Origin of the sequence: Paraburkholderia sp. PREW-6R (assembly GCF_039621805.1) — a bacterium.
Classification (GTDB): Bacteria; Pseudomonadota; Gammaproteobacteria; order Burkholderiales; family Burkholderiaceae; genus Paraburkholderia.
In genome coordinates, this window is the sequence record NZ_CP155074.1 from 975,828 (window position 1) to 1,091,170 (window position 115,343).

Sequence of the window (115,343 nt, forward strand, 5' to 3'; positions counted from 1 at the left end):
GCGCAGGCAGGCGGCACCGACCCACGGGCGACACTCGCCACGCTGTATAACGGCAGTCGTTCCACCTACCAGGCGGCAGTGACGGCCGCGGCGAATGCGCTGGTCAGTCAGGGTTACCTGTTGCAGCTGGACGCGGATAACGTCTTCACCGCCAATGCGAAGAGCGTATCCGCCACCTTGTTGCCGCAGCCGTGAAGCCGCGCGACAGACTCGTGCAAGGAAGCGCGGCGACGCAGCGCCGCCCGTCGTCACTGCGCGGGCGCAACGGCGCATTCGCGGCTTGCGCTAGCGCGGCATCATTGTCACTGGCCGTGATGCTGGCGGCGTGCGGCGGTGGGGGCGGCGGCAGCAGCGCAGAGGCCGGCGGCGCCCCAGCCGGCAATCCGCCGCCTGCTGCCATGGCGACGGCTTATCCCGCGAGCGTGCTGCTTGGCAGCGTTGCACCGGTTTCGCTTTCGCTGACGACCGGCGCCAACGCCGCCAGCGTCGTGATGATCAGTCCCGTGGCCGCGCCGCTCGTTACGCCCGGCGACAATGCGCTTGCATCGACCTATCGTCCGGCCGCTTTCCCGGGGGCGGGCATTGCCTGCGTGTCCGCGCCGGGCAATACGATCGGCACGCTGACCGGCGTGAACGCGGGGGTGAATATCAAGAGTGCCGCCGTTCTGCTCGACGGTAGCTGGACCGTGTCTGCCGCGCCGTTACAGACGTGGGAAGCGCTCGGTGCTTCGACGGCAGTATTCGACGGCTGGGAGAACTGCGGCGCGAAGGCCGAAGGCGCGCCGTCGCCTTCCTCCACGTTGACCGTCGCTGCGAACGGAAGCTTCACCGACAACGTGTTCGACGGCAATCCGTCCACCACGGTCAACATCGTCGATCGCCAGCTCACCACTGCGCAGGCCAGCGCAATGCTGTCGGCGCAGGGCTATCTGGATAGCACCCAGCCGGCCAATCCAACCCAGGTCTACCTGCGCATCTTGCAGAACGCATCCGGCCAGACGGTCCTGGAAGAGCAGGGCATCCCGCAGAGCGGTGCAACCGCGGGCAACCCCGGCTTCGTCGCCATATACTTCCGGCGCTGATTCAAACGGCTGCTTCGTGATGTTCCAGCGTGGGCACTTCGTCTTCAACATCGTCGTCGAGACGCCGAAATGGCATGTTTATGCAATAGTCCATTTGCACTGGAAAAGTACAGGTGCAAGGCCGGTCTGGCGGTTTAACTTTCGTGGCCGGCACGATATATTGCTGAGATGGAGAATTCACAGCTTTCGGAGAACGTCGCCAATTGCGACCAGGAGCCCATCCACGCGTTAGGCCTCATTCAGCCCCACGGCGCGTTGCTGTGCTTCGATCAGGCCGGTCATCTTCTGGCGCACAGCGAAAACGCATCGCAATGGCTTGGGCCACTCCCCGGCATTGGTGAACCTGTTACCGAACAGCACCTCACGCCCCTTTCCCGCCAGACGTTGCGCGTGGCGCTCGCCGACCGGGATCTGGACAACGAAAGCGTCGAGTGCAACGGCGTGGGCGGCCACCGCTTCGATCTGATCGCGCATTGGTCGGGCGATATGCTGATTGCGGAATTCGAACAGCTTTCACCGAAATCGCCGGCCGCCTCGCAGTACGCGCTATTTTCACAGCGCGCGATCCAGCGCCTGCAGGCGAGTGGCCATACCGACGTGCAAGGTTTGCTGCAGGCGGCCGCCGAAGCCATCCGTTCCATGACCGGTTTCGACCGCGTAATGGGCTATCGCTTCCTGAGCGACGGCAGCGGCGAGGTGATCGGCGAAGCACGCCGCGACGATCTGACTCCGTATCTGCGTCAACGCTATCCTGCAAGCGACATCCCGGCGCAGGCCCGGCGTCTTTACGTGCTCAATCCGATCCGCACCATTGCTTCCGTGGATGCGGCGCCGGTCCCGCTCGTTCCGCCGCAGCATCCGGTGTCCGGCGGTCCTTACGACTTCAGCTTCGCGGTGTTGAGAAGCGTTTCGCCCATCCACATCGAGTATCTGAAGAACATGGGCGTGGGCGCGTCGATGAGCGTGTCCATCATTCTCGACGGCAAGCTGTGGGGTCTCTTTGCCTGCCATCACATGACGGACTACCGTGCGTCGCATGCGGTACGGCTGTCCTGCACGGTGCTCACGCAGGTGGTGTCGATCCTGATTTCGCAGATCGAGGCGAAGCAGCGCGCTCAACACGACCGGCGCGTGCACGACCTGCGCACGCGCATCGCTACCGAAATGGTCCAGGCCGACGATCCGCTTGCCGGGCTCGTCGTCGCCGCGCATGATGTCGCCGCGCTGGTCGATAGCGAGTCGGTGGTGGCGATCGTCGACCGTGAGGTGATCGCGCTCGGCAACGCCGTAGTGGGCGACCGTGAGGCGCTGTGGGCGCTCGCGGATCACATGGCCGCCACGCGTCAGGATCTGTTCGTCACGCCATCCCTCATGACGGGCCTGCCGGGCGCCGGGCCGATCCATACGCCGGCTGGCATCGCAGCCGGATGTCTCGCGATCCAGATGGTCGGCGACGCGCGCATCACGATCGTCTGGCTGCGCGACGAACTTGTAGAAACGATCAATTGGGCCGGACCGCCGGACAAGGTCGTCGCGCATGGCCCGAACGGTCCGCGCCTGACGCCGCGCGGCTCGTTCGAAGTCTGGAAGCAGACGGTGCGCGGGCACTCACGCGAGTGGACCGAAATGGACCAGACCGCCGCGCGGGAATTGCGCGCGATCCTGCAGGACGTCGCGCTGCACCGGATGCGCGAAGCGGAGCGCGCGCGGACCACGCTGCTCGCCACGCTCGGCCACGATCTGCGCAATCCGCTGCAGGCGATCAACATGGCCGTGCAACTGATGGGCCGCGGTCTCGCTTCGTCCAATGACACCGCGCGGCGGGTGGAAGGCTCCACGCGCCGCATGCAGTCGCTGATCAACTACATTCTGGATGTGAGCCGTATCCGTTCCGGCGTCGGGCTGGGTCTCAAACGCGAGCATGTGCCGTTGAAGGATCTGCTGGAATCGATCGTCGATCAGAACCGGCTTGCGCATCCGGGCATCAATATCTCCGCGCAGTTCGCCGACGATCTCGGCGACGCGTTCATCGACCCCGACCGCTTCAATCAGGCGCTCACGAATCTGATCGGCAACGCGCGCCAGCACGGCGACACCAAGCATCCCATCGAACTGATCGCGCTCGCCGACGGCGCAAACCGCACCATCGAAGTAAGAAACCGGCTGACCGGCAAGCCAACGGTGCCGTTCGAGCGGCTCACCGACCCATTCAAGAGCGGCTCGCTCGACAATCCGCTCAATCGCGGCGGCCTGGGCCTCGGGCTGTTTATCGCCAGCGCGATCGTCAAAGGCCATGACGGGTTGCTGGAAGGCCGATTTACCGATACCGAAGCGCGGATCTCGGTCACGTTGACCCCAGCGGCTGCCTAGCCGGAAGACGCCTCGCCGCTCGCGGCGAGCGCGTCACGGCACGCCGGCGAGGGTCGGCGGTTCTCTGCAAGTCCAGCCGCGTCTGTCAAGCCCACCATTTCGCGGCAAGCGCCGGCCAATGCGGCCGGCTGATGGCGACGTCCACCGGACGGCTCGCGCTGATTGCGCTCAACCGACGCGTCAGGAATGAGCTCGTCACACGCAGAAGTTCGGTCGTGTTCACAGGCTTTTGAAAAAACGCATGACAGCCTGGCGGCAGCACGGCCGGCTTCATCTGCGCGGAAAGCATGGCAATGCCGATGTGCGCAAACGACGGGTAGCAGGTAAGCCGGGAGCATAGTTCCAGGCCATCCATGACAGGCATTTCCCAGTCCGTCACGATCAGATCGGGCAGGTGCCGGGTGGCGGCGAGCAGCGCGCGCTCACCGTTTTCTGCTGTCAGAACGCGGTGGCCGGCGGCCTCCATAGCGATCTGCAGCGCCCAGAGGTGCTCGAATTCGTCGTCGACAAGAAGAACTGTAGCCATAGCGGCGGGCGCGTGGGGTCGGATAGGTCACTGTGTCGCGCAATCGCCATGCCATAGACACAAAAAAGTCAGACACAGCGGCAGCAAGGAAGCGGCGCCCGCCGCCGACTGCCAGCCCGACGCGGTCAATGATGTTGCAATCTTCGCACTGTGAATGGTGCGTCAATAACATGCGCCTGTCACACGGCGGCCTGATGCATGCCGATGTAACGATTACGTCGTAAAGCTTGTTATGATTCTATCAATCGTTGTAGCATAAGCGCGAACAGGTAGTCGGCGACGTTGTGCGCCGCGTCATATTTCCGGAAGCTTTATGCCCGATCTCTCAGTGTCTTCGTCGGTCGTCGCGTTGCGCGGCGCGCCGCTCGTTCATCCGGCCCGAAACCCCGGCATGCCGTTCGACGCATCGTGGCTCGACGGTCTGCGGGTCAACCAGTCCGCAGTGGAGCGCCGCACAGCCACCCTCGGCACGCGCCGCAGCGTCAAGAAGGATGCGCAGGCCGCGTGGCTGTTGAAGGCGGTGACCTGCATCGACCTGACCACGCTGAGCGGCGACGACACTGAAGGCCGCGTGAGACGTCTGTGCGCGAAGGCGCGGCAACCGGTGCGGGCCGACCTGCTCGAAGCGCTCGGCATCGCCCCGCAAGGCATCACGACCGGCGCGGTGTGTGTTTATCACCGCTTCGTCGCGGCGGCAGTCGACGCGCTGCACGGCAGCAATATTCCCGTCGCGGCCGTATCCACCGGTTTTCCTGCCGGACTGATCCCGCACCCGTTGAAGCTGAAAGAGATCGAAGCGTCGGTCGCGGATGGCGCGCAGGAAATCGACATCGTGGTCACGCGCGAACACGTGCTGACGGGCAACTGGCAGGCCCTGTACGACGAAGTGCGCGAGTTTCGCGCCGCGTGCGGTCCCGCGCACCTCAAAGCGATCCTCGCCACGGGCGACATCCGCACGCTCTCCAACGTGGCGCGCGCGTCGATGGTCTGCATGATGGCGGGCGCCGACTTCATCAAGACGTCCACCGGCAAGGAAGGCGTGAACGCGACGCTCGACGTGTCGCTCGTGATGGTGCGCATGATCCGCGAATTTCATGAGCGCACTGGCGTGCTGATCGGCTTCAAGCCGGCAGGCGGCGTGTCGAGCGCGAAGTCGGTGCTGTCGTACCAGATCCTGATGAAAGAAGAACTCGGCCGCCCGTGGCTCGAACCCGAGCTGTTCCGCATTGGGGCGTCGAGTCTGCTCGCCGACATCGAACGTCAGCTCGAACATTACGTCAGCGGCCGTTACTCCGCTTTCAACCGTCACCCCGTAGCCTGAACAGAAGACCGATCTCATGAGCGTAGCTGAGTATTTTTCATCGATGGAGTACGGTCCCGCACCCGAGGACGATCAACCCGCGCGCGCGTGGCTCGCGGACCATGACGCGAAGCTCGGGCATTTTATCGGCGGTGCGTGGCAGGCACCCGCAAGCGGTGAGTTTTTCGCCTCGCGGGCACCGGCGACGGGCGATCAGCTCGCCGAGATTGCGCAAGGTGATGCAGCCGATGTTGACGCCGCGGTCGCCGCCGCACGAGCCGCGCAGCCGGCATGGCTGGCGCTGGGCGGAAAAGGCCGCGCGCGTCACCTGTACGCACTCGCGCGGATGGTGCAACGGCACAGCCGCCTGTTCGCGGTGCTCGAAGCGCTCGACAACGGCAAGCCGATTCGCGAGACGCGCGACATCGACGTGCCGCTCGTCGCCCGGCATTTTCTGCATCACGCCGGCTGGGCACAGTTGCAGGAAAGCGAGTTTGCGGACTATGCGCCGCTTGGCGTGGTCGGCCAGATCGTGCCATGGAATTTCCCGCTGCTGATGCTCGCATGGAAGATCGCGCCGGCCATTGCGACCGGCAATTGCGTGGTGCTGAAGCCTGCTGAGTACACGCCGCTCACCGCGCTGCTCTTTGCCGAACTGGCGCATCGCGCCGGTCTGCCCGCGGGCGTGCTGAATGTGGTGACCGGCGACGGCAGCACCGGCGCCGCGCTCGTCGAGCACCCGGACGTGGACAAGATCGCGTTCACCGGTTCGACGGAAGTGGGCCGTCTGATCCGGACGGTGACGGCTGGCTCCGGCAAGTCGCTGACACTCGAACTGGGCGGCAAATCACCGTTCATCGTGTTCGATGACGCCGACCTCGACGGCGCGGTGGAAGGCGTCGTGGACGCGATCTGGTTCAACCAGGGGCAGGTGTGCTGCGCAGGTTCGCGTCTGCTCGTGCAGGAGGGCATCGAAGCACGCTTTATCGCGAAACTGAAGCGCCGCATGGAGACGCTGCGCGTGGGTACGTCGCTCGACAAGAGCATCGACATCGGCGCGATTGTCGACCCGGTGCAACGCGAGCGCATCGAGTCCCTCGTCGAAGCAGGACGCCGCGAGGGTTGCGCGGTCTGGCAATCGCCCGCTGCGTCGCTACCCGCCACAGGCTGCTTTTATCCGCCGACGCTCGTGACCGGCGTCGCGCCCGCTTCCGCGCTCGCGCAGGAGGAGATTTTCGGCCCGGTGCTCGTCGCGATGAGCTTTCGCACCCCCGATGAAGCCATTGCGCTCGCCAACAACTCCCGCTACGGGCTTGCTGCGAGCGTGTGGAGCGAGACCATCGGCCGTGCGCTCGACGTGGCGCCCCGTCTCGCATCCGGCGTGGTGTGGATCAACGCAACCAATCTGTTCGACGCGGCGGTCGGCTTTGGAGGCTACCGTGAATCGGGCTATGGTCGCGAAGGCGGGCGTGAGGGCTTGTACGAATATCTGAAACCGCGTGTCTGGCTCAATCTTGCCGGGCGCGAGCAGGCGCGTGTCGCCGAAGAACGGGACGCAACGCAAACGCTGTCGAATGTCACGGCGATCGACCGCACGGCCAAGCTCTTCATCGGCGGCAAGCAGGCGCGGCCCGACAGCGGCTATTCGCTGCCTGTGTTCGCGCCGGACGGCACGCTCGTCGGCGAAGTGGGCGAGGGCAATCGCAAGGACATTCGCAATGCGGTTGAAGCGGCGCGCAGCGCGCAAAAGTGGTCGCAGGCGAGCACGCATAACCGCGCGCAGGTGCTGTTTTATCTCGCGGAAAACCTGGCAGTCCGCGCAGACGAATTCGCGCGCCAGCTGGTCCTGCGAAACGGCGCGACGCACGCTGCCGCGCACGCTGAAGTCGAGGCCGCGGTCGCGCGTTTCTTCACGTATGCGGCGTGGGCCGACAAATTCGACGGCGCCGTGCATACGCCGCCGTTGCGCGGCGTGGCGCTGGCCATGCACGAACCGCTCGGCGTGATCGGCATTGCATGCCCGGATGAAGCGCCGCTGCTCGGCTTCGTGTCGCTCGTGGCCCCCGCGCTCGCAATGGGCAACCGCGTGGTGGTGTTGCCGAGTGCCGCGTCGCCGCTGACGGTCACCGACTTTTATCAGGTGGCCGAAACATCGGACGTGCCCGGCGGGGTGCTGAATATCGTCACCGGCGAGCGCGACGCGTTGCTGCCCGCGCTCGCCAGACACGACGACGTAGACGCGCTCTGGTGCTTCGGCAGCGCGGCGGATTCGACGCTGGTGGAGCGCGAATCGGTCGGCAATCTGAAGCGGACGTTCGTCGATTATGGCCGCCAGTTCGACTGGTTCGATGCATCGAGCGAAGGCCGGCCGTTCTTGCGGCAGGCCGTGCAGGTCAAGAACGTGTGGATACCGTATGGCGACTGAGCCGACTGAGCCGAAAGTGTCGTAACGATACATCCGGGCGGGACCGGGATACGGCCCGCTCATCTGAACGAAATGCACGCCAGCCAGACCATGGAGGAGACAACGTGCTGAAGTATCAGTTTCTGCTGTTCAGGACAGGTGCAGCGCGCTGCGCCCCGATTCGGGCATGCGCACGCGGGGGCCGTTCATGACCACACCTGTGCAACGGCGTGGACGCGTCGTCATTCTTGGCATCTACGTCACCGATCTGACGTTTCGCGCGGCGCGCATGCCGCTAATCGGCGAAACGATCGCGGGCTCGGCCTTCGCGATGGGCCCAGGCGGCAAAGGCTCCAATCAGGCGGTCGCCGCCGCGCGCGCGGGCGCCGACGTGGTGTTCTGCACGCGTCTTGGCAATGACGCGTTCGGAGCGATTGCGCGCGAGACGTGGGCCGCCGAAGGCATTACCGCGCGCGCCACGGTGATCGACGGCGTGTCGACGGGCGCCGCGCATATATTCGTCGACGACACCACCGGCATGAACGCGATCATCGTCGCGTCCGGTGCGGCCGGCACGATGAATGCGGCGGACGTAGATGCGATCGAAGCCGACATCGCTGCCGCACGCGTGTTCGTCACACAACTCGAACAGCCGCTTGAAGCCGCCCGCCGTGGACTCGAAGTCGCGCGCGAACGCGGCGTGACCACGGTGTTCAATCCCGCACCCGCGCTGGCGTTGCCCGATGACATTTTCCCGTTGTGCGACTACATCACGCCGAACGAAACGGAGGCCACCGCGCTGACCGGCGTGCCGATCGCGAACGCCGCCGACGCGCGGCGTGCGGCCGACGTATTGCTCGCCAAAGGCGTCGGCACTGTGATCGTCACGCTCGGCGAGGCCGGCGCGCTGCTGCATTCAGCGGACCAATCCGTTCTGGTGCCCGCGTATCAGTGCGGGCGCGTGGTGGAAACGGCCGGCGCGGGCGACGGCTTCACAGGCGGCTTTGCAGCCGCACTCGCACGCGGCGACGATCCCCTTGCGGCAATGCGCTTCGGCTGCGCACTGGCGGGTATCTCGGTGACGCGTGCGGGCACCGCGCCGTCCATGCCGACGCTCGCTGAAATCAACGATGTGCTGAACCAGTCCGCGGGCGTGCCGCAGGCGTCCTGAAGGAGATCGTCATCATCATGAAGTCTTCGTTCACCGCTGCAAAACTGTTTGGCGACCGGCAACTGAATTTTCTGCTGATCGTCAACGTGCTTGTCGTGCTGGTCGCCACCGCGCTTTCGCGCGGGCAGTTTGTCGATATGGACAATCTGCAGTCGATGGGCGGCCAGTTGCCCGAACTCGGGCTGCTCGCGCTCGGCATCATGTTGTCGATGATCTCCGGCAACGGCGGCATCGACCTGTCCGGTGTCGGACTCGCGAACCTTTCCGGCATGGTCGCCGCGCTGGTGGTGCCGCGCTTCGTCAGCGGCGACGACTCGCCGGCGTCATATACAGCGCTCTTCTGCGTGATTGTCGTGGCAGTGGGGCTGCTCGGCGGCCTGCTGAACGGTGTCGTGATCGCGCGCCTGCGGCTCACGCCGATTCTCTGCACGCTCGGCACGCAATTGCTGTTTACCGGTTTTGCGGTGGTGCTCAGCAACGGCGCGTCCGTGCATGTCGATTATGTCGATCCGTTATCGAACATCGGCAACGGTACGGTGTTTCAGGTGCCCATCGCGTTCTGCATTTTCATTGGCGCCGTGGTCGTGCTCGGCTGGCTGCTCAGACGCAGTCCATTCGGCCTGCGGCTCTATCTGATGGGCACGAATCCGAAGGCTGCTTTCTACGCGGGCATTCCGCGCGCGCGGATGCTGATCCTCACTTACACGATGTGCGGCGTGCTCGCGTCCCTCGCGGGACTGATCAGCGCAGCGCACACGTCCAGTGCCAAATGGGACTACGGCAATTCCTATCTGCTGATCTCGATCCTGATCGCGGTGATGGGCGGTGTGAATCCCGCTGGTGGGCACGGCCGCATCATCTGTGTTTTTTTTGCGGCAACAGTGCTGCAATTCCTGTCGAGCCTGTTCAATCTGCTCGGCGTCTCGCAATTTTTCGGCGACTGCGCATGGGGTTTCCTGCTTTTGCTGTCGCTGGCATTCGCGGGCGGCGAAAAGGTGCGGGCGATCTTTGGACTGGGCGGCGGAGCGTCCGCAAGTCCAGCTGCAAGTACAGGCGCGCCGCCCAAACGTTAGCGACATCACAGCATTCAGTACACGGCGGACAACGAGCCCTGGCTGTCCGTTACGATCGAGTGGGGCAACACCGAACGAACGATAAAGGAGACATGACATGAAACTGACCCGACTGGGCGCCGCGCTTGCAGCAGGTGCATTGACCGTGGGCGTGATCGCCGCGGCACAGGCCGCGACCAATGAAACGATCGTCACGGTCGTCAAGGTAACCGGCATCAACTGGTTCAACCGGATGGACGACGGCGTGAAGGAGTTCGCGAAAGACAATCCCGGCGTGAACGCGTATCAGACCGGCCCCGGCCGGGCGGACGCGGCGCAGCAATTGAAGATCATCGAAGACCTGATCGCGAAGAAAGTCACCGCGATTGCGGTCGTGCCGTACGATCCGCCGACGCTCGAACCGGCGTTGAAGAAAGCGATGGATCGCGGCATCAAGGTCGTCACGCACGAGGCCGACAACGAAAAGAACACGATGGTCGACATCGAGGCATTCGACAACACGGCCTATGGCGCAGGCCTGAACGAACGGCTCGCGTCCTGTATGCACGACGAAGGCAAATGGGCCGTGCTGGTCGGCTCGCTCGGCAGCCGCTCGCAGGTGCAATGGGCGGACGGCGGCATCGGCAACGCGAAGGCCAAATACCCGAAGATGGACCTGGTGGAGCCGAAGCTCGAAACCAACAACGACGGTGAGCGCGCATACGAAGTCGCCAAGGAAGTGCTGCGCAAGCACCCCGATCTGAAGGGCTTCCAGGGTTCGTCGTCGCTCGACGTGATCGGCATTGGCCGTGCAGTGGAGGAAGCCGGCATGCAGGGCAAGATCTGCGTGTACGGCACGGGCCTGCCGACCGAAGCCGGCAAGTTCCTCGAAAGCGGCGCGATCAACGGCATTGCGTTCTGGGACCCGAAGCTCGCCGGCATCGCGATGAACAAGATCGCGCAGATGCTGGTGGACGGCAAGACCGTGCAGAACGGTCAGGATCTCGGCATTCCCGGCTATACGAAAGTGACCGTGGCCAAAGGACCGGGCAAGGGCATCATCGTGCGTGGTCAGGGCTGGGTGAACGTCGACAAGTCGAACTACAAGCAGTACCCGTTCTGATTGCTGTTTGGTGTGATACGGCGTGTTCGTGTGAGCACGCCTTCAATTGCGACCTGCCACTATGACTCAACACGTACCGGCGCCTCCGCCATCGCCTGCATCCGCCGCAGCGCAGCCCTTCCTGCAGGTAGTGGGCATCCATAAGCGCTTTACCGGCGTGCATGCATTGCGGGGCGTGAGCCTCTCGTTCGAACGCGGGCAGATCTACCATCTGCTCGGCGAGAACGGCTGCGGCAAGAGCACGCTGATCAAGATCATCTCGGGCGCACAACCGCCGGATGAAGGCGAACTCGTGATCGAAGGCGTGCGGCATGCGCGGCTGTCGGCGCTCGAATCGCTCGCGGCCGGTATCGAGACCGTCTACCAGGACCTGTCGCTGCTGCCGAACATGAACGTCGCCGAAAACGTGGCGCTCACTTCGGAGCTCGCCACGCACGACGGCAAACTTGCCCGTACGTTCGACCGCCGCGCGCTCGCACGCACGGCGGCGCGTGCGCTCGAATCGGTCGGCCTGCCCGGCGACCCGGACTTCCAGGCAACGCTGATCGAACAGTTGCCGCTCGCCACGCGCCAGCTGGTCGCGATTGCCCGCGCCATCGCGAGCGAAGCGAAGTTCGTGATCATGGACGAACCCACTACCTCGCTCACGCAAAAGGAAGTGGACAACCTGATCGCCGTGCTGGCGAATCTGCGCGCGCAGGGCGTGACGGTGCTGTTCGTGAGCCACAAGCTCGACGAATGCTATGCAATCGGCGGCGAAGTGATCGTCTTGCGCGACGGCCAGAAAATGGCCGAGGGGCCGATTGCGAATTTCACCAAGGCGCAGATCAGCGAACTGATGACGGGTCGCCATCTGTCGAACGAGCGCTATCGGCAGGAGGCGGTCGCCAAAGAGGTCGTGCTCGACGTGCGCGGGTTCACACGTGCCGGTCAGTTCAGCGATGTGTCGTTTGCGCTGCACGGCGGCGAGATTCTCGGCGTCACGGGCCTGCTCGATTCGGGACGCAACGAACTCGCGCGAGCGCTCGCCGGCGTTGCGCCTGCGCAGTCCGGGCAGGTGACGCTCGACGGCCATGCCGTTTCGCTGCGCACGCCCTCGGACGCAAAAAATCATCGCATTGGCTATGTGCCGGAAGACCGGCTGAACGAAGGGCTCTTTCTCGACAAGCCGATCCGCGACAATGTGATTACCGCAATGATTTCGGATTTGCGTGACCGTTTTGGCCAGATCGACCGCGCACGTGCGCACGAGCTTGCCGAACAGACGGTCAAGGATTTGCAGATTGCGACGCCCGGTGTCGACAAACCCGTGCAATCGCTGTCCGGCGGCAACCAGCAGCGCGTGCTGATCGGCCGCTGGCTGGCCATCGACCCGCGCGTGCTGATCCTGCATGGGCCAACGGTCGGCGTGGACGTGGGCTCGAAGGACATCATTTACCGCATCATGCAGCGGCTGTCGCAGCGCGGTATCGGCATCATCCTGATCAGCGACGACCTGCCCGAACTGCTGCAGAACTGCGATCGCATCCTGATGATGAAGAAAGGACGGGTGGCAAGCGAGTATCAGGCCGATGCGTTGAACGAAGCCGAACTATACCGCGCGTTGCTGTCGGAAGCTGCCTGAAGGAGGCCAGTACTCTCATGAATTCGCGCATCGATTCGCGCCTGAACCCGAAGATGACCACGCCCAGCGAAAATACGGCCACGCCGAACATTGTAGAAGTCGCCCCCGACGTCAAACCGCCGGGATTGCGCTTGAGGCTCGCGCGCAATCCCGAGTGGTTCACTGCCGGGCTGATCGTGGTGACCTGCCTGATTGTCGGCGCGATCAATCCGCGCTTCTTCCAGTTCGCGACGCTGTTCGATCTGCTGCATTCGGCGAGTACCATGTCGCTGTTCGCGCTGGGCACGCTCGTCGTGCTGGCCTCGGGCGGCATCGACGTGTCGTTCACAGCAATTGCCGCGTTGACCATGTATGGCATCACGAAGGCCGTGTTCGCGTGGTGGCCCGACGCGCCGTTCGCGCTGATCCTGATTACCGGCGCGCTCGGCGGCGTGGTGCTGGGGATGATCAACGGGCTGCTGGTGCACCGGTTGAAAGCGCCTTCGCTGATCGTGACGATCGGTACGCAGTACCTGTACCGTGGCTTGCTGCTGACCTTCATCGGCACGACGTTTTTCATGAACATTCCACACAGCATGGACCGCTTCGGCCGTATTCCGCTGTTCTTCTATCATACGAACGACGGCCTGCGCGCGGTGCTGCCGGTCTCGGTGCTGGCGCTGGTGCTGGCGGCAGCGCTCACATGGTGGCTGCTGAATCGCACGATGATGGGCCGCGGCGTTTATGCAATGGGCGGCAGTCTGGCAATTGCAGAGCGGCTCGGCTACAACCTGCGCGCCATTCACCTGTTCGTGTTCGGCTATACGGGCATGCTTGCGGGCATTGCGGGCATTCTGCACGTGTCGAACAACCGCCTCGCCAATCCATTCGACCTGGTCGGCACGGAACTCGACGTGATTGCCGCCGTGATTCTGGGCGGCGCGCGTATTACGGGGGGAACGGGCACGGTGGCGGGCACGCTGCTCGGTGTCGTGCTGGTCACGCTAATCAATAGTGTGCTGATTCTGGTGGGCGTACCGAGCACGTGGCAGAAAGTGATTATCGGCGCTTTTATTCTGATCGCCGGCACCTTGTTCGCACTGCAGCGCAAGAGCTAGACGTTGGTGTCGAAGAGCGTCGGCGTGGGCCGCCCCGCGAGTGGCGGCCCACTTTTCATTGACGCTTGCGGTGGTCCTGGCCCTTCTCGGTGATGATCGAGTCGAAGTCGTCGATCTGGGAAAAGCGCACCGCCTTCACGACGCCAAACTTGCTCTGGTCCACGACGAGATGCCGTTCCACCGCGCTCGCCATTGCGGCCTGCTTGAGCGCAACTTCGTGGAAATTCCAGCATGTCACGCCGCGCGCCGCGTCCACCCCGCCCGCCGAGATGAACGCCTTGTTGATGCCCATGCGCCGAAGCATGTCGAGACTTTCTTCACCCGCAAACGAATCCGAAGAAGGCACGTAGACGCCGCCTAACAGAATCATTCGCACATTCGGCTTGCGCCGCAAAATCTCCGCGACGTTCAGTGAGTAGCACACCACGGTGACGTGCCGTTCGAGCGGGATGAGGCGTGCGAGCGTGGTGAGCGTTGTGCCGCAGTCAATAAAGATCGTTTCGTGATCGACGACGAGGCCGGCTGCAATCGCGGACGCTTCGGCTTTGGCCTGCGCAAAATGGTCTTTTTCTTCTTCGAGCGAATAGCCGGCGTTATTGGGTACGTCCGTCGCGCTGAGAATGTAGCCGCCGAGGTAGGTGAAACTTTCGGGGCTCGCAGCGATATCGCGCCGCACCGTCATTTCCGAGACACCTAGCAGGCTTGCGGCGTCGCGCAGGCGCATCACGTTTTGCTTCGCCAGCGCATCGGCAAGAGCGCGGAGGCGGTCGGGTTTCAGCATGAAGGTCCTGTCGCGCGGAAAGTGGAAGGGCGTTATATTTCGTTCGCTTAGGTGAAAGAATTATAACAACAGCTTGCTGGGTAAGGGTGGGTTTTGCGAAGTCGTCGGAGGCAAACGCGCGGCGCAGCCTGTAGAGGTTCGGTCTGCTGTACGGCGCGGGGTCACTATAATGAAGAAAGGCTCGTGACGAACTGCATTGCTGCGAGGTCCAGGCGCGCAACGCACGCGAACACCTGGGTCCGCACTCACGCCACTTTTCAAGGACATGGATCGGCGTTGCTGCCGATGTCACCGGAACAACCTCTCATGAACACACCTAGACAAGCACTGAAAATCGATTTCGTTTCCGACATTGCATGCCCGTGGTGCGCCATTGGTCTTGCGTCGCTCGCGCGTTCGCTGGAAAACCTCGGCGAATCGGTCGATGTGAAAATGGCGGTGCATCCGTTCGAGCTGAATCCCGCAATGGGGCCGGCCGGCGAAAATATCGTCGAGTACCTTGGCAAAAAATACGGGCGCACGCCGGAACAGATCGCACAAACGCAGGCCACGATCCGCGAGCGCGGCGAAAGCGTCGGTTTCATTTTTGGTCCGCGTGAGCGCACGTACAACACGTTCGACGCGCACCGTCTGTTGTATTGGGCAGGCATCGAAGGCAAACAGGTGGACCTGAAGGCGGCGCTGATGCAGGCCTATCACGGCGAAGGCAAGAATCCGTCGGACCGCGCGGTGCTGGTGGAAGCCGCACGCTCCGTTGGCCTCGACGCAGCGAAGGCGAGCGCCGTGCTGGAAAGCGGTGACTACGCCGACGAGGTTCGCGCTGAAGAAGAGAAGTACCAGGCGCTGGGCATCCAGTCGGTGCCCGCAATCATCTTCAACGATCGCTATCTGGTGAGCGGCGGGCAGCCGGTGGAAGTGTTCGACGAAGTGATCCAGAAGGTGCTGAGCGAAGCCTGACGCCGTATGCATGCAGCGTGCCGATCGGGTGCGCCGGCATGCAACCTTGCCGGCGCACCCGCAGCGGGAGGTGTCTATCAGATGGCCGCGCTACCAGCCGCTCACGTCAGCCAGCCCTTGATCGACTCTGACATCGCCGCGGTGGAAATCCCGTAGCGCTCGTGCAATGTCGGCAGCGCCCCGGCGGCCAGAAAACCGTCGGGCAATCCAATCTGCCGGAAAGTGCACGACACACCGGCGCGCATCAACTCCGCGGCCACCGCTTCGCCCAGGCCGCCAATCACCGTGTGGTTCTCCGCCACCACCACGAGCCGGCCCGGGCGCTTTGCTTCACGCAGGATCGTCCCGGTGTCGAGCGGCTTGATAGTCGGCACATGCAGCACGGCAACGTCGACGCTGTCGTGTGCGAGCGCTTTCGCGGTTTCCAGCGCACGCATGGTCATGAGGCCGGATGAGATAATCAGTACGTCGGTACCGTCGCGCAGCATCTTCGCCTTGCCGAGTTCGAACGTGTAGTCGTATTCATCGAGTACGGCTGGTACGTTGCCGCGTAGAAGACGGGCGTACACGGGACCTTTGTGCGCCGAGATCGCCGGCACCATCTGCTCGATATCGAGCGCGTCGCACGGGTCGATGACAGTCATGTTCGGCATGGCGCGCATCAACGCAAGGTCTTCTGCGGCCTGATGGCTTGGACCGTATCCGGTAGTCAGACCGGGCAGCGCGCAGACGATCTTCACGTCGAGGTTGTCTTCCGCAATCGCCTGATGCATGAAGTCGTATGCGCGCCTCGTGGCGAATACCGCATACGTCGTGACGAACGGTTGTGCGCCTTCGTGCGCGAAGCCGGCGGCAGCGCCCATCAGCAATTGCTCCGCCATGCCCATCTGATAGAAGCGCTCGGGAAATTCCTTCGCGAAAATGTGCAGGTCGGTGTACTTGCCGAGGTCGGCGGTCATGCCCACCACGTCCACTTTCTGCCGCGCCAGTTCGACGAGCGCGTGGCCAAAGGGCGCCGAGCGTGTGATCTGTCCTTCGCCTGCAATCGAGGCGATCATAGCCGAGGTCTTCAGGCGCGGTTTGGCTGCTGTCGTGTCGTTCATGCTTGTCTCCCTGCTTCGAGTGCGTCGAGCGCCAACTGCCACTCGTGGGCGTCGACGCGAATAAAGTGGTTTTTCTCGCGCTGTTCGAGAAACGGCACGCCGCAACCCATGCGCGTGTCGGCAATGATCATGCGCGGCTGCGCGGCGGAACACGTGCGTGCAGCGTCGAAAGCGGCCTTGACGGCGTGAATGTCGTTGCCGTCCACGCGCTGGGTGAACCAGCCGAACGCTTGCAGTTTCTCGACGAGCGGCTCGAACGCCATCACCTGCGTAGACGGGCCATCTGCCTGCTGATTGTTCACGTCGACCACGGCAATCAGGTTGTCCAGCTTCCAGTGGCTCGCGGACATGATGCCTTCCCAGATCGCGCCTTCGTCCAGCTCGCCGTCGGAGAAAAGCGTGTACACGAACGCTTTCGACTTCTTGCGTTTGAGGCCGAGGCAGCGGCCCACGGCGATCGTCAAGCCGTGGCCGAGCGAGCCGCCGGACATCTCCATGCCGGGCGTGTAGCTCGCCATGCCGGACATCGGCAAACGGCTGTCGTCGCTGCCATAGGTTTCGAGTTCTTCCGGCGGCAGAATGCCTGCTTCGAGCAGCGCCGCATAAAGCGCGATCGCGTAGTGTCCGTTCGACAGCAGGAAGCGGTCGCGCTCCTCCCACTCGGGATCTTCCGGGCGATAACGCATGGCACCGAAGTAAGCGACGGACAGGACGTCGGCAATGTCGAGCGCCTGGCCGATGTAGCCTTGGCCCTGAACCTCGCCCATCAGCAGCGCGTTTCTGCGGATACGGTAAGCGTGTTCGGCGAGTTGCGCCGTCGACGCGAGAGAAGGACCGTTCATGTTGTCTCCAGTGATCAGTCGGAATGTTGGGAAGGCGGTTTGCAAGTCAGCGCGTCAGCGGTTCACTGACCTGGCCGGCACGAGGAATACGAGGCACGCGCCGATCGTCACGGCGATCGAGATGAAGATCAGGCCAGCTGTCGACTTGCCGGTGAAATCGTTCAACCAGCCGACGATCGCCGGTGAAAAGAAGCCGGCAAGATTCGCAAAACAGTTCACTGCGGCAATGCCCGCCGCGGCGGACATGCCACCGAGCAACGCCGTCGGCAACGACCAGAATTGCGACGACGACGCGAGGATGCCCGCAGCCGCGATGCTCAGACAGACGATGGACGCGGGCACACTGCCGAGCGCCGGCAGGATCGCAAACGCTCCCGCGGCGATCAGCATCGGAATGGCGAGATGCAGGCGGCGTTCGCGGCGATAGTCGGCGCTCATGCCGATCAGCGGCAGCGCGATGATCGCGCAGAGGTAAGGGATAGCAGTGAATACGCCCACCCACAGCGGGTCGGCGACGCCGGACTTGCGGATGATCGTCGGCAGCCAGAACGTCAGACCGTACTGGCCGAGCACCACGCAGAAATAGATAGCCGCCATTAGCCACAAGCGCCGGTCGCCAATGAAGGAGCGCACCGAAATATGAGCGACGGTCTGCGCGTTATCACTGGCGACATTGCGTGCGAGCAGGGCCTTCTCGGATTCGCTCAGCCATTTCGCTTTGGCAATGCCATCGTCCAGATAAAGCAGGATGGCGATGCCAAGCACGAGTGAAGGCACGGCTTCGAGCAGAAAGAGCCACTTCCAGCCGGCCATGTTCATCGCGCCCTGCAGCGAGTGCATGATCCAGCCCGACAGCGGTCCGCCGATAATGCCGGCGAGCGGAATCGCCATGAAGAAGAGCGATAAAGCCTTGGCCCGGCGCGCGGCGGGGAACCAGTAGGTCAGATAGAGAATGACGCCCGGCGCGAAGCCTGCCTCGGCCACACCGAGCAGAAAGCGCAATACGTAGAACGCCGTGGGCGACTTCACGAACACGAAGCAGGCGGAAATGACCGCCCAGGTGAGCATGATCCGCGCAAGCCATCTGCGCGCGCCGACGCGGTGCAGCACGATATTGCTCGGGACTTCGAACAGAAAGTAGCCAAGGAAGAAGATGCCCGCACCCATGCCGTACACGGTCTCGCTAAAGCGCAGATCGTTCAGCATTTGCAGCTTCGCAAAGCCGACGTTCACGCGGTCGAGATACGCACCGAGATAGCACAACATCAAAAATGGAATGAGCCGGCGACTGACTTTCGTGTATGTCTTCGATTCAAAGCTGGTCGTGTCCGCACGTGGTTCGAGATCGCCGGCGACGGCCGCAGCGGTGTACTTGGGTTTCATGGTGTCTCCTTTCTCGGCCCCGGGTGTGCCCGGTGTCAGTGTGGATGTCCGCCACGTGTGGTGGACTCCGGTCTCAGCGAGGCATGGGTGGCGCGTCATTGAAGCATGGCCGCCACGGGCGAACTATGTCAGTGAATCAGCATGCCGCCGTTCACGTCGAGCGTGACGCCCGTAAGATACGTCGACAGGTCGCTCACGAGGAAAAGGCAGGCGTTCGCGACATCGGCGGCGTCGCCGAGGCGGCCGAGCGGAATGCCTTTGATGATCTCCGTGCGCATCTCGGCGGTGAGCTTGTCGCCGGTGATGTCGGTCTGGATCAGACCTGGCGTGATCGAATTGACGCGAATGCTGTCCGCCCCGAATTCGCGGGCCATCGCGCGTGCGAGGCCAAGCACGCCGGCCTTGGCGGCGCTGTAATGAGGGCCGCCGAAGATACCGCCGCCGCGTTGCGCGGAGACCGACGACATGCAGACGATGCTGCCGTCTTTCTGATCTTTCATCGCCGGCAGCACGGCTTGCGACATGTAGAGTGTGCCGCGAAGGTTGACGTCGACGATTGCGTCGAAGCTGGCTGCGTTGATATCGAGTGTGCGCACCGGCTGCGTGATGCCGGCGTTATTGATCAGGCCGTCGATACGGCCAAAGCGCTCCAGCGTCGCTTTGGCGGCGGCTACGCAGGCATCCTTGTCGGTGACGTCGCAGGCCAGGCCGAGGTGCGCTTCGCCAAGGTCGGCGGCGGCGTTTTTTGCATCTTCCTCGCGCAGATCGAGGATCACAACTCGCGCGCCTTGTGCGGCCAGCGCCTTAGCGGTTGCCTTGCCAATTCCACGCGGCGAAGCCGCACCTGTCACGATCACGACCTTGTTCTCTAGCAGCATGAGTGTCTCCTGAGTGTTGACGTAGTGCTGCCAGTGTCAACTACGTGGTCAGTCGCATCAACGCCGTATCGCTCAACTTTGCTTGAGAAATTTTCAGGTGATCAGCACTGCAGGGTACGGCATGCAAAGCGTGCGTGCCGCGCCGCTGCACAACACAAGAGCGCGCGTCCCGCACCGGTGACGCGGCATGCAGGAAAACCCTCGGATACCGCCGAATAATTCAGGCAGGAGCTTGCGTGATCAGGATGGGCGCACCTTATGTCCCACCTCACGCTCCACCCATGCGATGAATCGCGCGACGCGTGGCAACTCCGCATTCTGTGGCGGATAGACCAGATGGTGCGCGCCGACCTCGACCGCGTAGCTCTCGTCGAAGACCGGCACGAGCGCGCCGTCGCGCATGCGCACCGACGCGAGCATCTGGCTTTCGAGCGCGATGCCAAGGCCGAGTGCCGCTGTTTCGAGCGACATGTACGAGCGATCGAACGAGAAGTCGAATGTCTTGTGCGCGGCCGCTACGCCCGTACGCCCGAACCACTGCTTCCATTGCACGAGCGGCGTCTCCGAAAAGATCAGGCGATGCTCCAGCAGATCTTCCGGCGTCCTGACCGGGTGCTTCGCCAGATAGGCAGGCGAGGCGAGCGGCGTGATGAACTCGTTGCGCAGCGTTCTGACTTCGAGGTCAGGCCAGTTCGCATAGCCGTGGCGCAAGTCGATGTCGTAGTACCCGCTGGTAAACGATACGCTTTCGTACGAGCACGCCACGTTCAACTGGATATCGCCATTGGCTTCCTGAAACGATTCCAGCCGCGGCAGCAGCCACATCAGGCCGAAGCTGGGACTGGAATGCACGCGCAGGATTTCGACGTCCGCGCGGCTCGACGCACGCTCGGTTGCGCGATTCAGATCCGCGAGAGAGCCCGTGACGTCGGACAGGTAGCGCTCGCCGGTGGAGGTCAGCACGAGGCCGCGACCTGACCGGTAGAACAGGGGCTGACCGATGATCGATTCGAGATTGCTGATCTGATGGCTCACGGCCGACGCGGTGAGCCCCAGTTCCTCGGCCGCGCGATTGACGCTCTTCGTTCTGGCCACGCTCTCGAAAGCAATGATGGCTTTCACGGGTGGGATACGCATAGTGAAAATTTTTTCAGCCGCAGTTGAAGGAAACAGCCTTGTTCGTATTCGCCGTGCCTGCATTCTTTGGGCAGACCGGATCAGCGGGCAATGAGGTGCGCCCAAAGCCAGGCCGGCAGCTTGATGGCCGGAAGTGCGGTCGACCATAAGCAGGCATGGCGCAGCGCAACAACTGCCCAGAAGACAGCAATGGATTATCCGACTTTCCTTTGCAATATGCGACCCGTCCTGTCGCATCGTCACTCCTTTTGATTCATTGCATCGTTGATCTGATCGCAGGCGCCTGTCGCGCAGCCGTCAGGGGAACGTCGTGCCTGTCAAACGGATTCGTTTATCGAGCGCATCGAGCGCATCGAGCGCATCAGGTGCGTCAGGTGCGTCAGGTGCATGAACTGCATCAGGCAGCGTCGCACGAAGAAAGTCATATGGCGTGCCGCGCAGAAGTTGCGCAAGCAGACGACTCATGGTTGAAGCGCCTTGCCAGTCGGCCGCACGTTCGATCGTCAAGAGCTTTGGACCGACCGACGTGCTGAAGGGATCCGCTCGAATTCAATGGCCAGCCGATCGATTCGTCATCGAGCGGTCTGGCAGTTGCGGGTACACACTTGCGTAAACGCTAGGCGCTGCTCAAAACGGCACACCCTGTCATTCGATATTCAGCCGTACTACACGTAAATGGCAGAAGCGTTCGCGCTCGCATGCAAGTTTCCCGACACGCCGATGGTGCTGAACCGCACCGGCATGCCAGTGGATCGCGCGCCCGAAGAAAAATCGACGCATGGAAACGCAGCATGACGCTGCACGCATCACTTGACGACCGTACCGCGCTTCTTCATGACCACGCAGAGCGCGTGTACCGCCTGTGGCTCGCGTGCACGCGCGGTTCATGCCGGTTCGTCCAGTATCGACGAATCGAACGGCGCCATTCTGCGCAGCGCGAGCCGGAAATCGCGCGCAATCGACGACAGTGCCGCATCGCGCCGCCGGATCAGGCCGATGGTTCGTGCGACAGTGGGGTTCACGAGCGGCCGTATCGCGATGCGCGCATGCGTGTCGCGCGGCGCCGCACAGCGTGGAATGATGGAGATGCCGAGGCCTGCTTCGACCAGTCCGAGCGAAGTGGTCAGATGTTCAATCTCGATCAGCCGGTCCGGGCGCCAGTCGATGTCCCTGAGCGCGGCGTCGAGCATGCGCCGGTTGCCGCTCGTCGTACCCGACACGATCAGCGGCCACGGACGCAGTTCGGGCCACGTCACGTGCTCGCTCGCGGCGAGCGGATGATCCACAGGGCAGGCCAGCACATAGGGATCGACGAGCAGCGCGTCGATGTCCAGCTCCGGCGACTCGTTCACCAGAAACGCAATGCCGAATTCCGCGTCGCCGGTCGTCACGCGCTGCACCACCGTGGCGAGATCGGCCTCGATCAGCCGCAGGCGCACTTCTGGACGACGCTTGTGATAATGGCCGACGATCTTCGGCAGCATGAACTTGGCGGCGGTCGGAATACAGGCAATCGTCAACTGACCCGTGCGAATCCGCGTCGCTTCACACACGAGTTGCAGCGAAGCATCGAGTTCGCGCAGCACGCCCTGTGCACGCGGCAGCAGCAACACACCTGAAGAAGTCAGCGCGACGTGACGCGTGGTGCGCTCGAACAGCAGCGTATCCAGTGCGTCTTCGAGCCTTTTGATGCGCCGCGTCAAAGCGGAGGGCGACAGATGCAGTTCGAGCGCCGCGTCGTTAAACGACGCGTGCGACGCCACCGAGACGAATGCTCGAAGCGCGTCGAGATCGACGCCTGGAAAACGGTTCATCTGATTCCCGCTTACTCTTGCACGTGACGCAATAATAATCACGTCACGTGCAATTCACAAATGGGCGTCGGCTGCGGATACTGAATGCACGACACGTTCCAAGCAAACCGATCCGCGCAAGGCCCCAACCGATGAACCAGCACAACGACATAGGCGCAAACCCTTACACCGGCGGCATTGCCTCTTTTGTCGCAGGCTTGCGCTACGAGGCGATTCCCGACGACGTGCGGGCGCGGATCAAACTCCTGATCCTCGACTCGCTCGGCTGCGCGATATTTGGCGCAGGTTTGCCGTGGAGCCGCATCCTCGCGCAGACGCTGCAGCGTGTCGACAGCACGCCCGGCTGTCATGTCTGGGGTATGCCGATGCGTTTGTCCGCGCCGCACGCTGCACTCGTCAACGGTACGCTGATCCAGAGTTTCGAACTCGACGACGTGCATCGCGTCGGCGTGTTGCATGTCGGCGCAGTCACGCTGCCCGCGGTGCTCGCTGTCGCCGAATTGCTGCGCGCCGATACGCCGATGACCGGCCGCGAATTCCTGCGGGCCTGCGTGGCCGGGTACGAAGTCGGTCCACGTGTGGGCATGTGTATGGGACCGGAGCATATCGCGCAGGGTTGGCATTCGGGTGCGACCGTCGGCGTCTTCTCCGCGGCGGCTGGCGCGGCCGCGGGGTTGCGGCTGGGCGCACAGCAGACGGTGCACGCACTCGGAATCGGCGGCACGCAATCGGCGGGATTGATGGCCGCCCAGTTCGGCGCGATGGTCAAACGCATGCATGCGGGCCGCGCCGCGCAAAGCGGGCTGTATGGCGCGCTGCTCGCGCAGAACGGCTTCACCGGCATCGTCGACGTATTCGAGAACCCGTATGGCGGCTTTTGCAGCACGTTCTCCCGATCGTCGGACCGGTTCGATCTGACACAACTCGTCGACGGTCTTGGTGAGCGATTCGAGACGATGCGCATTGCGCTGAAGTTCTATTCGTGCGTGGGCAGCAATCACACCACGCTCGACGCGATTCGCGCGATGCAGGCACGTCATCCGTTCGGCGCAGCGGATGTCGAGCGCATCGTCGTGCACGGCTCACGCGTCACCGTCGATCATGTCGGCTGGAAATACGTGCCGCAGGGATTGACGTCCGCGCAGCTGAATCTGCCTTATTGCGTCGCAACACTCCTGCTCGAAGGCGATGTCTTCGTCGATCAGTTCAGCGAAGAAAAGGTCACGGACGCCGAGCGCATGACGCTCGCAGACAAGGTACAGGTCGTCGAAGATCCCGCCATTACCGCGCGCGGATCGAAGCTGCGGCATATGGTGCGCGTGGAAGTCGAGTTGCGCGACGGCACACGGCTCGAAGAGACCGTGGAGGCGCAGCGGGGCAGCGAACATGCGTTCGCGAGCGAAGCGGATATTGTTGCGAAGATGCAAAAGCTTGCCGCGCACCGTATCGACGCGCAGCAGATCGCGCGGATCGTCGACTGGGTCATGCATGCCGAAGACCAGCCTGACGCAAGCGAACTGGCGCGCCTTCTCGCGACCGCCGCCTGAGGACATAACGTGGCCGCCACTGCGCATACCTTGACGCTGCCGACGACGCAGGCCGCGCGGCGCGAACGCTTGCGCTCGATCATCGGCGGCAGCGCGGGCAACGTGATCGAGTGGTACGACTTTCTCGCGTATTCGATTTTCTCGATCTACTTCAGTAAAGCGTTCTTTCCCGGCGGCAGCCAGACTGCGCAGCTATTAAATGCCGCAGCCGTCGCGGCAATCGGCTATGTCGTGCGGCCGCTCGGCAGCTGGGCGATCGGCGCGCTGGCCGACCGGCATGGACGGCGCGTCGCGTTGAGCATGTCGGTCGCGATGATGAGCGTCGGCTCGCTGATCATCGCGTTCACGCCGACCTACGGGTCGATCGGTGTGGCCGCGCCTGCCGTGCTGGTTGGCGCGCGTCTGTTGCAAGGCTTCAGCATGGGCGGTGAAGCCGGCACGAGCGCGACGTATCTGAGCGAAATGGCGCCGACAGGCCGTCGCGGATTTTTCGTCGGCTTCGTCCAGGTGACGGTGGTGATGGGCCAACTCGTCGCGCTCGCGCTGATGCTCGTTCTGCAACGATTGATGCTGACGCCGACGCAGCTCGAACAGTGGGGATGGCGCATTCCGTTTGCAATTGGTGGGGCGCTCGCGGTATTCGCACTGTATCTGCGCCGCGGAATCGCGGAAACCGACGCGTTCGAGCGTGAAGGCGCAACCGGCAGCGGCGCGCACACGGAACGACCGCAGGGCGAGCGGGGCAGCCTCCTCGTGCTGCTGATCCAGCACCGACGTCAGACGCTGTGGACGATCGGCATCAGCGTCGGCGGCACGGTCGCTTTCTATACCTTCACGATTTACCTGCAAAAGTTCATGGTCAACACGAGCGGTTTCAGCCGTAATACCGCGACGCTGATCGCAACCGTCGCGCTCGTCATTTATATGGGTTTTCAACCGCTATTTGGTTTGTTGTCCGATCTGGTTGGACGGCGGCCGGTCATGTTGATCTTTGGCGTGGGTGGAACGTTTCTCACCGTGCCGCTGATGCACGCGCTCGGCGCGACCCATAGCGCGCTTACCGCATTTGCGCTAAATCTCGCGGCGCTCGGCATTCTCAGCGGGTTTTCGTCGATTCATTGGCTCGTGAAGTCCGAACTCTTTCCTGCGAAGGTGCGTGCGCTCGGCGTCGGGCTGCCGTTCGCAATCGTATCGTCGGTGATGGGCGGAACGACGGAATATCTCGCGCTGCGCTTCAAGCATGCGGGCCACGAATCGTGGTTCTTCTATTACGTCAGCGCCTGCGCAGCCGTATCGCTCATCACGTACGTGCTGATGCCGGAGACACGCCATCGCTCGGTGATCGACGAGGAAGCGCGTCGGTAGGTGGTGGCAATCGGTTAGTCGTGCATCAGTTAAACGGAGACGCTTTCATGCAGCCGGCTTCTTCCGCTGGGCCCAGCGCGGCGCAGTTGCTGTCCGACTACGCGCTCGGTGTGCGATACGAGCAGTTTCCCGCCGGCATCGTGCGGCTGGCGAAAGACTGTCTGATCGACGCGATCGGCGCGGCGATTTACGGACACGAGGTCGAAGCAGGCCAGGCCGCACTGCGCTACGTCAGCGATGCGGCACCGGGGCCGTGCGCGATCCCCGGCACGGCGCGGCGCGTGACGGCCGATGCGGCTGCTTTCGCGGGCGGTGTGCTTGTCCACGCCGCCGAACTCGACAGTTTGCGGCAACCCGGCGCGGGCGTTCATCCGGGCGCGTCGCTCGTTCCGGTTGCGCTTGCGGCCGCGCAGATTGGCGGCGCATCGGGGCGGGACGTGCTGGCCGCGCTGGTCGCGGGAATCGAGGTGCTGTTTCGCGTCGGCGCGGCCACGAAGCATTCCGCGGAAGCGCGCGGCTTCCATGCGCCGGGCCTCACCGGACCGTTCGGCGCGGCGGTCGTCGCGGGCAAACTCGCGGGTGTCGATGCGGCCATGCTGCGGCGTGCGCTGGGTCTGGCGGGCTCGCTAAGCGGCGGCCTGCTCGAATTCTCGAAGTCCGGCGACGGGGGGCTCGTCAAACGGCTGCATCTTGGACGCGCGGCGCAGTCCGGGATCGTCGCGGTGCAACTCGCGCAAGCGGGATTCGATGGACCCTCGACGGTACTGGAGGGCCGCTACGGCTTCCTGCACGCGTACTGCGAGGTCTCGGACCCCGCACGTTTGACCGAGGGTCTCGGCACGCACTATGAAACGCCGACGCTATGCCTGAAGCGCTACGCGTGTCACATCGTTGCGCACACGCCGGTTTTCGCTGCGCAGCAGTTGCGCGCCGCGCACGACATCGACGCGCGCCGGATTGCCTCGATCCGCATCGAGGGCGCACCGCGCCTTGCAGCGAATCACGACATCAAAGAGCCGGCCAATCAGGTGCTCGCGCAATACAGTGTGCCGATCTGCGTCGCTGCGGCTTTGCTGCACGATGCCGACGATCCGTCGACGTTCGGTGCACGGCTGCTGAGCGATGCATCGATTCGCGAACTCGCGCAGCGCGTGACGCTCGTGTCGACCGACACAATCGGGTTTAAAGACGGGCTCAAAAACGCGCTCGCAACCGTCACGCGGATCACGCTCGATAACGGTACGACATATGAACTGGCGCAAAACGATTTTCCCGGTTGCCCGTCGACGCCGCTGACGCCGGCGCAGTTGCGCAGCAAGTTCCTGCGCATGACGACGCGCCTGGGCAGCGCGGCCGACGCGCTATTCGAGCGGCTGGATCAGATCGAGAACGAAACGGATCTGCATTGGCTCGATGCGCTGCCGGCTTCGACGTCGCCTTCGTCGTCGGGTTTGCGGCGCAGCGCGTCGCCGGATTTATCGCTCGTACGGGGAGACCAGGGATGAGCATCGCACACTCGCTTGGTGAACGGATCGCCGCCTTCACCGCCGCCGACCTGCCGGACGAGGCGCTGCGCTGGGCGCGCATAGGCGTGATCGATACGATCGGCGTGACGCTGGCAGGCGCGGCGGAGCCTTGTGCGCGGATCGCACGGACCGTCGCGTCGCCTTCTGACGGCGCCGCGCTCGTGCTGGGCTCACGTTTGCGAATGAAGCCGAGCGACGCCGCGCTGGTCAATGGAACGGCCGCGCATGCACTCGATTTCGACGATTGCAGCAACACGCTGGGCGGCCATCCGTCCGCGCCGATTCTGCCCGCGCTGCTGGCGCTGGCAGAGGAGAACCATGCATGCGGGCTGCGATTCGTCACCGCGTATGTGGCCGGTTTCGAAACGCAGGCCCGTATTGCCCGCGCAGTCAACTTTCATCATTACGATAAAGGTTGGCACCCGACGGCTACGCTCGGCGTATTCGGTGCATGTGCCGCATCGGCGCATCTGCTTGAACTCGACGCGGCGCACACGGCGACGGCGCTCTCGATTGCGGCCTCGTTCGCCTCGGGCATCAAGGCCAATTTCGGCACGATGACGAAGCCGTTGCATGTCGGCCATGCGTCGCGTAATGGACTGGTTGCGGCACTGCTGGCGCGAGAGGGTTTTAACGCAGGCGACGAAGCGTTCGAACACCGTCAGGGATTTTTCAACGTGTACAACGGCGCGGGGCATTACGACGCCGATGCCCCGCTCGCACACTGGGCCGAACCGCTCGACATCGTCGAGCCGGGGATTGCGATCAAGCAGTACCCATGCTGCGGCAGCACACACCCTGCCATCGACGCGATGCTGATGCTCGTGAGCGAATACGGACTGACGCCGGACCAGGTCGAAGCGGTCGTCTCGTGGACTCACCCGCGGCGTCTCCAGCACACGAACCGCCCGCAACCGGCGAGTGCGCTCGACGCCAAATTCAGCGTGCAGTACTGCGTGGCGCGCGCGCTCGCGCAAGGGCGCGTCGTGCTGTCCGACTTCGAGGGCGACGCGTATGCCGACCCAGCGATTCGTGCGCTGATGGCCAGGATCGTCGCCGAACCCGACCCGCAGGCGGATCGGCAACCGGACCACTTCGGCGCGGAAGTGGTCGTGCAGCTTCGCGATGGGCGTCGTGTCTCGAAACGCGTTGCGCGCGCAGCGGGCCGCACGTCGGCGAATCCGCTGCCGGACGAGCGGATCGAGGCCAAGTTTCTCGACTGCGCGAATCATGCATTGACGCCCGGAGCGAGCCGCGACGCGCTCGGGATGCTATGGCGCGTCGACAGCCTGCAGGACATGACGGCGTTGACCGCGTTGCTCGAAACGGGTTTGCGGCATTGATGCAGCTGGCGTGATTGCATACCCGCACGGCCAGCAAAACAAACGGATGGAGACAGGCATGAACGACTCACTCGTCGCCGCGCGCGTCGACCGCTTGCCGAACTCGCGGATGCATCGGGAATGGATGTTCCTGTTCGCCATTCCGCTTTTCTTCGACAGTTGCGATATCAACACCTTCGCGTCGGCCGCGCCTGCGCTCATCCGGCACTGGCATATCGCGATCAACGAAATCGCGCTGATTACGTCGGCAAGTTTCATCGGTATGTTCTTTGGCGCGACGCTCGGCGGCCTGCTGTCGGACAGAATGGGACGCAAACACTCGCTGATGCTGTTCGTGCTGATCTCGTCATTCGGATCGCTGGCGACCGCGCTGGTGCCGAGCGTGCCGTATCTGTTTGCGGCACGCGTCGTCACCGGCTTCGGTATTTCAGCGGGCATGGTGACGGTGATGACCTATATCGCCGAACTCTTTCCGGCGCGCTCGCGCGGCACCTGGCAATCGTGGGCGATGGTCATCAACCTGTGCGCGATCCCGATGACGAACCTCGTCGCGCGTCTGCTCGTGCCGTTTGGACCGGATGGCTGGCGCTGGGTGTTCGTGTGGGGCGCGCTCGGCGTCGCGTTTCCGCTGATCGCGAGGCGTCTGCCCGAATCGCCGCGCTGGAGTGCGCGGGCAGGGCGCTTCGACGAGGCCGAGGCCGCGCTGGCGGCAATGGAAGCGCGCAGCATCGCCGAGGGGCATGTGCTCAGTTCACCTGAAGTGATTTCGCGGCCGCCCGAAGCGCGCGAACCGTGGCGGACGATGTTCAACAGCGTTTACCGGCGCCGTACGCTCACACTCTGCGCGATCTGGCTGCTGCAGACCATCGGTTTTTATGGCTTCGAAGCGTGGGTGCCGACGCTGCTGGTCCATCACGGCATCACGATTGCCAGTAGCCTGACGTATTTCACGCTGATCAACGTGGGCGCGCCGCTTGGCGCGCTGCTGGCGGTCTACCCATCCGACCGGTACGAACGCAAACATCTGATCGCGCTGGTTGCGCTGCTGATCGCCGGATTCGGCCTGTTGTACGGCTTGAGCTTTACGCCGGTATTGATCGTGACGTTCGGTTTTGCGGTCGGCATGCTGACGCAGACCTTTGCGACGTTGCTGTACTCGTACACGCCCGAACAGTTTCCGACCGGCGTGCGTAATAGCGCAACCGGGCTCACCTACGGCGCAGGGCGCATTGCGAACGTCGCGAATGCATTCGTGATCGCGGCCATCTACACGAACTACGGTTACGTGACCGTGTTCATGTACATAGCGGGCGCATGGTTCCTCACCGCGTTGATCACGCTCGTGTTCGGTCCGCGTACCACGGGCCGCAGTCTCGAAACCTTGAACCCTGTCGTGGATGCCGGGTCGGACGCCGCGTCGCTGACTCCGCTCGCCGAATATCCGCGCCGCTAGCCCACACTGGAACTGGAGAGCCAACTGATGACCTTCGACGAACTCACCGATATCGACGTGCTCGTGATCGGCGCGGGCAATGCCGCCGCCAATGCGGCGCTTGCCGCGCGGGAAGGCGGGGCGAAACGCATCGTGCTGCTGGAGAGCGCGCCGGAAGACGCGCGCGGCGGCAATTCGGCCTTTACGGGCGGCGCGTTCCGCTTTGTCTACGATTCGGTCGACGACCTGCTCAAGCTTGCGCCGGATATCGCGGAACTGGATTTGCCGAACATCGACTTCGGCACCTATACGCGTGAGCAGTACTTCGACGATATTGGCCGGCTCACGGAATTTCGCGCCGATCCGGATCTCACCGATGTCTTGATCGGCAACAGCTACGATGCCGCATTGTGGCTCAGGAAGCATGGCGTGCGGTTCCAGCCGGCGCTCGGGCGGCAGGCGTTTCGCGTCGAAGGCAAGTTCAGGTTCTGGGGCGGCCTTGCGTGCCACATTCTCGGCGGCGGCACGCATCTCGTCGAAACGCTGCATTACGCGCTGAAGGAGGCCGGCATCGGCGTGCTGTATCGCACGCAGGCGATGGGACTTCTGCATGGCGACGGCGGCATCGAGGGTGTGCGGGCAATGCACGAAGGGCGTCAGGTCGAGATCAGGGCGGGAGCGGTCGTGCTGGCGTGCGGCGGCTTCGAATCGAGTGCGGAGATGCGTGCGCGTTATCTGGGCCCCAACTGGGATCTGGCGAAGGTGCGCGGCACGCGCTACAACACCGGCTGGGGCCACAAGATGGCAATGGAGATCGGTGCGGCGGTGACGGGCCATTGGTCTGGCGCGCACGCGGTGCAGTGGGACATGAATGCGCCGGAATATGGCGACCTGACGATCGGCGACCGCTTCCAGAAACACAACTACCCGTTCGGTATTCTGGTGAACGCAAAAGGCGAGCGTTTTCTCGACGAAGGGCTCGACTTTCATAGCTTCACCTACGCGAAGTATGGCCACGAAGTGCTGCGCCAGCCCGGGCTTTTCGCATGGCAGATTTTCGACCAGAAAGTCGTCAAATTGCTGCGCGACGAGTATCGGATCGCGCGCATCACGAAAGAGACAGCCAATACGCTCGAAGCACTCGCGCCGAAACTCACCGGCGTCGACCCCGAGGGCTTCATGCGGACCGTGCGCGCATACAACGACGCATCCCGTCCGGATGTGCCGTTCAATCCGAACATTCACGACGGTCTGCGCACGCGCGGCCTGGCAATCGACAAGACCAACTGGGCCAACCGGCTCGATACGCCGCCTTTCGAAGCTTATGGCGTGACGACGGGCGTCACGTTCACGTTCGGCGGCCTCAAGGTATCGACAGACGCCGAAGTGCTCGACACGTCGGGCACGCCGATTCGCGGGCTCTATGCGGCCGGCGAGATCGTCGGTGGTCTTTACTATCACAACTATGGCAGCGGCACGGGACTGGTTGCGGGCGTGGTGTTCGGCCGGCGTGCCGGCGCGGGCGCGGCGCGGTGCGTCGCGCGCTAGCTGGCGTGCCGGTTCCTGCCTCGAAACATTTATCCGGGACCCGATACCATGCTGCTGATCGATAACGACTGCGTCGCACGTGTGCTGTCCATGCGCGACTGTATCGACGTACAGGAACGCGCGTTCGCGGGATTGCCGGGTGGTGCGTCGATCGGGCGGCCGCGTATCGACACCTACGTGCCGACCCGGCGCGAAGACAGCTATTACCGCTTCGGTTCCGTCGACGGCGCGACCGGCGGCGTGCTGGCGGTGCGGCTCAAGTCGGACGTGATGGTATGGCCGGGCGGCGCCGACGGCCGCGCGGAAAGCGAGCAGAAGTACTGTGTCGAGCCCGGCACGTATTGCGGTCTGGTCATGCTGTTCAGCACGGAAAACGGCGCACCGCTTGCCATCGTCAACGACGGGCATCTGCAACACATGCGCGTGGGCGGCGCGGCAGGGCTCGGCACGCGGCTGCTCGCACGGGAGGACGCGCACACGGTCGGCATGATCGGCTCGGGCGGAATGGCGCAAACGTTTCTGCAGGCGCTCGTGGCGGTGCGCGACATTCGCCGTGTACGCGTGTTCAGCCGTCAGGAGGCGAACCGCACAAGATTCGCCCGGGAAATGGCAGCGCAACTCGGAATTGAAGTCGAGGCCGTGAACGCCGCTGAACGGGCGGTGCGCGGCGCCGACATCGTCGCTACCTGCACCGACAGCATGACGCCGGTGCTCGACGCCGACTGGCTGGAGCCCGGTATGCACGTGCTCGCGCTGACACCGCGGGAGTTCGACGCGCGCGTGGCCAGCCGTTTCGACGTGACGATTGCGCAGGGTCACGAACGGCTGCCGATGGCGGAAAGCGAGCGCTTCAGCCAGCGGGTATCGGGAAGCCCTAACGCGTTCATCGGCGGAAGCAGCGAAGAGCGGGCGCGGCTGCCTGTGTCGCGCGGCGCAAGGGTGGATACGAGCGGGTGGCCGGTCTATACCGACGTGATCACAGGCCGTGCGCCTGGCCGCACCGGCGCGAACCAGATCACGTTCTACTACACCGTCGGCAACTGGGGCGTACAGTTCGCAGCGGTAGGCGGACATGTGTATCGCGAAGCGTTGCGGCTCGGCGTTGGGCTCGAATTGCCGGATCGCTATTTTCTGCAGTCCATCAGAAACTAGCGGCAGCGCGGCCGGAGCATCCGTGCCTGTCTCCTGCGATGGCCGCGAGGCCGCGTGGCCGCACGGAAGAAACGGATCAATCGCAAAAGCCGGGTGGTAGAATTATTTTCCGTTTGTCCCGCCAACCCGCTCACCTTCTTTCGCCGGGAATTCGATGACTGACATCATGCAGCCGCCGTTTTCCATTCTGTTCGTCGACGACGACGAGATGTCGCGCAACCACTTCGCACGGTCGCTGCGCGCAGACTACTGTGTGCATGTCGCCGCTGGTGCGGACGCTGCCATCGCCGTGCTGAAAGAGTACGGCTCGGAGATCGCAGTGCTGGTGACCGATTTCCGCATGCCGGGCCGCGATGGCGACGACCTGCTGCGACAGGTCGCGCAGGAGTACCCACAGATCGTGCGCATTCTCGTCACCGCTTATGCCGACAAGGACATGCTGCTGCAAACGGTCAATATCGGCGACATTTTCCGCATTCTCGAAAAGCCATTGCGCACGGACGCCGTGCGCGACGTGTTGAAACTCGCCGTAGCGCGCTACAGCGAACGGGAAACACATCAGCAGCGGCTGCTTGCGATGGACGAGACGCTCGCATTTCTCGCCCATGAACTGAATACGCCGCTTGCCGCGATTTCGTTGTTCGCGCGTTCGGTGGAGGGCGATGTCGCGCTGCAATATGAACCCGACCGTCAGAAGGCTATCGGCGAAGCGGCCACCTCAATGCTAAACAATGCGCAGTACTGCCTCACGCTGATTTCGTCGTTCTGGGCCACCGTGCACCGGACCGGCGGCCAGCAGTCGGCGGCGGCCGGCAGCCTGCGCGAGGTCAAGGCAACGCGGCTGATCACTACGCTCGTCGACACGTTTCCGTTCGCCGGCGCGCAGCGTGACTGGGTCAGTGTCGATGTGCAGGGCGACTTCATGGTGAGCGCCATGCCGAACTGCGTCGCGCTGGTGCTGTCCTCGTTGATGTCGAACGCACTGCGCGCGCTCGAGGGCACGGCGGCGCCGTCGTTGCGCGTGGAAGTGGTCAGCGCGCCCGCGCCCGAGATCCGGATCCGCGACAACGGTCCGGGCATTGCGCCTGAAATCAAGGCGCGTCTGCTGGTCGAACCGGTCACTACGCACGCCGGCTCCGGCGGTCACGGCATGGGCATGATTTTCTGCCATCGCATCATGCAGTCTTTCGGCGGCAGCCTGCGGGTCGAATCCGAACCGGGAGAGGGCACGACGGTCACCATGGGCTTCCCCAACCTGAAAAGCCGCCCATCTGACGAAGATGACCAGCAACCGCTTGCCGCGCCACTCACATCGAAGTGAATTCGCAGGCCGCCCGCGCAGTGGCGTTGGGGCGGTACGGGCATGCGTGTGAGGCACTTAAGTAAGCTAAATAAATGAGCTAAATAAATGAGCTCAGTAAGTGAGGCGCCTGAATATGGCACGCCTATGAAGCATGCATAGGTAGCGTGCTGCCGTCCTGAACCGCATTCAGTCGTTCAGCAGGTTGCGGTGGTCGCGCTTCAGGTTGGCCGACGCGTAGTAGGCCTGCAGCGCGTCGGCGGAACGTTCGCCGAGCGTGCAAAGCCGCGTGAGCCAGTCGGGTTCCGGCGGCCATTCGCCTTCCACGATGCGCGGGTAAATCTGCCGCGAATACTGATGCAGCGCCCGCGCGCCGATATTGCCGCTTGCGCCAAGCAACAGGTGCAGCGCACCATGCGTCGATTCGAGATCGAGCGCAGAGACGCTGACTGCAAGCCGCTCCACCAGCCCGCGAATTTGTTCCACACCATTCAGGAACGAACGATCCATCAGGTCGAGCGCCACCAGTTCTTCCAGGTGCTTTTCATCGAGCAGACCGCCTTGCTCCGCGATGACGGCCGTGGGCTCGGCTGGCTGCGGCGCCGGAGGCTCTGCGCTAGCGGCTGGCAACGTGGTTCTCGCCAAAGCGCCCGTCACGCGCTGCTGCGCGAACTGGCGCGCAAGACAGGCGTACAGGGAGCCTACCTGCACGGGCTTCACCATCACTTCGTTCATGCCCGCGCCGAGGCAGGTCTGCACCGAGCCGATATCCGACTGGCTGGTCAATGCGATGATCGGCACGCTCGCATACGCGTCGGTACGCGCGCGGATCATCGCGGTGGTGTCCACGCCGCCCAATCCCGGCATGTTGACGTCGAGCACGATCGCGTCGATCGCGTTCTCCGTCTCGAGGCACGCGAGTACGCCGTGGCCATGCTCGGCTTCGACCACGCTCGCGCCGAAACGCTCCAGATAGGCCTTGGCGACGAGGCGGCTATACGTGTCGTCATCCGCGACGAGGATCGTTTTGCCGGAAAAGCCTTCGAACCGCTCGCCCAGCAGATGACGATTGCCGTTTTCGAACAGTGTCCGCAGCGCGGTGATCAGTTCCACCATGCTGGACGACTTGCTGATCATGTCGTCCATCCCGGCGCGCCGCGCGAGCACGCGCGCCACGTTGCCCGGTTCCGCCGTATAGGCGGCGACCAGCACGTTCCAGTTCGGATTCCCGCGATCGGCGCGCAGCTTTTCGGTGGCCGAATAGCCGTCCATCACCGGCATGTTGATGTCCATCAGCACGAGGTCATAGGCGGTGGACTCCCGCAGCAGCGCAAGCGCGGTAAGGCCGTTTTCCGCCTCGCTGACCTGCGCGCCGACCTTCGTGAGCGCGCGGCGCGAGCGCGCCCGTTGACCGTTGTCGTCGTCGACGATCAGTACGCGCTTGCCGCTGAAAAGCGGCGTGGCGCGCTCGAAGATCTTGCGCTCATGTTCCGCCACTTCGCTTTCGGTCACAACCGGGAACTGCAGCGTGAACTGCGTGAACTTGCCGACTTCGGAGCGACAGCTGATCGTGCCGCCGAACGCGCGCATCGCGCGCTGACAGTACGCGAGCCCGAGGCCCGTGCCTGCTGAATTACCCGCCGTGCGAAACGGCTCGAACAGGTGTGGCAGGATTTCCGGCGCGATGCCGGTTCCCGTATCGCGCACCGTGATTGCCTGCCGGTCCACGGTCAAAGTGAGCGTGGCCTTAGGGTGCGCGGCGATGTGATGCAGCGCGTTCTTGATCAGGTTGAACAACGTGAACAGGTAGACGGTTTCGTCGACCTTGAACGTAAAGTCCTCCAGCACCACGAGCCTAACCCTGCCGCGCTCTTTTTTGTCGGCGAAACCGTATTCGTCCAGAGCCTTGCGGGTCGTGGTGGCGGCGCTCAGGTAAGTGAGAAAATCGGAGCGCAGCGGCTTCGCGCTGACTTCGTCGAGCGTCATTGCGATGATGCGCAGTCCGCGCTCGATGGACAGTTGTCCGTGCGCGACATGACGGTAGAGGCGCGCCGCACGGTCGGGCGACAACACGGGCGCGCGCTCGGGCTCCGTTGTCACGGGCAGCGCTTCTTCCACGCGGTCCAATACGTGCTTCAACTGGCTGAGCGGGTTGCGCATTTCATGAGCGATCGAACCCGCGAGCGCCTGCAAGGCCCGGTTCTTTTCAACGAAAATGCGCCCCTTGCTGATCGCGTGGCTAAACGCCATGCTGCACAGCACGACGACCGGCAGCAGCGCGAGATCCGACCGGTTGGCCGTGCTGAGCACGATATGAACCGGCGAGCTGATGACCGCCGCGGCCGTGCCGGCGAACATGCCGATGCCGATACACGCCATGAGCAGGATCGGATTGTCGATGCACAACGCCATGATGAAGATCATCATGACCTCGGTCATCATCCACATCGTGGAGAAAGCATTCCTGATGGCGAGGAACGTGCAAACGAAAGGCAGCACGTAGATCAGGCAACAATGCCAGTAAACCAGCAGGAAACGGTTCAGCTGCTTCGGCCAGCGCGCCTGAAAGATCAACGGGATGCAGAGAACGGCCGCACTCAACCGCAGCAACAGGTTGTCGTACGGCTGCGGCAAGACATAGGTCCAGATAACGTAATAAACAGGGTGGCACAGGAGGCCGAGTGCGCCGCCCCATCGAATTGCAAACCGGCTTCTTTCCAGCACATCCCGCATGCTTTCGCGCGGTATTACCATCTGGCCTCCAATGGCATTCAGGACCCTATCAGTTCGGGCTTGCCGCGATGCTGGACATCCAGGTTGATCGCCGAACCGTTCTTGCCGTGAAATGGCCCGACTGAAAACCCGTACTTCTTCAAAAGGCCGTGAGTATAGGATACCGACCACACGGGCGGGCTGCCAATTATGAAATCGGAAGCAATGCCTTCCTGCCAGGCCGAATAGCCTTCGGCGAAACAGGTATAGCAGTCGCGCGTAGTGGGCAGTCTGAACGGGAAGCGGGAGTCGAGGCCGGCGGGACCACGCGCGAAGCACTCAATATATAGCGTATGGCCGCGCGACGCGAGTTCCGCCTCGACGCTCGCTGCCCTCGGATGCGAGTCGTCGATCCAGAAGTGCGCACGCTTCAGGTCGGCCGCCGTGAGGTACGGAACGCTGGTGCTGCTCGCGAGGATCGCGCCGTCGAATGGCGGCAGGGGCGTGTCCGCGCTGAAAGTATGAACCGACACGCGGGTGCGTCCCAACAGGTCGGCGGCCATCAGTTCATTGGCCTGATCGATCAGCAGGTTCACCTTGTCCGGCAGGTCGATCAGAACCAGTTCTTTTGGTGCATCTTTATAGAGCAGGTATTTCGCCACCGTCGTGCCGAGTCGTCCCGCGGCACCGAATAGCGCGAGTTTCGTTTTGCCGAGTTCGAGATCGAGTTCGTTACAGCAATGCACCGCCCAGTCCTTGAGCATCGCCGCCGTAGCTGCGTGGCCCGTGGTGATGTGCGGCGGCTTGACGGGACGCGGCAGCGCGCCGTAATTGCACGCGTAAGGCGTGGATGCGCCCATTGCCACCATGTTCAAACCCGCCTGCCTCGCCAGCTCCAGCGCCGGAAAGAACTGCGTCTCGCGAAAGCGCTTGATGCCGCGCGGGCTGCCGAGCCACATTTCGAGCGGGACCGGACAGGCGATATTCGCGCCGATGATCTGCGAACCCTGATAGATCGGTGAGGCTATGAAAGGTTTGGTATTCCATAGCTCCTCTTCAAAAGCCGCATTGCGAGCTTTCACGTTATGAAAAGAAAATGAAAGTGTTTCCCAGTCTGTCGCGTGGAACAGAAATCCAACGCCGCCTTGACCGGTAGGCAGGTTGTCGCGGATCTCTTCGGGGCAAATGGTGCGTTTGAGTGCCAACGGTGCACTGTTGGTGTGCGAATTGAGCGTGCTATGCCTGCAAAAGTCGTTCGTTATTTCTTCTTGGCGTGAAGGTTTCATTTGGATTTTCCCGTGTGATTGAATTCGCGCTGAAAAGTCAGCGCTGCTACGCCGGTCAGAATAGAGCAGCGATTCTTCAACTCTAGAGAAATCCCGGCCTGGCGTGTCTGTCTGATGGCCAGCATCGCGCAGCTTAGAGTGAACGTGCGTTCGCCAACGTTGCGAAGGCAACATATCCGGAACGGCTGCCATGTTCGCCACGCGGTTTGCCGGCAGGGGATGCGACGGTCAAACCTTTCCAAATGCGACTTCGTAATTTGCGTATCGGCCGCGCTGCGCGGGCAGATTCTTGCCCAAAGTCGCCAATTGCAGGAAAAACCCTCCTTTTTGATGGGCCACCCTGTTGCCCTCCGTGACGCGTGCCGACACACAGGCACGGGTAATGAGCAATGCATACGTCAATCAATTAGCAATCGGGGCGCACTGTCTTCAGGCTGCGTGAACAGCGCAATGCTGTTTGCCGGGTAGGCACTACGGAACGTAAGCGGATTCGGGGATCTGGATTGGCGGTGTATTGCCCGCGACACGGCGGGACTTCCATTTTGTGCAACAGGGTAATTAGAGGCGAGACACGCTTTACCCATCAGCGGATTGGCCGCGCCGAAATAGACCTCGTTATAAGGATTGCCAAATAACACTGCATGTTCTCGAAAGAGATCGATGTGCGGCCTGGCAATTTCCATTCGCTTTATTTTGCCGGGCCTTTTCCCGGCGCTGGATTCAATGCCATGATTCGAAGACGTCAATTCCTTGAATGCCTGACCGCGCTCGGCGGAAGCTATGTGCTGAGCGCCTGCGGCGGCGGCGGTGGTGGCGGCAGTTCGAACGGCGCGCAAGCGCAAGCACAGGGGCAGACAGCAGGTACATCGTCCAACGTCGGCGGGACCGGGGCGAGCACGTCCACGGCGACGGGTTCAACGCTGCCGGCGACATCGACAACGACGACTGCATCGGCGAGCACGTCCGTATCGGCATCGACGTCGTCTTCCTCTTCCGTGCCGGCGAATGGTGTGCCCACAACGAGTTCCAGCGGCTCCGGTTCATCGTCGTCGAATAGCTCGTCGGGCTCTTCCAGTTCCTCCGGTTCCCATTCCAGCGCGACGAACAATTCGCCGATGGCTTCTGCCGATGGCACGGCGATGCCGCCCGCGACTTCAATCATCGACAATCAGAACGCCGTCTGGACGCTCTCGAACGGCTACGTGTCTCGCAACGGGTTGCTGGCCGGCAATAACTACAACGTGACACTGGTGCTATGGATTCGCGGGATCATTTATTCGCAGGGCACCGGCGGCCAGTTTTATGGATGGAACGGCACGATCTGGCTGGCCTGCAACGATCCGCGCCTCGGCGGCACGTCAACGGACGGCACGGCGATCCCGCCCGCGCCGTACATCATCGACCGGGTCGGCGCGCTGTGGACCGTGGTCAACGGCGCCGTGTATCGCGACAACACTCCGGTCGGGGTCACGTCGAACGTGGCGCTGCTGCTCTGGTACGGCGGCAAGCTCTGGTACCAGGACACGGGCGGCCAGTTCCATGTCTGCAACGACGTCGACCAGTGGCTGCCGTGCCGCGATCCACGCACGGCGGTGGCGGCCACGCCCGGCATGTTCTATGGCATCAATGGGCACTACGACTATACGTATAGCCCGAGCCAGCTCGTGTCGTTCATGCGAAACCTCGGATGTTCGACTTACCGCGTGGGCTGCACCGACGACCCCGTGCAGCTGAACGCCGTTGTGGCCATTGCGAGAGCGTTCCAGTCGGCGGGGCTGACGCTGTTCGTGCTCATCGATTCCGGACTGCAGGATAGCAACGGCAATTTCTTCGCCAGCGAGTCCGCCGCTTATAACCGCTCGTTGACGTGCGGCGCGACGGTTGCCGCCGCGCTCGCGCCGTACGGCGTGACCATGTACGAATGCGGCAATGAGCTGACGCGCGCCAACGGCATCGTTGTCGATAGCGCGACGGCCGGCACCAAGGCCATCGACTTCAACAACGCCAACTGGCCTGTCATGCGCGGCGCAATGCGCGGAATGATCGACGGCGTCAAAAGTAGACAGCCCACGGCGAAATGCGGGATCAACTTCTGCGTGGCCGACACCGGCGCATCCGACATGCTATGGGACGGTCTGCAACCGGACGGCTCGAGCGGATACCCGACCGTGCGCTGGGACCTGACGACGTGGCACAACTACGAAGTCTACGGCGACATTTTCGACATTGGCGCGGACGGCAACGGCCCCGCATTCGATTTGCCGACGTATTGCAAGGCGCGCTACGGCGTGCCGTTCCTGATCACCGAATGGAACACAGGCCCGGAAAAGAGCGAGTCTTATCGGGCGAACTACGTTGCCACCCAACTGGCGTCGTTCTATTCGGCGCGCAAGACCCACAATCTGCAGGCGGCAATGTACTACGTGCTGGACAGCGGCGATACGACCTACGGGATCATGATCAACGGCGTGCCGATCGCGCTTCCGTACAATGCGTTCACGAGTTTCACCGCTGCTCACGCGGACAATTGACGCGAGTTGAACGGGGGGCGTTCGCTGTCAGCCGACGTGTCGAGGCACGCAAGCGCTGCGCTTTGTCGAGGGGGTTGGGAGCAGGCTCGATCACCCGCGACTAACGGCGCGTGCGGCGCGCCTTGCTGTCCGCAGCGCGCGCGCCACCTGCGTGGCCCTTGCCGGCGGTTAATGGCTGCAGCCGGTCCCATGGCGGCTCGTCGCCGAAAGCGGCCGCCAGATAGTCGATGAAGTGCCGCACCTTGAGCGACAGATGTCGCGCGCTCGGATACACCGCCTGAATGGTCAATTCCGAGGTGTGGTACTGCGGTAGCAGTGCAACCAGCTTGCCGAGCGCGATCTGTTCGCCGAACACGAACGTTGGACCATACGCAATGCCCGCGCCGGCGAGCGCGGCGGCGAGCAGCATCTGCGTATTGTTCGCGGCCATTCTGCAAGGGCCGCCAATGATATGCGCGTGCTGCTTCGCGTCGACGAGCGTCCAGTCGCCGGCGGAGACGGCCTCGCTGAACGTGAGGCGCTGCGCCCCTTGCAGATCGCCCGGCGTGCGCGGCGTGCCGTACCTTTCCAGATAGGCTGGCGACGCGCAGATCACCATGCGGCACGGCGCCAGCCGCCGCGCGACCAGGCCCGAGTCGGGCAGGCGGCCGATACGCACCGCAATATCGACGCCGGTTTCGAGCAGGTCGACATAGCGATCGCTCAACGACACTTCAATGTTCACATGCGGATGCTCGTCCAGATATTTCGCCACGACTTCGCCGAGATGCATGGCGCCGAAAGTGACGGGCGCTGCGACCCGCAACACGCCACGCGCGCTCGCCTGTGCATCGCTCGCTTCGCGATTCGCTTCGTCGTACGCGTCGAGAATCGCCTTGCAGCGGCCGTAATAGGTCTGGCCGATATCGGTCAAACTCAGACGGCGGGTCGTGCGCTGCAACAGTCGCGCACCGAGTTCGGTTTCGATCGCGCTGACGTGCTTGCCCGCCATTGCGGCAGATAAGCCAAACCGTCGCGCGGCGGCCGCCAGACTCCCTTCCTCGACCGCCGCAACAAATAACGCCATGCTGGTTAATCGGTCCATGCGTGCCCTGATTCGAATGCGCCAAAAAAACGGCGCGACGCCGGTTTAACGGACGTCGCACCGTTCAGTCCAGATGCCGGTGCACCGCGGCGCGAGACGGCCGCGCAGGCTGCTTCGCTGTCTTGCGCCGACGCGGCCTGATTCTGCGGCCTGAGTTTGCGGCCTGGTTCCGCAGCCCGATTCTGCGGCCTGACTATGCGGAAAGTCAGGCGAGATCGAAGCGGTCGAGATTCATCACCTTGACCCAGGCCGCGACGAAGTCGCGCGTGAACTTCTCCTGCGCGTCTTCGCTCGCATAGACTTCGCTCAGCGCACGAAGCTGCGCGTGCGAGCCGAATATCAGATCGACGCGCGAGCCCGTCCACTTCACTTCACCGGTCCGGCGGTCACGACCTTCGAACGCTTCGCGCGCTTCAGAGGTCGGCTTCCATTCCGTACCCATGTCCAGCAGGTTGATGAAGAAGTCGTTCGTCAGCGCCTCCGGCCGTTTCGTGAACACGCCCTGCGAATTCTCGCTGGTTACGTTCAGCGCGCGCAAGCCGCCGATCAGCACGGTCATTTCAGGCGCGGTGAGCGTCAGCAATTGCGCCTTGTCGATCAGCAATGCTTCGGCCGGAACGACAGACCGGCTCTTGAGGAAGTTGCGAAAGCCGTCGTAGAGCGGTTCGAGCGCGCCGACCGATTCCACGTCGGTCTGTTCCTGCGAGGCGTCCGCACGGCCCGGCGTGAACGGCACGGTAATCTGCTGCCCCGCGTTCTTTGCTGCCTGCTCGATGCCGGCGCTGCCCGCCAGCACGATCAGGTCGGCAAGCGAGATCTTCTTGCCACCCGACTGCGCGCCGTTGAATTCGCTCTGGATGCCTTCCAGCGCCTTCAGCACCTTGGCGAGCTGCTCGGGCTTGTTGGCCGCCCAGTCTTTTTGCGGCGCAAGACGAATGCGCGCGCCGTTCGCGCCGCCGCGCTTGTCCGACCCGCGGAACGTGGACGCCGACGCCCACGCCGTCGACACCAGTTCGGACACGGACAGGCCGGTAGCCAGGATTTTCTGCTTGAGCGACGCAATGTCGTTGTCGTCGACGAGCGGATGATCGACAGCCGGAATCGGGTCTTGCCAGATCAGTTCTTCGGCAGGCACTTCCGGGCCGAGATAACGCGCGCGCGGACCCATGTCGCGGTGCGTCAGCTTGAACCAGGCGCGGGCGAACGCGTCGGCGAACTGATCGGGATTCTCCAGGAAGCGGCGCGAGATCTTTTCGTAAGCCGGATCAAAGCGCAGCGCCAAGTCGGTGGTGAGCATGGTCGGCAGCAGCTTTTTCGACGGATCGTGCGCGTGCGGGATGTCGGCGTTCGCGCCTTTGGCAACCCATTGATTTGCGCCGGCCGGGCTTTTGGTCAGTTCCCATTCGTGTCCGAACAGGTTCTGGAAGAAACCATTTCCCCATTGGGTCGGTGTGCTCGTCCACGTGACTTCAAGGCCGCTCGTGATCGTGTCGCCGCCTTTGCCGGTGCCAAAGCTGTTTTTCCAGCCCAGCCCCTGGTTTTCGATGTCGGCGGCTTCCGGCTCGGGGCCGACGTTCTCGGCCGGCCCTGCGCCGTGCGTCTTGCCGAACGTGTGACCACCGGCGATCAGCGCCACCGTTTCCTCGTCGTTCATCGCCATGCGGCCGAACGTTTCGCGAATGTCGAAAGCGGCGGCGACCGGGTCGGGGTTGCCGTCCGGGCCTTCCGGGTTCACATAGATCAGACCCATCTGCACAGCGCCAAGCGGGCTTTCGAGCGTGCGTTCGCCGTCGGTGCGGCTGACTTCCTCACCGTGCTTTTCTTCGTCCGCCACGATCACGCCGCCGTCCTGGTCGTCGCCTGCGGCGCCCTTGCCGTAGCGCACGTCGCCGCCCAGCCAGGTCTTTTCGTCGCCCCAGTAGACGTCCTGATCCGGTTCCCAGCTGTCTTCGCGTCCGCCGGCGTAGCCGAAGGTCTTGAATCCCATGCTTTCGAGCGCGACGTTGCCGGTGAGAATCAACAGGTCGGCCCAAGAAATCTTCTGGCCGTATTTCTGCTTGATCGGCCAGAGCAGGCGGCGCGCCTTGTCGAGACTGACGTTATCCGGCCAGCTGTTAAGCGGCGCAAAACGCTGCTGACCGCGGCCCGCGCCGCCCCGGCCGTCGGCGATCCGATAGGTGCCGGCGCTGTGCCAGGCCATGCGGATGAACAGCGGTCCGTAATGGCCGAAGTCCGCCGGCCACCAGTCCTGCGAGTTCGTCATGAGCGCCGCCAGGTCTTTCTTGACGGCGGCGAGGTCGAGGCTGCTGAATGCTTCGGCATAGTCGAAGCCTTTGTCCAACGGATTGCTCTTGGCGGAGTGCTGGCTAAGGAGATCCAGCCGTAGTTGCCTCGGCCACCAGTCGCGGTTCGTCGTACCACCGCCGGCGGTATGTTTGAACGGGCACTTTGCTTCGTTTGACATGCGTTTCTCCTTTGGGGAAGGTCTTACTACCTCTCTTTACTGGAGCATCGGGCTGGTGCCGCACATTAACGATCCAGTTTCCTGCGTCATGGCGACGAGCTTTGCAACAAGCGACGCCAGCGACGAAACGCTGCCGCCAGTATCGGACTTCGTCGCCTTATCCACCGGGCATCGGGATGGACGGAAGACGGCACTGTGCCCGCATCTGCAGGCAATGTGCGTCATCCAATATACGCGACAGGCTACTCCAACTGAATGCGATAGTGGCAATGGCGCTGATAGGTCACGGCTATGCCAGGTGCAATCAAGGACTGTTGAAAGTTTCGGCTCGCTTTCACGCACGGGCAATGCGGCCGCGACCTTCTCTGCATGATCGAGGCGATCTTGCCATACGCGCCAGGAAAACGCTGACAGCTTGAATTATGTCGCGAGACAAGCGCCGGCATGTTCATCGGAAGCCGGGCGCGCTGCGCGCGCTCGACTCGGATGGATGGCGCGATGAGTTCGCCCGCCGCGACTCGCCATGAGCGGTTTAAATTCGTGCTGTCGCGTCATTTTTGCAATGACATTCATGTCATTTTGTTTTGCTGCCTCTTTGCCCAGAATGCGTTGCGTGCAGGTGCAAGCCTGCGTACTCATTCATTCAAGGAGAAGCGAACATGTATGCGATCACGGGTATCACAGGAAACGTCGGCGGTGCGATGGCGCGCACGCTGCTAAATGCCGGTCGGCCGGTGCGAGCCGTTGTGCGCGACATCAGGAAGGCGCGAAGCTGGGCCGAACTTGGCTGCGAAGTCGTCGCCGCAACGATGGACGACGCATCGTCGCTCGCAGCGGCGTTTAGTGGTGCGCAAGGCGTATTCATCCTGCCGCCGCCGGAGTTCGACCCGTCGCCCGATTTGGCGGAAGCAGGGGCGGTCATCGAGGCCGTGAACACCGCGTTGCGATCCGCGATGCCGGGCAAGGTCGTCTCTCTTTCGACCATCGGCGCGCAGGCGGGTGAATTCAATCTGCTGACTCAGCACACGCTGCTGGAGCGCGCGCTGCGCAGTCTGCCGCTGCCCATCACGTTCCTGCGACCGGGCTGGTTCATGGAGAACGCGTCGTGGGACGTCGCCGCGGCGCGCGACACGGGCGTGATGCACAGTTTCCTGCAACCGCTCGACAAGCCTGTGCCGATGGTCGCCACTGCCGACGTCGGCCGGGTCGCGGCGCAACTGCTGATGGAGAACTGGAGTGGTGTGCGGGTGGTGGAGCTCGAAGGACCACGACGGGTCACGCCGGTCGACATCGCTGATACGTTTGCCCGTATTCTAGGCCGTCCCGTGGCCGCGAAAGTCGTGCCGCGCGATACGTGGGAAGCGTTGTTCGTTGAGCAGGGCATGAAAAATCCGGTGCCGCGTATGCGCATGCTCGACGGATTCAACGAGGGATGGATATGGTTCGAGGGCGCGCACGGTACTGCCGTCAAGGGTGAAGTCGAGCTGGAGGATGTGCTGCGAAAGCTCGTCGCGCAAGCGCGCGCAGCAGACGCAGCCACGTCATGACGGGTTGCGTTATATTGCTGACGGATCGGCAAGTCTCGCTAACCGGGTTGCGTCGACGCACAACGCGAAGGAAACCAGCATGGGTACGCTTTTCTCTGCAATACGCCACAGCACGTTGTTCGGCGCGCTGGGCGCATTGCTCGCATCCACGGCGGTGCTGACCGTGTCCGAGGCCTCGTCGTCGGCGGCGCAAAGCGAGGCGGCGAATGCGCCGATGGCGGCCGCTTTCGCACCCGGCGGCGCATTGCGTGCGTCGATCAACCTCGGCAATCCCGTTCTCGCCACGCTCGACCCGTCGACGGGCACACCGGTCGGTGTGTCCGTCGATCTCGCCACCGAACTGGCCAGACGACTTGGCGTGCCGCTGCAACTGGTGGCCGTGAAGTCGGCGGGGGAGTCGGTGGATAACGTGAGCCAGGGCAAGGCGGACGTCGGCTTCTTCGCGATCGATCCCAAACGCGGACAGGAGATTGCATTCACACGGCCGTACGTATTGATCGAAGGTTTCTATCTCGTTCGCGACGGCTCGCCGATCCGCACCAATGAACAGGTCGATCAACCCGGCGTGAAGGTGGCGGTCGGCAAAGGCAGTGCGTATGACCTTTTTCTCACACGTGAGCTGCATCGTGCAACGCTCGTGCGGATTCCCACTTCGCCCGCAGTCGTGCAGGGCTTTCTGGATCAGAATCTGGACGTCGCCGCGGGCGTGAAGCAGCAACTCGAAAAGGATGCAGCGCGCACTGGCGGCCTGCGATTGCTGGACCAGCGCTTCATGGTGATCCGCCAGGCGATGGGCGTGCCCAAGGCGAGAGGCGACGCCGCCGCATATCTTGCGAACTTCGTCGAAGAGATGAAGACGTCGGGTTTCGTTGCGCAGTCGCTCGCGCGCCATCGCATTGCGGGCGCCGAAGTTGCGAACGGCGACGACTGACGCGCGCCGCGTTGCAGGATCCGACCGTCTTGCGAATGCTCGTTGAACGGGCTTTGGCGCAACGCGTCGGCGTGAGCGCGGCGTAGCCGTGGTGACGATTTTTTGTCGATAGACTCACGGCCTTCAGTAATATGGCGATCGTTGACATCCATAACGCGTCCAAACAGAATTCCCTATGCTTGCGTCGCCGCAGATGCGCGCAACGTCTTCAACTTCCCTGACACCGAATCTCCGATGACCCAGCTTTCTCTGCCCACATTCGACGACGTCGTCGCTGCCGCAAAACGAATCGAAGGGGTCGCGCATCGCACGCCCGTGATGACCTCGCGCACGGTCAATGAAGCCTTCGGAGCGGAAGTGTTCTTCAAGTGCGAGAACCTTCAGCGCATGGGGGCGTTCAAATTCCGCGGCGCGTTCAATGCATTGTCGAAATTCACGGAAGAGCAGCGCCGCCGCGGCGTGGTGGCTTTCTCGTCCGGCAATCACGCGCAGGCTGTCGCACTTTCCGCGCGGCTTTTGAACATGCCCGCCACGATCGTCATGCCGCACGACGCGCCGGAGATGAAAGTCGCGGCCACGCGCGGCTATGGCGGCAACGTCGTGATCTATGACCGTTACAAAGAAGACCGCGAGCAGATCGGGCGCGATCTGGCAGCCAGACACGGCCTGACGCTCATTCCGCCGTACGATCATCCGGATGTGATGGCGGGGCAGGGTACAGCGGCGAAAGAACTATTCGAAGAGGTCGGCCCGCTCGATGCGTTTTTTGTTCCGCTGGGCGGCGGTGGACTGCTGTCGGGTTCGGCGCTCGTCACACGTGCGCTGTCGCCCGATTGCAAGCTCTATGCGGTCGAACCGGAAGCCGGCAATGACGGACAGCAATCGTTCCGCTCGGGAAACATCGTGCATATCGACACGCCCCGGACCATTGCGGATGGCGCGCAGACGCAGCATCTCGGCCACTATACGTTTGCAATCATCCGTCGCGACGTCGACGACGTACTGACAGCGAGCGACGCCGAGCTGATCGACTGCATGCGCTTTTTCGCAGCGCGAATGAAGACGATCGTCGAGCCCACAGGCTGCCTTGGTTTCGCCGCTGCGCGGCAGATGAAAGATCAACTGAAGGGCAAGCGCGTTGGCGTGCTGATTAGCGGCGGCAACGTCGACATTCAACGCTTCGCTGAACTGCTTCTGTCGAATTGAGCATTGGGCTGCTGATCTGCTCGGACCTGCGCAACGCCGCACACCAGCCCGAGCAAATGCTTCGCGCCGCGCTTGAACACGGCGCGAAGCGAGCTGGGTTACTGCGTGGCGCACGTAAAGTTAGCCGCTGCGTTCACGTCACCCGCTCCGTTATAACGCGGGAACGTCGGGTATTCGCACAGCGGCCGCGTGCGGCCCGGCACGCCGGCCGTATCGGCCACTGTCTGAGCGGGCGGTGTGATGCCTTTCTCAACCCAGTTTTCCATCGTGGTGAGCGAATCCCACGCGGCGTTGAACACCGTACTGACGGCGTGACCATAGCCGGGAATCTCGTAGAAGCGCACGAAATTCGCGACGGCCGGTGCACCCATTGTCGATTGCAAACGCTGGTAGTACTGCTCGGTGGAGCGCGTGCTGACGAGCGCGTCGGCCATTCCGTGCGCCATCAGGATCTTGCCGCCCTTGGCATTGAACGCCGACAGATCGGTCTTGTTGACGTCCTGCAAGCCAGTAAGCTGGCTGATACGCGCCTGCAGACTGCCGGGGTTCTGCGGATCGACCGTGAGCGAGTTGTAGTTCGCGTTACGCGTGACGAAATACCGGATCCACTGGTCCCAGAACACGCTCATGTAGGGGGCGGTGGCTGGCATCGGTGACGCGGGTTGCGACGTGCCCAGAGCGAGGGTCGTGACGGTCGGCTGCAACGCCGACGCATTCGCCACGCCGAGGTCCGCGCCGTAGACGTTAAAGCCCGGGTACTGGGTCTCGCCGCTCGCGAGCGTATAGCTGAAGGTGATCGGCGTGTTGTACACGTTCAGCGCGGCGATCTGCGCGTCCGACAGGCATGTATCGCCCGTGTCCGCGCCGCCTGCGCACCGTAGCGGAGTGCCGTTGACCGTCGCCGTCGCTGGATTGAAGGTGGCATTGCATGCGGCCACGTTGCTGATGAGGCCGTCGGCCACACCGTCGAGCGTGTCGCAACTGGCGAGCACGGCGTTCAGCAGCACTTTGCGTTTGGCCTGATCCAGGTACGCGCCCGGCGCCGCAAGCGCCCGCGTGATGCGGCCAAACTGGAGGTCGAGGCTCGCGGCTGCCCAGGCAGGATAAAGGACAATCGAGCCGTCCCAGTCCTGCGGCCAGCGTTGCACGACGGCGAGCGCCTCGCGGCCGCCCGACGAGCCGCCCGCGAAGTACGCGCGCGTTGGCGCCTTGACCGCATAGCGCCGGTCGATCAGATAGACGGCGGTATCGCGGGTTTTCTTCAACGCATCGCCGTCGAAATTGTTGATGGCTTCGTCGTTCACGCCAAACGACGCGTCCTCGCTGCCGAGCGCGTTCGCCTGGTGGCCGGAGTCGCTCGCGAATACTGCGTAGCCGCGGCCGAGCGGCGTGAGCTGCGTGGTCGGACCGGCGGGCACGTTGCCGGTCGGCGCTGGAATCGTGCCGTCATAACCGCCGCCGCCGAACATCATGACCTTGCCGTTCCAGGTGGTGGGCATCGCAATCTGGAACTTGATCTGTGGCGCGGCAGGGTCGACGGGACTGATCGCACCACTTACGAGGCAGTATTCGCCGGTTGCGGTCGCGCCGGTTCCCGTCGCGGGCATCGTTGTCGCCGCAGTCACCGTTGCACCAGTGGTGGGCAAGCCAATGGACGACGCAGGTACAGTCTTGCCCACAAGCTGTGCGCACGTGAGCGGCGTTGATACGGTTTGACTGACGTCGTCGCCGCAACCACCAAGCGACAGCAGGGTGAGAACGGGCGCTACGAGTACCGAAGTTCCGATGCCGCCGAGTCGCCGGACGGTGTATTTCGTCTGCATGGACTGTCTCCGCTGATTGGAATGAGTGCGTATCTGAAGACGCCCGCGTATCACCTGCCTGAGGGCGCCTTGCAAATCTGGTGCGCCTGCACGCTCCTGTCAATAAGGACTTGCCGGGCATTGCAGTTGAGGACGCCAAAACAAGTCGTGAAAAAGTCGGTTCGAGAAACTCTCCCGGTCTGCGGCAGATTGCAGTGACGTGCGCCGCTCAAACGATCTGCCGCCGAGCGTTCTCCTGTTCTGTCTTTTTCCGCCACATTCAAAGCAGGATCTCCCGGAACCCGACATACGGCTATGGGTGGGAACGAATGTTGCGGTGTCATCGACGACTGGCTCTGCATGAGCCCCACTGTGTCGGACCAAAGGTGATCGGATGAGACTTCGCGTGGGTTATGAGTTGGTATATGAGTTTCCTCAACCGACGCCGATGCTGTTGATGCTGAACACGCATTTCTCGCGTGCTCAGGATATGGTCACGCCGGACCACATCAACACTCAGCCGTGGGTGCCGCTGCGACAATATCAGGACTCGTTTGGCAACCTCTGTACGCGTCTCACGGCGCCGGCTGGCATGTTGACGCTCTCGGCGCGCGGCGTGTTCGAAGTGCCGGCCGAGCACGAGCGTCCGGGTGTGAACACCTATCAGCATGCGATCGAAGAGCTGCCCGACGAGTGCATGATGTTCCTGCTGGGCAGCCGCTACTGCGAAACGGACCTGCTTTCCGACACCGCGTGGCAGATGTTCGGTCACACCCCGCTGGGCCGTGCGCGTGTGCAGGCAATCTGCGACTTCGTCCACAACCACATTCGTTTCGACTACAACTGCGCGCGGCCCACGAAGACCGCGTGGCAGACGTTGCAGGATGGCGCGGGTGTGTGTCGCGATTACGCGCATCTTGCAGTGGCGCTGTGCCGCGCGATGAATATTCCGGCGCGCTATTGTACGGGGTACATCAGCGACGTGGGCTTGCCTCCGCCCTACGCGCCGATGGATTTCTGCGCGTGGTTTGAAGCTTATCTCGGTGACGGGTGGGAGACCTTCGATCCGCGTAATAACGCGCCGCGTACAGGGCGCATTCTGATGGCGCGCGGCCGCGACGCCGCCGATGTAGCGATCAGCAATACATTCGGACCTTCGCTGCTGAGCCGCTTTCTGGTGGTGTGCGAGCCGGACGTTTAAGCGCGCTCGCGCGACGACGAAGAGCCGAAGCGGGGCACATCGCACGGACGGTCGAAAAGCGGCGGTGAGTTGCCAGGCACGCACCACCAGCCGATCGATCCTGCGGCGCCGCTCAAGGCGACCGGACGGCCATCGCTGATCGCTCGATACGCATTGAGCGGCAGCGCGACATGGTCGTCGTGTCGCCAGATTGCGCGGACGTCGTCCATGTCTACTCAGGGCAGGTGATTGCCGCCGGTCACGCCATACACTTCGCCGGTCACGAAGCTCGACTCCTGCGACGCGAGCAGCACATAGACGGGCGCCAGTTCGGCCGGCTGGCCGGGACGTTTCATCGGCGCTTCGGTGCCGAACTTCTCGATCTTGTCCTGCGGCTGCCCACCGCTTGGCTGCAGCGGCGTCCACACCGGACCCGGCGCCACGGCGTTCACGCGTACACCCTGGTTGATGACCTGCTTCGCTAACGCATGGGTGAATGCGGTGATCGCAGCTTTGGTCGACGCGTAATCCAGCAGACCCGCGCTCGGTTGATAGCTCTGGATCGACGTCGTGTTGATGATCGTCGCGCCCGGCGGCAGATGAGGCATCGCTGCCTTGCATAGCCAGAACATCGCGAACACGTTGGTGCGGAATGTCGCTTCGAATTGCGCCGTGGTCAGATCGGCAATCTCTTCGACATAGGTCTGTTTTCCGGCCACGTTGACGAGAATATCCAGCCCGCCGAGCCCGTCGACCGCGTCGTTGACGAGTCGCATGCAGAAGCCTTCATCGGATATATCGCCGGGCAGATCCACCACCGTGCGGCCCGCTTCTTTCACCAGCGCGATCACCTCGCGCGCATCGGCTTCCTCGCCCGGCAGATAGTTCAACGCGACGTCGGCGCCCTCGCGCGCGAATGCAATCGCGACCGCGCGGCCGATCCCGCTGTCGGCGCCGGTGATCAGCGCGCGACGTCCGGCGAGGCGGCCGAAGCCCTTATAGCTCGTCTCTCCATGGTCAGGCTTCGGCGTCATGTCTTTGGCCAGGCCTGGCGCAGACTGCGGTTGTCTTTCGAAATCAGGTTGCGGGTACTGGGTTCGCGGATCCTGCATCGTGAACTGGTCTTTGCTTGCGGACATCAATGGACTCCTTGGTTTGACGGAACGCGAACGCGTGCGGCCTTCGCGCGCGGTATGCGGTCGAGCAAGGGGTATTCCCGAAGGTCCGCCGAAGCGGTGACTTCATCCGACGCACTGTGCGCCGTCTTATCGCCCGGAATTGCAAGCGCGTTATTCCCGCCTCCCTCAACACTAAAGCTTCCGACGCAATTAGCCGTTATCTATAGAACGTTTGCCTTCTTCGGCGAGGCGCACTGTCGGCAAGTAACAATTGCCTTGGATACGCGCGTTGCAACTGGAAGCAGAAAAAAATTATTGTCTTCGGGGAATCACATGGACGCGTTGAGCGGCGTAGTCGAATTGGCGTGCAGGCATTCGGACGTCCAGCCATTGCTTTTCAACTGGTTAGGCATTGCCGCGACCGAAAAGGCCAGACAGGACATCCAGATCGTCGATGCGCGCTTCGTGTTTCTGCCCGCTGTGCGCCTTCGCGCGACTTATCACGTCGCCTGGTCCGCAGAAATCGGGCACGTCGATGAAGCGCGCCATCAAGCCGACAGGAGTCAGTATGCAATGGCGCTCGCTCAATTCAGGCGCCTGCCGGAAAGCGAAAGGCGACTCAGGTCCGAGCCTCGCGAGCCACGGGAAACCGATTATCTTCTCTTCCAGTCGCGCAACGGCGTTCATCAGGGTGGCTATGTCACTGAATTGCTGCCCGCGTTCTCCGCCCGCTCGGCGAACACCGGTGAAGAGCGTTTTGGCTGGATCCGGGAACTGATCCGTACGATGCCCGCAGCAGAAGCGGGTTCGGGCCGCGTGTCGCGCGAATCCATGGAGGCGAAAATGCTGGACGGTGACGAGAAGATCTCGTTCGTCGAACGGCCTGCTCTCGACCAGATGTTTCGGGGACTTTACGAGCCCGTCGCGGACATGATCCAACGACAGATCCAGGACCAATACCTGGGCGCAACGAAGTACTGGAAGGATCTCGAAACAGAAAATCTGGACGACGTGAACTGTCGGTTCGTCGCCGAGCACGATCTGTCCGTTCCATTCGTCCTCGTTGATTTCACACGCCACGGCCAGATCCGTTCATGCGTGTTCGACGGCGCCAACCCACAGCGGGTAGCGGGGCGAAAACCGCGTCGCACGCTCGGCGAGGTGTACGTGAATCTCACACATAAACTCTGGCGCGGTTCGTCGATCGTGCCTTCTGGCGGCCAGCGCGCGGCGCTCCCGCCCGATGCGTTCGCCTCGGGCCAGACTGATGGGGCATCGATCTAGGCCTGCATTAGTATAATGCGGGCATGGCAGACCACCCGACCCGCACGCAGACCAGCCGCATCTTCGCGGTACTCGCAGAACAACTCGCTGCTCGCATCAACGCAGGCGAATTCGGCGAGGGCGAGCGTTTGCCGTCGGAGCGCGAACTGGCGATCGAGTATCAATGTAGCCGCACGTCGGTGCGCGAAGCGATTCTGCTGCTGCAATCGCGCGGGCTGCTCGGCAAGGAACACAAGGCGCGAGCGCGGGTTACCCGTCCGGATTCGGCGGGCATGCTCGACTTGCTCTCCGGCGCGGCGCGCAGCCTCGTGGAGAGCGTGGAGGGTATCGCTAACCTGCAGGAAGCCCGCACATTGTTCGAGTGCGGGCTGGCGCGCCATGCGGCACGTCATGCCACGCCCAAACAGGTCGAACGGCTGTCGCTGGCATTGGGCGATAACCGGCGAGCGATTAACGATCCGCAGGCTTTTATTCGTACCGACATGGCGTTTCATCTCGCTATCGCCGAGATTCCAAACAATCCTCTCTTCATCTCTCTGCATCAGGCTTTGGGGCAATGGCTCGTGGACCAACGCACCACGGGCATGAATGTGCAGGGCTCGACACGGGCCGTATGGCGCGATCATGAAGCGATATTCGATGCCATTGCCGCGCACGACGTCGAAGCGGCCGACAAGGCCATGGCCACGCATCTTGCCAACGTCGCGCGCTATTTCTGGAAAGCGCGCGCGGCGCTTTGACCGTGCATTAGTGTTCAGTCAGCCGCGCGCTTGCGAGCTGCTCCCGCATGGCGCGGCCAAGCAGCAACGTATCCGCGCTCAACGTGATCAGGCGATGCCCACGTTCGAGCAGATCGGCGAGCGTCGTTCCAGGGTAAAGCACGGTGCCGAGCGCCTTGCCTTCGGCGGCCACGGCCTTCTCCAGGTCGCGCATCGCTGCAATGAAGTCCGGATGATCGAATTGCGCCGTGACGCCCATATCCGCGCTGAGGTCGAACACGCCGACCACCACCGCGTCGATCCCTTCCACCGCGGCAATCGCGCGTGCGTTCGACGCACCCTGACGGCTTTCGATCATCACACTGACGAACGCGTCGTTGTTGTAGCGGCTGTCGTAGCCCTGAGCCATCAAACCGTAGCCTGACGCGCGCGCGACCAGCGTACCGTTGCCGCGCTTGCCGGCGGGCGGATACAACGCGGCCCGCGCGACGGCGCGCGCCTCGTCCGCGCTGTTGACGCCAGGCACGAGCAGCATGTCGGCCCCTGCATCGAGTGCCTTGCCGATCAACACCGCATCGTTCGACGCCACCCTTAACATGGCGGCCGCTCCGCCCGCGTTGATCGCCTGCATGATCGCCTGATGCGAGAGCGTATCGCCCGGACCGTGTTCGGCATCCACGATGACGATGTCATAGCCCGCGAGCGCGGCCATTTCCGCGACCTGCGGACTGGCGAAGCCGTGCAGCAGACCATATGCGGGTTGTCCCGAATGCAACATCTGTTTGATTCTGGCTGAGCGAACCGACATGGCGTCTCCTGTGAGGTGATTTGAAAAATTCATTCTGGTCTATCCAGATGGATGGAAGCGGCATTCCCATTGGGCTTGCCGAAGCGCCTCCAGATTGACGGTGAAATGGCTGTCGGAAAAGGGCTTGACGCGCATTCCCCTCGCTGACAGTATCGCTCAAAACCGGAGTCGGGTCGCAACGATTGATATCTGGCAATACCAGATTCGACTTCGAAGCAGCGCCGCACCGATCGACACAGGAGACGTCATGCGCTTCGTGACATTCATGCACAGCAGCGGGCCTCGCGTCGGCCTCGTGAGCGGCGATGAAATCGTTGAACTCCACTCGTACGACCACGCGTTGCCCACGGATCTGGCTGCCTTACTCGCGCTGGGTCGAGATACCTGGACGCGCATCGTCCAGCGAGCGCAGGCGGGCACGGCCCGTCGCGTGCCGCTTGCCGGAACCCGCCTTTGCGCACCGGTCGCCACTCCGTCGAAGGTATTCGGCATCGGCATGAATTTCAGCTCGTTTCTGAGCGCCGCGCAGCACCGCGGGATGATGGCGACGCCGGGCCAGCGCATCTGGTTTAACCGTCAGCCGCGCTGCGTGGCCGGACCCGCCGACGACATTCTCATGCCCCATACCTCCAAGGCGCTGGACTTCGAGGGTGAGCTCGCCATCGTGATCGGCTCGCGTTGCCGCCATCTCAGCGCCGCGCAGGCGCGCGACGCGATTGCCGGCTACACCATCTGCAATGATCTGACGGTACGCGACTGGGCCGCGCGCTGCCCGCTGCTAGGCAAATCGTTCGACACGCATGCGCCGATGGGCCCGTGGCTTGTGACCGCCGATGAAATCGACGATCCGCACTCGCTGACGATTACCACTACCGTCAATGGCGAACGCCGCCAGCACGGCAGTACGCGGGAGATGCTGACCGACTGCTATGCGCTGGTTGCGGAGTTGAGCGCCATCACCACGCTCGAACCGGGCGACGTGATTCTCACCGGCACACCGGACGGTTGTGGCGCGTTGAGCGATCCGCCGCGCTTTCTGTGCGAAGGCGACTGCGTGCGCGTGTGCATCGAGGGCATCGGAGAAATTGCCAACACGGTGGTGCCGGAACTCGTTACGCAACTGCCGGAGCCTGTCGACGGTTAGACGCCCGCTAGACGCGCCATAGACGCCCATTAAGCGCCGGTATGAAAGAGCCGGGAAAAGTGCAGTGAAGGCGGGCGCAGACTCGCCGCCGCAGTGAGTCAGACATGAATGCAAAGCGGCTTTCGGCACGTATGCACCTCGATACCTGTCGGCCGTAACAGGAGACATCATGAACGAGATCAGTTCGCACGACGCTGCGGATACATCGCCGGCCGCTCCAGGATCGCTCGACGCCATCTACCGCAAGATCGCGTGGCGGCTCATGCCCATGCTCTTTCTCGGCTTCGTCGTGTCATATCTCGATCGATCGAATATCGGCTTTGCGAAATTGCAGATGCAAAGCGAGCTGGCGCTCAGCGAATCCGTCTATGGGCTTGGCGCGGGCATTTTCTTTATCGGCTATTTTCTGTTCGAGGTGCCAAGCAATCTTCTGCTGCATCGCTTCGGCGCGCGGCGCTGGATCGCGCGCATCATGATCAGTTGGGGCGTGATTTCGGCGCTTATGTTCGTGGTACGCGGCCCCCTGTCGTTTTACGCGTTACGCTTTCTGCTCGGCGTCGCTGAAGCGGGGCTCGTGCCCGGCGTGATTCTCTATCTGACCTACTGGTTTCCGGCATCGAGACGAGCCCGCATGGTGGCGATGTTCTACGCCGCGGTGGCCGCGTCGGGGATTATCGGCGGCCCGATTTCGGGCGGTTTGATGAAAACCCTGCAAGGCGCGCATGGGCTGAGCGGCTGGCAATGGCTGTTCATTCTCGAAGGCGTGCCGTCGGTCCTGATGGGTTTTGTCGTATGGCGTTTTCTCGACGATTCCCCCAGCAAAGCGAAGTGGCTGAGTGACGACGAAAAGCAGCTTGTCAGCGCGCGACTCGATCCGCCGCAGCTCGTCCACACGTCGACCTTCAATGCATTTGTCGACCCCAGCATGTGGCTCTATACCGCGGTCTACTTCATGCTGTGCGCGGGCATTGTGGGTGTCGGCCTGTGGATGCCGTCGCTGGTGCAGGCCACCGGTGTGCACGACCTCTTCCTGATAGGCACGCTGACCGCGATTCCATACCTCGTCGCGATCGTCGTGATGATTTTGCATGGTCGTCACTCGGATCGGACCGGCGAACGCCGCTGGCATATTGCACTGCCTATGCTGGTGGGCGCCATTGGAATGACGCTCGCGGTGCGCTTCAGTCACGACACCACCGTTTCGCTGATCGGTCTCACGTTGACTGCGTCGGGCATTCTGTCCGCGACGCCGCCGTTCTGGAGCCTGCCGGTCGCGCGCCTGTCTGGCCGCTCGGGCGCCGTCGGCGTGGCGATGGTCAACGCAGTCGGCAATCTCGGCAGTTTCGTGAGCCCATTTTTTATCGGTTATACACGCGACATCACGCATAGCACGTCGACGGGCTTCTATTCAATTGCCGTGGGACTCTGCCTCGGCGCGTTGCTGATTCTGATGGCCCGTGTGACTCACGCCGTGCCGGGTCGCAGCGACACCTCCGCGCATTCGTTGCGCGATCAACCACTCGGAGGACGCACGTGAATGCACGTGAACCGGTAATGGGCGCGAACGACTACACCTATGTCGCGCACGATTGGGGGCAATTGCCGGACGGCTGGCGCTGCGGTGATGTCGGCGGGGTTGCCGTCGATCGGCACGACAATGTGTACGTGTTCAATCGCAGCGAGCATCCGATGCTGGTGTTCGACCGCGACGGGCGCTTTCTACGTTCGTGGGGGGAGGACCAGTTCGTGCGGCCGCACGGCATCCATATCGGCCCCGATGACGCCATCTATTGCACTGACGACGGCGCGCATACCGTCAAGCGGTTTTCGTCCGGCGGCCGACTCGAACTCACGATCGGCACACCGCAAGAGGGCGCGCCGTTCATGAGCGGCAGACCATTCAATCGCTGCACGCACACGGCGCTGTCGCCGGACGGAGATATTTACGTGACCGACGGGTACGGCAATGCCCGTGTCCACAAGTTTTCGGCGCACGGAAAGCTGCTCGCATCCTGGGGTGGTCCAGGCATCGAGCCGGGACAGTTCAACATTCCGCACAATCTCTGCTGTGACGCGAATGGCTGGGTCTACGTGGCCGACCGCGAAAATCATCGCGTGCAGGTTTTCGACGCCGATGGACGCTTCGAGACGCAATGGCACTCGCTGCATCGGCCTTGCGCATTCTGTATGAGCGGCACAGCGGATGCACGTTTTTACGTCGGCGAAGTGGGTCCGGGTTTGCCGATTAACCGGCTCGTGCCGAATCTCGGTCCGCGCATCACCGTGCTCGATGCAAGCGGAACGATCCTCGCGCGCATCGGCACGGAAGGCGCGGGATTGGGGCTGAGCCAGTTTATCGCGCCGCACGGCATGGCCGTCGATTCACACGGCGACATTTACGTCGGCGAAGTCAGCCATGCGGCGTGGCCCGAGGTGTTCCCGGGGGAGCCCCTACCTGAGCAGTTGCGCACGTTGCGCAAGCTCGTGCGCGCACCGGCGGACGCGGCGAGCGGAGGCAGTCATGACTGATCCGGTCTATGACGTGATCGTGGTGGGCGCGGGCGCTGCCGGCTGCGCGATGGCCGCGCGCCTCTCGGAAGATCCCGTCCGACGCGTGCTGCTGATCGAAGCCGGCAGCGATCTGGTCGCGGGTCGCGAACCGCCTGTGATCCGCGATCCGTTTCCGTCGGGCTATGGCGATCCACGCTATTCGTGGGCCGATCTGCGCGTGACCGTGGGACCTGATCGGGGCAACGGACGCGGCGCGTTCGCGCGCCAGTACACTCAGGGACGCGTGCTCGGCGGGAGTTCGAGCATTAATGGCATGGTGGCGCAACGGGGTCTGCCGGAAGATTTCGAGGACTGGGCCCGTTCAGGTGCGACAGGCTGGGACTGGGCCGGCGTGCTGCCGTATTATCGCAAGCTGGAGAATGATCAGGACTTCGACGGACCGATGCATGGCCGCAACGGTCCGATGGTGATCCGCCGCCAGCCTCGCGGCGCGTGGCCGCCTTTTTCACGTGCGATCGCCGAGACGCTGGTGGCGCGCGGATACCCGCTGCTCGAAGACTTGCACGCTGACGACCGCGACGGCGTGGCCGTCATGCCGATGAACAATCTGCCGGAGCATCGCATGTCGAGCGCCTCCGCGTATCTGACCGAGGCCACGCGCCAACGCGCCAATCTGGACGTGATGTGCAATTCGGACGTCGTGCGTATTGCGTTCGACGGGCGCACGGTGACGGGCGTCCACGTGCGCCGCGACGATGGCGCACACTTTGTCCACGGACGCGAAGTCGTGTTGTGCGCGGGTGCGATATTCTCGCCAACGCTTCTGTTGCGCTCCGGCGTCGGTCCCGCCGGCGATCTGACTGAGCTCGGCATTCCAGTCGTTGCCGACCTCCCAGGCGTTGGCCGTCATCTGCAGAATCATCCTGGGATGCATGTAGCGGTTCATTTGCCACAGCAGTCGATTCAGCCCGCGGCGATGCGCTGCTGGTCGCATAGTCTGTTACGGTATTCGTCGGGTATGCCGGGCTGTACGCGTGGCGACATGTACCTTTTTCCCGTCAGCAAGACCGCATGGCACCCGATCGGCCGACGCGTCGGCGCAATCAGTCTGTGCGTTCAGAAGCCTTTTTCGCGAGGCTCGGTGACTTTGCGCGATGCCCGGCCGGACACGAATCCGGCTGTCGATTTCAATCTGCTGTCCGATGAGCGCGACTTCAAGCGAATGGTGGCGGGACTGCGGCTGGCGATGTCGCTACTCGACGACCCAAACGTGCGGCCGCATATCAATAACGTGTTCCACCCGACCAATGGCCAGGCCAACGCGTTAAACCGGGTCTCCACCGTCAACTGGATGAAAAGCTGGCTGTTCGACAAGGCACTCGACGTGTCGCCGGGCATCCGGCGTCGGCTACTCGGCGACGCCGCGATCGACCCCGGCGCTCTGATGCAGGACGAAGCCGCGCTTGCGCACACGGTGCGCGAGTACAGCGCCGGTGTGCATCACGTCGCCGGCTCATGCAGGATGGGCAGTCGCCACGATGCCCAGACCGTGGTGGATTCCGAGGGCCGGGTGATCGGCGTCAACGGACTCAGAGTCGCCGATACGTCGATCATGCCAAGCATCGTCACGGCCTGTACGCATCTCACGGCAATCATGATCGGCGAGAAGATCGCGGACGCGATCAGGCAACGTGGCGACGAGGGATGGCAGGCGGGACGGCTCGAGGTGCAGCATGCGGGTTGAGCTCGCGGCGACCGAGACCGGCCAGGAACGCGAACACCTGTCCTATGACCTGGCACACCCTCAGCTAAACTGACGCGTCACCAGATCATTGAGCGGAGCGAACCCAATGGATGTCCAGACATTGGAGGCCTACAACCAGCGGGCAAGGTCCTATGCCCGCGACTGGATCGAGCAGGACGCGCCTGACGATATGTATCGGCTATTACGCCAGTATTTTCAGCCCGGACCGACTGCAGACGTGGGTTGCGGAGCAGGCCGCGATACCGCCTGGCTCGCCGCGAACGGCTTTGTAGCCACTGGCTTCGACGCATCTGAAGGTTTGATCGAAGAGGCGAGGGCCACTTATCCGAACCTGACGTTTCGGCGCGCTGACCTGCCGGGACTTGATGGCGTCGAGAGAGGCGCTTATCAAAACGTTCTTTGCGAGACCGTCGTGATGCATCTCGAACCGGCGTCGATAAAAGAGGCAATCAACTCACTCGTCGGACTAGTGTGCGCCGGGGGAACGCTGTATATCAGCTGGCGAGTGACCGAGGGTAAGACGATACGCGACGACGCGGGGCGACTCTACTCATCTTTCGATCGAGAGCTTGTCGTTGTCCCATTGCTCGAAAAATGCGATCTGCTTTTCGAGGAGGATGTCACGAGCGCATCCTCGCGCAAACGCGTCGAGCGGCTCGTTGCCAGAAAGAGGGCGATATAGCGCGAGTCTCGCATGCGTTATGACAGACGCGTCATGCGTGAGCTTGGCGAGGCGCCTGGGTCGGACTCGCGAGCGAGCGAATGTGAAGAAGGCCGTCAAGGTGGCGAGCTGTGCGACCGCATGACAAACTGGCCGAGGCGGCGGACAAGCTGCGTTGGAAAATCTTAGCCTGGGGCGGGGCCGCGTGTTCATCGGCATGACAAAAAAAGCGAGTCTCATGTCAACCACAGGACTCGCGAAATCGGCGCGCGACGATTGAAAGAGGAGTAGCGATCGCTCGCCCGCGCCGCGGCCTGGGACCAGGCCCACCTGACTGGAACAGTTAAACCGGGATCACTTCGTGCCGACGGTTTGCAGCGCCACCCACCTGCCATTCGTGACCTTGTACACCGTCACACCGCCGTACTTCAGATCACCGCGATCGTCATAAGCGAGTTCATTGGTCGTCACGCCCTTCATCTGCGTGGCCTTCAGGACCGGCAGATAGGTGTGCGGTCGACCGAGTTGGATTGTTTCATGGCGTTGAGTACGGCCATCGTGCCGTCGTAGGCGTACGGCGAATAAAGTTCGACTTCGTTGCCGAAGCGCTTCTTATAGCGCTCCACATACGACTTGCCGCCAGGCATCTTGTCGAGCGGACTGCCGCCCGACGAAGCCAGCGCACCTTCTGCCGCAGGACCCGCAATCTTCAGCAATTCGTCTGAATGGATCATGTCCGGCCCAATCAACGTTCCCTTGACCGCCAGCGTGCGCATCTGCTTGAGGAACGGCGCCGCTTGCGTGTCTGCGCCGCCGTAAAAGATCGCGTCCGCATCGAACTGCTTGATGTGCGTCAGAATGGCGCGGAAGTCGACCGCTTTGTCGTTCGTGAACTCTTGCGCGACGATCGTGCCGCCCGCTGCCTTCACCGCCTTCGCAAATTCTTCCGCCACGCCCTGGCCGTACGCCGTGCGGTCGTCGACGATGGCGAAGCGCTTGAACTTCAGGTCTTTGACCGCGTAGTCGCCGAGCACGCCGCCTTGCTGCGAATCGGATGTGACCAGACGGAACGTGGTTGCAAGGCCCTGCGCCGTGTAGGCAGGCGCGGTGGCGGTTGCGAGCTCGGGGATGCCGGCCTTCGCACGCCTTGGACAGTGACCCGTCACCCGGTTCGTTCAACGACTGGCGTGGCGTCATTCATATCGAAGTCGAATTCCGACTGTGACCACGGCGCCTCGCGTTCTGCGACATTGGAATCCGTGAGCGCCGTCGCTTTCACGCCGAGCAAACGAATGTTCCGGCGCAATTCGATCCGTCTCAGGCATTCTGTCGCCGCCGCCCGGATCGCGCGCGCGTCCGCAATGGCGCCCTCTAGTGTGAGATCTCGCGTCACCGTGTCGAAGTCGGCAAACCGGACCTTGATGCCAATGCACCCGGCGACCAGGTTGCGGCGGGCCAGGTCTTCCGACAGACGGGTACACAGCATGGTGAAGCGCTCGGAAAGCTCCGCGCGGTCACGCCGCGGATGCAGATCGCGCGAGAACGTGGTCTCGCGCGACTTCGACCGTGGTATCGACGCGGTAACGATCTCACGATCGTCGATACCGTGACAGACGCGGGTAAGCCAGGTCGCATAGCTCAGTCCGAAGTGCTCCTGCAACATGGCTGCCTCCGCGCGTGCAATGTCGCCTACGGTATGAATGCCGAGTGTAGCCAGCCGGTCGCTCGCTTTCGGCCCGATGCCATTCACCTTTTTCGCGGGCAACGGCCAGATGCGCGACGGGATGTCGTCCATCGAGAGGATCGTCAGTCCGTCGGGCTTGTCCAGTTCAGAGCCGATTTTGGCCAGCAGCTTGTTAGGGGCGACGGCGATCGAGCAGGAAAGGCCTGTCGCGTCGACCACCACACGTTTGATTCGCTGGGCCAACACGCGCGTTTCACCTTCCACATCGGTCAGATCGATGTAGATCTCGTCAATCCCCCGGTTTTCGATTCGTGGCGCGATGCTCGCGACCGCCTGCTTGAAGCGCTCGGAGTAGTGACGATACGAATCGAAATTGCTTGGAAGCAGGATCGCATGCGGCGCGAGTTGCGCGGCCTTCATCATTCCCATTGCGGAGAACACGCCGAACTTACGGGCTTCGTACGTCGACGTCGTCACCACGCCCCGGCCCGCATAATCCCGCAGCTTCACGAACCGGCGCGTTCCGTCGGGCAGGACGGTGGGCTCCGCCCGATGTCCTCCGCCGACCACCACCGCCTGCCCGCGCAACTCCGGGTAGCGCAACAGTTCGACGGACGCGAAGAATGCGTCCATGTCCAGATGGGCGATCCGGCGCGGGGGCGTCATGAGTACCGTCACTGTTAAGGGTGCCTACGCGGTGGCTGCGCTCTCTTCAAGCGTTCGGGCTAGCGCGGGTGTTCGGGCATTGCGTTGCTTCTCGTGCTCATAGTGGTGACGAAAGACCAGGTGAGCGGGCTCGACCATCTTGGCAATCTCCAGAATCTTTGAAGCAAATCATGGACTTCAATGCACGCCGGCTCATTGGACGGCGGAGCGCGGCTACCGCGCGAACTTTTTGCGCACCAGATGCCGCGGGACGTCCAGTCTCACGGGACGTTCGCCGCCGCGCGGAAGCTTGCCGCGCGCCACGGGGACGGGATCGAGCCGTTCGGCAGTCATGGTTTCGCTTGACATCGGACACCGGAAAACCTGTATATTTATACAGTATTCTACACAGTCAGTGCTGTGACGTGAACTGACATTATTTTCGAGGAGAGGGGCCGTGCGACATTGCATCGTCCGGCCTCTTGTCCTGCTTCCGTGTCCAGGGAGAACATCATGAGAGCAGAAGAGTGGGTTCGGGAGGCCGAACGCGAATCGAAACTTGTCGACGCGCTGTACAAGGCACGTCATCTGATTTCGATGCACGACGGCATGACCGTCCGATGCGACGGCGAAGAGTGGGCGCTGGATTTCGGGCAGGAGTTGCGCATGATCGATGCCACGTTGAAGATGGCCGGCATCGATACCGCGCGGGTCAAAGGCAGAGCCGTGTCGGGCCGGCCGGGTTGAGCCTGCTGACTGCATCGCGCTGCGACCTCATGGCGGGTTCAAACGTTGCCGCGGAATGGCGTCGCGTCTGGTAGCGGTCGGGAGGCGAGGACGCTGTTCCGTAGGCACCGACCTGGGTTACATCCTTGGAGAGCTCGGTACCTCACTGGCTGCCAAGCGGTTGAACCGCCGCACGCGCTGTTCCTGACGTCGCCGAAAAGGTTGCGGTCGGATAAGCCGTCAATCGCTTGAGCGGGATATGTCATGGGCGCATCGTTGAAGCATGGCTTTGCGATGCGCCGACGTGGACGCCGGGTTTAGCTACGGCCTTCCGTTCCCTTCAGTTGATCATGCCTGTGCGAATGGGTCGCCGCGTACTTCAGCTCGAAATGCGCACCTTTGCCGCTACGCGTGGGTGGAAAGTGTTCGCCTTCGACGCAAGTGACTTCAAAGGTGTCTTTTCCGTCATCATGAACGACAGAATAGATACCAGAAACTTTCACGATTTCGCCCGGCTTGTAAGAGTTGTCGCCTGCCATCATGTTTCCTTTCGAATGGTTGGGAATACTCCCGAAGCAAGCGACGTTCCGAGCATGAGGTGCCGACGGTGGTTGATCTGGCGTTCACGTGATTGCAGCCGGTCGGCGCCAGTAAAACCTTCAGTTTCCGCTGGACGACCGATTTGATGACCTTCACGCGCTCGAGCTCATGCATGCTGATCGTGATGAATCCACGTCCGTTCATGGTCGGGCTCCGGGCTGGCTGTGATGCCGCAGCATGCGCCACAGCTAGCCCGGAGTTGGAAAACCGGACATTTCCAATGAGCCAGAACCGGACATTTCTAAAAAGCTCTGACACACGAAATGTTGATAATTTATCTTATGTCAAATTGTGAAAGCTTCCTACGCCGATAGGGATCGTCAGCCAACCTCATCGCCGCGTGAGCAATCAGGTCGCGTTCAACGTTTCGCTCGGCGACATAGTCGGCGTAGGGAATCACGATATACGCGGGTTTGCCGTCTCGCACATCGATGACCTGAATGTGAGTACGTGCGTTCATCGCGTTTTCTCACTTCGTCCGACCGCACCCATGCCTCTCAAGCATGGGCCCCCGCCTACAAAGTCTTTTTTCTTTATATCGTTGACCACTAGATTATTGAATATAAGGGCACGCGGCGTCCCGCCGCGCCATCACGTGAATCCGCACGATAGGTCGCGCACACCCCAACGCAACTCGTCCCCACCATTTTGCGAAGGCCCACCCTAACCGTCAGATCAAGGAGCGTTACATGGCAAGCAACCTGAACACGACAGGCAAGACCGTCAAGGTGCCCGGCCCCGACCATCCGATCACCATCGAGCCGACCGCGGCTCGCATCGTCGTTATGCTCGCTGGCAAAGTGATCGCCGATACGCGCGACGCGCTGACACTTCGCGAGGCCGCCTACCCCGCTGTCTTTTACATATCGCGCAAGGACGTGGATATGACGCTGCTCGAGCGCACGGCGCATTCCACCTACTGCCCTTACAAGGGTGATTGTTCGTACTACTCGATACCTGCAGGCGGTGAACGCGCTGTGAATGCCGTATGGACATACGAAGATCCGTACGAGGCGGTTGAGCCAATCCGGGACCATCTGGCGTTCTACACCGACCGCGTCGACGCAATCGAGGTACACGCGTAAGCACCCGGATCTCATGCATGACCGCCTGAATGGCCAGACATAACCGCCCACGCACTGACGAGGGAAATACGACGAGGACCGATCCGTTGCACTGGTCACAGGCGCGCTAACTCGCCCCCCGCCCCGCCCCTCTCCGCTCAAGCCAGAAATGTCGTCTAAAGAATTGCGGATGGGCGCCGAAATCCAGTCATGAACAACGACCACCGCCTCTTCGCCGATTCCCCACTCTATGAGGAAGCACGCGCGCTCGAACTCGCCGTGCGAACGCTGCGCCGGGCGCGCGGAAAGCAGAATCCTCAGGACGTCCCTCATGGCTCGCCGCAATGGCACCTTGTCTGCGACGCATTCGCGCGCGATGTCTATCGCGCGATCGGTGGCGATCCGGATCAACTGACGGCGGACATCGCGGCCGGCAAGGCGTCGCCGGGCTCATCATCGTAGGGACGTCTCTGCGGCGCCGGGGCCACCTTTTCGCCGTGCGGCGCACGACTGCGCAAGTTGCGCGCGTCGCATGCCGAGCCGAAGCTGCTCCATCGGCAACGCGCGCTCCCCTCATACCACCTAGTACGACCTGTTTCGCGGACGTTCAGCGAATAACCTTAATCGACACCCACCCCATGGCGTATGAACTAAACAAGGAAGATCTCGAGCCGCTGCTTCTCGGCGGCGCATTCTTCGGTAGCGGCGGCGGCGGCACGATCGAATCGGCACGGCATCTGGCCGCGCATTTCGTGGCCGGCGATTATTATCCGACCGACACGGTCCGCGTGGTGCCAGTTGAAGAAGCGACCGATGGCGCAGCCGTGATGGTCGCCTATCTCGGCGCGCCCGAAGCCATCAACTCGGCGATCTATCCTCTTGGCCCGGTGACCGCCGCACAAAACGTGCAGAGCCGGCTCGCATCGCAAGGCACGAAACTCGCCTATGTCATGCCGCCGGAAAGCGGCGCGTTGGGCTTCACCGTCGCGGCGCTGGTCGCGGCGAAGCTCGGCCTTGCGGTCATCGACGCGGACGGCGCCGGCCGCGCCGTGCCCTCACTGCCGATGCTGACGTTCGCCGCCGCCGAGATCGATCCGCGGCCCGCATTCCTCGTGAGTCAGGGCGGCCTCTCGGTCGAACTGAACGTGACGCCGCGCGACAGCAGCAACGGCGGCCCGAATCATCAGCGCGACGTATCGGCCATCGTCGAACAGATGATGCGCCCCGTCGTCACGGACCCGGAGTTCGGCCAGTTCGGCGGCCTCGCGATGTGGGTGATGAAACCGGCGGACATTCGCCGCGCCACGCCGATTCACGGCACGCTGACGCGCGCACTCGAACTCGGGCGCGCACTGCAGAGCGGCCGGGTGAAGAGCGCGCAGCAAATGGTTCAGTACCTCGCCGAACAGTGCGGGCTTGCCGCTCGCGCCGTCCTGCACGCCGGCGAGCTGGTCTCCGCCGAAGTCGATACGAGCGGCGGCTTCGACGTGGGCAAGATCCGCATCCGGGCCGCAGAGCAGACCTACACCATGATCTACCAGAACGAATCGTTGCTCGTGTGGGACAGTGCGCGCCCGCAGCCGGTCGTCATGGCACCGGACAGCATCGCGTATTTCGTCGGCGGTGACGGCCAGTCGATCTTCAGCAACGGCGACCTTGTGAACGACGACGGTTCGCTGAACCCGGCGGTCGGCAAGCGCCCCGTCACCGTGATCGCATGGCGCGCCGAAGCCGAGTTGCGCAAGCCCGGCCTGAATCTCGACAGCTTTATGGATTCGCTGAACACCCTCGGTTACCTTGGGCCGTACGTGCCGCTTGAAGCGCACCTATCCTCACATCAGGGAGACGCATCGTGAACTCGCCGATCCGTATCTGTGTGCTCGTTCCGGTCGCCACATCGGCCTACAACGACCGGATCATGAAAGCCGTTGCGCCGGTCGTGCCGCCGGACGTGCAGGTCGACATCCGCAATATCACGCAGGGGCATCCGGATATCGAGAACCGCACGAACTGGCTGCAGAACGGCATGCCCGTGGTCGAACTCGCGCAGTCCATTGCGAACGAAGGTTTCGACGGCATCTGGCTGACCGACTTCGACATGTGTGGCGTAGAAGCCGCGCGCGAAGTCATCGACATTCCTATCATCGGCGGCTTTCCGGCTTCGGCGTTCACGGCGCTCGCGCTCAGCCAGCGGTTTTCGATCATCACCATCCTGCAAAGCACGCTTGCCATGCAGCGCGCGCATCCGCAAACGTACGGCATCGAGGACACGTTCGCGTCGATCCGGGCGATCGACTGCCCGGTCTCGCAGCTCGATAACATCGACGTGGTGATCATGCGGACCTTCGAAGCGGCAATGAAAGCGATCCAGGACGACGGCGCGCAAGCCATTCTGCTCGGCTGTACCGGCTTCGTCGACGTCGCGAGCCGCGTGTCCACCCTGCTCGGCGAAGCACTGGGCAGCTATGTGCCGGTGATCGATCCGAACCAGGCGGGGTTCAGCTTCCTCGTTTCGCTGGTGCGCATGAAAGTGCGTCCGAGCCGGCTGACTTACAGCAAGGTCAGCCTTCAGCCGTAGCTTTCATGCGCGGCTAGCGCTTGCGCGCCGCGACGCTGCGGCCCGGTGACACGACTTCGGCGAGCAGCTCGTCATGCAATCCGCGCAACACGTCGACGAATGCCAAAGCGAGCCGCTCGCGTGGCCGGTGCGGAGGAAACAGCAGATAGGTCGGAAAACGGATCGCGGGCGTAAACGGGCGTATCGCAATGTCCGGCCCCGCGAAGTCTCGTGCGACGATCGGATGCGCGAGCGTCACGCCCATTCCGTGCCGGACCATCTCGCAGCACATCGCGGTGTATTGCGCCTCGATTGCGAGAATGCGCTGCACGCCCGCGCGCTGGAACACGTCGTCCATCAGCGTGCGGGTGCCGTCGCCGTGACACAGCGAGATGAAAGACTCGCCTTCCAGGTCCTCCGGCTTGATGCTGCGTTTCGCCGCGAGCTTATGCGCGGCCGGCACCACGCAGACCGCCGACACGTTCGACAACTGCTCCACCTCGCAATCCGAAGCCTCGCTCACATACACCGCGACACCGAGATCGCAGAACTGCGAGGCCGTCCAGTGATTGACGGTGGCCGACGTGTTCACATGCAGCGAGACGGTCACATCCGGATAGCGTTCGACGAAACGTTTGATCGCATGCGGCACCAGCGTCATACCCGCTGACGGCATGGCCGCAATGCGCAGACGCCCGCTGCCGAGATTGCGGATCTGCGCCGCGGCATTCGCGAGACCTTGCAAGCCCACGAATGCGCGCTCCACTTCGCGAAAAAACGCCTCGCCTTCGCTCGTTGGAATGAGCCGCACGCCACTGCGCTGAAAAAGCTGCAAGCCCGTGTCGCGCTCGAGTTGCGCGATCAGCCGGCTCACGTTCGGCTGCGACGTGAACAGCGCCTTGGCCGCGGCCGTCATCGAGCCGGACACCATTACTGCGCGAAACGCTTCTATGTGCTTGAGATTCATCCGTATTCTCCCTGATACAAGTACCTGGACCCATATCATTCCTGCATAGATAACTATTTTATTCGTATTGGACGACATAATCAGGCGGCACGACACTGCATTCTATCGACGGGCGGGCAAGCCCGCCTTCCCCACCGGAACTGGAGATTGTCGTCATGAGAAGCGCGCCGTATCGCCGTCTGTCCTCGCCGTCACGCGTCGCCCATGCGGCGGCTTCCTGTGCCGTTCTGGCTGCCACGCTTGCCGTCGCGTCCGGCGCGCTGGCGGAAACCACGCTTTATGTGGCGAACGTCGGTGGGTCGAATGAACAGGTCTACCGGCAAAAAATCATCCCGCCGTTTGAAAAAGCGCACGACGTGAAGATCGTCTACGTCGCGGGCAATTCGAGCGACACGCTCGCCAAGCTGCAGGCGCAAAAAGGCCACCAGCAGATCAATGTCGCGGTGATGGACGACGGCCCCATGTACCAGGCGATGCAGTTGAACCTGTGCGCGAAGCTGGACGAGGCGCCCGTGATGAAAGACGTCTACCCGCTCGCGCGGCTCGGCCCCACCGCGATTGGCGTCGGCATGGTGGCGACCGGTATCGGCTACAACGAAGAGGCGTTCAAAAAAGCTGGCCTGCCGCCGCCCGACTCATGGAGGGCGCTCACCGACAGCCGCATCAAGGGCAAGATCGGCGTGCCGCCCATCACCAACACGTACGGGCTGCACACGCTCGTCATGCTCGCGCGCCTGTCCGGCGGCGGCGAAAAGAACATCGACCCGGGCTTTGCCGCAATGACGAAGCAGGTCGCGCCGAACGTACTCTCGTGGGCGCCGACGCCTGGCGAAATGGACGGCCAGATGCAGGCCGGCGACGTAATCCTCGCGCCCTACGGCAGCGGCCGCGCAGTCGCTTTGCAAAACACGGGCTTTCCGCTCAAGTTCATCTACCCGAAGGAAGGCGCGGTCGCCCTGCAGGTGGCCGCCTGCGCGGTCGCAGAAAACGCGCAGCCGCAACTGTCGCAGCAGTTCATCCAGTACCTGTTGAGCCCGGAAGTGCAGGCATTGCAGGCCCAGGGCATTGGTCTTGGGCCCGTCAACAGGACGGTGAAGCTCACGCCCGAGGTCGCCGCGCGTGTGCCATACGGACCGGAACAGATCTCGAAGCTCACCGCGATGGACTGGACCACGATCAACCAGCATCGCACCGAGTGGACGGAGCGCTGGAACCGTTCGGTCGAACGCTGATTCCGTCCACCCGCAAGTCCTTCGCGCGGCGCGCGATCTGATGAAGGAGCGAGGCGTATGGCCTTTCTGACTCTGCAAGGCATCTCGAAACGCTACGGCGATTTCACCGCGATCGAGCAACTCGATCTTTCGGTCGAACGCGGTGAACTGCTGTCGCTGCTCGGACCCTCCGGCTGCGGCAAGACCACCACGCTGCAAATGGTCGCGGGTTTCGTCACGCCGACCACCGGCCGCATTCTGCTCGATGGACGCGACATTACCCATGAACGGCCGGAGAAGCGCGGCATCGGCGTGGTGTTTCAAAGCTATGCGCTCTTTCCGCACATGACGGTGGCGGGCAACGTCGGCTTCGGGCTGGAGATGCGCAAGGTCAAACGCAAGGAGCGGGAGGAGCGCGTGGCCGAAGCGCTCGCCCTCGTGCGGCTCAAAGGGCTCGGGCATCGTTATCCGAAGGAACTGTCGGGCGGCCAGCGGCAGCGCGTGGCCATTGCACGCGCCATCGCCATGCAGCCCGAACTGCTGCTGCTCGACGAACCCATGTCCAATCTCGACGCGAAACTGCGCGAGGAAATGCACATCGAGTTGCGCTCGATCCACAAGCGTCTGGGCATCACGACGATTCTGGTCACGCACGATCAGGTGGAGGCCATGACGATGAGTGACCGCATCGCCGTCATGCATCGCGGTGCGATTGCCCAACTGAGCACCCCATACGACGCCTACGAGCGGCCGGCGACGCCGTTCGCGTCCACGTTCCTCGGCCGCACCAATGCGTTTGCCGGCGAAGTGCTGCGCCGCAATCCACGTTGCGCCGAAGTCGACGTGGCGGGCACCACGCTGCATGTTCCGCACGAAGGCCGTCACGTGAACGGCGCCGTCAACGTCTATATCCGGCCGGAGAAAGTCCACCTGGCCAACGGCGACGCGCGCTTGCGCGGCCGCATCGCGACGCGTGTTTTCGTCGGCAACCAGTGGCTGCTCGAAGTGGAGACGGCCCTCGGCAGATTGCGTGTCGCGCAGCCGAACCACGGCGCGCCGCCGCCTGACGAAGGTCACGAAGTCGGCCTCGCATGGACCGACGACGATCTGCGCGTGCTCACGCAGGACGACCGGGAGAGCGCTCATGGCCACGCTTGACGACGCCCGTCCCGGCGCGGCGCCCTGGCTGCTGTCGGGGCCGGCGATGCTGCTTTTCGTCGGCCTGTTGCTGGTGCCGCTGCTGCTCACGCTGATGCTCTCGTTGCGCGTGTTCAGCGATACCGCCGGCGTGACGTCGGCCTACACGCTCGCGAACTACTGGGAAGTGGTGAGCGACCCGTACTACGGCACGATCTTTCTGCGCACCGCCGGCCTCGCTTTCGCCGTCACGCTGCTATCCATCGTGCTCGGCGTGCCGGAGACCATCGTGCTGGCGCGGATGAAACGGCCGTGGCAGTCGCTGTGTCTGCTGGTCGTGCTCGGTCCGCTGCTCATCTCCGTCGTCGTGCGCACGCTCGGCTGGCAGATTCTGCTCGGCAACAACGGTGTGCTGAACACCCTGCTGCAGGCGCTGCATGTGACGAGCGAACCGATCCGCCTCGTCTTTACGATGACCGGCATGATCATCGCCCTCACCCACGTGCTCGTGCCCTTCATGGTCATGTCGGTCTGGGCGACCATGCAGAAGCTCGACCCGCAGGTGGAATGGGCCGGACGTTCGCTCGGCGGCTCGCCGCTCGCGGTGTTCCGCCGGGTGGTGCTGCCGCAGATCATGCCGGGCGTGCTGTCGGGCTCCATCATCGTGTTCGCGCTGTCGGCGTCGGCCTTCGCGACGCCCGCGCTGATCGGCGGCCGCCGCCTGAAGGTGGTCGCGACCGCCGCCTACGACGAATTTCTCGGCACGCTGAACTGGCCGCTCGGCGCGAGCATCGCGGTGCTGCTGCTGATTGCCAACGTGGCGATCGTGATGGGCTGCAGCCGCCTCGCCGAACGCCGCTTCCGGCATATCTTCGACTGAGTGGACGGAGAGCGGACATGAAACAGAACGGCATTCTCGGGCTCGTCTACAACGCGTTCTTCCTCACCTTCATCATCGCGCCGCTTGCCGTCGTGATGCTCGTGGCTTTCACGGACAAAGGCTATATCGCGATGCCTTTCGACGGCGCGTCGCTGCGCTGGTTTCGCGCGATTCTCGAAAACGGCGACATCGTCGCGGCGTTCTGGCTGTCGGTGCGGCTCGCGTTCGCGGCGGCCACCCTCGGTGTGATGCTCGCGGTCCCGGCCGCGCTCGCGATCGCGCGGTATCGCTTTCCGGGCCGCGCCGCGCTCACGAGCTTCTTTCTGTCGCCGATGATGATTCCCGCCGTCGTGCTCGGCATTGCCTTCCTGCGCTTTCTGTCGCTGCTGCATCTGTCGGGCTCGTTCTGGTCGCTGGTGTGCGCGCACGTGATCATCGTGCTGCCCTACGCGTTGCGCCTTGCGCTGTCATCCGCGGTCGGGCTGGATCGCGACGCCGAGCGCGCTGCGCTTTCCTGCGGCGCGAGCCGCTTCACCGCCTTTCGCCGCGTGGTGCTGCCGATGATCCGCACCGGCGTGGCGGGCGGCTGGGTGCTCTCGTTCATCCAGAGTTTCGATGAACTGACCATGACCATTTTCGTTGCGACGCCCGGCACCACCACGCTGCCCGTCGCCATGTACAACCAGATCGCGCAGACGATCGATCCGCTGGTCGCCTCGGTATCGGCGGTCCTGATCGTCGGCACTGTCCTCCTGATGATCGTGCTCGACCGCATGGTGGGACTGGATCGCATTCTGATCGGAGAAGCCCGATGACCTCGATGAACGACACCCGTCCCGACGTGCTGGTGCTGGGCGGCGGCCTCGTGGGTTCCGCCGTCGCCTATGGCCTCGCCCGCGAAGGCGCGCACGTCACCGTGCTCGACGAGGACGACGGCGGCTTGCGCGCGTCGCGCGGCAACTTCGGCCTTGTCTGGATTCAGGGCAAGGGCTATGGACTGTCGCCGTATGCGCGCTGGTCGCGCAGTTCGGCCGCACGCTGGCCGTTGCTGGCCGAAGCGTTGCTGAAGGAAACCGGCGTGGACGTCGCATTGCGCCAGCCAGGCGGCTTCCACTTCTGCTTTAACGACGACGAACTCGCCGAGCGCCATAAACGGCTATCGACGCTGCAAGCCGAACTGGGCGACTACCCGTACGAGATGCTCGACGCCGCCGACGTCCGCGCGCGCATTCCGCAGATCGGTCCGGCCGTGATCGGCGCGAGCTACACGCCGATGGACGGTCACGTGAACCCGCTCAAACTGCTGCGCGCATTGCACACCGCGATGCAGGCGCGCGGCGTGCGCCTCGTGTCCGGTGAGCGCGCGGAGCGCATCGTGCCGCAGCGCGGCGGCTTCGTCGTGCAGGGCAGGCGCGGCACCTATCGCGCGGCGCGCGTGGTGCTCGCCGCCGGCCTCGGCAACCGCACGCTCGCGCCATTCGTCGGGCTGAATGCGCCGGTTGCGCCCAATCGCGGCCAGGTGCTGGTAAGCGAGCGCGTCGCACCCTTCCTCGAATATCCGACGCTCAATGTGCGTCAGACGGACGAAGGCAGCGTGCAGTTCGGCGACTCGATGGAAGAAGTCGGCTTCGACGATTTCACTACCACCCACGTGCTTGCCGACATCGCCCGGCGCGGCGTGCGCGCGTTTCCGCTGCTGCAGCACGTGCGGCTCGTGCGCATGTGGGCCGCGTTGCGCGTCTACAGTCCCGACGGCTTTCCGGTCTACGACCAGTCCGACGCGCATCCCGGCGCGTTCGTCGTCACCTGCCATAGCGGGGTGACGCTGGCGGCCGCGCACGCAATGCGCATTGCGCCGTGGATCATGGGCGCGCCGATCCCCAACGAACTGCCCACCTTCTCCGCACGTCGCTTCGACACCGCCCGTGAACTGATTCCCGCTCACTGAAAACGACATGACTTCCCAATCGACCCTCTCCCTTTTCAGACCGCTGCCGGGCGCGCAAGACGCCGCTGCCGCGACCGTCGACATCTGGTTCAACGATCAGCCGCTCGCTGTCCCCGGCGGCCGCTCCGTCGCCGCGGCGCTGCTCGCGTCGGGCATAGCGCGCTTTCGTGCGACGCCTGTCTCAGGTGCGCCGCGCGCGCCGTTCTGCATGATGGGCGCGTGCTTCGACTGTCTCGTCGAGATAGACGGCGTGCCGAGCCGGCAGAGCTGCATGGTGGAAGTGAGGGCCGGCATGCGGATTCGCTCGCAGGAAGGCGCGCGTGACCTGCCGCCGTCCAGTGCGAAGCATCTCGCCGACGCACCGCTGGAGAACGCACATGGCCGCTGATTTCATTTCCGAAACGGTCGATGTCGTCGTCGTGGGCGCGGGCCCTGCCGGCATGAGCGCAGCAACGCGCACCGCACGCGCGGGCCTGAAGACCGTGCTGATCGACGAACAGGACGCCGTGGGCGGCCAGATCTATCGCGGCATCGGCCGCGCCGACGCGCGCCGCAAGGAGATTCTCGGCCCGGACTATGCGGCCGGCGCCGCGATCGCCGATGCGTTCGCCGCATCGGGCGCGCGCCACCTGAGCGGCGCGAGCGTCTGGCAGGTGACGCGCGAGCGCGGCGTCAACTATCTGAAGGACGGCAAGATCGGCAGCTTCGACGCGCAGCGCGTGATCCTCGCAAGCGGTGCGCTGGAGCGGCCCTTCCCGATTCCCGGCTGGACGCTGCCTGGCGTGCTGACCGCAGGCGCGGCGCAGATCCTGCTCAAAAGCGCCGGCGAAGTGCCCGCCGCGCCGCCCATACTCGCCGGTTGCGGACCGCTGCTCTATCTGTTGGGCTGGCAGTACGTGCGCGCCGGTGTGCCGATCCGCGCGCTGGTCGACACCACGCGTCATGAAGACCGCTGGCGCGCCAAACGCCATATGCTCGCGGCGTTGCGCGCGTGGCCGTTCCTGAGCAAAGGCCTGCAACTGATCCGCACGCTGCGCGAAGCGGGCGTGCCGATGTTCGAGGCGGCCGACGACTTGCGCGTGGAGTCGCGCATCGGCACGGATCACGTGGAGCGCGCCGCCGCATTGCGCTTCACGACACAGGGCGCCGCGCATCGCATCGAGGCCGACGTGATCCTGCTGCATCAGGGCGTGGTGCCGAACACGCAATTCACGCAGGCGCTGCGGGCCACGCACCGCTGGGACAACGGCCAGCTCTGCTTTACGCCGAAGGTCGACGGCTGGGGCGAACTCGACGTGCCGGGCATCTTCATCGCGGGCGACGGTGCGGGCATAGGCGGCGCGCAGGCGGCGGCCTTGCAGGGCATGCTGGCCGGCCTTGCGGCGGCCGCGCAACTCGGCGCGATGCCCGCCGCCGCGCGCGACGCCGAAGCAGCGCCTCACCGGCGCGCGCTCGCCGACGTGATGCGCATCCGGCCGTTTCTCGACAGTCTGTACCGTCCGCGCGACGTCAACCGCATTCCGCACGACGAAACCATCGTGTGCCGCTGCGAGGAGGTGACCGCGGGTGACTTGCGCAAGTTCGTCGCGCTCGGCTGCGTGGGACCGAACCAGGCCAAGTCATTCGGACGCTGCGGCATGGGGCCGTGTCAGGGTCGCATGTGCGGCCTCACGGTGACCGAGGTGATCGCCGATGCGCGCCGCGTGTCGCCCGCCGAAGTCGGCTACTACCGCATTCGTCCGCCGATCAAACCGCTCACGCTCGGAGAACTCGCCGGTGAATGACACGACCGACACGCAGGAAGCCGACGTCCTCGTGATCGGCGGCGGCTTGCACGGCACGAGCAGCGCGTTTCATCTCGCGCGGCGCGGCGCGAAAGTCATCGTGCTCGAAGCGGACTACGTCGCGCGTCATTCGTCGGGCGTGAATGCGGGTGGCGTGCGCACGCTCGGCCGTCCGTTACCCGAGATTCCGCTCGCGCTGATATCGCGTGAAATATGGCATCGCATGCGCGATCTGCTCGGCGACGACGGCGGCTTCGTTCCTTCCGGCCAGTTGAAGATCGCCGAGACGGACGACGAACTCGACGCTTGCCGGCAACGCGTGGCGCTGCTCGAATCGCACGGCTTCACGCACGAAAAGGTGATCGACCGCGAAGCCGTACTCGAACTCGAACCGGCGCTTGCACCGCACGTGACGGGCGGCATCTGGGTCGAGAGCGACGGCTTCGCGTTGCCCTATCGCACGACCACCGCGTTCCGGCTCGCCGCGCAGCGGCACGGCGCGCTTTTTCTGGAGGGCACGCCCGTGCGCCACATCGAACAGCGCGGCACGCGCTGGTTCGCGGTGACGCCGCGCGGCACGTTCAGCGCGGAGAAGTTGCTCGTCACCGCGGGCGCATGGTCCGGTGAACTCGCGCAGCAAGTGAACGAAACGGTGCCGGTGCATCCCGAAGGACTCATGCTGATGGTCACGCACCGGGTCGCGCCTTTTTGCCGTGCGACGCTCGGCGCGACCGGCAGGCCGCTGTCGTTCAAACAGTTCGACAACGGCACGGTGGTGATTGGCGGCAAACTGATCGGCATGGCCGATCTCGCGAACCGCCACGGCGAAGTCGATTTCGTGCGCCTCGTGCGCAGCGCGCAGACCGTGACGGATCTGTTTCCTCACCTCAAGCATCTTGGCGTGAATCGCGCGTGGGCGGGTGTCGAAGCGTTCACCGAAGACGAACTCCCGGTGATTTCCGCGAGCCGCAAGGCGGCGAATCTGTACTACTCGTTTGGCTATTGCGGCAGCGGCTTTCAACTGGGGCCGGGCTGCGGCAAGCTCGTCTCTGAACTGATCCTCGACGGCGCGCCGTCCCTGTCGCTCGACGCGTTCGCCATCGACCGCTTCGTCCGCCACGCGCCGACACCGGCGGTCGCGGCTTCGCCACTCGTCGCGCATTAATGCTTTCTGTTCTTTTCCGTTGCGCACCTGAACAGGCGTGCGCAACGGTTCTGTTCACGTTCACATGGAGAAAAATTCAATGACCGATATCGTTCGTCTCGAAACCAGCCAGCGTATGAGCCGCGTCGTCAAGGCCGCCGGACTCGTGTTCATCGGCGGCCAGACTTCCGCGGACCACACGCCCGACGTCAGGATTCAGACGGCGAAGGTACTGGAGAAAATCGACGGCTTCCTGGAGAAAGCCGGCATCGACAGAACGCGCCTCGTGTCGGCTCAGGTGTGGCTTGCCGACATTGGCCGCGACTTCGCCGGGATGAACGAGGTATGGGACGCCTGGGTTCCGGACGGCTGCGCACCGACGCGTGCGACCGTCGAGGCGAAACTGGCCGCGCCTGCACTGCTCGTCGAGATCGCCGTGGTAGCGCTTGGCTGAGAACGCGTTGCCGGTCGCGCCACCTGGCGCGACCGGGTTAGTTCGTGTTGCGTCGCTCTTCAACCGCGAGACCACCAGCCGTCCTGGATGGCTCATTCCCGTTACATGGAGGCCTGGGTCGCCTCGGACGGCGAAGCCATCAGCTTGTCCAGCGTAATGGGCAGATCGCGAATCCGCTTGCCCGTCGCGTTGAACACCGCGTTCGCGACCGCCGCCCCAACGCCCGTAATGCCGATCTCGCCGACGCCGCGGGCGCCCATCGGCGTGTGAGGATCGGCATCCGCGTTCCAGATGATGTCGATCTCGGGCACGTCGAGGTGAACAGGCACGTGGTAATCGGCGAGCGACGGGTTTATCACGCGGCCCGTTCTTTCGTCGAACTGGGTTTCTTCCATCAACGCCAGCCCGAGGCCCATCACGATACCGCCGCGAAACTGGCTGGCCGCCGTCTTGGCATTGATGATCCGCCCGCAATCGAACGAGCCGAGAAAACGGCTCACGCGAATCTCGCCGGTCACGACATTGACCCGCACCTCGCAGAACAACGCGCTGTGGCTGTGCATGGACCAGTGTTGCAACTCGACGGGCTTCGCGGCTTCGGCCTCGACCGTGACCTCGTTGCGCCCGGCGCGCTCGAGTATCGACGCGTAGCGCTCGAAGCGGCTCTCATCTTCGAGCGAGCACAGGCCGCCGTCGCGCGCACCCACTTCGTCTGCCGACAGGCCGGACAGAGGCGAATCGCTGCCGGCGAGCCGGAGCAATTCCTTGACGAGTTCGTAGCTGGCCGCCATCACGGAAGCGCCGATTGCCGCAGTCTGTTGCGAGCCGCCCGCCAGCACCACGCCCGGCAATGACGAATCGCCATATCGGAACTCGACATCGTCCATGTTCAGGCCGAGCCGTTCGGCCGCCACCTGGGTCTGCGCGGTCGACGTACCCATGCCCATCTCGTGCGCGGCGATCGAGACCGTTGCGCGCCCTTCCTGCGTCAACGTGATGCGCGCGGCGCCGCCCGGCATCCGGTAATAGGGATAGGTGCCGGTGGCACAGCCCATGCCGACGAGCCAGTCGCCATCGCGCTTCGTCCCGGGCTCGCCGCGCGCCGCCCAGCCGAATCGTTCACGACCGGCTTTCCACGCATCCACGATACCGCGTTGCGAAAACGGCAGGCCGGTTGTCGGATCGTTTTCCGGCTCATTGCGGATGCGCAATTCAATCGGGTCCATGCGCATCGCGTGCGCCAGTTCGTCGAGACCGGACTCCAGCCCGAAGGTGCCGACGGCCTCGCCCGGCGCGCGCATGAAGGTGTTGGCCGTCATGTTCATTTTCACGGTCTCGACGTCGAGCAGGAAGCTTCGCGAAGCGTACGCGCTCTTCGCCGGCAGGATGAACGGCTCCGGCATGTTGTTGTGCGGCGTCATGGCAACCGTGCCGGTGTGGATCAGCGCGTCGAGCGTTCCGTCGTCCTGCGCGCCGAGCGCCACGCGCTGTTCAGTGAGCGTGCGTCCGCCGACGATGCGGAACACGCCTTCCCGCGACAGCGTGATCCGCACGGGACGCTGCGCGAGCCTCGCGGCCGCCGCGGCCAGCAACTGGTGCTGCCACACCGTCTTCGAACCGAAACCGCCTCCCACATACGGCGACGTGACGTGCACATTTTTCTCGTCGATGCCGAACACTTGCGCAATGGTCCATGCCTCGTGGGCCACCGCCTGCACGGTGTCATGAATGCGCAGATGATCTCCGTCCCACGCCAGCGTTGCCGCATGCAGTTCGATCGGATTGTGATTGTGGCGAGGCGTCGTGTAGCGCACGTCGATCTTGTACGGCGCGCGAGCGAGCATCGCTTCGGCGTCCTTGATTTCGAGCTTGAGCGGCTCGCCCTGGAAAACACCCGTCTCCGAGCCGTTCGCCTTTGCGGCGGCCAGCGAGGTCACGCCGTCGCTCGCTGCTTCGTAGGTGACGTGAATCAGCGACTGCGCATGATCGGCCTGCTCCTGCGTGTGCGCGAGCACCAGTGCGACCGGTTGGCCGTTCCAGTGAATCTGGTCGTCCTGCATGATGGGCACGTCGTCGCCGCCGGCGGCCTTGGGCTGGCTCATGAACGGCGGCAACGGATTCAGCCGGGGCGCGTTCCGGTACGTCATCACCAGCACGACGCCTGGTGCGGCCTCGGCTGCGGCGGTATCGATCTCGACGATACGCCCGCGCGCAATGGACGAATATTTGAGCGCCGCGTAAGTCATGCCTTCGAGCGGAAACTCCGCGGCGAAGGTCGCGCGGCCGGATACCTTCAGCGGCCCGTCGAGCCGGCTCACCGATGCGCCGATCAGGCCGTGCTCACGGCGAATCAGCGGGTCCGGTTTGCCGCCGGGGATAAAACTGTCAGGGGCGAGAGCAATCGCCTTATTGAGCACCGCCTGCACGGCGTCTTTGATGATGGACATCAGCGGATCTCCTGAAGAGCCGTCAGTTTGACCAGCGTGTCGGTTATCACGCGCCGACCCAGTTCAATCTTGAAAGCGTTGTCGTGCAAACCACGAGCCGAATCCAGCTCCGCCGACGCCGCCGCACGAAAAGCCGCCTCTGTCGCCGGAGCGCCTGCCAGCGCCGCCTCGGCCGCGCTGGCGCGCCACGGCTTGTGCGCGACACCGCCTAACGCGATCCGCACCTGCTTCACGACGCCGTCCTGCACTTCCAGCGTAGCGGCCACAGAAATGAGCGCAAAGGCATAGGAAGCGCGGTCGCGCACCTTGCGATAGACCGAACGTCCCGGAATGGCGGGCGGCAGGCTCACGGCGGTAATCAGCTCGCCGGGTTCCAGCACCGTTTCGATCTGCGGCGTCTCGCCGGGCAGCACATGAAAATCGACCAGCGGGACGTCGCGCGCGCCGTTGCGGCCTTCGACCGTTACCACCGCGTCCAGCGCGGCAAGCGCCACGGCCATGTCCGACGGATGCGTTGCGACGCAGGCCGTGGAAGCGCCGAGGATAGCGTGCATGCGGTTGAAGCCGTCGATGGCGTCGCAGCCGGCACCCGGCGTGCGCTTGTTGCAGCGCGCCGTGTCATCGTAGAAATAGCCGCAACGGGTGCGCTGCAGGAGATTGCCGCCGACCGTGGCCATGTTGCGGATCTGCGCCGACGCTCCCGCGAGAATGGCCTCGGACAGCAGCGGGTAGCGTTCGCGAATGCGCCGGTCTGACGCGAGGGCGGTGTTCTTCACGCCAGCGCCGATGCGCAGGCCGCCATCGTCGGTCTCGTCGATCGAGCGCGCGAGGCCGGTGACATCGACCAGCATCACGGGATGCTCGATGGTCTCGCGCATCAGATCGACGAGGTTGGTGCCGCCGCCCAGATATTTCGCGCCAGGGCGATTGCCGAGCGTGAGCGCCGCTTGCGCGTCGGGCGCGCGTTCGTAGGTGAAGGCGTCCATTATGCGGCCTCGCGCTTGGCGGGCTCGGCGCCCGCTTTGCCGAACGTGTCCTGGATGGCATCGACGATGCCGTTGTATGCGCCGCAGCGGCACAGGTTGCCGCTCATGCGTTCGCGCAATTCCGTCTCTGTCAGCACGAACTCCTGCGCGGCCACGTCTTCGCTAACGTAGCTGGGCACACCGCACTTGAGTTCCTGCACCATGCCGACCGCCGAGCAGATCTGCCCCGGCGTACAGTAGCCGCACTGGAAACCGTCGTGCTCGACGAAAGCCGCCTGCAAGGGATGCAGCGCGTCCGGCTCGCCCAGCCCTTCGATGGTCGTAATCTCGCAGCCCTGATACTGGACAGCGAGCGCAAGACAACTATTGATTCGTGTGCCGTCCACCAATACGGTGCATGCGCCGCACGCGCCCTGATTACAGCCTTTCTTCGCGCCAAAAAGATGAAGCCGTTCGCGAATCAGATCGAGAAGCGAGGTCCTGGGGTCGACGTCCAGTTCGACCTCGCTGCCATTAATGACGAAATGCATGCTTGCTCCCGTTAGGTTCGGGCTTGCGCCGTGGAATGCCAGCCTGTCTGATCGATGGGCCGACGGAGTACGACTCGACTGTGCTGCGGTGCCAGCTTTTCGAAAGACGGAAAGGACCTGCAGGGTGGTCCGATGCTGGCCTACGGCTGGTCAGGCGAGCAATTCCCGGACCTTGAGCGGCGGCCGTCTTAGGGGTCTGTCAGACGGCGCGAATTTCCGCCACACCGTGAAGCGCAATCGGAACGATCAAGTCCTGTTGCAACGGAGCGACACGACGTCCTGTTTATAACTTCGCGTCGTATTCCGGAAATATCATTCAGCCCACTCGCGCGGATCGCTGTGGCGGGTTGAAAAGAAATCTCAAAACAGAGCCAGTGGTGCATTTGAACCGCTGGCCCAAATAACGAACGCAAACCTCATGAAGAAGACTACTGCGGCACTGGGCGTCGCCCTGCTCGCCCTTTCGGCTCAATCCGCTTTCGCACAAAGCTCGGTGACCCTTTATGGCCTCGTCGACACGAGCGTGCGCTACCTGACTCATGCCAATTCGAATAACGACAGTCAGGTTTCGATGGGTGAAGGCGTTGAGACGCCAAGTCGCTTCGGCTTGAAAGGCAGCGAAGATCTGGGCGGCGGAACGTCGGCGGTATTCAAACTCGAGAACCAGTTTCAGCTCTGGTCCGGCAAGCTGGACAACGGCAACAATACGCTTTTCCAGCGTAACGCTTACGTGGGTTTGTCGAATAACCAGTACGGTACGCTCACATTCGGCCGCCAGCAAACGCCTTTTTTCGATGTGATGGGCAATACGTATGACCCACTGACAGTCGGTGACTTCTGGCAGGATAGCTGGGTCTTCAACCCGGTCGGACCGTTCCTCTTCACCAACAATTCCGCGAAGTACACAGGCCAGTTCGGCGGTCTGCACGTGGAAGGCATGTATGGCTTCGGCGGCGTGGCGGGCAGCGTCGGCGAAAACAGCATGTACGGCGTGACCGTGCAATACGCGCTGGGCGACCTGATGGCCGACGCCGGCTTCCAGCAAAACGACGTATCGGGCAAAAAATTCAACATCGTGAACGTGAGCGCCGCCTACGCGATCACGCCCACGGTGAAGCTGCTCGCAGGCTGGCTGCATTCACAGGACAACACCGGACTCGCCGACGTGGACATGCAACAGTCCGGCACACCCACGCTTGCGCACGTGAGCCCGAACCGCATCGACGACAGTTTTTATGTCGGCTCGACCTGGCAGGTCATCTCGCCGTTGGCGCTGACGTTCGCCGGCTACTACGATCATGCGCGTAACGCCGCACGACTCGACGGTTCGCTCGGCGCTGGCGTCAATTACTCGGCGACCGTGCTTGCCGAGTACTCGCTGTCAAAGCGCACAGAAGTTTACGGCACGGTCGACTTCACGCGCGGCACGGGTTCGTTCCTCGCGGACTACCCTGGCCGCAACAATCAGACCGGCGTGGCGATCGGTATCCGCAACATCTTCTGATTGAGCGGGACGCAGGTTCCTTTGGCCATTCCAGCATCAGACCGCTCGGACCGTGAGGCCCGGGCGGTCTGGTCGAACAGGTCCCACTGCGGCTCTGCAGTCGCACCGCTGCGTCTATGCGACGCAAACCGGACACCTGTTTATTGAGCGCCAGACGCTGCGGTATCCGCGGCTCCCTTCGCGTGCGGATCGTTTTGCGGCATCCGTGTGGGCGCTTTAGTCGTGCTCATCCCTTTGGACGTCGAGTTTGACTTCGTCGTCCCACCGGCATTGGGCGTACTCATGCCGGTGCCGCCCTGACCACCGCCGGCACTGCCGCCGCCTCCACTACCGCCTGCGCCTGCACCGCCGCCCCCACCTCCGCCGGCACCTTGAGCCATCGCGGAGCCTGCGAAAGCCATCACCAATGCAGAAATCAGTACAGATTTCGTTGCTAACTTCATGTCCGTCTCCCTGAGTATGATTGAGCGCCATCGCCGATTGACGTGAAAGCGTGGCAGAAGCCCCGTTCGCCATTCGATCCAGGATACGCATCCGGTTGGCAGACAGGGCACATCTGACGCGCAACGACTATGCCCGGCTCGCTTCATACATGGGGAATGACGCTCACGCGAGCGCCTGTCTGATTTCTCTACCGACACGCTGCAACGCGTTGAACGCGCGATACCTTGCGTCGTGCAATGCCGCGATGTCGCCGCTGGCCGGCTCGTACGTCCGGCTAATCTGCGACATGCCGACCATCGCCGAGCGCACGTCGCCAAAGTGGCCGCCGGCCACTGCGCCCAGCATGGCGGCTCCCAGTAAAACCGGTTCTTCCGCCTGCGTAGCGAGAACCGGCTTTCCCGTTGTATCCGCAAGCAGTTGCCTCACGAGATCGAGACGCCCCGCGCCGCCGCTGATGACCACCCGCTCGATTGGCGCGCCCGCGCTCGCCTGCGCTTCGATGATCTGGCGAAGGCCGTAGCCGATACTGCTGAGCCCGGCGATGTAAATGGCGATCAGGCTGTTCAGGTCGTCGTCCATGCCGAGCCCCGCGATGATGGCGCGGGCGTGAGGATCGGCAAATGGTGCGCGGTTTCCCAGAAATTCCGGAACGACGTGCAACCCCTCGGCGAGCTTCACTGTCTCCGACAAGCCGCCGGCCTCCTGCACAGCCAGCCCGGCAAGCAGGCCCGGCAACGATTGCCCGGCCTGCTGCGCCTGTTGTCGGGCCACGGCCGCCGCCGGATGCATGGCCAGCAGCCGCTCGATTGCGGCTCCCGCGACGGACTGCCCGCCTTCGTTCAACCACGCGTGCGGCACCATCGCCGAGAAGTACGGACCCCACACGCCTGGCACGAACACCGGACTGCGGGTCGTGGTCATCGTGCACGACGACGTACCGAACACATATCCCAGGTTCGACTCGGACTGTCCGTCGGCGCCGACCGTGCCGATGCCGCCGGCATGGGCATCGATCACGCCCGTCGCGACCGGCGTACCGGCCCGCAGGCCGAGTTCGGCGGCGGCGTCTGCCGTCAGGCCGGCGCCGAGCGGCGTACCCGCATCCACGACGCGCTGGCCGATGCGCGCAAAGCCTTCGTCGGCCAGCACGCCGAGGCCGACCGTGCGGAAGTAGCTTTCGTCCCAGCGCCGCTCGTGCGCCAGATACGTCCACTTGCAGGTCACGGTACAGGTTGAGCGCGACAGATCTCCGGTCGCTCGCCAGGTCAGAAAATCGGTCAGGTCGAAAAATTGCCATGCAGCCGCGAATACGTCGGGCCTGTTTTCGAGCAGCCATAGCAGCTTGGGCGTCTCCATTTCCGGAGAGATTTTGCCGCCGACGAATTTCAGCACGTCGTGGCCCGTCGCGTTGATGCGCTCGGCCTGCTCCACTGCCCGGTGATCCATCCACACGATAATGTCGCGCTGTGCGTCGCCCGACGGCCCGACCGGCAAAGAATGGCCTCCGGCGCCCAGCACGACGAGCGAACAGGTGGCGTCGAAGCCGATGCCGGCAATGAGCCCGGGCGACACCGAGGCCTGTGCGAGCGCGTCCTTCACGGAATCACACACCGCGTTCCAGATTTCGCCGCTCGACTGTTCGACGATGGAGCCGCTCGCATGAAAGAGGGTGATGTCACGTTTCGCCGACGACACCATGCGGCCGGCGAGATCGAAGATGCCAGCGCGCGCGCTTCCCGTGCCGACGTCCACGCCAATGACATATCGCGCGCCATCTGCCGCGGACGGGTCTCGTTTATCTGAGGTCATAACTCACTGCCTGCTGGTGGGGCGGCCGATGGAGCGTCGGGTCGGCCAGCGGGTTGGTCGACGGGTGCGCCGTTCATCGCGCATCAAAGATCGACGTTGTTCGGAAGAATGACGATATCGCGGATGGTCACGCCGCGTGGCCGCGTGAGCATGAACAGCACCGCGTCGGCGACCTCCTTGGGCTGCATCAGGCTGCCCGACGCGAGCGCTTCGTCCATCTTCGCTTTCGGCCAGTCGTCGAGGAGCGCCGTGACGACGGGGCCAGGACATACCGCGCCGACACGCACGCCATGTTTGGCGAGTTGACGCCGCGTGGTGTGCACGAAGGCCTGCACCGCGAACTTGGACGCCGTGTAAATCGGCTCCCACACCACCGGCACGATCCCGGCAATGGAACTGGTGAAAACGATATCGCCTGACTTCTGCGCGACCATGTGCGGTATCACGGCGCGCACGGACCGGAATGCCGCATTCACATTGAGATTGAGCACGCGGTCCCAGACATCGGGATCGCCCTCGGCCACTTCGCCCCCCACGTACGCGCCGGCGTTCGCGTGAAAGACGTCGAGGCCGCCGGCAAGCTCGAGGATTTTCGGCAAAAGGGCGGCTACCTCCGCGGGCTGCAGCAGGTCCACGACCAACGGCAAAGCGTTCGCGCCGAGTTCGGCGCAACGCTTGTCGAGGTTCTCTCTCGCGCGATCGACCAGCACGACTTTCGCCCCTTCGGCAATCAGGGTGCGCGCACATTCGAGACCGATGCCCGACGCAGCGCCCGTGATCGCGGCGATTTTTCCTTTCATGGATTCACTCATTGCTGACTCCTATGCGAGAGTAGACGGTTCCGGTGTCGATCGAATCATGCGCGGCCATGCGAAACGCGGGACTGCCTGGCCAGCGAATCGACGATCACCGCGATGGCCAGCACGGCGCCAGTAATCATGAAACGCAACGAGGACGACAGATTGAGCAGCGTGAGGCCGCTTGCAATCGACTGGATCACGATAATGCCCAGCACCGCCGAATAGGCGCTGCCACGGCCGCCAAAGAGACTGGTGCCGCCAATCACCGCCGCGGCGATCGCGTTCAGGTTCACGTCGCCGCTACCCGCCTGCTGGCTGGCCGACGCGAGCCGCGCCGCGGTCAGCACGCCGCCGAGGGCGGCAAGACTCGCGCACAGAACGAACGCGCTGGTGTAGATGGCGCCGACCTTGATCCCCGCCCGTCTCGCAGCCTCGTGATTGCCGCCCACGGCGTGCATCGAGCGTCCCCAGCGGGTCCGCTTCAGCGCATAGTCCATCGCGACCGAAAGACCGAGGAACACGCCGAACATCAGCGGCACGCCACGCCCCTGGTTGAGGTAGGCGACCACGGCTTCCAGCAGCACGGTGATGGCGACGGCACGCACGAGAAGACTGCCGACCGAGGGTGCGGAGAGCTGCGACGCGCGGCGACGCTCGCGTGTACGCAGCCCGATCGCGAGCATCACCGCGCCGGGGACGAGCGCGAGCAGATACGAGATCACAGCAGGAATGATGATGAGCTGGCCGAGATTGACCATCGCCGAGTCGTAGGGCAGATTGATCGACCCCGTTGCGCCCAGCACGTAGAGCTGCATGCCGAGGATCGCCAGCAGCCCGGCCAGCGTCGCGACGAAGCTCGGCATCCCTAACCGGTTCAGCAGGAACGCATACACAGCGCCGACCAGCGCGCCCACGCCGATGGCGACCACAATCGCAAGCAGCACCGGCCAGCCGTGATTGACCCAGAGCGTCCCCACGAGCGCCGACGCGAAACCGCTCATCGAGCCCACGGACAGGTCGATCTGCCCCACCATCAGTACGCAGACGATACCCAGCGAGATCACGCCGACCGTCGAACAGTCGAACAGCAGATTCACCAGATTGTCGGCCGAGAGAAACACCGGGTTCAGACTCGTGAACACGGTCCAGATGATGATCAGGCCCGCGACGACCGGCAGCGACCCCAGATCGCCGGAGCGCACCCGCTCGACAAACGCGGCGACCGTGCCGCCCACGCCGATCGCGTGCTTGACGCGAATGTCGCTGCGGTCGAGCAGCGCGGACGGCTTGTTGGCTCCCGGTGTTTCCTGCGGGGCGCCTTGCATTTCATTAGTCATGATCGTCTCCTCGTTCAGGCGCCCTGTTCGGCCTGCCGCCGCCCGGCGCGGCGTGACACTGCGTTCTCGGTGGCGCCGGTAATCGCGGCCACCAGCTCCTGGTTCGACGAGTCGGGATAGAACACGCCGTTATTGCGGCCGAGCCGCAGCACCACGATCCGGTCGGCGACCGCGCGGACGTCCTCCATGTTGTGGCTGATCATGATCACCGCGTGGCCCCGATCGCGCACCCGCTCGATCAGGTTCAGCACTTCGGCGGTCTGGGCGACGCCGAGCGCGGCCGTCGGTTCATCGAGCATGATCAGCTTCGGGTCGAGCAACAGCGAACGGGCAATCGCCACGGTCTGGCGCTGGCCGCCCGAGAGCGACGCCACCACGTCGCGCACGCTCGGAATGCGGGCGGACAGTTCGTTCAACAGTGTCCACGCCTTCACTTCCATCGCGACTTCGTCGAGCCGCAACGGATTCAGTTCGCGGCCGAGATAGATGTTCGCGACCACATCGAGGTTTTCGCACAGCGCGAGGTCCTGGAACACCGTGGCGATGCCGAGATCGAGCGCCGCGCCCGGATCGGGCAGCGTGACTTCTTTCCCGCCGAACGTGATGGTGCCGCTCGTCGGCTGATGAACGCCGGCAAGAACTTTGACCAGCGTCGACTTTCCCGCACCGTTGTCGCCGACCAGCGCGACCACTTCACCGGCGTGCACGTCGAGCTCGATGTCCGTCAGGGCCGAGACTGCTCCGAAGTGCTTGGATACGCCACGCAGACTCAGTACCAGCTCGCCGCGCCGGGATCGTGTTGTGGAGTCGTCAGTCATGGGACGGATACCTCATGAAAAGTGGTGGAACCCGGCGCACGCCGGGTCCGTCCGACCGTGGCCGGATCAATAGGCGATGCCGAGCTTCTTGCAACCTTCGGCGTAGCGGTCCGTGCACAGATCCTTGCCGCTTGCGAAGCCCTTGTCGACGACTTCGGCCTTGATGTTTTTCGCCGTGATGACCGCCGGCTTGAACAGTTGCGAAGGTGTGTTGAAGAGCGTCGTCTCGCCCTTGGGCGTCTGGCCGGTCAGGAAGCCGACCGCAACCTTGGCCGCGGCTGCCGCGACGATCTCGCTCGGCTTGAGGATCGTGTTGTATTGGTCGCCCGCAATGATCAACTGCAGGCCGGCTATCGTCGCGTCGTTGCCGGTGACGGGCGGCACCGGGTTGACGCCCGCCGCCTTGAAGGCCGCGACGGCGCCGCCGCCCGTGCCGTCGTTGGCCGCCACGACCCCGACGATCTGCGAGCCGAACCGCGTGATCTGCCCGCTGACCCATTGCTGCGCCTTGGGCGGCGCCCAGTCCGGCGTGTCGTACTCGGCGAGTGTCTTATAGCCGCTGCCCTGCAATCCCGCGTGGATGCCTTTCTTGATCAGCCCCGCCGCCGCGTCCGTCGGCGAGCCGTTGACTTCGAGCACGCCGCCTTTACTGGCCGGCACGTTCGTTTCCTTCAGATGGTCGACGAGCGACTGCGCGATCGACTTGCCGATGCCTTCGTTGTCGAACGACACATAGTAGTTGGCCGGTGTGGACGGTACCGGACGGTCATAGGCAATCACCTTGATACCCTGCCCCTGCGCCATATGCACGAGTGATGCGGCGGCGGTCGAATCCACCGGATCGAGGACGATGACCTTGGCGCCTTGCGCAATCACCGAGTTGAACTGTTGCTGCTGGGTGGCCACGTCCGCGTTGGCGTTCTGGTAAAGGACTTTGCAGCTGGGGCAGAGCTTGCCCATTTCGGCCTTGAAGCCAGGAAAGTCATGCTGCTCGTAGCGCGTCGACGCCTGGTCGGGCATCAGGAACGCGACCGTGCCGCTGGGCGCGGCCAACACCGCCGTGCTCCCCAGCAGGCTCAGGCTCAGCGCGCTGGCGCCGAGGAGCTGGTTCGAAAGTCTGGTCATTGAATGTCTCCATTTTTTTAAATGTCCGGCGCACGAGGTGCCGTGGTTGAGCTGCGGGTAAAGCCTCTCCTGAAACGCTGGCGCTGCAAACGGGCATGCGGTACGTCGCCGCATGGGCGCGACGCGGTCTACCCGTACGCGGCCGATGCCTGCTCGGCCTCGCCGGACCCTGCCGGGCTGCTGGCGTTCAACTGCTGCCAGGCGCGCCAGCGCGACGGCGGCATCTCCTTGATCAACAGAAACTGACGGTTGAAATTCGACAGATTGTTGAAACCCACCCGGTAGCAGATCTCGGTCACACTGAGCTCGCCCGCCATCAGCAACTGGCACGCAAGGTCGATGCGCAGCCGGTTGACGTACTGAACGAACGGCACGCCGGTATGCCGGCGGAAATAGCGCGAGAACGCGCTGACGCTTTGTCCCGAGAGTTCCGCCAGTTCCGTCTCGCGCAACTCCTGCGACAGGTTCTTACCGATATAGGCGAGCACATGGTTGATGCGGGTCCCCGAGTAGCACGCGGGATCGGCGCAATAGCTCGCGCTCGCGAGCCTCGTCGGCTCCGGGCTTTGCACGAGCAGATCCAGCAACGCAATGAAGAGCGCGATACGCCTTAGACCTTGAGTGGCCAGCATCTCGCGCATGATCGGTTCGGCCGCTGCACCGGTTTGCTGCGAGAAGACGACGCCTGATCGCGATGCATCGAGCAGGGACTCGACGCGCTTGAATTCGGGAAAAGCCTTGACGGCGCGTTCGATAAACTCCCGATCGAACTGGAGCACGAGGCAGCGCTCCTTTACATGCTCGCCCGGCGGCACATTGCTGACCCAGTTGTGCGGCAGGTTCGATCCCACGACCACGAGATTGCCGGGCGCAAAGCTGCCAATGTAATCGCCGACGAAGTACTTGCCTGTCGTCGACGTAATGAGGTGAATTTCGTATTCCGGATGAAAGTGCCAGCGCACGGTGCGATACGGATACCCGTGCGACCACATCTTGAACGATCCCTGACTCGGAACCGCCACCAGTTCCAGGTCCGGCTGGATGACGTGGCCGCCGCGCGCTTCCCGCGTTTCCCGCGCATCCATGTGGTCAGCAGCACTCTGCATGGTCGCCATCTGTCTCCTCCTCAACCGGTTTTGTTCTTTGGCGATCCGCTTCGCACTACAGCGTCGGGCCATGACTAAAAGTAGCCGTATCGGCACACTTTCACCACTGAAAATAAGACCGTCGACTGATACTTTTTTGCATTCGGGTTTGTACTCAGGCGCGGAAAGCGCAAGATTTGTGCGACGCAATGTAAAACTGACGCTCGCAATGACGCTCGCTCAGGCGGTGCCGCGTGCTCGGTCAACACCCGCAATTCAGCACCTCCGCGCGGTGTTCAGGCGGCATCATGCACGGTGTTTCGCTTGGAAACCCTGAAATGATCTGGCCGGCCGCCATCGGGCGGCCAGGCAGAAAGTCTCCCGCGATGCGTGGCGCGCTTTTCGCGCCATCAATGGTAGGTGGTCGTGGACGATTGCAGCTTCGTCAGCGTGCCGCGTTCGAAGCGGAACCAGCCCTGCGAGCTTTGCATTACGACTTCGTCGCCTTGCCAGAACACGCGCCTGACCGTCAGGCGCCTGCCCGCTTGCAACACGCGGGGCGGATGACTCCGGAAGTCATACAGCACAGGTCCTGCATCGGTTTGTACCAGCATGCGCGCGACGTTCTCGTGCGCATCGGCTGCCTCGTCGAAATGGATGAGCGTGTGGGATTGGAAGCGATCGAGCGTGACATGATCGAGCATTGCCGCGAAACCCTCGTCGGCGCGCACGAACTCCAGCTTGCCTTCGACCGTGTTAAAAGGGCCCGGCGCGCTGCTTTGCGCGTACACGGGTAGCGCCAGGCAGCCGGCTGAGAGTGCAGCAAGCGCAGCGACTATGAGTCGTCTCATGTTTATTCTCAATCTGGTGGCGTGTGAGGATGAAGCAGGGCACAACCCGTAAAGGGTCTTCATTATAGTGTCGGCTTTTTCTGCTTTTGCCATGGCACACAGCGCTTGCAACGCAGAACAGTCATTCGAACAGTACGTGCAAACGCGCTTCGAGCCGGTACGGTGCCGTACCGCGGCATTTCACTGGATCGTGTCGTTGCATTAGCAGACGATCGGGCGCACTGTAGTGTTGCCAGCCATTGTTCTTGCGACCTGTCGTCCTTCCGGCACGGCGCTCTATCGTCCGTTTTCCCTCTCCGAGTCCGCCATGTATAAACGCATCCTTGTAGCAATCGACGGTAGCGACACGTCCGGGCGCGCGTTCGATACCGCGTTGCAACTCGCGCGCGATAACGACGCGCTGTTGCAGCCACTTTACGTGGTCGACACTCCGATCATCGCGTATGACGCAGCCGGCTACGATCCAACACTGCTGCGCGACGCCTGCGTCGCGGAAGGCCAACGCTTGCTTGCCGATGCGCTCGCGCGCATGAAGCAGGAGAACGTGGCGGGCACGCCGCGCATCGTCGACGTAGCGCCGATCGGCGAGGACGTCTCGGAGCGCATTCGCATTTCGGCCAACGAATTCAATGCCGACCTGATGGTGCTCGGCACGCATGGCCGAAGAGGCTTCAAGCGTCTGTTTCTGGGTAGCGTGGCCGAGCGCGTCTTACGCAGCGCAAGTCTTCCGGTGCTGCTCGTGCCGAGCCGTCAAACACAAGCCTCAGCGGCCGACGCCCCGACAGCCGGACACGCCGATGTGGCGGCCGCCATGTATGAAATGCTCGTCACGCGAAAGCCGGAGTGAAGCATTCGAGTGACGCATGGTCGATGCTCGCGCGCTGAAACCGGGATATAGCGTGGACCTTGCAGCGTTTCGGGTGGCAGACGCAACCGTCAGCGTGCTTCGTCAGGTCAGCAACGGTGTCATATCCGGGTCGCCCTTTGCCAACGCACGCTGGTAAGCGGGCCGGTTCCCAATCCGCTGAAGATACGCAAGGATGTTCGGGTAAGGCGCAAGATCGACTGGATGAAACAGGCGCATGGTGGTGAGCGAAAACACACTCATGATGTCGGCGGCGGTGAATTCGCTGCCCGCAAGATAGTCATTCTCAGCGAGGCGCGCTTCGACGAGCGCAAGCACCTTGTCGAGCCGTCCTTGCACCGACGTCAGCACCGGATGATCGGGTGCGAGCCCGCAGCGGCCCACCATCATCGATCGGCCCATCACCGGTTGAAGATTGCCGTTCGCGAAGTGGAACCAGTAGAGATACGACGCGTAGTCGGGATGAGCGCTTCCGTACTGCAAGCGCTCATTTCCATAGCGATTGAGAATGAACTCCACGATCGCCGCGGACTCGGCCAGCAACATCCCATCGACTTCAATCAGGGGCGCCGCACCGAGCGGATGCAGCGCCTTCAATGCCGGCGGTGACAATTGCGTGACCGGGTCGCGGTCATACTTCACGAGCTCGTAGGGAACGCCGAGTTCCTCGCAAAGCCACAAGATGCGCTCCGATTGCGAGTGTCCGAGGTGGTGGATTTTCAGCGTGCCTTGCTTCATGTTTGCCTTAATTTATTCGAGTTCTTCGTGTTTCAACGCCAACTGCACCGCGGGCCGCGTCCGCATGCGTTGAGAGAATTCCTCGAGTTTAGCGGGAACCGCCAGGTTAGCCTTTTTGGCCCACATTAACATTGTGAAAAGGTATGCGTCTGCCACGCTCGCCTCGCTGCCAAAAAGATATTCGCCTTTCATCATGGTGGCGATCAACTGGAAGCGCTTGCCGAGTTTCTCGCGCGCGGCCTGCGCTTCGGCGTCGCAAGACGGCTTCAGGACGCGAGAAAACTGCTTGTGAATCTCGGTCGAAATGAAAGCCAGCGTTTCGAGCAAGCGCAGCGTGCCCGTCTGACCCGGCGGTCGCAGCGATGGCTCGCGTTCCGCAATCCAATAGAGAATGGCGACGTTTTCCGTCAGGATCTGACCATCATCCAGTTCAAGCACCGGGACATAGCTTTTCGGATTGATGTCTTCAAAGTTTTGCCCAGACTCGGTAAGTTTCGTCTTCAAATCGACGCGAATGCGATCGAAACTCAGATCCGCCTCGTGTAAAGCAATGTGGTCGGCAAAGCTGCAAGCACCGGGGGAGTAATAAAGCTTCATGCTGAGTGTCTCCGTATGAGTCGAAAGTGGACTCCGAGCCATTCAGCAATCCCTATGCCCTGATATGAATGCTTGACATGAATGCGTGAGCGGCACAACACGTCGTGCGCGGCTACGGCATGAAACGGCGCTGGCCTCGCGGCCTGGCTCGCTATTTGGCTTGAATGACGATTGGTGCAGACAACGCAGCGTCGCCAGTGTGCACCACAACCGCTAGCTCGTCGGCCGGTTTTCCAACGAGCAGTGTGTGGATCATGCGTTCGAGCAGCGACAACTCGGCGGGCTTGCGGCAAATGGCATCGAACCCCACCTCTTTCATCTCGCGACTGTAATCAGCGGTGTCGAACGCCGTGAATGCCAGAAGCGGGATGTTCCGGGTCGCGACCATGCGCCGGAGGGCGGCCGCCACGCCGATTCCAGATAAACCAGGCATGGCGACGTCCAGAATGATGCAGTCGGGAACCCAGGTCTTGGCTTCCCGGATCGCGTCGGAACCGTGATAAACCGTCCGCACCGTCATCCCGCTACCCTGAAGATATGCGCCGAGTGCGTCGGCTGACGCACGCGAATCATCTACGATGAGCACGCGCGCCGGCACCTTCTGCGACAATTGCTCGCCCAGCATCCCTTTTGCATCGTCGTCAGGATGCGCGCCTTCAAGATTCGAGTTCATTGGATTTCCGCTGTCGGCCCATTGCATGGCTGAAACATGCGCAAGCGCCGTTCCCGCGTCGCCAGCGTCACCGGGCGTCAGAATCGCGGTGCGGTTGGAAGGCCGGCTCCTCCCGTGCATCAATCCACATTCACATTCGCTCATCCGTCGCGCTTTTTGTCGGCAGACGGAGAAGTCCTTTTGCTCCTGTTAAAGTTCCAGCACCAGCTTATTCCCCACTGCGCGCGAACAACAGGTCATCATGCGGGTGTTCGACTGGCGCTCGCCTCGGGTCAGCACCACATCGCGGTGATCGATCTCTCCGGCCAGCACGCGCACCTCGCACGAGCCGCAGAGCCCCTCCTCACAGTCGCTTTGCACGTCGACATTCGCCTTGCGCAACGCCGCGAGCAAAGTCTGACCGGCGGGCACCGTGACGACGAGACCCGAATCTTTTAACTCCACTTCGAAAGCATGTTCGTGAGCGGGGTCGAGCGCGCCCAGTGTCGATTCGAAGTGCTCGACTCTAAGCGAGTCCTCAGGCCACGCCACGCTCGCGTCCTGCAACGCGTCCAGCATGCGAACCGGCCCGCATGCGTAGACCTGTGTGCCCTCTTCCACGACCAGCGCACTAAAATCGTTGCGCGTGTTTTCCTCGGACACGTGCACATGAAGCCGTTCGCCGTGCAACGCTACCAGCTCCGGCAGCAGCGCCATCGCGGCGCGCGTGCGGCCGCTGAAATGAATCACGTAGTCGATACCGAGCGTTTTCGCGCGTCGCGCCATGGCGCTGATCGGGGTAATGCCAATGCCGCCGGCAATCAGGATCAGCTTCTTCGCAGTCTCATCGAGACGGAAGTGATTGCGCGGTCCACGAATCCGCAGATGCGCGCCGGGCACAACGTTTTCGTGCACCCATGCCGAGCCGCCGCGACTCTTCTCCTCCTTGAGCACCGCAATCTCGAACTCGTCGTTCTGCGCGGGATCGCCGCACAGCGAATACTGCCGCGCAATACCCGTTGCGCCGCATTCGACGTCGATATGCGAGCCCGCCGTCCAGCGCGGCAACGGCCGGCCGTCGAGCGACGCAAGACGGACGCGCAGAATGTCGCGTGCGTCGCGCGAAACCGATTTCACGACGACCGGCCGGCTGATCGCATGCGCCGACGGTTCGCCAATCCGCACTGGCGTGCGCGGCTCGAGCACCGCGGGATCGGTGCGCTCGGGATTCAGCGCAGGGTCCCATTCGACAAACACATGCTCCGGCCCGCGAAACGAAGTGTTCGGCACATACGTGAAACGTTGTTCGCAAAGGCGCATATGCGGCAGACGTCGGGTGAATTCCTCGAGGAAGATCTGCATCTCCATGCGTGCAAGGTTCTTGCCCATGCACTGGTGCGAGCCGTAGCCGAACGTCAACTGATCGCTCGCATTCTCGCGGCGGATATCGAACAGATCCGCATCGGCGAACTGATGCTCGTCGTGGTTCGCCGACGACGTGACGATCAGCAGCTTCGATCCCGCTGCAATGTCGATCCCGCCAATCGTCACGTCGCGCGTGGCAAGACGCCGCCATGCGGCAACCGAGCCGTTATGCCGCAAACACTCTTCCACGGCGTTCGGAATCAGGCTCGGGTCCTCGCAGATGTGACGCCACGCCTGCGGATGCTCGAGAAGCAGTTTCATCGCGTTCGCCGTGGCGTTCGCGGTTGTTTCGTGCGCGGCGACGATGCCGGCCATCATCATCGAATGCAGATAGGAGTCCGTGACAACCTCGGGCAGCTCCTTCTGCTTGCGAATGCCGTATTGCATCCAGCCGGGACCGTCCGGGTCCTGGCGCATCTTGTCGAGCACCTTGCCGGCGAAGGTCCAGAACTTGCCGACCGCGTGCGCGACCGCGACCTGTTCCTCGGGCTTCGGGCGCCCCCATGTGTTGACGGTGTGCGCGATCGAATATTCGCGCAACGTGTCCATGTCTTCTTCCGGGACACCGAGAAAATGCAGCGCAACGGTAAGTGGCACTTCCCACAGCATCTGATCGACGAGGTCCGCGTGGCCGTCGTCGATGAAGCGGTCCACGTATTCGCGGGCAAGACGCCGCACCATCGGCTCGTGATGCAGCAGCGCTTCGGGCGTGAATGGATCCATCAACGCGCGGCGGCGCGGCATGTGCGCCGGTTCGTCCTCGTTGACGAGCGTGCGGTTCAGCGCAAATCCATAGGACGCGAGCACGGCATTGGCTTCGGGCCCGGTCGGTGTGATTTTCTCCAGCGCGATCGACGGGCTGAAGGTGATGTTGTCGCGAAAGATCGCCTTGATGTCGTCATAACGCGTCACAACCCAGTAGCCGAGTTTCGGGCTGTAGAACACCGGTTCCTGCTCGCGCGCCCAGCGCACGTATTCGGGCGGGTCCTGCTGATAGCCGTCCTCGAACGGATCGAAGTCCGCCGCCCGTTGACTGACCGGGCAGCCGGAGCCGGTCACTCGCGTATTCGCGCCCGTATGGAATGGACAACCCGCGCCGCTTGCCCGTGAAGTCGTATCGCTCATTGAAGCCTCCTGCCATCACAACTATTTGCGTAACTTTAGTACGCAATGCGTAAATTGACCGTTGGGGTTTACGAGACCGCTCCGTCCGGCAGGTGCGCCCCGCTAAAATGCAGCGATGAAAAAAAACCCCCCCATCCCGACCGTCGACGCGGGGACCACCGCCTTGCCCGAACGCGAACGACGCCAGCGCGTGCAATCGGCGACGACCGCCGTGGTGCTGCTCAAGGGACTGGCCGCGCTCGGAGGTCGCGCTTCGCTCACCGCGCTTGCGGCTTACGTGAACGAAAGTCCCGCGAAAGTACACCGCTACCTGGTCAGCCTGATGGAAGAATCGCTGGTCGCTCAGGAGCCGCATAACCAGCAATACGTGCTGGGCCCGGAGTGCCTCGCAATCGGCCTTGCCGCCATGCGCATGGTCGACCCGATCCGCGAGGGCGAGGCGTCGCTCGTACGGCTTCGCGAGTCACTTGATGTGACATGCTTCGTCGCCGTGATGGGCAACCGTGGCCCGACAATCGTGCGCTTCGAAGAGCCGGGCTTGCCGGTGACGGTCAACGTTCGCGTCGGCTCGGTGATGTCAGTGCTGTGGTCGGCGACGGGCCGGATTTTTTTGGGGCTCCTCAATGAGTCGCGCATCCGCGAGCTGGCGGAGGAAGAACTGGCCGCGGCGCCGGCCGAGTTGCGCGCGCAGCTCGATCCTCGTGACCCGATCGGCACGATTAAAAACGAGGTCCGGGCCGCGCAGTGCGCCACCGTCAAGGACACCAACCTGAAGGGCATCAGTGCGGTGGCCGCACCGCTGTTCGACTTCAATGGGCGGCTGTGCGGCACGCTGACTGCGCTCGGCGCAACGGGCGGATTCGATTCGTCGTTCGATGGAGCGATCGCGGCGGCGGTGCGGCGCGAAGCTCAGGCGATCAGTGTCCGACTGGGCTACGTGGCGCAAACGTAAATTCCCGGCAAGCGCGTCGCTACCGCCTCAATTCAGTCAGGATTTTTTCGGCGAGAAATTCGCACGGCGGCCGCTTCGAACCGGTGCTGCGCGCCAGCACCATTTCCAGCGGATCGATGCCCGGCAAGCCTTGCGGCTGGCCGAGTACGACGAAGTGCGACGGCACCGCGCAGCGCGCCAGCGACACGACCGCCAGACCCGCTTCGGCCATTGACAGCAGGCCGAGCAGACTCGGGCTCTCATACGACGTCCGGTACGGAATCTTCGCGCGCTCCAGACTGCGAATGGCGTTCTCCCGCGCGACGCTGCCCGGCAGGAACACCGCAATCGGCAACGGCCTCTCACGCCAGATTTCATCGGCACTTGGCGCGGCAGCCCACTCCATCGGCTCGAAACGGATGAACTCGCCGGACAGGCCCTTCACCCGCGTGGCGCAGACGAGGTCCACGGAGCCGTCCTTCACCATCGGCGCGAGCGCCACGCTCGGCAGGCCCACCACCTGGATCTCCACCTTCGGATAAGTCGCGGAAAACTTCTTCAGAATCGGCGGCAACAGCGACGACGCATAATCGTCCGGCACGCCGATGCTGACCCGCCCTGTCACGTCTGGCCGCACCACGGCAGCCCATGCCTCGTCGCGCAGCGCCAGCATGCGGCGCGCGTAGGTCAGCAGCACTTCGCCGTCCTGTGTCGGCAACACGCTCCTCGGCTTGCGCACGAACAGCGGCTTGCCGAGCGCGTTTTCGAGCGTCTTGATCTGCATGCTGACCGCCGATTGCGACCGATGCACCACCTCGGCTGCGCGGCTGATCGTGCCGGTGTCGGCCACGGCGACGATCATCGCCATGACGTCCAGGTCGAGCGCTTTCAAATTGGTATCAGAAAAATGAATGGATTGGATCAATATTAAGCGATTTTCGAAACTGTCGGCATCGGGCATAGTTCGCGTAAAGGAGCCCCGCAATGAATGCCCGTACCGATTTCTCCGTGCTCGCCGTGCCCGAACTGTCGTTTGCGACCATCGGCTCGGGCATCAGCGTGCCCTACGTCGAGTGCGGTACAGGCGAGCCGGTGGTGTTCGTGCACGGCTCGCTGTGCGACTTTCGCTACTGGGACGCGCAGACCGCGGCGCTGTCCGAACACTTCCGCTGCATCTCGGTCAGCCTGAGTCACTACTGGCCCGCAAACGAGGCGTGCATTCAGGGCGAATTCGGCTGGCAGACTCACGTCGCCGAGCTGGCCGAGTTCATCGAAGCGATCGATCTCGCGCCGGTCCACCTCGTTGGGCATTCGCGCGGCGGTTGCGTCGCGTTCCACGTGGCGCGCGAGTACCCCCGGCTCGTCAAGACGTTGACGCTTGCCGACCCGGGCGGCCCGCTACACGTCGAAGGCATGGCGGAAGCGGCGCTGCCGCCTGCCACCAACGTGCTGCGCGCGCGGGTTGCCGAACTGATCGAAAGCCAGCAGATCGACGCGGGACTGGAGCTTTTCGTCGATTCAGTGAGCGCGCCCGGAACGTGGCGCAGAAGCCCGCTTGCATTCCGCACGATGGCGATCGACAACGCGGACACCTTGCCCAAGCAGTTGCGCGATCCGCTGCCTGCCTATTCGCGCGACACGGCACGCGACGTCAAATGCCGAACCCTGCTGATCGACGGCCAGAAGAGTCCGCGGATGTTTCGCAACAACGTCGAAAAGCTCGCCGAATGGATCGACTACGCCGAGCGGCAGACTGTCGCCGGGGCATCGCATGGAATGAACGTGTCGAACGCCGGAGCGTTTAACCGGCTGGTACGAGCGTTCGTGAGTGCCTGATCCTTATTCGAACGTGTGATCGCTGACCGACTGAAGTCCGGGTGAACGCCAGACCCGCTGCGGGTGCCTTCCCACATCTCGCACGATCCTTTCTCCCTACCCCACCTCTCCCCTCCTTGCCAGGCGCAGCGAGCCATCCAGGACGCTGACTGCCGCGGATCTTTTTTTCGAAACTGTCCTTGCACTTCTTTTAGATGACAACTATCATCTAAAACACGATGTCAGCACGGAGCATTCGGAAGCCATGAAAAAGTCCAAAGCAGAAACTGCCGAAACACGCCGCCGGATCGTGGAAGTCGCGGCGCGCGAGTTTCGGGCGAACGGCATTCATGCCACCGGGCTCAACGAACTGATGGCCCAATGCGGGCTCACGCGCGGCGGCTTTTATCGGCATTTCGACTCGAAAGAGCATCTGGTCGCAGAAGCGTTCGAGTCGGGCATTGCCACGTTGATGGCCGACCTCGAAGCAGCAGCGCGCCAGGGCGACGAGAGTGACGGTTTCCGGTCCATCGTCGCGCGCTATGTCGGAGCGCACCATCGCGACAACATTGCTGGCGGTTGTCCGCTTGCCGGAATGGGGAGCGAGCTCGTCCGCAGTGACAACGACACGCGGGCTGTCGCGTCGCAAGGTATTCATGCTTTCGTCGACATGCTCGCAACACGCAAGGATGGCGAGCATCCGGACGAGGCGCGCTCGGATGCCATGTTCGCGCTGGCGGCCATGATCGGCGCCGTCACGCTGGCGAGAATTCTCGTCGAACCCGCCGATTCGCAGTCCGCTCTACAAAGCGTCAAGGCGCATCTCGACGCGCTGTAACCTCGTTTTTCATATCAGATTCGAACGATCTCCGCCGAAAATGTGCATATGCACCCAAGGCGATCCTGGAGCAGCAAAACCCGTCTCAACATTGGAGCACTGTCATCATGCAATCACGCAAATATCTCGTCACTGCAGCCGCCGGCAAGACAGGCGTTCACACGGTCCGCAACCTTATCGACCGGGGGCAGCAGGTTCGTGCACTCGTTCGCCAGGAGGACGGGCGCAGCGAAGCGTTGCGTAGTCTTGGCGCAGAAGTGATCGTCGGCGATCTGCTCGATCACGACGACGCCATTCGCGCGACGCAAGGGGTGGATGGCGCCTACCTGTGTTATCCGGTGCGCCCCGGTTTCATTCAGGCGACCGCCTATTTCGCGGACGCTGCAAAACGCGCAGGGCTCGATGTCGTGATAAACATGTCACAGATCTCCGCGCGTGAAGACGCGAAAAGTCACGCCGCGCGCGATCACTGGATTGCGGAGCGCGTACTCGACTGGTCCGGCGTGCCCACGGTTCACATTCGCCCGACCTTCTTCTCCGAATGGCTGGTATTTCCGTGGGTACGCGACAGCATCGTGAAAGAAGGCAAGCTTGCGCTGCCCTACGGCGAGGGACGCCATGCACCGATTTCGGCGGAAGATCAGGCGCGCGTCATCGCCGCCGCGCTCGTTGAACCGGCGGCTCATGTCGGCAAGACCTATACGCTGGTCGGTCCGGTCGAGTTGAGCCAGCAGGAGATCGCCGAACGGGTGAGCAAGGTGATCGGCCGCAGCATCGTTTATAGTCCGACGAGCATCGACGCGTATCGCGAGCATTTGCGACACTACGATCTGCCCGAGTTCATGATCCAGCATTTCGTCGAAGTGGCCGTTGATTATCAGAATGGGATTTTTGCCGGCACCAATGACCACGTCGAGGCCATTACCGGTCAGCCGCCGCAAACCATCGAAGCCTTCGTCGCTGCGAATCGCCGTGCATTCGACGCGTGAGTTTATCGAAGCCCGCGCTCGACACGACCTCCAGAACGCAGCCGAATCGCGAGCGCGGCCCGTCACGCATTGGGATTTCATCATGACGTCATCTAAGCCAACAACAGCATCCGACGCGGCCCTCGCTGAAGCATCCGAACCGTCTCTCGCGAATGTCGTGTGGACCTCGCTCGCGGGCGCGCACGCAAGCTTTGCACAAGGTTCGGCCGATGCGCGCCGGTATCGGCCCGAGTACGCGCCGTTCGCCGGCGCGCGCGACTACTCGGCAAACAGCGTTGCGGCACTCGCGCACATGCTTTTGCCCGGCGAACGGCTGACGCTTTTCACGAACGCTAAGCCCGTGATTCCTTCGGGCTATGACGTCGTGCGGGAAGCAACCGTGCTTCAGATGATCGGCACACACCAGCCGACTTCGCCGCACGATGCCCGGATTGTCGAGCTCGGCGACGAAGACGTGCCCGACATGCTGAAACTGGTGGAGCGGACTGAACCGGGGCCCTTTCGCGAGCGTACCCATGAACTGGGCCACTTCGTCGGCATCCGCGAGGGCGGCACACTCGTGGCGATGGCTGGAGAACGCATGAAAGCCGGAAAGTATGTCGAACTGAGCGCCGTCTGCACGGACCCGGACTGGCGTGGACGCGGCCTCGGCACATTGCTGATGAACCACCTGTCGTTCGCCATGCGCGCACGTGGCGAGACGCCCTTTCTGCACGTTTTTTCCACTAATACGCCTGCATTGCGGCTTTACGGCCAGCTTGGATTTCGCCTCGCCCGCACGCTGCATCTGACGGCGCTCATGCCAACTGTGATCGCCCGCTAAGTCCGCGGTTGACCGGCCAGCCGGTCAACCTGGCAGGTTTTTGCAAAAACAGGTTTGCGCTCACGCATGCCGCGATGGACGCGCTTCGTCAATCCGTTCGCCTGTTCTCACTTCTCACGCAACACGTAAATGATCGACTGCAGTACATGCCTGCGGTCGACCGCAAGCTTCGCCGCTGCGTCCGGCCGCTCTCTCCAGTTATATCCAATGGAATATAACGGGCGAATGCTGCGACGCCCATGAAGAGAGCGATGCATTGTTCAGAGCATAGTGGGTGGCGGATGCTTATACTACGCAACGACGCTCCATCATCGCGTCATGCAGCAACCACAAGCGACAACGCTACGCAACGGCAGAACCGGCATTGGCTGGGATCCACGCGCTGCCCGATCAGATTTCATCGATCAGGCTGATGGCCTGCAAATTGCTACCCAGCGCGTGTCGAAGATGATGCGCGTTCCTCGACGTGCCCGATTTTTCCGCACTTCCCAGCCCGTGCTTCGGGCCTCCCCTGACAGCCGGTGCGAGCGATGCCCCCAGAAAAGAAGGTTGAAATGACCATGTCAAGACATTCAAGACCGCACGGTGTCATCGCCGTCCTTACACTCTTATTTACTGCACTCACCGCGCTCTATCTGCTGATAGGCGGCGCGTGGCTGCTTTCGCTCGGTGGATCGGCGTATTACGTCATCACCGGCGTCCTGCTGCTGGTCGTGGCGTGGCTGCTCTATCGCCGCAGTCCGGCAGCGCTCGCGCTCTATGCACTCGTGCTCGTCGGCACCGCGGTGTGGTCGCTGTGGGAGTCGGGTCCCGACTTCTGGGCGCTCGCGCCGCGCTCCGGCGTGCTCGTGATCTTCGGCGTGTGGCTGCTGCTCCTCGTGAGCTGGCGCCTCGAAACGCCGCGCAGGTTTGGCGTGACTTCGCTCGTCGTGTCTCTCGTGATCTGGGCCGGCGTGCTGATCTATGCAACCTTCAACGATCCGCAGACGATCAACGGCACATTGAGCTCGGCGTCGGGTACGCCCGCGGCTACCGCGAACGGCATCGATCCTTCCGACTGGCCCGCATATGGCCGCACTCAGGAAGGCACGCGCTATTCCCCGCTGCAGCAGATCACGCCCGATAACGTCAAGAATCTGCAAGTGGCGTGGACTTTTCGCACCGGCGACATGAAAGGCCCGAACGATCCGGTCGAAATCACCAATGAAGTGACGCCGATCAAGATCGGCGATCTGCTTTATCTGTGCTCGCCCCACCAGATCCTGTTCGCGCTCGACGCGAAAACGGGTGCGCTGAAATGGAAGTTCGATCCGCGGCTGAAAAACGATCCGTCGTTCCAGCACGTGACCTGCCGTGGCGTGTCGTACGTCGATCTCTCTGCGAACGCGGCGACCGCACAGCCGGCCACCCCCGCCAGCGACGCTGCAGCGCCGACCACCGAAGCCGCCGCACCGGCTAGCGACGCCGCCGCCTCGGCCACCCCGGCGGCAACCGCGCCCGCGGAGGCCGCCTGCACGCGCCGCATCTTCCTGCCGGTCAACGACGGCCACCTGTACGCGCTCGACGCGCAAACCGGACAGCGTTGCGCGGGCTTTGCCAATAACGGCGACCTCGACCTGCAGCACGCGCAGCCGGTCACCACACCCGGCATGTACGAGCCGACCTCGCCGCCCGTCGTTACAGCCACGACGATCATCGTCGCAGGCGCGGTCGAAGACAATTTCTCGACGCGTGAACCCTCGGGCGTGATCCGCGGCTTCGACGTGCGCACCGGCGCGCTGCAATGGGCGTTCGATCCGGGCGCGCAGGACCCGAACCGGATTCCGGGCCCGGGCGAGCACTACACGATCGGCTCCCCGAACTCGTGGGCGCCGGCCGCGTACGACGCGAAACTGGACATCGTCTATCTGCCGATGGGCGTGACGACGCCGGACATCTGGGGCGGCTATCGCACGCCCGATCAGGAGCGCTATGCAAGCGGCCTGCTGGCGCTGCATGCGTCGACGGGTAAGTTCGCCTGGTTCTATCAGAGCGTTCACCACGACCTGTGGGACATGGACCAGCCGTCGCAGCCGACCATCGCCGACATCACCGGCAAGGACGGCAAGACTGTGCCGGTCGTGTACGCGCCCGCGAAGACCGGCAATCTGTTCGTGCTCGACCGCCGCACCGGCGTGCCCGTGGTTCCCGCACCTGAAACGCCGGTACCGCAAGGCGCCGCGCCGGGCGACCACGTCGCGCCGACGCAGCCGTTCTCCGAACTCACCTACCGTCCAAAGAAACTGCTGACCGACGCGGACATGTGGGGCGCGACGATGTACGACCAGCTCGTCTGCCGTGTGATGTTCCACAAGCTCCGCTACGAGGGCACGTTCACGCCGCCGTCCGAACAGGGCACGCTGGTCTTTCCGGGCAACCTCGGCATGTTCGAATGGGGCGGCATCGCGCTCGATACGGACCGCCAGATCGCCGTGGCCAATCCGATTGCGCTGCCGTTCGTCTCGCGCCTGATCCCACGTGGCCCGGGCAATCCAATGCAGCCCGTACCGGGCGCGAAAGGAAGCGGCACGGAAGCCGGCATCCAGCCGCAATACGGTGTGCCGTTCGGCGTGACACTCAATCCGTTCCTCTCGCCGTTCGGCCTGCCGTGCAAACAACCGGCTTGGGGCTATATCTCCGCAATCGACCTGAAGACCAACGAGATCGTGTGGAAGAAACGCATTGGCACGCCGCGCGACAGCTCGTCGATTCCGTTGCCGTTCAAGCTGGGCATGCCCATGCTGGGCGGCCCGATCGTGACGGCGGGCGGCGTGGCGTTCATCGGGGCGACTGCCGACAACTACATTCGCGCGTTCAACGTGAACAACGGCGATCAACTCTGGGAAGCGCGTTTGCCGGCCGGCGGCCAGGCCACGCCAATGAGCTATTCCATCAACGGTCGTCAGTACATCGTGATCGCTGCGGGCGGCCACGGTTCGTTCGGCACCAAGCTCGGCGATTACGTGATCGCTTACGCGTTGCCACAGTAACGCAGTGACGCAGTAACGCCATAACGCAGTTGACAACGCGCGGCGCCACGAATCTCGTGGCGCCGCGCGTTACATCTGCGCACTCCTCAGAAACGCAAAATCACACCCCTCGTCGGCCTGCAGGATCTCGCGTTCGTACAGTTTCGCGTAGCCACGCGTTGCGCGCGACGTGCTCTGCGCCGGCAGTGCCGCCCGGCGGCGCTCCAGTTCTTCATCGGAGACCAGCAGGTCGAGCGCGCGCCGCGCCACGCTGAGCTGGATCCGGTCGCCCGTGCGCACGAGCGCGAGCGGGCCGCCCGAAGCTGCGTCGGGCGTGATATGCAGCACGATGGTGCCGTACGCGGTGCCGCTCATTCGCGCATCCGACAGGCGCACCATGTCTTTTACACCAGCGCGGGCGAGCTTTGCCGGAATCGGCAGATAGCCCGCCTCGGGCATCGCCGATTCACTCGTGGGTCCGGCATTTCTCAACACGAGGAAGTCGTCGGCGCTGACATCCAGATCGTCGCTGTCGATGCGGTTCGCCAGGTCCTCCAGCGAATCGAACACCACCGCGCGCCCTTGCGTTTCGAACAGTGTGGGATCGGCCGCGGAACGCTTCATGATCGCGCCGCGCGGCGCCAGATTGCCGAACAGCGCGACGAGCCCGCCGGTCTCACGCACGGGGTTCGTGAACTCGCGCACCACCGTATGATCCACCCAGCTCACGTCATGCAGACGATCGCCGAGCGTCTCGCCGGTCACCATGCGGCAATCGAGATGCAGCAGGTGTCTGATCTCGCGCAGAATGGCCGGCACGCCGCCGGCTGCGTACAGATCTTCCATGTAGTGCTCGCCGGTCGGCTTCAGATTCACCAGCACCGGCGTGCTTTCGCTCAGTTCGTTCAACCGCCTGAGATCGAGCTTGTGGCCGAGGCGCCCGGCAATCGCCGCGAGATGGATCACCGCGTTCGTGGAGCCGCCGATCGCGAGCAGCACACGCAGCGCATTGTCGATCGAATCGGCCGTCATGACTTCGCTCGGACGGATTGGCCGGCCGATCAGTTCGAACGCGGCGCGCCCGGTTTGTTCGGCGACGCGCAGCCGGTCTGCGTCGACAGCGGGACACGCGGCGCTATGAGCCGGCATCATGCCGAGCGTCTCGGCAATGATCGCCATCGTGCTGGCCGTGCCCATCACGGCACACGTGCCGGCCGTCGACGCGAGCCGCCGTTCGACCACATCGATTTCTTGCGCATCGATTTCGGCGGCGCGGAATTTTGCCCAGAAACGGCGGCAATCGGTGCACGCACCGAGCCGCTCGCCGCGATGACGGCTGGTGGACATCGGACCGGCTACCAGTTGAATCGCCGGAATATCCGCCGACGCCGCGCCCATCAACTGCGCGGGCACGGTCTTGTCGCAGCCGCCGAGCAGCACGACGGAGTCCATCGGCTGCGCACGCGTCATTTCCTCGACGTCCATCGACATCAGGTTGCGGAATTTCAGACTGGTCGGTGCAAGAAACGTCTCGCCGAGCGAGATGGTGGGAAATTCGATGGGCAGGCCGCCTGCCGCGAGCACTCCGCGTTTGACCGCGTCGATCAGTTCCGGAAAATGCCGGTGACAATTGTTGAAGCCGCTCGCCGAATGCGCAATGCCGACAATGGGCCGATCGAGCATCTCGCGGCTATAGCCCATTGAACTGGCGAAGGTTCGGCGCAGATAGACGCTGACATCGCGGTCGCCATAGTTCGTGAGGCCACGCGCGAAGCCCAGCACGCGCGCCGCCTTCGAACTGCCGCCATCGTTCTGATCGCTCATCGTATGTTCTCGCTGGAGAGGAAACCGCGGTGCTAGTGCAGCACACGCTACCGCTTCGGCAAAAAACCCGGTAGCTGGTTTACACTGGGGACACCCAATTTCCCGCGACACGCGACACGCGACACGCGACACGCGACAGGCGACCGCCGATCACCCGCCCGACTCCGATAACGATGCCACTCTCATTGCGCATGCCTCTACTTTCTGCCTGCCTCGCAGTTTGCGCTGCCAGTTCAGTTTGCACTGCCAGTGCTCAGGAAACGGGACCGTCGCCCGAACAGATTGCTGCAAGCGGCATTCATCATGCGCCCCGCACGGAGGATGGCTACGAGAACGACGACGGTCCGCTCGCACGCGGCTCCGTGTGGAAATGGCGCTGGAATCGCCTGATCCATCACCTGCCGCCGCCACCCGAAAACGGCTACGCGTTTCCGGTCGATCATCCGGACGTCGCGTGGATCAACGCGAACCGCACTGTAAATACGCTGACCTGGATCGGCCATTCCACCGCCCTGTTGCAGATCGACGGCGTCAATATCCTGACCGACCCGATCTTCTCCGAGCGCGCGTCGCCGTTCACGTTCGCCGGGCCGAAGCGCCGCGTACCGCCGGGCCTCACGCTTGCGGAACTGCCGCACATCGACATCGTGCTGATCTCGCACAGTCACTACGATCATCTCGACGAAGCCAGCGTGAAGGCACTGAATGCGCAACCGGGCGGTCCGCCGCTCTTTCTGGTGCCGCTCGGCATCAAGGAATGGCTCGCGAAGAAAGGCATCAGCAATGCGCAGGAATCCGATTGGGGCGACCATACCCTCGCTTCGCGTCTGAATTTCTGGTTCGTGCCGTCAACGCACTGGTCCGCGCGCAGCCTGACCGACCGCAACGAAACGCTATGGGGCGGCTGGGTCGTGAAGACTTCGCCGCAGGCGGCGCATCCGTTCTCGCTGTATTTCGCGGGAGATACCGGTTACTCGCTGGACTCGAAACGCATCGGCGCGGCGTTCGGCTGTTTCGATCTCGCGCTGATCCCGATCGGCGCGTATGCGCCGCGCTGGTTCATGGGTCCGCAGCACGTCGATCCCCAGCAAGCGGTGCAGATTTTCGAGGACGTGCATGCCAGGAAGGCTGTCGGCATTCACTGGGGCACGTTCGAACTCGCCGACGAACCGCTCGACGAGCCGCCCCGAAAGCTCGCCGAAGCCACGCACGCCGCCGGACTGCCGGACGACGCATTCACCGTGCTGCATCACGGGCAGATGATCCGGCTCGACGGGCCGGGCGGCGGCGCCAACGCCTGCGCGCGCTAGACGCGCGCAGCGCACAACAACAAGGAGACAATCATGACAGGCTTCTCATCAAGCGAACTGGATGCGTACGCAACGACATTCGAGCGCGACGGCATGGTGCTGTTGAAGCAGCACTTTCCTAAAGCCACGCTGGCCGCGTGGCGCGCCGCATTCGAGCCGTTGCTGCGCGCCCGCATCATGTCGGGAACGACGGCCGTGCGGGGCGACAACCGGCACTACATCACGTTGCCGTTTACCGGCGTTTTCGCCGACGAAAGTATTTTTTGCGACCCCGGCATTCTCGGGATTGTCGAACGCGTGGCGGGTGAGGATCCGGTCATGTGTCAGCTCGCCACCGATACGCCGCTAAAGGGCTCGACGCATCAGGACGTGCATCGCGACACACCGCCGCTATTCGACGATCAACCTGAAACGCCCTCCTTCCAGTTGGCCGTCAACTTTCCGCTGTGCGACGTGTCGCTCGAAAACGGGCCATTTGAAACCACGCTGGGCACACATCGCATGCGGCCCGACGAGGCCATGAGCGCGTACCGCGAAGGCCGTGCCGGCTTGCACGCGATCCCGATGGAACTCGGCGATGTGATGATTCGCGACGTCCGCGCGCTGCACCGCGGCACACCGAACAACACGGACGAGCCGCGCCCAATGGTCGTCATCGGCTACAGCAGAAGCTGGTATTTCCGCCCCGAGGTACATATCGACGTGCCGGTCGACCTCGATCAGCGTCTGAGCCCGCGCGCGAAGCGCTTGCTGCGCCACATGCCGCGCGTCGCCGAACTCGACGCTTTGCCCGCGGCTGAGGCTTATAAAAAGTTCGCTTACTGAGCGCAGGTGCTACAGCTGCGGCTGGCGCTCCGGTGTGTGCGCGCTGGCCGCGCCGATCGCAACCGGCACGCCCTCCCGCGCTGACCGGTAGATCGCCTCCATCAGCAACTGATCCTGCAAGCCTTCCTCGCCCGGCGTATGCGGCGCGGTGTCGTCCGCGATGCATTGGGCGAAGTGGTCGATCTCCAGCGTGAACTGGTTCCTGGCGCCCAGCCGCACCTCTTCGACCGCCTCCGCGTCGCCTTTGCGCCGTGCCACCCGCATGCGCTGGCCGCGATACGCGAATGCGTTCTCCACGTCGATCCAGCCCGCCTCGAGCCGCACGCGCATGTCCTTCGATTCATGCGCGCCGTAACTGGCCGTGCAACGCGCAATCGCGCCGGAGGGAAACCGCAGCGTGAACGCCATCGTTTCCTCGACTTCCGCATACCGCGGATCGCCCTCCGGATTTACGACCTGCGCATAGACTTCGACCGGTTCCTCCGCCAGCAACGCACGCACCCCATTCAGGCAGTACAGACCGATATCGGGCAGCGCGCCGCCGCCGGCCAGCGCGGCCTTCAACCGCCACTGGTCGCCGGGACCTTGAACCTGTGTGTTGGTCGCCTCGATCACGCGGGCACGGCCGAGTTCACCCGACTGCGTGAGGCGCGCGGCCTCGCGATTGAACGGCTCGAACTGGCAGCGATACGCGATCATCAGTTTCACGCCGGCCTGCGCACACGCGTCGATCATCTGGCGCGCTTCGTCGGACGTGTTCGCCATCGGCTTTTCGCACAGCACATGCTTGCCGGCCTGCGCGGCATTGCGCACGTGATCGAGATGCAGTCCGTTGGGCGTGACCACGTAGACCGCCTGAATGTCAGGGTTGCTCGCGAGCCGATGCATGTCGTCATAGCCGTAGATCGCTTCGGAGGTCACACCGTATTGCGCGGCCACTACGGCGGCCTTCTGCGGACTCGACGATACGAGCGCCACGACCCGCGCATGCAGGCTTTGCTGGAAGGCGGGCAGGATTTCCTCGAGCGCCAGCCTTCCAAGCCCAACGACCGCGAAGCCGACCCGCTGCGCCGGTGGCGTTGGCGCCGGCGGAGGCGGCGACGGCTTGTCCGCGGCGCCCTTCCAGTTCTCGAACTCGACGCGCGAGTTTTCGACACGGCCGAGATCGATAGACGAAGCCGGACGCGTCGCGCCGGCGGCAGGCAATGCGGGTCCTTGCGCGGAACCCGGACCGCAATCACGCAGAGGGAAGATCTTTGCCGAAGTCATGGTCGCTCCTGATCACTTGCTCGGTGACGCGCTTGTGGTTGCGCGCCTTGCATTACGAATGGTCGGCAACGGATGTGCCGGGCAGGCGCGCCTGGAACGCGCATATCAGCGCGCCCATGGCGGTGCCGATCGCGAGCAGCAACAGCGTCGGCGCCTCGACGCGAATGTCCAGCAGCGTGCCGATCATGGCGCCCGCGAGCCACGCTAGCCACCGCAGCACGCCAGTGACGACGGCATGGGCATCGCGCTCCACAAGCGAGCGGCTCAGTCTGACGAGTGCGCCGGTGATGAACGTGACACCGGGTTCGTCGGCGAGTACCTGATTGAGCGCGCCCATGGCGGCGGCGATCAGCATGACCGCGCCCGCCGAATACTGCTCGTGTGCAAGCGGCCACGCCACACAGAGCAGGACGGCCGTGAGCGCGAGGTTAAGCGTCGCGCGCCAACGGCCGACGAATTTGCCGAGCCATGCCGCGACAGTCGTCGTCGCGAAGAATGCGGCGATCACGCCAGCAAGCGCGGCGAGCGCGGGCCACTGGCCGAGGGCGAGCGAGCGTGCAAGTTTCGACGTGTTGCCGCTCATGTAGACGGCGAGCAGATCGCTGCTATGCATGAACATCAGCGAGTCGGTCATTCCGGCAACGGCCACCAGCAGGCACAGCGGTAAGGGCGACGGCGCGGGAGCCGCATGGGAAGAAACGGGCGGCATGCGCACCTCTCATCCTGAAGTCACAGCGAAAGGGTTGCCGACGCAACGAAGCGATGCCACGTGTTCGAAGCCATTCGCACGCAGGAGTCGACACCGGGACACAAGCGAGGCGGCCGTCAGAAAGTCTCCTCGTCGGGCTCCGGCCCGCGTGTCGGCGACGTCGGGCGCGCGATGGGAACCGCGCGGCCGGTACGCGCGGATTCGTAGATCGCTTCCATGATGCGCTGGTCCTGCAGTCCCTCTTCGCCGGGCGTATGCGGCATCGCATCGCGCTTGACGCACGACGACATATGGTCGATCTCGCGCGCAAACTGATCTTGCGGATCGATTTGCAGTTCGGTTACCGCGTTCTTGCCGTCGACGAGCAACCCGTGGCGCAGCCGCAAGCCGTTATAGCCGAACGCGGGGTCCATCTCCGCCCAACCCTGCGCGCCTTGCAAGCGGAAGAAACGCGATTCGTGACTGGCGTAGCTGGCCGCGCAGGTTGCCGTGAAGCCTTCGGGGAAACTAAGGATGAAATGCACGCCCGCCTCCACCTCTCTGAAACGCGGGTCGTTGTCCGGGCGGGAAACCGTGGCGATCACCTGATCGGGTTCGCGTCCGGTGATGAAGCGCACGGCGTTCAAACAGTACAGGCCAATGTCGGGCAACGCGCCACCGCCGGCCAGCGCCTTGTTCAAACGCCACTGCGTCGGGTCGCCCACGTTCTGCGAATTGCTCGCGATGAATTCACGCAACGGACCCAGCTGATTGTCTTTGACCATCTTCGCGATCATGCGGTCCATCGGCTCGTACTGGCTGCGATACGCGATCATCAGCTTGCGATTCGCCTGCCGGCACGCGTCGATCATCGCCTGGCAGTCCGCAACACTCGTGGCCATTGGCTTTTCGCACAGCACGTGCTTGCCGATCTTCGCCGCGCGCACCGTGTACTCCCGATGCAGACTATTGGGCAGCACCACATAGACAACCTGCACGTCGCTGTTGTTCGCAAGTTGCTCGAAGCTCTGGTAGTCATACACGGCCGATTCGCGCACCCCGTACTGGCGCGCGATCTTCAGCGCCTTGGCACGGTCGCCCGAGACGAGCGCCGCGACCTTCGAGTACTTACACTGCGATAACGCGGGCAGGATCTGATTGAGCGACAGGCGTCCCAGTCCAACGATTGCATAGCCTACACGGTCGTCGGGCGGCAGATTCGGGTCAGGCGTCTGCTCCTTCTGCTCGGTGTTGGGGTCCTGGATCAACGATAGCTTGACTGCATTCGCATCGGCGGCGGCTACGCCTGCTGCGTGCACCGTTGCCGCCGAACTCGCGGCCAGCGCTGCCGCGATCCCAAGGCCGCTGCGCTGCAGAAAGCGCCGCCTGGCCTCGCCTCGCGGCGGGTCGGCTGGCGTGCTGTCGGCGGAAGACGGCACAGAGTCGGCGGGCGAAGACGGTTCAACGGGCATGCTGGCTCCTCGATCAGGGCATGGAACAGACGGTTGGAACCGGTCAGCAACAGGCGTTCCCAGCCGTGAAAGTTCGGGACCGCGTGCTCGCCACGAAAACCGCGGCACTCGAAAAGACTTCTCTTCGTGATGATTGATACAACAGAAGACCGCTCACATGATGCAGTGCGAAGCGCAGCGTGCCTCAGCGTTACTGGCGGGAAAGAACTAACTAACGGCTCCATTCGCAGTGAGCCATGCACGAGGTGGGCGCGCAGCCTGCTGCATTTGCACTTCACGCTGTCACGCAGTGCACGTTTCACTTTGCCGAATTGCGTGCAATGGCCCGGCAATGGCGGTACAACTGCGTCATCGAATGGAAAGTCGCTCGCAACCGGAATGAACCGACTAAACTTTTTTTCTACGCACCAAGAGACCTCCGTCGTGCTGCCGCCAGCGGGCAGCGCGCGTCACCGGTGCTCCGCCACGATCCGTTTATTCAAGCCAGCGAGCGTGTGCCATGGATAAAGACATCTGGTCAACGATCGAGCACGCATCGCAAACCGCCATGGAGCCCGCCCCCGCGCGCTTTCTCCCGGCGTTCGTGTGGCGCGCCTCCCGCGATGGCCTGATCAGATACGCGAACCCTTGGGCCATACGCTATCTCGGGCTGCCGCCTGACGCCGTTATCGGCCAGCACTGGAAAGCCTTCGTTGCCGCAGACGACGTGAGCGCCGTGCTGGAAGCCGTGCGGCTCTCCAAAGACGCCCCGCTGCTGCGCAATGTCGACGTGCGCCTGCGCCGCGCGGACGGCGACTTCCGCTGGCACACGCTGCATCTCCAGGCCTCGCGCGATGCGCAAGGCGAAATCGCCGACACGGTGGGCGTAGCCATCGACATGCACGAGTGCAAGGACGCATGGGCGCTTTATGAAGCGAGTGAACGGCGTCTGCGCGCAGCATTCCAGGCCGCGCGAATGGGGGCGTGGGAATGGAACGTCGACACGCACATGGTGCATGTGACCGCCGAACTCGCGAGCATGTACGCGTTGCCGGAGAATACCGAGTCCGTGACGGTCGAAGAACTGACGCGACGTGTCGCACGCGAAGACCGCTCCGCGTTCCAGCGCAAGCTGTTCGAATGTTCGCGCAGCAGCGCCCCGTTCCAGTTCGACTTCCGGATGGAGGAGCATCTCGCGCCAGTACGCTGGTTGCGCACGCGCGCCCACTCCGATTACGACACCGCGAGTGGGCCGGTGCGCGTGCATGGCGTCACCTTCGACATCAGCGACCAGCGCGCGCAGGAAGAGCAGCTGAGCCTGAGCGAGCGGCGTTATCGCGCATTGGTGGAATCGACCGGCGCGATGGTGTGGTCCGCTGAACCCGATGGCGCCATGCGCCCAGCCGGTGGTCCTTGGGAAGAGTTCATCGGCGCGGACGCTTCGCACGTGGCCCAGTGGGCGTGGCTGGAACTGATTCACCCCGACGATCGCAACACCACGATGGCCGGCTGGCAGGCGGCGCTGCAGCGCAAAAAGGCGCAATCGCTGAGACTTCGGGTCCGCAGAAAAGACGGCGTGTACCGGATCATGCGGGTCGACGCCGCCCCGCTGTGCGACCAGCACGGGCAATTGCAGGAATGGTTCGGCACGATGACCGATATCACCGCGCGTGAGGAAGCCAAGGCCGCGATCGCGGAGCGCAATCTGAGGCTTGCGGTTGCGACGCAGGCAGCCAAGCTGCGGATCGTGACGCTCGATCTGTCCAGCTGCATCCTGTCGATCGAAAACGGCGGCGAGCGGCATCGCATCGAACACGTGCCCTACCTCGCAGTGCTCGCCCGCGTGCATCCCGATGACCGCACTGCGCTCGACGGCGTGATTCGCGGGCTCGCGTCGGGTGATCTCGCGCGCGCCAATTTCGAATTCCGCATTCTGCATGTGGAGCGCGCGCAATGGTTTCAGGGCAGCGCGCTGCTCGAACGCGGCGATCATGAAAGACCGGTGCGCATTATCGGCTCGGTGATCGACATCACCGAGCGCAAGCGCATGGAACTGATGTTGCGCGAGTCGAGCCAGCGCAAGGACGAGTTTCTCGCCATGCTCGCGCACGAATTGCGCAATCCGCTCGCGCCGCTACGCACGGCCATCGCACTCAAGCAGCGCGACGCGCCGCCGTCCGAGCGCGAAGCGCAATTGCTCGGCCTCATGCAACGGCAAACCGATCACATGACGCGAATCGTCGACGATCTGCTGGAGGTGTCGCGCATCACGCAAGGGCGCATCACGCTGAAACGCGAACCCATGCTCGTGTGCACCGCCGTCTACCATGCGGTCGAAGCGGTCGCAGCGCTCGTCGAAACGCGCTCGCAGCACATTCAGGTCGATGTGCCCGACGCGACCAGCTGGATTTCCGGCGACGTCACCCGCATGTCGCAGATTCTCGTGAACATCCTGAACAATGCCAGCAAGTACACGCCCGAGGGCGGCCACATCAGCATCTCCGCGCATACGGATCGCGAACGTGTCTGCATCATGATTGCCGACACGGGTTCGGGCATCGCCCCCGAACTGCTGCCGAAAATTTTCGATCTCTTTTCGCAGGGAGAGCGCACGCTGGACCGCTCCGAGGGCGGTCTGGGAATTGGCCTGTCGCTCGTCAAGAAGCTCGTGGAGATGCACGACGGAACGATCTCCGTCCAGAGTCCGGGGCCCGGTCTAGGAACCACCGTCACCGTCGATCTGCCGCGCCTGCTTCATCACGAGCGTCATGCGGGCGAGGCGTTTTCGTCGCTCGACATCCGCAGTCAGCCGTCGGTGCGCCGTATTCTCATCGTCGATGACAACCGCGACGCGGCGGATTCGCTCGGCATGCTCTGTGAAACGGAAAATCATCAGATACGCGTGGCCTACTCTGCCGCCGAGGCGCTCGAAGTGGCAAAGGATTTTCAACCGGACGTCGCGCTACTCGACATTGGCCTGCCGGTGATGGACGGTTATGAACTCGCCGGACGTCTGCGCGCAA

General features: G+C 63.2%; 96 protein-coding genes and 1 pseudogene (2 of these 97 cut by a window edge). 56 read left to right on the top strand and 41 right to left on the bottom strand.

Features of this window, described 5'->3' with window-relative positions; genetic code table 11:
• From AAGS40_RS19565 to AAGS40_RS19575, 3 genes are all read left to right on the top strand, one after another.
• Positions 1–195, top strand: the 3' end of a protein-coding gene (locus AAGS40_RS19565; RefSeq protein WP_345816441.1) for an alpha/beta hydrolase domain-containing protein. Its footprint begins 2,067 nt before the window's first position; the window shows 195 of its 2,262 coding nt (coding positions 2,068–2,262); the start codon falls outside the window, past its left edge; the stop codon is at positions 193–195.
• Positions 196–299: 104 nt separating this feature from the next.
• Positions 300–1,082: a hypothetical protein gene (locus AAGS40_RS19570; protein ID WP_345816442.1), complete on the top strand. Its 783-nt coding sequence runs from the start codon at positions 300–302 to the stop codon at positions 1,080–1,082.
• Between the two features lie 168 nt (positions 1,083–1,250).
• On the top strand, positions 1,251–3,452 hold the full coding sequence (locus tag AAGS40_RS19575) for a GAF domain-containing protein (RefSeq protein WP_345816443.1): 2,202 nt from the start codon (positions 1,251–1,253) through the stop codon (positions 3,450–3,452).
• An 85-nt stretch (positions 3,453–3,537) separates the two neighbouring features.
• Here the strand turns inward: AAGS40_RS19575 and AAGS40_RS19580 are convergent, their stop codons facing one another.
• Entirely contained in the window at positions 3,538–3,978 is a 441-nt protein-coding gene (locus AAGS40_RS19580) for a response regulator (RefSeq protein ID WP_345816444.1), read from the bottom strand.
• Positions 3,979–4,291: 313 nt separating this feature from the next.
• Between AAGS40_RS19580 and deoC the strand changes: the two genes are divergently transcribed.
• The 7 genes from deoC to AAGS40_RS19615 all read left to right on the top strand — a co-directional run bounded on the left by deoC (position 4,292) and on the right by AAGS40_RS19615 (position 13,749).
• Positions 4,292–5,299: a deoxyribose-phosphate aldolase gene (gene deoC, locus AAGS40_RS19585; RefSeq protein WP_345816445.1), complete on the top strand. Its 1,008-nt coding sequence runs from the start codon at positions 4,292–4,294 to the stop codon at positions 5,297–5,299.
• 16 nt (positions 5,300–5,315) lie between these two features.
• A complete protein-coding gene (locus AAGS40_RS19590) occupies positions 5,316–7,703 on the top strand; it encodes an aldehyde dehydrogenase family protein (protein WP_345816446.1) in 2,388 nt (795 codons plus the stop codon).
• Positions 7,704–7,890: 187 nt separating this feature from the next.
• Positions 7,891–8,853 carry a ribokinase gene (gene rbsK / locus AAGS40_RS19595; protein WP_345816447.1) on the top strand — a complete coding sequence of 321 codons (963 nt, stop codon included), beginning with the start codon at positions 7,891–7,893 and terminating at the stop codon, positions 8,851–8,853.
• Positions 8,854–8,870: 17 nt separating this feature from the next.
• On the top strand, positions 8,871–9,926 hold the full coding sequence (locus AAGS40_RS19600; protein WP_345816448.1) for an ABC transporter permease: 1,056 nt from the start codon (positions 8,871–8,873) through the stop codon (positions 9,924–9,926).
• A gap of 97 nt (positions 9,927–10,023) precedes the next feature.
• Positions 10,024–11,028 carry an autoinducer 2 ABC transporter substrate-binding protein gene (locus AAGS40_RS19605; RefSeq protein WP_345816449.1) on the top strand — a complete coding sequence of 335 codons (1,005 nt, stop codon included), beginning with the start codon at positions 10,024–10,026 and terminating at the stop codon, positions 11,026–11,028.
• 61 nt (positions 11,029–11,089) lie between these two features.
• Positions 11,090–12,652, top strand: a complete 1,563-nt coding sequence (locus tag AAGS40_RS19610) for a sugar ABC transporter ATP-binding protein (protein WP_345816450.1) — start codon at positions 11,090–11,092, stop codon at positions 12,650–12,652.
• 17 nt (positions 12,653–12,669) lie between these two features.
• Positions 12,670–13,749 carry an ABC transporter permease gene (locus AAGS40_RS19615; RefSeq protein ID WP_345816451.1) on the top strand — a complete coding sequence of 360 codons (1,080 nt, stop codon included), beginning with the start codon at positions 12,670–12,672 and terminating at the stop codon, positions 13,747–13,749.
• A gap of 55 nt (positions 13,750–13,804) precedes the next feature.
• On the opposite strand, the gene AAGS40_RS19620 is transcribed toward AAGS40_RS19615, so the two are convergent.
• On the bottom strand, positions 13,805–14,530 hold the full coding sequence (locus AAGS40_RS19620) for a DeoR/GlpR family DNA-binding transcription regulator (protein ID WP_345816452.1): 726 nt from the start codon (positions 14,528–14,530) through the stop codon (positions 13,805–13,807).
• Positions 14,531–14,836: 306 nt separating this feature from the next.
• Here AAGS40_RS19620 and AAGS40_RS19625 point away from each other — a divergent pair, with 306 nt between their 5' ends.
• A complete protein-coding gene (locus AAGS40_RS19625; RefSeq protein WP_345816453.1) occupies positions 14,837–15,487 on the top strand; it encodes a DsbA family oxidoreductase in 651 nt (216 codons plus the stop codon).
• A gap of 101 nt (positions 15,488–15,588) precedes the next feature.
• Here the strand turns inward: AAGS40_RS19625 and AAGS40_RS19630 are convergent, their stop codons facing one another.
• From AAGS40_RS19630 to AAGS40_RS19660, 7 genes are all read right to left on the bottom strand, one after another.
• Positions 15,589–16,590, bottom strand: coding sequence for a transketolase family protein (locus AAGS40_RS19630; protein WP_345816454.1), 1,002 nt, complete (start codon positions 16,588–16,590; stop codon positions 15,589–15,591).
• Entirely contained in the window at positions 16,587–17,432 is an 846-nt protein-coding gene (locus tag AAGS40_RS19635) for a transketolase (RefSeq protein WP_345816455.1), read from the bottom strand. The genes AAGS40_RS19630 and AAGS40_RS19635 overlap by 4 nt, the downstream gene beginning before the upstream one ends.
• Positions 17,433–17,486: 54 nt before the next feature.
• Positions 17,487–18,815: an MFS transporter gene (locus AAGS40_RS19640; RefSeq protein ID WP_345816456.1), complete on the bottom strand. Its 1,329-nt coding sequence runs from the start codon at positions 18,813–18,815 to the stop codon at positions 17,487–17,489.
• 128 nt (positions 18,816–18,943) lie between these two features.
• On the bottom strand, positions 18,944–19,693 hold the full coding sequence (locus AAGS40_RS19645; protein WP_345816457.1) for an SDR family NAD(P)-dependent oxidoreductase: 750 nt from the start codon (positions 19,691–19,693) through the stop codon (positions 18,944–18,946).
• Between the two features lie 240 nt (positions 19,694–19,933).
• Positions 19,934–20,830 (bottom strand): LysR substrate-binding domain-containing protein, encoded by an 897-nt coding sequence (locus tag AAGS40_RS19650; protein ID WP_345816458.1) that lies wholly within the window; start codon positions 20,828–20,830, stop codon positions 19,934–19,936.
• A 297-nt stretch (positions 20,831–21,127) separates the two neighbouring features.
• Positions 21,128–21,295, bottom strand: a complete 168-nt coding sequence (locus AAGS40_RS19655) for a hypothetical protein (protein ID WP_345816459.1) — start codon at positions 21,293–21,295, stop codon at positions 21,128–21,130.
• Between the two features lie 419 nt (positions 21,296–21,714).
• Positions 21,715–22,644, bottom strand: a complete 930-nt coding sequence (locus tag AAGS40_RS19660) for a LysR family transcriptional regulator (protein ID WP_345816460.1) — start codon at positions 22,642–22,644, stop codon at positions 21,715–21,717.
• A gap of 131 nt (positions 22,645–22,775) precedes the next feature.
• Here AAGS40_RS19660 and AAGS40_RS19665 point away from each other — a divergent pair, with 131 nt between their 5' ends.
• The 8 genes from AAGS40_RS19665 (at position 22,776) to AAGS40_RS19700 (ending at position 33,878) form a co-directional block, all read left to right on the top strand.
• Positions 22,776–24,191 carry an MmgE/PrpD family protein gene (locus AAGS40_RS19665; RefSeq protein ID WP_345816461.1) on the top strand — a complete coding sequence of 472 codons (1,416 nt, stop codon included), beginning with the start codon at positions 22,776–22,778 and terminating at the stop codon, positions 24,189–24,191.
• Between the two features lie 9 nt (positions 24,192–24,200).
• Positions 24,201–25,556: an MFS transporter gene (locus tag AAGS40_RS19670; RefSeq protein ID WP_345816462.1), complete on the top strand. Its 1,356-nt coding sequence runs from the start codon at positions 24,201–24,203 to the stop codon at positions 25,554–25,556.
• A gap of 47 nt (positions 25,557–25,603) precedes the next feature.
• Positions 25,604–27,061: an MmgE/PrpD family protein gene (locus AAGS40_RS19675; protein ID WP_345816463.1), complete on the top strand. Its 1,458-nt coding sequence runs from the start codon at positions 25,604–25,606 to the stop codon at positions 27,059–27,061.
• Positions 27,058–28,425 (top strand): MmgE/PrpD family protein, encoded by a 1,368-nt coding sequence (locus AAGS40_RS19680; RefSeq protein ID WP_345816464.1) that lies wholly within the window; start codon positions 27,058–27,060, stop codon positions 28,423–28,425. The genes AAGS40_RS19675 and AAGS40_RS19680 overlap by 4 nt, the downstream gene beginning before the upstream one ends.
• Positions 28,426–28,483: 58 nt before the next feature.
• Complete coding sequence (locus AAGS40_RS19685; RefSeq protein ID WP_345816465.1) at positions 28,484–29,878, top strand: MFS transporter; 1,395 nt, start codon at positions 28,484–28,486, stop codon at positions 29,876–29,878.
• A gap of 27 nt (positions 29,879–29,905) precedes the next feature.
• Positions 29,906–31,405 carry an FAD-dependent tricarballylate dehydrogenase TcuA gene (tcuA, locus tag AAGS40_RS19690; protein ID WP_345816466.1) on the top strand — a complete coding sequence of 500 codons (1,500 nt, stop codon included), beginning with the start codon at positions 29,906–29,908 and terminating at the stop codon, positions 31,403–31,405.
• A 48-nt stretch (positions 31,406–31,453) separates the two neighbouring features.
• Positions 31,454–32,557, top strand: coding sequence for a hypothetical protein (locus AAGS40_RS19695; RefSeq protein ID WP_345816467.1), 1,104 nt, complete (start codon positions 31,454–31,456; stop codon positions 32,555–32,557).
• A gap of 154 nt (positions 32,558–32,711) precedes the next feature.
• The gene (locus AAGS40_RS19700; RefSeq protein WP_345816468.1) at positions 32,712–33,878 is read left to right on the top strand and encodes a hybrid sensor histidine kinase/response regulator; all 1,167 of its coding nucleotides are present in this window, start codon (positions 32,712–32,714) and stop codon (positions 33,876–33,878) included.
• Positions 33,879–34,046: 168 nt separating this feature from the next.
• On the opposite strand, the gene AAGS40_RS19705 is transcribed toward AAGS40_RS19700, so the two are convergent.
• The 3 genes from AAGS40_RS19705 to AAGS40_RS19715 form a co-directional block, all read right to left on the bottom strand.
• Positions 34,047–36,611, bottom strand: a complete 2,565-nt coding sequence (locus tag AAGS40_RS19705) for a response regulator (protein WP_345816469.1) — start codon at positions 36,609–36,611, stop codon at positions 34,047–34,049.
• A 17-nt stretch (positions 36,612–36,628) separates the two neighbouring features.
• A complete protein-coding gene (locus tag AAGS40_RS19710; protein WP_345816470.1) occupies positions 36,629–38,047 on the bottom strand; it encodes a hypothetical protein in 1,419 nt (472 codons plus the stop codon).
• A 206-nt stretch (positions 38,048–38,253) separates the two neighbouring features.
• Entirely contained in the window at positions 38,254–38,691 is a 438-nt protein-coding gene (locus tag AAGS40_RS19715) for a hypothetical protein (protein WP_345816637.1), read from the bottom strand.
• Here AAGS40_RS19715 and AAGS40_RS19720 point away from each other — a divergent pair.
• Complete coding sequence (locus AAGS40_RS19720; RefSeq protein ID WP_345816471.1) at positions 38,584–40,386, top strand: hypothetical protein; 1,803 nt, start codon at positions 38,584–38,586, stop codon at positions 40,384–40,386. The genes AAGS40_RS19715 and AAGS40_RS19720 overlap by 108 nt on opposite strands.
• 100 nt (positions 40,387–40,486) lie before the next feature.
• Here AAGS40_RS19720 and AAGS40_RS19725 read toward each other — a convergent pair whose 3' ends face one another.
• Both AAGS40_RS19725 and katG read right to left on the bottom strand, forming a co-directional pair.
• Entirely contained in the window at positions 40,487–41,470 is a 984-nt protein-coding gene (locus AAGS40_RS19725; RefSeq protein WP_345816472.1) for a LysR family transcriptional regulator, read from the bottom strand.
• A 205-nt stretch (positions 41,471–41,675) separates the two neighbouring features.
• A complete protein-coding gene (gene katG, locus AAGS40_RS19730; protein ID WP_345816473.1) occupies positions 41,676–43,934 on the bottom strand; it encodes a catalase/peroxidase HPI in 2,259 nt (752 codons plus the stop codon).
• A 659-nt stretch (positions 43,935–44,593) separates the two neighbouring features.
• Between katG and AAGS40_RS19735 the strand changes: the two genes are divergently transcribed.
• From AAGS40_RS19735 to AAGS40_RS19745, 3 genes are all read left to right on the top strand, one after another.
• Positions 44,594–45,481, top strand: a complete 888-nt coding sequence (locus tag AAGS40_RS19735; protein ID WP_345816474.1) for an NmrA family NAD(P)-binding protein — start codon at positions 44,594–44,596, stop codon at positions 45,479–45,481.
• Between the two features lie 214 nt (positions 45,482–45,695).
• On the top strand, positions 45,696–46,412 hold the full coding sequence (locus tag AAGS40_RS19740) for an ABC transporter substrate-binding protein (protein WP_345816514.1): 717 nt from the start codon (positions 45,696–45,698) through the stop codon (positions 46,410–46,412).
• Between the two features lie 234 nt (positions 46,413–46,646).
• Entirely contained in the window at positions 46,647–47,618 is a 972-nt protein-coding gene (locus AAGS40_RS19745) for a threo-3-hydroxy-L-aspartate ammonia-lyase (RefSeq protein WP_345816475.1), read from the top strand.
• A 98-nt stretch (positions 47,619–47,716) separates the two neighbouring features.
• Here the strand turns inward: AAGS40_RS19745 and AAGS40_RS19750 are convergent, their stop codons facing one another.
• The gene (locus AAGS40_RS19750) at positions 47,717–49,441 is read right to left on the bottom strand and encodes a tannase/feruloyl esterase family alpha/beta hydrolase (protein WP_345816476.1); all 1,725 of its coding nucleotides are present in this window, start codon (positions 49,439–49,441) and stop codon (positions 47,717–47,719) included.
• Positions 49,442–49,814: 373 nt separating this feature from the next.
• On the opposite strand from AAGS40_RS19750, the gene AAGS40_RS19755 reads away from it, so the two are divergent.
• Positions 49,815–50,621: a transglutaminase family protein gene (locus AAGS40_RS19755; protein ID WP_345816477.1), complete on the top strand. Its 807-nt coding sequence runs from the start codon at positions 49,815–49,817 to the stop codon at positions 50,619–50,621.
• Here AAGS40_RS19755 and AAGS40_RS19760 read toward each other — a convergent pair.
• A complete protein-coding gene (locus tag AAGS40_RS19760) occupies positions 50,618–50,830 on the bottom strand; it encodes a hypothetical protein (protein ID WP_345816478.1) in 213 nt (70 codons plus the stop codon). The genes AAGS40_RS19755 and AAGS40_RS19760 overlap by 4 nt on opposite strands.
• Positions 50,831–50,836: 6 nt before the next feature.
• Positions 50,837–51,739: an SDR family oxidoreductase gene (locus AAGS40_RS19765; RefSeq protein WP_345816479.1), complete on the bottom strand. Its 903-nt coding sequence runs from the start codon at positions 51,737–51,739 to the stop codon at positions 50,837–50,839.
• Between the two features lie 96 nt (positions 51,740–51,835).
• Between AAGS40_RS19765 and AAGS40_RS19770 the strand changes: the two genes are divergently transcribed.
• Together AAGS40_RS19770 and AAGS40_RS19775 are read left to right on the top strand one after the other, a co-directional pair.
• Positions 51,836–53,002, top strand: coding sequence for a hypothetical protein (locus AAGS40_RS19770; protein WP_345816480.1), 1,167 nt, complete (start codon positions 51,836–51,838; stop codon positions 53,000–53,002).
• Between the two features lie 23 nt (positions 53,003–53,025).
• Complete coding sequence (locus AAGS40_RS19775) at positions 53,026–53,742, top strand: FCD domain-containing protein (protein ID WP_345816481.1); 717 nt, start codon at positions 53,026–53,028, stop codon at positions 53,740–53,742.
• Between the two features lie 7 nt (positions 53,743–53,749).
• Here the strand turns inward: AAGS40_RS19775 and AAGS40_RS19780 are convergent, their stop codons facing one another.
• Positions 53,750–54,529: an aldolase/citrate lyase family protein gene (locus tag AAGS40_RS19780; RefSeq protein ID WP_345816482.1), complete on the bottom strand. Its 780-nt coding sequence runs from the start codon at positions 54,527–54,529 to the stop codon at positions 53,750–53,752.
• A gap of 247 nt (positions 54,530–54,776) precedes the next feature.
• Between AAGS40_RS19780 and AAGS40_RS19785 the strand changes: the two genes are divergently transcribed.
• The 5 genes from AAGS40_RS19785 (at position 54,777) to AAGS40_RS19805 (ending at position 60,631) form a co-directional block, all read left to right on the top strand.
• Positions 54,777–55,673: a fumarylacetoacetate hydrolase family protein gene (locus AAGS40_RS19785; RefSeq protein ID WP_345816483.1), complete on the top strand. Its 897-nt coding sequence runs from the start codon at positions 54,777–54,779 to the stop codon at positions 55,671–55,673.
• A 169-nt stretch (positions 55,674–55,842) separates the two neighbouring features.
• Positions 55,843–57,210, top strand: coding sequence for an MFS transporter (locus AAGS40_RS19790; RefSeq protein WP_345816484.1), 1,368 nt, complete (start codon positions 55,843–55,845; stop codon positions 57,208–57,210).
• Positions 57,207–58,202, top strand: a complete 996-nt coding sequence (locus tag AAGS40_RS19795; protein WP_345816485.1) for a peptidyl-alpha-hydroxyglycine alpha-amidating lyase family protein — start codon at positions 57,207–57,209, stop codon at positions 58,200–58,202. Before AAGS40_RS19790 ends, AAGS40_RS19795 begins: the two co-directional genes overlap by 4 nt.
• Entirely contained in the window at positions 58,195–59,928 is a 1,734-nt protein-coding gene (locus AAGS40_RS19800) for a GMC family oxidoreductase N-terminal domain-containing protein (RefSeq protein WP_345816486.1), read from the top strand. The genes AAGS40_RS19795 and AAGS40_RS19800 overlap by 8 nt, the downstream gene beginning before the upstream one ends.
• A 106-nt stretch (positions 59,929–60,034) precedes the next feature.
• Positions 60,035–60,631, top strand: coding sequence for a class I SAM-dependent methyltransferase (locus tag AAGS40_RS19805; protein WP_345816487.1), 597 nt, complete (start codon positions 60,035–60,037; stop codon positions 60,629–60,631).
• A 333-nt stretch (positions 60,632–60,964) separates the two neighbouring features.
• On the opposite strand, the pseudogene AAGS40_RS19810 reads toward AAGS40_RS19805, so the two are convergent.
• Together AAGS40_RS19810 and dinB are read right to left on the bottom strand one after the other, a co-directional pair.
• A pseudogene (locus AAGS40_RS19810) lies at positions 60,965–61,752 on the bottom strand (branched-chain amino acid ABC transporter substrate-binding protein); the annotation flags it as partial.
• Positions 61,753–61,772: 20 nt separating this feature from the next.
• Positions 61,773–62,960: a DNA polymerase IV gene (gene dinB / locus AAGS40_RS19815; RefSeq protein WP_345816488.1), complete on the bottom strand. Its 1,188-nt coding sequence runs from the start codon at positions 62,958–62,960 to the stop codon at positions 61,773–61,775.
• 492 nt (positions 62,961–63,452) lie between these two features.
• Between dinB and AAGS40_RS19820 the strand changes: the two genes are divergently transcribed.
• Complete coding sequence (locus tag AAGS40_RS19820) at positions 63,453–63,686, top strand: hypothetical protein (protein ID WP_345816489.1); 234 nt, start codon at positions 63,453–63,455, stop codon at positions 63,684–63,686.
• Between the two features lie 296 nt (positions 63,687–63,982).
• Here AAGS40_RS19820 and AAGS40_RS19825 read toward each other — a convergent pair whose 3' ends face one another.
• Complete coding sequence (locus tag AAGS40_RS19825; protein ID WP_345816516.1) at positions 63,983–64,204, bottom strand: hypothetical protein; 222 nt, start codon at positions 64,202–64,204, stop codon at positions 63,983–63,985.
• 750 nt (positions 64,205–64,954) lie between these two features.
• Between AAGS40_RS19825 and AAGS40_RS19830 the strand changes: the two genes are divergently transcribed.
• The 4 genes from AAGS40_RS19830 (at position 64,955) to AAGS40_RS19845 (ending at position 67,907) form a co-directional block, all read left to right on the top strand.
• Positions 64,955–65,350 (top strand): DUF427 domain-containing protein, encoded by a 396-nt coding sequence (locus AAGS40_RS19830; RefSeq protein ID WP_345816490.1) that lies wholly within the window; start codon positions 64,955–64,957, stop codon positions 65,348–65,350.
• 189 nt (positions 65,351–65,539) lie between these two features.
• Positions 65,540–65,791 (top strand): hypothetical protein, encoded by a 252-nt coding sequence (locus AAGS40_RS19835; RefSeq protein ID WP_345816491.1) that lies wholly within the window; start codon positions 65,540–65,542, stop codon positions 65,789–65,791.
• 176 nt (positions 65,792–65,967) lie between these two features.
• Positions 65,968–67,185 (top strand): DUF917 domain-containing protein, encoded by a 1,218-nt coding sequence (locus tag AAGS40_RS19840; RefSeq protein ID WP_345816492.1) that lies wholly within the window; start codon positions 65,968–65,970, stop codon positions 67,183–67,185.
• Complete coding sequence (locus AAGS40_RS19845) at positions 67,182–67,907, top strand: aspartate/glutamate racemase family protein (protein WP_345816493.1); 726 nt, start codon at positions 67,182–67,184, stop codon at positions 67,905–67,907. The genes AAGS40_RS19840 and AAGS40_RS19845 overlap by 4 nt, the downstream gene beginning before the upstream one ends.
• Positions 67,908–67,920: 13 nt before the next feature.
• On the opposite strand, the gene AAGS40_RS19850 is transcribed toward AAGS40_RS19845, so the two are convergent.
• Positions 67,921–68,853, bottom strand: coding sequence for a LysR substrate-binding domain-containing protein (locus tag AAGS40_RS19850; protein WP_345816494.1), 933 nt, complete (start codon positions 68,851–68,853; stop codon positions 67,921–67,923).
• A 155-nt stretch (positions 68,854–69,008) separates the two neighbouring features.
• Here AAGS40_RS19850 and AAGS40_RS19855 point away from each other — a divergent pair, with 155 nt between their 5' ends.
• From AAGS40_RS19855 to AAGS40_RS19895, 9 genes are all read left to right on the top strand, one after another.
• Complete coding sequence (locus AAGS40_RS19855) at positions 69,009–70,085, top strand: ABC transporter substrate-binding protein (RefSeq protein WP_345816495.1); 1,077 nt, start codon at positions 69,009–69,011, stop codon at positions 70,083–70,085.
• Between the two features lie 57 nt (positions 70,086–70,142).
• Positions 70,143–71,222 carry an ABC transporter ATP-binding protein gene (locus AAGS40_RS19860; protein WP_345816496.1) on the top strand — a complete coding sequence of 360 codons (1,080 nt, stop codon included), beginning with the start codon at positions 70,143–70,145 and terminating at the stop codon, positions 71,220–71,222.
• Entirely contained in the window at positions 71,209–72,081 is an 873-nt protein-coding gene (locus AAGS40_RS19865) for an ABC transporter permease (protein WP_345816497.1), read from the top strand. Before AAGS40_RS19860 ends, AAGS40_RS19865 begins: the two co-directional genes overlap by 14 nt.
• Positions 72,082–72,098: 17 nt before the next feature.
• Positions 72,099–72,896, top strand: coding sequence for an ABC transporter permease (locus AAGS40_RS19870; protein WP_345816498.1), 798 nt, complete (start codon positions 72,099–72,101; stop codon positions 72,894–72,896).
• 5 nt (positions 72,897–72,901) lie between these two features.
• Positions 72,902–74,029: an FAD-dependent oxidoreductase gene (locus tag AAGS40_RS19875; RefSeq protein ID WP_345816517.1), complete on the top strand. Its 1,128-nt coding sequence runs from the start codon at positions 72,902–72,904 to the stop codon at positions 74,027–74,029.
• Positions 74,030–74,036: 7 nt separating this feature from the next.
• Entirely contained in the window at positions 74,037–74,417 is a 381-nt protein-coding gene (locus AAGS40_RS19880; RefSeq protein WP_345816499.1) for a (2Fe-2S)-binding protein, read from the top strand.
• Entirely contained in the window at positions 74,407–75,813 is a 1,407-nt protein-coding gene (locus tag AAGS40_RS19885; protein WP_345816500.1) for an NAD(P)/FAD-dependent oxidoreductase, read from the top strand. Before AAGS40_RS19880 ends, AAGS40_RS19885 begins: the two co-directional genes overlap by 11 nt.
• The gene (locus AAGS40_RS19890; RefSeq protein WP_345816501.1) at positions 75,806–76,978 is read left to right on the top strand and encodes an FAD-binding oxidoreductase; all 1,173 of its coding nucleotides are present in this window, start codon (positions 75,806–75,808) and stop codon (positions 76,976–76,978) included. Before AAGS40_RS19885 ends, AAGS40_RS19890 begins: the two co-directional genes overlap by 8 nt.
• 79 nt (positions 76,979–77,057) lie before the next feature.
• A complete protein-coding gene (locus tag AAGS40_RS19895; protein ID WP_345816502.1) occupies positions 77,058–77,411 on the top strand; it encodes a RidA family protein in 354 nt (117 codons plus the stop codon).
• Between the two features lie 101 nt (positions 77,412–77,512).
• Here AAGS40_RS19895 and AAGS40_RS19900 read toward each other — a convergent pair whose 3' ends face one another.
• From AAGS40_RS19900 to AAGS40_RS19910, 3 genes are read right to left on the bottom strand one after another with little or no spacing between them, the layout of a single operon-like run.
• The gene (locus AAGS40_RS19900) at positions 77,513–79,858 is read right to left on the bottom strand and encodes a xanthine dehydrogenase family protein molybdopterin-binding subunit (protein ID WP_345816503.1); all 2,346 of its coding nucleotides are present in this window, start codon (positions 79,856–79,858) and stop codon (positions 77,513–77,515) included.
• Complete coding sequence (locus tag AAGS40_RS19905) at positions 79,858–80,844, bottom strand: xanthine dehydrogenase family protein subunit M (RefSeq protein WP_345816504.1); 987 nt, start codon at positions 80,842–80,844, stop codon at positions 79,858–79,860. The genes AAGS40_RS19900 and AAGS40_RS19905 overlap by 1 nt, the downstream gene beginning before the upstream one ends.
• Entirely contained in the window at positions 80,844–81,374 is a 531-nt protein-coding gene (locus AAGS40_RS19910; RefSeq protein ID WP_345816505.1) for a 2Fe-2S iron-sulfur cluster-binding protein, read from the bottom strand. The genes AAGS40_RS19905 and AAGS40_RS19910 overlap by 1 nt, the downstream gene beginning before the upstream one ends.
• 418 nt (positions 81,375–81,792) lie before the next feature.
• Between AAGS40_RS19910 and AAGS40_RS19915 the strand changes: the two genes are divergently transcribed.
• Positions 81,793–82,878 carry a porin gene (locus AAGS40_RS19915; RefSeq protein WP_345816506.1) on the top strand — a complete coding sequence of 362 codons (1,086 nt, stop codon included), beginning with the start codon at positions 81,793–81,795 and terminating at the stop codon, positions 82,876–82,878.
• A 606-nt stretch (positions 82,879–83,484) separates the two neighbouring features.
• Here the strand turns inward: AAGS40_RS19915 and AAGS40_RS19920 are convergent.
• The 7 genes from AAGS40_RS19920 to AAGS40_RS19950 all read right to left on the bottom strand — a co-directional run bounded on the left by AAGS40_RS19920 (position 83,485) and on the right by AAGS40_RS19950 (position 91,147).
• A complete protein-coding gene (locus tag AAGS40_RS19920; RefSeq protein WP_345816507.1) occupies positions 83,485–85,131 on the bottom strand; it encodes an FGGY-family carbohydrate kinase in 1,647 nt (548 codons plus the stop codon).
• An 83-nt stretch (positions 85,132–85,214) separates the two neighbouring features.
• Positions 85,215–85,943 (bottom strand): SDR family oxidoreductase, encoded by a 729-nt coding sequence (locus AAGS40_RS19925; protein WP_345814490.1) that lies wholly within the window; start codon positions 85,941–85,943, stop codon positions 85,215–85,217.
• A gap of 44 nt (positions 85,944–85,987) precedes the next feature.
• Entirely contained in the window at positions 85,988–87,268 is a 1,281-nt protein-coding gene (locus AAGS40_RS19930) for a sugar ABC transporter permease (RefSeq protein WP_345814492.1), read from the bottom strand.
• 14 nt (positions 87,269–87,282) lie between these two features.
• Positions 87,283–88,086, bottom strand: a complete 804-nt coding sequence (locus AAGS40_RS19935; RefSeq protein ID WP_345814493.1) for an ATP-binding cassette domain-containing protein — start codon at positions 88,084–88,086, stop codon at positions 87,283–87,285.
• A gap of 66 nt (positions 88,087–88,152) precedes the next feature.
• A complete protein-coding gene (locus tag AAGS40_RS19940) occupies positions 88,153–89,211 on the bottom strand; it encodes a sugar ABC transporter substrate-binding protein (protein WP_345814494.1) in 1,059 nt (352 codons plus the stop codon).
• Between the two features lie 128 nt (positions 89,212–89,339).
• Positions 89,340–90,254, bottom strand: coding sequence for an AraC family transcriptional regulator (locus tag AAGS40_RS19945; protein WP_345816518.1), 915 nt, complete (start codon positions 90,252–90,254; stop codon positions 89,340–89,342).
• A gap of 452 nt (positions 90,255–90,706) precedes the next feature.
• Positions 90,707–91,147: a hypothetical protein gene (locus AAGS40_RS19950; RefSeq protein WP_345814495.1), complete on the bottom strand. Its 441-nt coding sequence runs from the start codon at positions 91,145–91,147 to the stop codon at positions 90,707–90,709.
• A gap of 307 nt (positions 91,148–91,454) precedes the next feature.
• Between AAGS40_RS19950 and AAGS40_RS19955 the strand changes: the two genes are divergently transcribed.
• The gene (locus tag AAGS40_RS19955; protein WP_345814496.1) at positions 91,455–91,994 is read left to right on the top strand and encodes a universal stress protein; all 540 of its coding nucleotides are present in this window, start codon (positions 91,455–91,457) and stop codon (positions 91,992–91,994) included.
• A gap of 102 nt (positions 91,995–92,096) precedes the next feature.
• On the opposite strand, the gene AAGS40_RS19960 is transcribed toward AAGS40_RS19955, so the two are convergent.
• The 4 genes from AAGS40_RS19960 to AAGS40_RS19975 form a co-directional block, all read right to left on the bottom strand.
• Positions 92,097–92,750 (bottom strand): glutathione S-transferase family protein, encoded by a 654-nt coding sequence (locus AAGS40_RS19960; RefSeq protein ID WP_345814497.1) that lies wholly within the window; start codon positions 92,748–92,750, stop codon positions 92,097–92,099.
• A 12-nt stretch (positions 92,751–92,762) separates the two neighbouring features.
• A complete protein-coding gene (locus tag AAGS40_RS19965) occupies positions 92,763–93,347 on the bottom strand; it encodes a glutathione S-transferase N-terminal domain-containing protein (protein WP_345814498.1) in 585 nt (194 codons plus the stop codon).
• A 151-nt stretch (positions 93,348–93,498) separates the two neighbouring features.
• Positions 93,499–94,020, bottom strand: coding sequence for a response regulator (locus tag AAGS40_RS19970; protein WP_345814499.1), 522 nt, complete (start codon positions 94,018–94,020; stop codon positions 93,499–93,501).
• 189 nt (positions 94,021–94,209) lie between these two features.
• The gene (locus AAGS40_RS19975; RefSeq protein WP_345814500.1) at positions 94,210–96,549 is read right to left on the bottom strand and encodes a cytochrome P450/oxidoreductase; all 2,340 of its coding nucleotides are present in this window, start codon (positions 96,547–96,549) and stop codon (positions 94,210–94,212) included.
• A 115-nt stretch (positions 96,550–96,664) separates the two neighbouring features.
• On the opposite strand from AAGS40_RS19975, the gene AAGS40_RS19980 reads away from it, so the two are divergent.
• Positions 96,665–97,501, top strand: coding sequence for a helix-turn-helix domain-containing protein (locus AAGS40_RS19980; RefSeq protein ID WP_345814501.1), 837 nt, complete (start codon positions 96,665–96,667; stop codon positions 97,499–97,501).
• Positions 97,502–97,520: 19 nt separating this feature from the next.
• Here AAGS40_RS19980 and AAGS40_RS19985 read toward each other — a convergent pair whose 3' ends face one another.
• Positions 97,521–98,342 carry a LysR substrate-binding domain-containing protein gene (locus AAGS40_RS19985; RefSeq protein ID WP_345816520.1) on the bottom strand — a complete coding sequence of 274 codons (822 nt, stop codon included), beginning with the start codon at positions 98,340–98,342 and terminating at the stop codon, positions 97,521–97,523.
• Positions 98,343–98,464: 122 nt separating this feature from the next.
• On the opposite strand from AAGS40_RS19985, the gene AAGS40_RS19990 reads away from it, so the two are divergent.
• The 5 genes from AAGS40_RS19990 to AAGS40_RS20010 all read left to right on the top strand — a co-directional run bounded on the left by AAGS40_RS19990 (position 98,465) and on the right by AAGS40_RS20010 (position 104,974).
• Positions 98,465–99,316: an alpha/beta hydrolase gene (locus tag AAGS40_RS19990; protein WP_345814502.1), complete on the top strand. Its 852-nt coding sequence runs from the start codon at positions 98,465–98,467 to the stop codon at positions 99,314–99,316.
• A gap of 244 nt (positions 99,317–99,560) precedes the next feature.
• Positions 99,561–100,133: a TetR/AcrR family transcriptional regulator gene (locus AAGS40_RS19995; RefSeq protein WP_345814503.1), complete on the top strand. Its 573-nt coding sequence runs from the start codon at positions 99,561–99,563 to the stop codon at positions 100,131–100,133.
• A 107-nt stretch (positions 100,134–100,240) separates the two neighbouring features.
• The gene (locus AAGS40_RS20000) at positions 100,241–101,122 is read left to right on the top strand and encodes an NmrA family NAD(P)-binding protein (protein WP_345814504.1); all 882 of its coding nucleotides are present in this window, start codon (positions 100,241–100,243) and stop codon (positions 101,120–101,122) included.
• 82 nt (positions 101,123–101,204) lie between these two features.
• Complete coding sequence (locus tag AAGS40_RS20005) at positions 101,205–101,945, top strand: GNAT family N-acetyltransferase (RefSeq protein WP_345814505.1); 741 nt, start codon at positions 101,205–101,207, stop codon at positions 101,943–101,945.
• Positions 101,946–102,505: 560 nt separating this feature from the next.
• On the top strand, positions 102,506–104,974 hold the full coding sequence (locus tag AAGS40_RS20010) for a glucose/quinate/shikimate family membrane-bound PQQ-dependent dehydrogenase (protein WP_345816522.1): 2,469 nt from the start codon (positions 102,506–102,508) through the stop codon (positions 104,972–104,974).
• 69 nt (positions 104,975–105,043) lie between these two features.
• Here AAGS40_RS20010 and AAGS40_RS20015 read toward each other — a convergent pair whose 3' ends face one another.
• On the bottom strand, positions 105,044–106,777 hold the full coding sequence (locus tag AAGS40_RS20015) for a dihydroxy-acid dehydratase (RefSeq protein ID WP_345814506.1): 1,734 nt from the start codon (positions 106,775–106,777) through the stop codon (positions 105,044–105,046).
• 173 nt (positions 106,778–106,950) lie between these two features.
• Here AAGS40_RS20015 and AAGS40_RS20020 point away from each other — a divergent pair, with 173 nt between their 5' ends.
• Positions 106,951–108,087 carry an MBL fold metallo-hydrolase gene (locus tag AAGS40_RS20020; protein WP_345814507.1) on the top strand — a complete coding sequence of 379 codons (1,137 nt, stop codon included), beginning with the start codon at positions 106,951–106,953 and terminating at the stop codon, positions 108,085–108,087.
• A 33-nt stretch (positions 108,088–108,120) separates the two neighbouring features.
• Positions 108,121–108,912, top strand: a complete 792-nt coding sequence (locus AAGS40_RS20025) for a phytanoyl-CoA dioxygenase family protein (protein WP_345814508.1) — start codon at positions 108,121–108,123, stop codon at positions 108,910–108,912.
• A 9-nt stretch (positions 108,913–108,921) separates the two neighbouring features.
• On the opposite strand, the gene AAGS40_RS20030 is transcribed toward AAGS40_RS20025, so the two are convergent.
• The 3 genes from AAGS40_RS20030 to AAGS40_RS20040 all read right to left on the bottom strand — a co-directional run bounded on the left by AAGS40_RS20030 (position 108,922) and on the right by AAGS40_RS20040 (position 112,341).
• Positions 108,922–110,181, bottom strand: coding sequence for a Gfo/Idh/MocA family oxidoreductase (locus tag AAGS40_RS20030; protein WP_345814509.1), 1,260 nt, complete (start codon positions 110,179–110,181; stop codon positions 108,922–108,924).
• A 52-nt stretch (positions 110,182–110,233) separates the two neighbouring features.
• Positions 110,234–110,890, bottom strand: a complete 657-nt coding sequence (locus AAGS40_RS20035; RefSeq protein WP_345814510.1) for a YoaK family protein — start codon at positions 110,888–110,890, stop codon at positions 110,234–110,236.
• 116 nt (positions 110,891–111,006) lie between these two features.
• Complete coding sequence (locus AAGS40_RS20040; protein WP_345814511.1) at positions 111,007–112,341, bottom strand: Gfo/Idh/MocA family oxidoreductase; 1,335 nt, start codon at positions 112,339–112,341, stop codon at positions 111,007–111,009.
• Positions 112,342–112,840: 499 nt separating this feature from the next.
• Between AAGS40_RS20040 and AAGS40_RS20045 the strand changes: the two genes are divergently transcribed.
• Positions 112,841–115,343, top strand: partial view of a PAS domain S-box protein gene (locus tag AAGS40_RS20045; protein ID WP_345814512.1) — the 5' portion only. It continues 182 nt past the right edge of the window; the window shows 2,503 of its 2,685 coding nt (coding positions 1–2,503); it begins with the start codon at positions 112,841–112,843; the stop codon falls past the right edge of the window.

Excerpts from the sequence above, each read along its gene's own strand:
- AAGS40_RS19780 (WP_345816482.1), bottom strand. The coding sequence starts at position 54,529 with ATGTCGGTTCGCTCAGCCAGAATCAAACAGATGTTGCATTCGGGACAA.
- AAGS40_RS19590 (WP_345816446.1), top strand. The coding sequence starts at position 5,316 with ATGAGCGTAGCTGAGTATTTTTCATCGATGGAGTACGGTCCCGCACCC.
- AAGS40_RS20010 (WP_345816522.1), top strand. The coding sequence starts at position 102,506 with ATGTCAAGACATTCAAGACCGCACGGTGTCATCGCCGTCCTTACACTC.
- AAGS40_RS19600 (WP_345816448.1), top strand. The coding sequence starts at position 8,871 with ATGAAGTCTTCGTTCACCGCTGCAAAACTGTTTGGCGACCGGCAACTG.
- AAGS40_RS19620 (WP_345816452.1), bottom strand. The coding sequence starts at position 14,530 with ATGCTGAAACCCGACCGCCTCCGCGCTCTTGCCGATGCGCTGGCGAAG.
- AAGS40_RS19735 (WP_345816474.1), top strand. The coding sequence starts at position 44,594 with ATGTATGCGATCACGGGTATCACAGGAAACGTCGGCGGTGCGATGGCG.
- AAGS40_RS19785 (WP_345816483.1), top strand. The coding sequence starts at position 54,777 with ATGCGCTTCGTGACATTCATGCACAGCAGCGGGCCTCGCGTCGGCCTC.
- AAGS40_RS19985 (WP_345816520.1), bottom strand. The coding sequence starts at position 98,342 with ATGATCGTCGCCGTGGCCGACACCGGCACGATCAGCCGCGCAGCCGAG.
- AAGS40_RS19840 (WP_345816492.1), top strand. The coding sequence starts at position 65,968 with ATGGCGTATGAACTAAACAAGGAAGATCTCGAGCCGCTGCTTCTCGGC.
- AAGS40_RS19705 (WP_345816469.1), bottom strand. The coding sequence starts at position 36,611 with ATGGTAATACCGCGCGAAAGCATGCGGGATGTGCTGGAAAGAAGCCGG.
- AAGS40_RS19655 (WP_345816459.1), bottom strand. The coding sequence starts at position 21,295 with ATGAGTCGTCTGCTTGCGCAACTTCTGCGCGGCACGCCATATGACTTT.
- AAGS40_RS19665 (WP_345816461.1), top strand. The coding sequence starts at position 22,776 with ATGAACCAGCACAACGACATAGGCGCAAACCCTTACACCGGCGGCATT.
- AAGS40_RS19900 (WP_345816503.1), bottom strand. The coding sequence starts at position 79,858 with ATGTCCATCATCAAAGACGCCGTGCAGGCGGTGCTCAATAAGGCGATT.
- deoC (WP_345816445.1), top strand. The coding sequence starts at position 4,292 with ATGCCCGATCTCTCAGTGTCTTCGTCGGTCGTCGCGTTGCGCGGCGCG.
- AAGS40_RS20015 (WP_345814506.1), bottom strand. The coding sequence starts at position 106,777 with ATGAGCGATCAGAACGATGGCGGCAGTTCGAAGGCGGCGCGCGTGCTG.
- AAGS40_RS19975 (WP_345814500.1), bottom strand. The coding sequence starts at position 96,549 with ATGAGCGATACGACTTCACGGGCAAGCGGCGCGGGTTGTCCATTCCAT.
- AAGS40_RS19935 (WP_345814493.1), bottom strand. The coding sequence starts at position 88,086 with ATGACTGACGACTCCACAACACGATCCCGGCGCGGCGAGCTGGTACTG.
- AAGS40_RS19580 (WP_345816444.1), bottom strand. The coding sequence starts at position 3,978 with ATGGCTACAGTTCTTCTTGTCGACGACGAATTCGAGCACCTCTGGGCG.
- AAGS40_RS19710 (WP_345816470.1), bottom strand. The coding sequence starts at position 38,047 with ATGGCAGCCGTTCCGGATATGTTGCCTTCGCAACGTTGGCGAACGCAC.
- AAGS40_RS19765 (WP_345816479.1), bottom strand. The coding sequence starts at position 51,739 with ATGTCCGCAAGCAAAGACCAGTTCACGATGCAGGATCCGCGAACCCAG.
- AAGS40_RS19980 (WP_345814501.1), top strand. The coding sequence starts at position 96,665 with ATGAAAAAAAACCCCCCCATCCCGACCGTCGACGCGGGGACCACCGCC.
- AAGS40_RS19990 (WP_345814502.1), top strand. The coding sequence starts at position 98,465 with ATGAATGCCCGTACCGATTTCTCCGTGCTCGCCGTGCCCGAACTGTCG.
- AAGS40_RS19745 (WP_345816475.1), top strand. The coding sequence starts at position 46,647 with ATGACCCAGCTTTCTCTGCCCACATTCGACGACGTCGTCGCTGCCGCA.
- AAGS40_RS19615 (WP_345816451.1), top strand. The coding sequence starts at position 12,670 with ATGAATTCGCGCATCGATTCGCGCCTGAACCCGAAGATGACCACGCCC.
- AAGS40_RS19850 (WP_345816494.1), bottom strand. The coding sequence starts at position 68,853 with ATGAATCTCAAGCACATAGAAGCGTTTCGCGCAGTAATGGTGTCCGGC.
- AAGS40_RS19675 (WP_345816463.1), top strand. The coding sequence starts at position 25,604 with ATGCAGCCGGCTTCTTCCGCTGGGCCCAGCGCGGCGCAGTTGCTGTCC.
- rbsK (WP_345816447.1), top strand. The coding sequence starts at position 7,891 with ATGACCACACCTGTGCAACGGCGTGGACGCGTCGTCATTCTTGGCATC.
- AAGS40_RS19775 (WP_345816481.1), top strand. The coding sequence starts at position 53,026 with ATGGCAGACCACCCGACCCGCACGCAGACCAGCCGCATCTTCGCGGTA.
- AAGS40_RS19740 (WP_345816514.1), top strand. The coding sequence starts at position 45,696 with ATGGCGGCCGCTTTCGCACCCGGCGGCGCATTGCGTGCGTCGATCAAC.
- tcuA (WP_345816466.1), top strand. The coding sequence starts at position 29,906 with ATGACCTTCGACGAACTCACCGATATCGACGTGCTCGTGATCGGCGCG.
- AAGS40_RS19875 (WP_345816517.1), top strand. The coding sequence starts at position 72,902 with ATGAACGACACCCGTCCCGACGTGCTGGTGCTGGGCGGCGGCCTCGTG.
- AAGS40_RS19820 (WP_345816489.1), top strand. The coding sequence starts at position 63,453 with ATGAGAGCAGAAGAGTGGGTTCGGGAGGCCGAACGCGAATCGAAACTT.
- AAGS40_RS19660 (WP_345816460.1), bottom strand. The coding sequence starts at position 22,644 with ATGAACCGTTTTCCAGGCGTCGATCTCGACGCGCTTCGAGCATTCGTC.
- AAGS40_RS19760 (WP_345816478.1), bottom strand. The coding sequence starts at position 50,830 with ATGGACGACGTCCGCGCAATCTGGCGACACGACGACCATGTCGCGCTG.
- AAGS40_RS19750 (WP_345816476.1), bottom strand. The coding sequence starts at position 49,441 with ATGCAGACGAAATACACCGTCCGGCGACTCGGCGGCATCGGAACTTCG.
- AAGS40_RS19650 (WP_345816458.1), bottom strand. The coding sequence starts at position 20,830 with ATGCGTATCCCACCCGTGAAAGCCATCATTGCTTTCGAGAGCGTGGCC.
- AAGS40_RS19805 (WP_345816487.1), top strand. The coding sequence starts at position 60,035 with ATGGATGTCCAGACATTGGAGGCCTACAACCAGCGGGCAAGGTCCTAT.
- AAGS40_RS19790 (WP_345816484.1), top strand. The coding sequence starts at position 55,843 with ATGAACGAGATCAGTTCGCACGACGCTGCGGATACATCGCCGGCCGCT.
- AAGS40_RS20005 (WP_345814505.1), top strand. The coding sequence starts at position 101,205 with ATGACGTCATCTAAGCCAACAACAGCATCCGACGCGGCCCTCGCTGAA.
- AAGS40_RS20000 (WP_345814504.1), top strand. The coding sequence starts at position 100,241 with ATGCAATCACGCAAATATCTCGTCACTGCAGCCGCCGGCAAGACAGGC.
- AAGS40_RS19575 (WP_345816443.1), top strand. The coding sequence starts at position 1,251 with ATGGAGAATTCACAGCTTTCGGAGAACGTCGCCAATTGCGACCAGGAG.
- AAGS40_RS19825 (WP_345816516.1), bottom strand. The coding sequence starts at position 64,204 with ATGGCAGGCGACAACTCTTACAAGCCGGGCGAAATCGTGAAAGTTTCT.
- AAGS40_RS19965 (WP_345814498.1), bottom strand. The coding sequence starts at position 93,347 with ATGAAGCTTTATTACTCCCCCGGTGCTTGCAGCTTTGCCGACCACATT.
- AAGS40_RS19870 (WP_345816498.1), top strand. The coding sequence starts at position 72,099 with ATGAAACAGAACGGCATTCTCGGGCTCGTCTACAACGCGTTCTTCCTC.
- AAGS40_RS19725 (WP_345816472.1), bottom strand. The coding sequence starts at position 41,470 with ATGGACCGATTAACCAGCATGGCGTTATTTGTTGCGGCGGTCGAGGAA.
- AAGS40_RS19800 (WP_345816486.1), top strand. The coding sequence starts at position 58,195 with ATGACTGATCCGGTCTATGACGTGATCGTGGTGGGCGCGGGCGCTGCC.
- AAGS40_RS19960 (WP_345814497.1), bottom strand. The coding sequence starts at position 92,750 with ATGAAGCAAGGCACGCTGAAAATCCACCACCTCGGACACTCGCAATCG.
- AAGS40_RS19925 (WP_345814490.1), bottom strand. The coding sequence starts at position 85,943 with ATGAGTGAATCCATGAAAGGAAAAATCGCCGCGATCACGGGCGCTGCG.
- AAGS40_RS20040 (WP_345814511.1), bottom strand. The coding sequence starts at position 112,341 with ATGCCCGTTGAACCGTCTTCGCCCGCCGACTCTGTGCCGTCTTCCGCC.
- AAGS40_RS19680 (WP_345816464.1), top strand. The coding sequence starts at position 27,058 with ATGAGCATCGCACACTCGCTTGGTGAACGGATCGCCGCCTTCACCGCC.
- dinB (WP_345816488.1), bottom strand. The coding sequence starts at position 62,960 with ATGACGCCCCCGCGCCGGATCGCCCATCTGGACATGGACGCATTCTTC.
- AAGS40_RS19865 (WP_345816497.1), top strand. The coding sequence starts at position 71,209 with ATGGCCACGCTTGACGACGCCCGTCCCGGCGCGGCGCCCTGGCTGCTG.
- AAGS40_RS19885 (WP_345816500.1), top strand. The coding sequence starts at position 74,407 with ATGGCCGCTGATTTCATTTCCGAAACGGTCGATGTCGTCGTCGTGGGC.
- AAGS40_RS20020 (WP_345814507.1), top strand. The coding sequence starts at position 106,951 with ATGCCACTCTCATTGCGCATGCCTCTACTTTCTGCCTGCCTCGCAGTT.
- AAGS40_RS19610 (WP_345816450.1), top strand. The coding sequence starts at position 11,090 with ATGACTCAACACGTACCGGCGCCTCCGCCATCGCCTGCATCCGCCGCA.
- AAGS40_RS19880 (WP_345816499.1), top strand. The coding sequence starts at position 74,037 with ATGACTTCCCAATCGACCCTCTCCCTTTTCAGACCGCTGCCGGGCGCG.
- AAGS40_RS19605 (WP_345816449.1), top strand. The coding sequence starts at position 10,024 with ATGAAACTGACCCGACTGGGCGCCGCGCTTGCAGCAGGTGCATTGACC.
- AAGS40_RS19630 (WP_345816454.1), bottom strand. The coding sequence starts at position 16,590 with ATGAACGACACGACAGCAGCCAAACCGCGCCTGAAGACCTCGGCTATG.
- AAGS40_RS19895 (WP_345816502.1), top strand. The coding sequence starts at position 77,058 with ATGACCGATATCGTTCGTCTCGAAACCAGCCAGCGTATGAGCCGCGTC.
- AAGS40_RS19950 (WP_345814495.1), bottom strand. The coding sequence starts at position 91,147 with ATGAGACGACTCATAGTCGCTGCGCTTGCTGCACTCTCAGCCGGCTGC.
- AAGS40_RS20025 (WP_345814508.1), top strand. The coding sequence starts at position 108,121 with ATGACAGGCTTCTCATCAAGCGAACTGGATGCGTACGCAACGACATTC.
- katG (WP_345816473.1), bottom strand. The coding sequence starts at position 43,934 with ATGTCAAACGAAGCAAAGTGCCCGTTCAAACATACCGCCGGCGGTGGT.
- AAGS40_RS19920 (WP_345816507.1), bottom strand. The coding sequence starts at position 85,131 with ATGACCTCAGATAAACGAGACCCGTCCGCGGCAGATGGCGCGCGATAT.
- AAGS40_RS20030 (WP_345814509.1), bottom strand. The coding sequence starts at position 110,181 with ATGACTTCGGCAAAGATCTTCCCTCTGCGTGATTGCGGTCCGGGTTCC.
- AAGS40_RS19835 (WP_345816491.1), top strand. The coding sequence starts at position 65,540 with ATGAACAACGACCACCGCCTCTTCGCCGATTCCCCACTCTATGAGGAA.
- AAGS40_RS19830 (WP_345816490.1), top strand. The coding sequence starts at position 64,955 with ATGGCAAGCAACCTGAACACGACAGGCAAGACCGTCAAGGTGCCCGGC.
- AAGS40_RS19635 (WP_345816455.1), bottom strand. The coding sequence starts at position 17,432 with ATGAACGGTCCTTCTCTCGCGTCGACGGCGCAACTCGCCGAACACGCT.
- AAGS40_RS19970 (WP_345814499.1), bottom strand. The coding sequence starts at position 94,020 with ATGAACTCGAATCTTGAAGGCGCGCATCCTGACGACGATGCAAAAGGG.
- AAGS40_RS19640 (WP_345816456.1), bottom strand. The coding sequence starts at position 18,815 with ATGAAACCCAAGTACACCGCTGCGGCCGTCGCCGGCGATCTCGAACCA.
- AAGS40_RS20035 (WP_345814510.1), bottom strand. The coding sequence starts at position 110,890 with ATGCCGCCCGTTTCTTCCCATGCGGCTCCCGCGCCGTCGCCCTTACCG.
- AAGS40_RS19930 (WP_345814492.1), bottom strand. The coding sequence starts at position 87,268 with ATGACTAATGAAATGCAAGGCGCCCCGCAGGAAACACCGGGAGCCAAC.
- AAGS40_RS19645 (WP_345816457.1), bottom strand. The coding sequence starts at position 19,693 with ATGCTGCTAGAGAACAAGGTCGTGATCGTGACAGGTGCGGCTTCGCCG.
- AAGS40_RS19910 (WP_345816505.1), bottom strand. The coding sequence starts at position 81,374 with ATGCATTTCGTCATTAATGGCAGCGAGGTCGAACTGGACGTCGACCCC.
- AAGS40_RS19700 (WP_345816468.1), top strand. The coding sequence starts at position 32,712 with ATGACTGACATCATGCAGCCGCCGTTTTCCATTCTGTTCGTCGACGAC.
- AAGS40_RS19720 (WP_345816471.1), top strand. The coding sequence starts at position 38,584 with ATGATTCGAAGACGTCAATTCCTTGAATGCCTGACCGCGCTCGGCGGA.
- AAGS40_RS19955 (WP_345814496.1), top strand. The coding sequence starts at position 91,455 with ATGTATAAACGCATCCTTGTAGCAATCGACGGTAGCGACACGTCCGGG.
- AAGS40_RS19755 (WP_345816477.1), top strand. The coding sequence starts at position 49,815 with ATGAGACTTCGCGTGGGTTATGAGTTGGTATATGAGTTTCCTCAACCG.
- AAGS40_RS19995 (WP_345814503.1), top strand. The coding sequence starts at position 99,561 with ATGAAAAAGTCCAAAGCAGAAACTGCCGAAACACGCCGCCGGATCGTG.
- AAGS40_RS19685 (WP_345816465.1), top strand. The coding sequence starts at position 28,484 with ATGAACGACTCACTCGTCGCCGCGCGCGTCGACCGCTTGCCGAACTCG.
- AAGS40_RS19860 (WP_345816496.1), top strand. The coding sequence starts at position 70,143 with ATGGCCTTTCTGACTCTGCAAGGCATCTCGAAACGCTACGGCGATTTC.
- AAGS40_RS19855 (WP_345816495.1), top strand. The coding sequence starts at position 69,009 with ATGAGAAGCGCGCCGTATCGCCGTCTGTCCTCGCCGTCACGCGTCGCC.
- AAGS40_RS19905 (WP_345816504.1), bottom strand. The coding sequence starts at position 80,844 with ATGGACGCCTTCACCTACGAACGCGCGCCCGACGCGCAAGCGGCGCTC.
- AAGS40_RS19625 (WP_345816453.1), top strand. The coding sequence starts at position 14,837 with ATGAACACACCTAGACAAGCACTGAAAATCGATTTCGTTTCCGACATT.
- AAGS40_RS19915 (WP_345816506.1), top strand. The coding sequence starts at position 81,793 with ATGAAGAAGACTACTGCGGCACTGGGCGTCGCCCTGCTCGCCCTTTCG.
- AAGS40_RS19940 (WP_345814494.1), bottom strand. The coding sequence starts at position 89,211 with ATGACCAGACTTTCGAACCAGCTCCTCGGCGCCAGCGCGCTGAGCCTG.
- AAGS40_RS19695 (WP_345816467.1), top strand. The coding sequence starts at position 31,454 with ATGCTGCTGATCGATAACGACTGCGTCGCACGTGTGCTGTCCATGCGC.